The following is a 109,196-nucleotide window of genomic DNA, read 5'->3' on the forward strand; positions in this document are numbered from 1 at the left end:
GCATGAGCGGGCGATTGCAGGGCAAATGCGCTCTGATCACTGGCGCGGCGCGGGGCATCGGGGCCGCCTTTGCCGAAGCCTACCTGCGCGAGGGCGCGAAAGTGGCGATCGCGGATATCGATCTGCCGCGCGCCGAAGCCACCGCCGCGGCGCTTGGGGACGCCGCCGTGGCGGTGCATATGGATGTCACAGACCAAGGCAGCATCGACAGCGCGGTGGCGCAGACCGTCGCGCAGTTGGGGCGGATCGATATCCTGATCAACAGTGCCGCGCTGTTTACCGCCGCGCCGCTGACCGAGATCACGCGTGACGACTATTCCCGGGTCTTCGACATCAACGTCGCCGGCGTGCTCTTCACCATGCAGGCCGTCGCCAAGCACATGATCGCACGCGGTGGCGGCGGCAAGATCATCAACATGGCCAGTCAGGCGGGCCGCCGCGGCGAGCCGCTGGTGGCGGTCTACTGCGCCTCCAAGGCGGCGGTGATCAGCCTGACGCAATCGGCGGCGCTGAACCTGATCGAGCACGGCATCAACGTCAACGCCATCGCCCCGGGCGTAGTCGATGGCGAGCATTGGGACGGCGTCGATGCCTTCTTCGCCAAATATGAAAACAAGCCGCTCGGCCAGAAGAAGCGCGAGGTCGGCGAGGCGGTGCCCTTTGGGCGCATGGGCCGTCCGGAGGATCTGACCGGCATGGCCGTGTTCCTCGCCTCGGACGAGGCCGCGTACATCGTCGCCCAGACCTACAACGTGGACGGCGGACAATGGATGAGCTGACGGAGACCCCCATGAAACTCCAGACCAACACGCTCGGCGCGCTCGATGAGCGCATCACCGTGCCCGGCTACGACCGCAGCGCGCTGTCGGCGGGCATCGTCCACGTCGGGCTCGGCAACTTCCACCGGGCGCATCAGGCGGTCTATCTCGACGATCTCTTCGCCAAGGGGCTGGATCACGACTGGGCAATCTGCGGCGCCGGGGTGCGCGCGCCTGACAGTAACATGCGCGAAGCGCTGGCGGCGCAGGAGTATCTCTCGACGGTGATCGAGCTTGATCCCTCGGGCCCGAAACCGCGGATCATTGGCGCCATGGTGGATTTCGTGAAGGTCGACCCGGACAACGCGTCGCTGATTGCGCGCATGGCCGATCCGGCAACCCGCATCGTGTCGCTGACGGTGACCGAGGGCGGCTATTACGTCGACGCCGCCACCGGCACCTTTGATCCGACGCACCCCGACATCCTGGCCGATGGCGCCGCACCGGAGGCGCCCAAGACCGTCTTCGGGGCCATCGTCGCCGCGCTGAAGGCGCGCCGCGCCGCCGGTCTGCCGCCGTTCACCGTGATGAGTTGCGACAACATTCCCGGCAACGGCGAGGTGACGCGCGACGCGGTGGCAGGCACGGCGCGGCTGTCTGATCCGCAGATCGCGCAATGGATCGAGGCGGAGGTGGCGTTTCCAAACTCCATGGTCGACCGGATCACCCCGGCCACCGGGGAGGGCGAGCGGGCGCTGGCGCGTGCGTTTGGCCTCGACGATCCGGTGCCCGTTACCTGCGAGCCGTTCCGGCAATGGGTGATGGAGGACCACTTCCCGCAGGGCCGCCCGCGGCTGGAGGAGGTGGGCGTCACCTTCACCGAGCATGTGCATGCCTATGAGCGCATGAAGATCCGCATCCTCAACGGCGGCCATGCGCTCATCGCCTACGCCGGGGCGCTGATGGGCTGCGAGTTTGCCGATGACGCCATGCGCCACCCGCTGGTCAGCGCCTTCCTGCGCAAAGTCGAACAAGACGAGATCCTGCCGCATGTGCAGCCGGTGCCAGAGTTCACGCCGCCCGCCTATTTGGCGCTGATCGAAGAGCGCTTCGGCAACACCGCGGTGAAGGACACCATCCGCCGCCTCTGCCTCGACGGCTCGAACCGGCAGCCGAAGTTCATCGTCCCTTCGATCGCCGACGGGCTGCGCAAGGGCGCGCCGATCAGTGGGCTGGCGCTGGAAAGCGCGCTGTGGTGCCGCTATTGCTTTGGCAGCTTCGAGGACGGCACGCCGATCGCGCCCAATGATCCCAACTGGGCCGATCTGACCGCGCTGGCGGCGCAGGCGCGCGACATGCCCGAGGCATGGCTGAGTCAGCGCGCGGTCTATGGCGAGATCGCCGGAAATGAGGTCTTCGCCGCGGAGTTCGCACGCTGGCTGGGGCTGATCTGGTCGGACGGCACAAGCGTGGCCCTCGACACCTATCTGCGGAGCTGAGCGCATGGCCTACCTCGGCATCGATCTCGGCACCTCCGGGCTGCGCGCGCTGCTGGTCGACGCAGACGGCGCGCCGCTGGCCAGCGCCGAACGCCACTTTGAGGCGCAGCACCCGCAGTCTGGGTGGTCAGAGCAGGATCCGGCGCATTGGATTGCTGCGCTTGAGGGGGCGGTTTCCGACCTGCGGGCCGAGCCCGCGTGGCCCGCACTACGCGGCATCGGGGTGGCAGGGCACATGCATGGCGCGGTGCTGCTGGACGCGGCGGACCGGGTGCTGCGCCCCTGCATCCTGTGGAACGACACGCGCGCTCATGCCGAGGCGGCGGAACTGGACGCGCGTCCCGAGTTTCGCGAGACTTCGGGCAATATCGTGTTCCCCGGCTTCACCGCGCCAAAGCTGCGCTGGGTCGAAGCGCATGAGCCCGAGGTGTTCGCGCAGGTGGCGAAGGTGCTGCTGCCGGGGGCCTATCTCAACCTTTACCTGACCGGCGCGCATGTGGCCGACATGTCCGACAGCGCCGGGACGGCGTGGCTCGACATCGGCGCGCGCGACTGGTCCGAGGCGCTGCTGGCGGCCGGGCACATGCGCCGCGATCAGATGCCCAATTTGGTCGAAGGCTGCGCAGCGGCAGGCGATCTTCGCGCCGATCTGGCGGCGTCCTGGGGCCTGTCGGGCGCTGTCACGGTCGCAGGCGGCGCGGGCGACAATGCCGCCGCCGCCTGCGGCACCGGCGCGTTGTGCGAAGGGCAGGGCTTCGTTTCGCTCGGCACGTCGGGGGTTCTGCTCGCGGCGCGGGACGGCTGCCATCCGCGCCCGGACAGCGCGCTGCACACCTTCTGTCACGCGGTGCCGGGGCATTGGTACCAGATGGGGGTGATGCTGTCGTGCACCGACAGTCTCAACTGGCTGGCGCGGATTGCGGGGCTGCGGCCCGCGGAACTCACCGCGCCTCTGGGCGTCACCCTGCAGCCGCCGGGCCGGGTGCGCTTCTTGCCATATCTGTCTGGCGAGCGCACGCCGCACAATGACGCGCTGATCCGCGGTGCCTTCACCGGGCTGGGCGCCGAGACCGGCCGCGACGAGATGACCCGCGCTGTGCTGGAAGGGGTGGCCTTCGGCCTGCGCGACAGCGCCGAGGCGCTGCGCAGCGCGGGGGCCGACCTGTCACATCTGCTGGCGATCGGCGGTGGCAGCCGCTCGCGCTACTGGCTGCGGCTGATCGCGACGGTGCTCGACACGCCGCTGCATGTCCCGGCGTCGGGCGAGTTCGGTGCGGCGCTTGGCGCGGCGCGGCTGGCGCTCATCGCTGCCACCGGCGCCGCGCCCGAGCAGATCATCCGCCCGCCCGCCACCGCCGAGGTGATCGAGCCGGTGGCCGCTTTGGTGCCCGCCTTCGACGAGGCCTACGACACGTTCGGCCCGGCCTATCGCGGCGTCCGCGAGATCCAGTAACCGGACTGATCTTCGTCTAGACAAAAATATCCCCGCCGGAGGCGCAAAGGGCACGCCGGCGGGGCTGCACGCGCCGGGACGAACACGTGCGGGGGGAGGCTTCAGATCACCCGCACCTGCGTGCCGACAGGGCAGATCTGGAAAAGCTCGGCGATCTTTTCGTTGTAAAGCCCGATGCAACCATCCGACGAGGGGCGGCCGATCTTGCGTGTGTCATGGGTGCCGTGAATGATGTAGGCGGGCCAGCTGAGATACATCGCGTGGGTGCCCAGCGGGTTTTCCGGGCCGGGGCCGATGGGCTTCCAGTCGGGATAGCGTTCCAGTTGCGAGGGCGTGGGGGTCCACGACGGGCCGACCTTTTTGCGCACGATGGAGGTATAGCCGCGTTTGGTCAGCTCTTCCGAGATCGGCACCGACGTGGGATAGACGCGGTAGTCGCTGGCGTCGCTGTTCCAGTAGTGCAGCGCGCGCGAGGCGGTGTCGGCGACGATGGTCGCCTTGCCCAGATCGTCGAAATGGTCGCGCCAGTCCTGACGCACGAAGCTCGAGATATTGTTGCGCGGCGCGGCGAGTAGCAGCCCCGGGCTGGCCAGTGCCGAGGCGGTGGCCAGCGCGCCGCCAAGCGCGGCGCGGCGGGTGAAACTATGGCTCATGTGGTCTCCTTCCCGGCGGGGGCATCCCCGTCCTTCAGGGCCAGAGACCGGCCCGGCCTTAACCGGACCTTAAGCTTGGGGGCGCTGGCGCCGCCTTCACGCGAATGCGATCCGCCGTGCGCCGCGCGGGGGCGTCAGGTGGCGCTGGCCGAGGCGTCGGGGCTGGCAAGCTCGGCGGTGGCCGGCAGCGGCTCGCCCGGCGGCACGGTGCCGCGGCCCGATTGCGCCGGGGTCAGCACGATCACCTTGGTGCCCTTGGGCGTGCGATCGAACAGATGCAGGGAATCCTGATTGAACATGCGAATGCAGCCCGACGAGGTGGCGTGGCCGACCGTCCAGGGCGAGGGGGTGCCGTGGATGCGATACAGCGTGTCGCGACCGTTCTTGTAAAGGTAGAGCGCGCGCGCCCCAAGCGGGTTGTCCAGCCCGCCGGGCAGCCCGTTGGCCACCGGCTTGTAGGTTTCCGGATCGCGGCGGATCATGTTCTGGGTCGGCGTCCAATAGGGCCATTCGCGCTTCAGCGCGATATTGGCGGTGCCGGAAAAGCTTAGCCCTTCAGCGCCCACGGCGACCGAGTAGCGCATGGCCTTGTCGCCCTCCATCACCTGATAAAGCCAGCGTGCACCGGGATCGACGATGATCGTGCCGGGGGCTTCGTCGGACCAGTAGTCGACCACCTGCCGCTTCTTCGCTTCGGTGAGGTATTTGTCTTCGATGGCCGGGATGGTGATGTCGCCGTCGTCCACCGCCATATACATCATCCGCGTCTCTTCCGAGATGGCCCCGGGCGTGTTGGGCGGCACCGAGGTGGTGCTGGCGCAGGCCGAAAGCAGGCCGAGCGTGGCGAGCGAAAGCGCAGCGAGAACACTGCGGCGCGGGCGAAGGATGTCTGTCATCTGGCGGTTCCGTTCGTTTGGGGATGGCGGTGCAGCGGTCTGTACCGTCGGTAAGGCGGGGGGCGGTGCCGCGGGCGGGATGTCCCCTCGTCGCAGTGCAGGTAGGGCGGCAGGCGCAGTTGTCCGCAATCGGATTGCGGAATGTGTTTGCGCAGCAACAGCGCCGGGCGGGCCGGCGCCGCGGGTAGCCCGCGGCATGCGCGCGCACAAGCAATGGGCGAGATCACCCTGCCGCGCGGCGATGCCTTGCTGAGCCTCATGCGAAAGGTCATGTGATGCGACTATGAATTGCTGCTTAAGTAAGTCTTAAGGTTTACCAGCGAACGCGCCGAGGCAAGGAGGTTTCATGCGCATCCTGATCGTCGAGGACGACCCTGTGCTTTCCGAGGGACTCTCGGTGGGGCTGGGGCTGGCGGGCTTCACCGCCGATCCGGTGGGCACGCTGGCCGATGCCCGCGCGGCACTGGCGGCCTGCGAGTTCGCGGGCGTGGTGCTGGACGTGATGCTGCCCGATGGCTCGGGGCTCGACCTGCTGGCCGAGATCCGGCGCGGCGGCTCGGACCTGCCGGTGCTGCTGTTGACCGCCCGCGATCAGGTGCGCGACCGGATCGAGGGGCTGGACGCGGGCGCCGACGACCACCTTGGCAAGCCCTTCGATCTGGAGGAACTGGCAGCCCGGCTGCGGGCGATTTTGCGGCGCGCCGACGGGCGCGCGGCGGCGGTGCTGCGCTGGAACGGGCTCGAGCTTGATCCGGCGCGGATGCGCGGCGTGCTGCAGGGGGTGCCGCTGAGTTTCTCGCGGCGCGAGTTCGCGGTGCTGCACGCGCTGATGGAGCGCCCGGGGCAGATCCTGTCGAAACCGGCGCTCGAAGAACGGCTCTATGGCTGGCAGGAAGAGGTCGAGAGCAACGCGGTCGAGGTGCATGTGCACCATCTGCGCGCCAAGCTGGGCCGCGGGTTCATCGAGACGGTGCGCGGCCTTGGCTATCGCGTCGCGAGCGGGGGCTGAGAGCGTGTCGCTGCGCCTGCGTCTTTTTCTGATCCTTGCGCTGGCCACCGGCGGCATCTGGTTTTCGGCGGTGCTGTGGATCGAGCATTCCACCCGCGCGCAGGTGCAGCAGGTGCTGGATGCCCGGCTTGCCGAGGCGGCGCGCATGGTCTCGTCGCTGCTGTCGGATCGGCGCATCGCCATGGCGAGCGAGGGTGCGCCGGTGGCGATCCCGCTCGATCCGCATGGCGATTACGCGCATCAGTTGTCGTGCCAGATCTGGTCGTTGCAGGGCGGGCTGGTCGGCCAGTCCGAGGGCGCACCGCAGGCACAACTGAGCGCGGCGCGGGGCACTGGCTATTCGGAATCGCACGTCGATGGCGAGACGTGGCGCGTCTACACCGTCGAGAACACAGCTTTGGGTGTGCGGGTGATGGTGGGCGACAGTCTGGCGGTGCGCGACCGGCTAGTGTCGGGGGTGATCGAGGGCCTCTTGCTGCCACTGGCGGTGATCGTGCCGCTGCTTGGCGCGGCGATCTGGGTGAGCGTCGGGCGCGGGCTGGCGCCGATGCTGCGGCTGGCCGAGGCGCTGCGGCTGCGCAGCCCCGGTGATCTGGGGCCGCTGCCCGCCGGGCCGGTGCCGGCCGAGATGCGCCCGATGCGCGGCGCGCTCGACGGGCTGTTCGCGCGGCTGGCCAAGGCGCGCGAGGCGGAGCGGGACTTCACCGCCTTCGCCGCGCATGAGTTGAAGACGCCCTTGGCCGGGCTGCGCACGCAGGCGCAGATCGCCCGCATCGCGCCGGATGAGGCCACGCGTGCCCGGGCGCTGCACAATATCGAACGCTCGGTCGACCGCACCGACCGGCTGGTGCGCCAGCTTTTGGAGCTTTCAGCGGTGGAAAGCGCGGGCGAAACCTCGGGCCATGCGGACCTCGGAAAACTCAGCGCCGAGGTCTGCGCCGATCTCGCACCGCTGGCCGAGGCGCGCGGCGTGTCGCTCGACTCGCAGGTGCCGCAGGGCGCCACCGTGTCGCTGCGCGCGAGCGGCTTTCTTTTGCACGCGGCGCTGCGCAACCTCGTGGAGAACGCGGTGCAGGCCTCGCCGCAGGGCGGCACGGTGCGTCTTTCGCTGCAGGACGGGGCGCTGCAGGACGGGGCGCTGCGGGTCGAGGACGAAGGGCCGGGCATCCCGCCTGACCTGCGCGCGCGGGTCTGCGAGCGGTTCGTGCGCGGCGCGGCGGAGGGCGACGGCAGCGGGCTCGGCCTCGCCATCGCCGGCGCGGCGATGGAGCGCCTCGGCGGCACGTTGAGGCTGCCCGAGAGTGACGGGCAGGGGCAGCGCGCCGAACTGCATCTGCCAAGCCCGCCGCAGGCCGCCTGAGCGCGGCCCCCGCGCTTGCCCGCAGCGGCGCGGCGTCCCCCGCGCCTGCCGCACAGCCCCCTGTGCGTGCCGCACACCTCTTGTGCGCGGGCAGGGGCTGTCACGCCGCAGCCGCCCGACCTAAGTTCCGCGCCAAGGCAAGGAGATTTCAATGGAACTCGGACTCTACACTTTCGGCGACGTCGGCACGAACCCGGTGACCGGCGAAAAGATCGATGCGCAGACGCGGCTGCAGAACCTGATGGAAGAGATCGAACTGGCCGATCAGGTCGGGCTCGACATCTTCGGCCTTGGCGAGCACCACCGCCCGAATTACGCGATCTCTTCTCCGGCCACGGTGCTGGCCGGCGCGGCGCGCAGCACGAAGACCATCAAGCTCAGTTCGGCGGTGACCGTGCTCAGCTCCGACGACCCGATCCGCGCTTACCAGCAGTATGCGACACTCGACAATCTCAGCGGCGGGCGCGCCGAGATGATGGTCGGGCGTGGTAGCTTCATCGAGAGCTTTCCGCTCTTTGGCTACGCGCTGGATGACTACAACGAGCTGTTCGAGGAAAAGCTGTCGATGCTGATGGCGATCAACGAGCACGAGACGCTGAAATGGCCGGGCACCACGCACACGCCGAAGGTCGAGGGCGCGGGCGTCTACCCACGCGCCACCGGGAATGGCCGCCTGCCGCTGTGGATCGCCGCGGGCGGCACGCCGCAGAGCATGGTGCGCGCCGGGGCGCTTGGCCTGCCGCTGGCGCTGGCGATCATCGGCGGGCAGCCGCGCCGCTTCGCGCCGCTGGCCCAGCTCTACCGCAAGGCGGCGGCGCAGACCGGTCATTCCGAACAGGCGCGGGTGTCGCTCAACGTGCACGGTTTTGTCGGCGAAGACAGCCAGCGCGCCGCCGATCTCTTCTTCCCGGCGCAAAAGGAGGTGATGGACCAACTCGGCCGCGAACGCGGCTGGCCGCCGCAGAGCCGGGCGCAATACGATGAGAGCATGAGTCGCGAGGGGTCGATGTTCGTCGGCAGCCCGGCGCAGCTTGTCGACAAGATCCTTGGCCTGCGCGAGGACCTCGGCTTTGACCGGGTGACGATCCAGATGGCGATCGGGGTGATCGAGCATTCCGAAATGCTCAAGGCGATCGAGGTGCTGGGCACCAAGGTGGCCCCCGAATTGCGCAAGGCCGGCTGACCGGCTGCGGCCGGTGCGATCCTCCGGCGCGGCCTTGAAACGCCGGGCCGGGGGGCATAGATGCCTGCACCGAGTGAGGACGACCTCCCCCAGCATCGGGCATCAGACGGGACGGCCCGAGGCAAAGGAGACACCTCATGCGCAGCCGTTTCGACCGTATCCGCCACGCCGTCAGTTTCGAGCTGATCGGGCTTGCCCTCATCATCCCGCTCGGGGCCGTCGCCTTTGGTGCGTCAACCCATGAGATCGGGGTGATCGCGCTGGTCTGCAGTCTTGTGGCGACGGGCTGGAACTATCTCTACAATCTGCTCTTCGACCATTGGATGCAGCGTCGCTACGGCCATGCCCGGAAAACGCCCGGCCTGCGCGTGGCGCATGCGCTGCTGTTCGAGGCGGGGCTGCTGCTCGCCCTCGCGCCCTACATCGCGTGGCAGCTTGGCGTCAGCCTGTGGCATGCGCTGGTCATGGACCTGTCGTTCGCGCTGTTCTATGTGGTCTATGCCTTCGTTTTCAACTGGCTCTACGACCTGCTGTTTCCCGCCCCGCCCGTCACGGCCCAGGGCTGATGATACAGGGCTGACGATACAAGGCTGATCGCCGCGCCGTCGTCCGCTTCTTCTCTTCCAAAATACGCCGGGGGTGAGCCGCGCAGCGGCGAGGGGGCAGCGCCCCCTTGCCTCGACAGCCGTCCGAGATGCGCAGATGCGGATTATAGCTCGCAGCTTCCCTTGGTGTCGCGCGCCAAGGGGGACATCGGATGCTCGATCGCCGGGCGGTTGCACAGGGGCGTTGCGGGCGACTGCTGCGCCTTTGCGCCGTGGTAAGCGCCAAGAACGGCAAGGGCGACAAGGGCCGCCAGCTGGATCATGGTCGTGCGTTTCATCTTCTGCCTCAAAGACGATGTGGCGACTGCTCTCGCCGGGTTGCGCGGATGGGCCGCTTTCTGCTTGCTGCCCCTCAGATGGGAGCTTGGGGATAGAATACAGCAGCTTGGCGGATATCCGGTGTCGCAATCGCGACAGGCGGGCGATCTTTTGCTTAAATTGTGCCCGCCTGCGCGGAAAACCGGCATATCTGCGCTGTTCCAGCCACATCAAGGGGCTTGACCGGCACGAAACTGCCGGCTCTGGCCGGGCCTTGCCCACAAAAAACCGCCCGGAGCGCAGGCTCCGGGCGGTCGCATTCAGGGGCACTTGGCGCGCTTGTGCGCGCCAAGTGCCAAGTGGCCGATCAGGCGGCGGCGAGGTTGCGCAGCACGTAGTGCAGCACGCCGCCGTGCTCGACGTATTCCTTCTCGATCGCCGTATCGATGCGGCACTTGAGCTGGATGGTCTTGGTCGAACCGTCCTTGAAGGTGATGGTGCAGGGCACCTCGGCCAGCGGGGTGATGCTGTCGAGGCCTTCGATCGAGACGCTTTCCTCGCCGGTCAGACCCAGCGTGGTGCGGGTGTCGCCGCCGGTGAACTCGAAGGGGATGACCCCCATGCCGACGAGGTTGGAGCGGTGGATCCGCTCGAAGCTCTCGGCGATCACCGCCTTGACGCCCAGCAGCGCCGTGCCCTTGGCCGCCCAGTCGCGCGAGGAGCCGGCGCCGTAAAGCTCACCGCCGAAGATCACCAGCGGGGTGCCCTGATCCTGATAGGCCATGGCGGCCTCGTAGATCGAGGTCTGCTCGCCGTCGGGGCCCTTGGTGTAGCCGCCCTCGACACCGTCCAGCATCTCGTTCTTGATGCGGATGTTGGCGAAAGTGCCGCGCATCATCACCTCGTGGTTGCCGCGGCGCGAGCCATACGAGTTGAACTCGCGCACCGGCACCTGATGCTCGACAAGGTACTGACCGGCGGGGGTGCTTTCCTTGAACGAGCCGGCGGGCGAGATGTGGTCGGTGGTGATCATGTCGCCAAGCACGGCAAGGATGCGCGCGCCCTCGATGTTGGTGATCACGCCCGGGTCCTTGGACATGCCTTGGAAGTAGGGCGGGTTCTGCACATAGGTCGAGGTCGGCGGCCAGTTGTAGGTCTCGCCGCCTTTGACTTCCACGCCCTGCCACTTGTCGTCGCCCTTGAAGACGTCGGCGTATTTCTCTTGGAACGCCTCACGCGTCACGGTCTTTTCGACCAGTTCGGCGATCTCGGCGTTCGAGGGCCAGATGTCCTTGAGGTAGACGTCGTTGCCGTCCTTGTCCTGACCGATCACGTCTTCGGCGATGTTGACGTTCATGTCACCCACCAGCGCATAGGCCACCACCAGCGGCGGCGAGGCGAGGTAGTTGGCGCGGACGTCGGGCGAGATTCGGCCCTCGAAGTTGCGGTTGCCCGACAGCACCGAGGTGGCGATCAGATCGTAATCGTTGATCGCCTTGGAGATCGGCGCATCCAGCGGGCCGGAGTTGCCGATACAGGTGGTGCAGCCGTAGCCGACGAGGTTGAAGCCCACGGCGTCGAGGTCTTCTTGCAGCCCGGCGGCCTCGAGGTATTCCGACACGACCTGCGAGCCCGGCGCCAGCGAGGTCTTCACCCACGGCTTGCGGTTGAGGCCAAGCTCACGTGCCTTGCGGGCCACCAGACCGGCGCCGATCATCACGTAAGGGTTCGAGGTGTTGGTGCAGGACGTGATCGAGGCGATCACGATCGAGCCGTCGTGCAGCTGGTAGGCGCCGTCGTCGGTCTTGTACCAGCCCTTCTTGTGGTGGCCGACGTCGCCGGGGATGTCGGTCGGCTCGGGCGCGCCGCCCTCGGCTTCCCAGCGGGATTCGGCGCGGTCAGTGCTGCTGCCGTTGCGCTGGCCTTCGACAAACTCGGCAAAGGCGGGCGCGGCGGCGTCGAGCGCGATATAGTCCTGCGGGCGTTTCGGGCCCGAGATGGCGGGCACGATGGTGCCCATGTCGAGCTCCAGCGTGTCGGTGTAGACCGGATCATAGCCAGCGCCGCGCCAGAAGCCGTTCTCCTTGGCGTAGGCTTCGACCAGTGCGATGCGGTCCTTGTCGCGGCCGGTCTGCTCAAGATAGCGCAGGGTTTCGGCGTCGATCGGGAAGAAGCCGCAGGTGGCGCCGTATTCGGGGGCCATGTTGGCGATGGTGGCGCGCTGCGCCAGCGGCAGGTTGTCGAGCCCGTCGCCGTAGAATTCCACGAACTTGCCGACCACGCCTTTCTCGCGCAGCATCTCGACCACCTTCAGAACGAGGTCGGTGCCGGTGGTGCCTTCCATCATCTCGCCGGTCAGTTTGAAGCCGACGACCTCGGGGATCAGCATGGAGATCGGCTGACCGAGCATAGCCGCCTCGGCCTCGATGCCGCCCACGCCCCAGCCCAGAACGGCGGCGCCGTTGACCATGGTGGTGTGGCTGTCGGTGCCGACCAGCGTGTCGGGGTAGGCGACCTCGGTGCCGTCCTGATCCTCGTCGGTCCAGACGGTCTGCGCCAGATACTCGAGGTTCACCTGGTGGCAGATGCCGGTGCCCGGCGGCACCACGCGGAAGTTGTTGAACGCCGATTGGCCCCATTTGAGGAACTCATAGCGTTCGATGTTGCGCTCGTACTCGCGATCGACGTTCATCTGGAACGCGCGCGGGTTGCCGAACTCGTCGATCATCACCGAGTGGTCGATGACCAGATCCACGGGGTTGAGCGGGTTGATCTTCTGCGCGTCACCGCCAAGCGCCTTGATGCCGTCGCGCATCGCTGCAAGGTCGACCACCGCCGGAACGCCGGTGAAATCCTGCATCAGCACGCGAGCCGGGCGATAGGCGATCTCGCGGGGGTTCTTGCCGCCTTGCTTGCCCCATTCGGAAAATGTCTTGATGTCATCCACCGAGACGGTCTTGCCGTCTTCGAAGCGGAGCATGTTTTCCAGCACCACCTTGAGCGCGGCGGGCAGGTTGGAGAAGTCGCCGAGACCGGCCGCTTCTGCTGCGGGGATCGAATAATAAGCGATGGTCTTGCCGTTGACCTCGAGCGTCTTGCGGGTCTTGGCCGTGTCCTGACCGACTGTAATAGGCATGTCTGGCTCCCTCTCATTGCGTGGAGAAAAATGGGTCGCTCCTAGGTAGATGGCTCAGAGGGGGGGCTGGATCAAGTGGCCTGTGCGAATTTTTGTATCCAACGGTATACAATGCAAGAAAAACACGCTTCACCCGCTCTCGCAAAACCTTGATTGGTTATTTCAAAGCGGGTTTTGTACCTCATTTGGGGGCACAGACAGGGGAACACTGGCCAGATGAACCGACTCACGACTTGGATGGCACCTCTTGCCATGCTGCTTGCGGGCAGCGCAGCCGAGGCGCAGCAGGACGCGCCGGTTCTGGTTGAGCTCTTTACGTCGCAGGGCTGCGCCGCCTGTCCGCCCGCCGATGCGGTGCTGGCCGAGCTTAGCGGCCGCGACGACGTGATCCCGCTGGCGCTGCACGTGGACTACTGGGATTACATCGGCTGGAAAGACGATTTCGCCGATCCGGGGTTCACCAAGCGGCAGAAGGGCTATGCCCGCGCCGCCGGGCGCCGCTCGCTCTATACGCCGCAGATGATCATCAACGGGCGCTACGACGTGGTCGGCTCGCGCCCGATGAAGGTCGTGGATGCGATCCGCGCCGCCTCGGACCTGCCGTCACCCGCCAAGTTGCTGCTGGCCCGCGATGGCAACGAGTTGGTGGTCCGTGCCGAGCCGGTTGGCAAACTTCCGGCCGAGACGGTGATCCATCTGGTCCGCTACGCGCCGGAAAAGACCGTGGCGATCGAGGATGGCGAGAACGCCGGGCTTGAGGTGACCTACACCAATATCGCCCACGGCTGGCAGGTGATCGGCAGCTGGGACGGGCAGGAACCCTATGAGGCCGCCGTGCCGCTCGAAGGAGACGACCCGGCGGTGGTGCTGCTGCAAGAGGCGGAGTTCGGGCCGGTGCTGGCCTCCGCGCGCTGGCAGGACTGATGGCCCGGCGCGCCCCTCAGGCCGCGCCCTCATCCCCCATGAACATCAGCGACGGGTTGCTGCCGTCGGCCGAGACGAGGCAGCGCCACGGCGCGCCATTGGCCCCCACGCGCATATAGACCGCGGTCGCGGCCTCTGATGTCTCGCCCCCCGCAACCGAGACTCCGCCGTCGGTCTGCGCTTCGAGCGCGGTTTGGCAGGCAGAGATGGCAGCGCTGCTGACATCCGGCGACATCGAGGTGATGAACGGCGGACCGGGCGGCGAGGCGGGCATCGGCGCGGCCATGCTGTCGCTACCGGTCTCGGAGCAGGCGGCGAGCGTGAGGGTCAGGGCGGCAATGATGCAGAGCTTGTGTGACATGGGGGGTGGTCTCCCTGTGAATGACTGTGTGAATGACTGTCTCAAATTCAACGTCTTGGGCGACGGACCGCCATGAGAGGCGAAAGTGTCCTTCGTGCCGCGCGGGCCGCACCGCTGTTGATGCGCGGTGAGCCTGCGGGAAGGCTACGTCGGCAGGGGGCGTTGCGGCAAGCGCCTTGCGCCGAGCCGCCACTGATCGCGGATCAGCCCTGCCTCTGCGCACGTTTGGCGGCGCGCTTGCGCTGGCGCTTGGGCTTCCAGCGACGGTGGATCCAGAACCACTGACCGGGGTCTTCGGCGATCCGGGCTTCCAGCCGCCTCGTGACCTCGCGCATCATCTCCACCGGCTCGCCGTGCTCCACCGGCGCCTCAAAAACCGCCTGGAAGCTGACCCCGTCGGCTTGGCGGATGCCGAAGAAGGGCACAAAGAGCGCACCGGTCTTCACCGCGATCTCGGCGGCGGAGGTCAATGTGGGGGCGGGCTGTCCGAGAAAATCGATGGGCACGCCGGCGCTGTCGTAGACATCAAACAGCAGCACGCCCATGCCGCCGCTGCGGATATGCTTGAGAAGCCCCATGGTGCCACGCCGGCCCTGCTCGAAAACCGGGTCGCTCAGACGGTGCATGTTGGCGGCGTAATGCGCGTTGAAAAACGGGTTGGCCATGGGGCGGTAAAGCCCGCCGATGCGCCATCCGCGGGCGACCAGCGCGGCGCGGGGGGCTTCGAAGTTGCCGTAGTGCCCGGTGACGAAGAGGATCGGACGCCCCTCGGCGCGCGCCTCTTCCATGGCGGCGACCCCGGCGCCGGTGACCGGCGTGTCCTTCATCCGCGCCAGCAGGCCGGGCACGTCGTAATTCTCGATCATCGTGCGCCCGGCGTTGTCGGCGACCTGATCGGCGATGCGGCCCCGCGCCTCTTCGGGCATGTCGGGCCAGACGTGCTGGAGGTTGGCCATGGCGCGAGCGCGATATCCGGCCAGCGGCGCGACGAGACGCCGCACAAGCCCGCCCATCACCCGACCGCGCAGAGACGGGGGCAACGCCAGCGCCAGCCGGATCATCCCGCGCAGCGCCTTGTCGGAAAGATAATCGGCGGTGCCGCCGCGTCCCGCGTCCGCAGGCGTGGAGGCTTGCGGCGTTGCCACACGCGCCGGCAAAGCGGGCGTGGTCTCGCCAGCGCGCTTGGCCTCACCGGTGTCTTTGGTCTCGCCCGTGGTTTCGCCTTTGGTCAAAGCCCGCTCCGTCCTTGTTGGGGGCAGGTTTAGGCTGCCGCGCGGCGCGGTACAAGTTCCGGCGGCAGGCTAGCCGTCGTCGTCGTCGTCGGTCTTCAGCTCGATCTCGCCGACACTGACCAGTTCGCGGATGGCGGTGACCACCGCGCTCATCGCGCTTTCGCCCTTCTTGCCCTTAACCGTCATGCCCGCGGCATCCTCGCGCAGCGCGCCGGCCATGCGCTTCGACATGTTCTCGAGCAGGAACTCGGCAGCGGGCAGATCGGCCTCGGAGGTGGCGGCGGCAATGGCGGTGGTCAGCACCTCGGGCGGCACGTCGCGGGTGATCTTGGGGACATCGACTTTTTTCAGCCGGACGGGAATGTCGGCAAAGGTGAAGATGGCGCGGCGCACCGCTTCGGCGAATTCCCTGTCGGTTTCCTCAAGCCCCTCGAGCACCTCGTCGCGCTTGGCCGAGGCGGCGTAGTTGAGGATCGCGCCGACCCGCTCGTCGGCGCGGTTGGCGAAGGCTTTCGGCGGCTCGGCGTCGAGTTGCGCGGCAAGACTGAGTCCGATCCTGTCGACTGCCTCGGGAGAGATGCCGGCGGTCATCGACACGGCATAGGTGATGCGCCGCGCCTGCTCGCCGGGCATCAGCGCCAGAACCGCGGCGGCCTTGGCGGTGTTGATCTTCGACAGCAGCACGGCGGCGACCTCAATCGCCTCGGCGCTGGCCAGCTCGGCGATGCGCGGCTCGGGCAGGGCACCGATCCGCTCCCATGGATCGCCGCTCTGGCGCACGCCCGCCTCCTTGCGGAGCCGCGCCGCGGTGCGGGCGCTGATCTTGCCGTCGAGCGCCGACAGCGCCCCGGCCATATCGCCGGGAAAGGACAGGCCGATGCCGTCAAGCTCGGCTGAGAACTCCTCGACCACGGCGTTGAGCGTCGCACGGTCGATATAGCGCATGCGCCCCAGTTGCAGCGTCAGTTCCGCCTGCAGATCGTCGGGCAGCGAAGACAGCGGCACATCCGCGCCCTCGTTGAGCAGGAACTGCACGATGATCGCCGCCTTGGCGCGGCGCGACAGCGGCGGTCTGCCGCCGGGGGGCGTGGAAAGATCAGAAAGCGAAGGCAGGTTGGACATGGGGCTGGCGCAGGGTTCGGGAGCATGCAAGCCCCAGACCTAGCGCAGCGAGGTTAACGAACCCTCATACGTTGAGCCATGAGCCGCACGCGGCAAGCCGGGAACGGGCGCAGAAAAAGGGCGACCGCGTCGGTCGCCCCTCACAACGAAACTATCGCCAGCCGCAGCTGGATCAGCCGGAAATGACCTTGCAGGTTCCGCTCTCGGCGTCATAGGCAGAGCCTTCGGCGCAGGTCATCTTGGCCTGCTCGTGATAGCTGCAGTCGGCCCATGCCACGAGCGGTGCGGCCACGAGGGCGGCGGCGGTCAACAGGGTCTTGATCGTCATGCTTCGTCCTCCGTGTGGAACGAAGACGAGGCTAGCACAGCTTTGCCGGCCACCAAAAAGAAACGGGCCGACGCGCGCGCTCACGTTCCCGCGAGCGCCGTATCGGCCCTTCGTCTAGGCAGAAATATCCCGGGGGAGCCCGCCGGAGGCGGGTGGGGGCAGCGCCCCCAAGAACTGCCCCCGCCACCCTCGGTCGATCAGCCCTCGCCGAACACCCGGCGGAAGATCGTGTCCACGTGCTTGGTGTGATAGCCCATGTCGAACTTCTCGTTGATGCCGTCGACGCCAAGCGCTTTGACCACCTCTTCGTCGGCCAGCAGCAGCTCGCGGAAATCGAGACGCTCTTCCCAGACCTTCAGCGCGTTGCGCTGCACCATGGAATAGGCGTCCTCGCGGCTCACACCGGCTTGGGTCAGCGCCAGCAGCACCCGTTGCGACATGACCAGCCCGGGGAACTTGTTCATGTTGTCGAGCATGTTCTGCGGGTAGATGATCATCTTGTCGACGACGCCCGCGAGACGGTTCAGCGCGAAGTCGAGGGTGATTGTGGCGTCCGGGCCGATACCGCGCTCAACGGAGGAGTGCGAGATATCGCGCTCGTGCCAGAGGGCGACGTTCTCCATCGCCGGGATCACCGTCATCCGCACGAGGCGCGCGAGGCCGGTGAGGTTCTCGGTCAGCACCGGGTTCTTCTTGTGCGGCATCGCCGACGAGCCCTTCTGGCCCATCGAGAAGAACTCCGCGCCTTCCAGCACCTCGGTGCGCTGCATGTGGCGGATCTCGATGGCGATGTTCTCGATCGAAGAAGCGATGACGCCGAGCGTGGCAAAGAACATGGCGTGGCGATCGCGCGGGATCACCTGCGTGCTGATCGGCTCGGGGCGCAGGCCGAGCTTCTCGCACACGTGCTCTTCCACCGCCGGGTCGATGTTGGCGAAGGTGCCGACCGCACCGGAGATCGCGCCGGTGGCAATCTCCCATTTTGCCTTCTCGAGACGGTTCTTGTTGCGGTCCATCTCGGCGTAGAAGCGCGCGAAGGTCAGCCCCATGGTGGTGGGCTCGGCGTGGATGCCGTGGCTGCGGCCGACGCGGACGGTGTCCTTGTGCTCGTAGGCGCGCTTTTTCAGCGCGGCCAGCACCTTGTCGACGCCGCCCAGCAGGATGTCGGCGGCGCGCACCAGCTGCACGTTGAGGCAGGTGTCGAGCACGTCCGAGGAGGTCATGCCCTGATGCACGAACCGCGCTTCTTCGCTGCCCACGTGCTCGGCGAGATGGGTGAGGAAGGCGATGACGTCATGCTTGGTGACGGCTTCGATCTCGTCGATGCGGGCGACGTCGAACTCCACGTCGTCGGCCTTCCAGACGGCTTCAGCGTTTTCCTTGGGGATGACCCCCAGCGCGGCCTGTGCGTCGCAGGCATGGGCCTCGATCTCGTACCAGATGCGGAACTTGGTGGCGGGCTCCCAGATCGCGGTCATCTCGGGGCGGGCATAGCGGGGGATCATCGGCTATCCTTCGGTCTCTTGCATGGCAGACGCGGGCGTCATAGGGCGGAAGTGGCGCCGCGGCAAGGGCGGTGACGCGGGTGGCGCTTTATGCCGGGCGCCGCGTGCCTTGGCGCCGGGCGCGTTTTGCGTATTTGGAAAGAGAAGAAGACGGGAAGAGCGGCGATGCGCACACTCCGGGATTTCCTCGGCGACTGGCAGTTGATGCGCCAGATCCGCCATGGCGACGGCAGCGCGGCGCGGTTCGAGGGACGCGCGGAGTGGCGCGCCGAAGGCGAGGGCGCGCTCTACGTCGAGACGGGAGAGCTGATCCTGCCGACCGGGCGCTTCGCCGCCGAGCGGCGCTATCGCTGGGGGTCGGACCTGTCGGTCTGGTTCGACGACGGGCGGTTCTTTCACCATGTCCCGGCGGCTGGCGGCAGCGCGGCGCATTGGTGCGATCCCGATCAATATGACGCCGAGTATGATTTTGGGGGCTGGCCGCAGTGGACCGCGCGGTGGCGTGTGCGCGGGCCGCGCAAGGATTACGAGATGCTCAGCCGCTACAGCCGCTGAGCCTTTCAGTGGTCCTGCAAAGACGCCCGCCTCAGGCGCCTTAGCCCGCGTCGCGCAGCCGCGCCCTGAGATGTTCGAGCACATGCACCCGGATCGCCGAGGCCAGCCCGGCCTCGACCCCGCGCTGCGCGTCGATCTCGGTGGCGAGGGCGTTGAGCGTTTTGCCCTCACTCTCGGCGATGCGGCGGAACTCGTCCCAGAACGGCGTTTCCAAAGAAACCGAGGTGCGGTGGCCGCGAATGGTCAGCGAATGCTTGGTCGGGCGGCCGATTTCCCGTGGGCTCATGAGCGTGGGGTCTCGTCGTCTGGGGGCGTGCCCGCGTCCTCGTCGATCTGATGACCGTCAAGCTCGCGCGCGGCCTTGTCCCTGCGGCTGGTCTCGCGCTGTTTTTCGGCCTTGCTGAGCCCGTGCCGGGCCGCGTTTTCATCGGCCTGCGCGCGTTTTTCTGCGCGGGCCTTGGCTTTGCGGAAGCGGTTGAGATTTACGACGTTGCTCATGGGCTCAGAGGATAGCGCGGCGCGGCGCAGGGACAATCGAAAAGCTGAGCCGGGATTGTCGCGCGGTGGAGACGCTGCGTGGGCGAGAGGTGGTCTGAGGGCAGGGTGCGCGTGGGAACGGCTGCCGCAAATAAAACGGGGCCCGCGCGGGGCCCCGTCTGCAATCATCCCAAGCGGGGTGATCAGTCCTTCGGGCCGATCATCTTCTCGGGGCGCACCACTGCGTCGAAGGTCTCTTCATCGACGAAGCCGAGGGCGATGGCCTCTTCCTTCAGGGTGGTGCCGTTCTTATGCGCGGTCTTGGCGACCTTGGTGGCGTTGTCGTAGCCGATGGTCGGCGCCAGCGCGGTCACCAGCATCAGCGATTCCTTCATCAGCTTGTCGATGCGCGCGGTGTTGGCCTGCGTGCCGACCACCATGTTGTCGGTGAAGGCCGAGGCGGAATCGCCCAGCAGCTGCATGGACTGAAGCACGTTGTAGCTCATCATCGGGTTGTAGACGTTGAGCTCGAAGTGGCCCTGGCTGCCGGCCATGCCGACGGCGGCGTCATTGCCCATGACGTGGGCGCAGACCATGGTCAGCGCTTCGGCCTGGGTCGGGTTCACCTTGCCGGGCATGATCGACGAGCCGGGCTCGTTTTCCGGCAGGATCAGCTCGCCAAGACCGGAGCGCGGACCGGAGCCCAGCAGGCGCATGTCGTTGGCGATCTTGAACAGCGAGGCGGCGACGGTCTTCAGCGCGCCGGAGAACATCACCATTGCGTCATGCGCGGCCAGCGCCTCGAACTTGTTGGGCGCGGTGACGAAGGGCAGGTCGGTGATCTCGGCCATATTGGCGGCGACCATCTCGGCCCAGCCTTTTTTGGTGTTGAGCCCGGTGCCGACGGCGGTGCCGCCCTGCGCCAACTCGTAGATGTCACCAAGGCAGGCCTCGACCCGCTCGATGCCCTTTTTCACCTGATGCGCATAGCCACCGAATTCCTGGCCCAGCGTCAGCGGCGTGGCATCTTGGGTGTGGGTGCGGCCGATCTTAATGATGTCCTTGAACTCTTCGCTCTTCGCCTCGAGCGCGGCGTGCAGCTTGCGCAGGCCGGGCAGCAGCACGTCGCGCGCCTGCATGGCGATGCCCACGTGCATGGCGGTGGGGAAGGTGTCGTTGGACGACTGGCCCATGTTGCAGTGGTCGTTGGGGTGCACCGGGCTTTTCGAGCCCTTCTCGCCGCCCAGCATCTCGATCGCGCGGTTCGAGATCACCTCGTTGGCGTTCATGTTCGACTGGGTGCCCGAGCCGGTCTGCCAGACCACCAGCGGGAAGTTGTCGTCGAACTTGCCTTCGATGACCTCACCGGCGGCGGCGATGATCGCGTCGGCGACCTCGGCCTCCATGTTGCCCAGTTCCTTGTTGGCCATGGCGCAGGCCTTCTTCACCACGCCGAGCGCGCGGATGATCGGAACAGGCTGTTTCTCCCAGCCGATGGGGAAGTTCATGATCGAGCGCTGGGTCTGAGCGCCCCAGTACTTGTCGGCGGGAACCTCGAGCGGGCCGAAGCTGTCGGTTTCGGTGCGGGTGTTGGCCATCTTTGCCTCCTGCAAGCATACCATTGTGTGCCGTTTAGCCCCAGCGAGGCGAAGGGGCAACGGGGCAGCGTCTCTTGCGGCGCGTGTTAGCGTCGCGACAGGGCAGGAAAATGCGCCACGGCGGCCGGTCACACGGGCGATCGGGGCCCAGACACGCGAACGCCGCCGGGCGGGCCGGCGGCGCGAGGCTGCAGCAGGCGGTGAAATTACTTGCGGAAGGAATCCAGCCGCACCACCTCGGCATCTTGTTTGGGCGCGTCGTCCGAGCCTTCGGGATCATCGCCATCGGGCGGCGTGGGCTCGTCGTCGTCCTCTTCTTCCTCGTGGGTCTCGAAGCGCAGGCCAAACTCCACCGACGGGTCGACGAAGGTCTTGATCGCGTCGTAGGGGATATACAGCCGCTCGGGCGCATCGCCGAAGTTCAGCGTTACGGTAAACCCGTCCTCGGTCACCTCGAGGTCGTCGTACCAGTGTTGCATTACCACCGTCATCTCGCCCGGGTAGCGATCCGACAGCCAGTCGGCCAGTTCCACATCGGGATGCTGGGTGTCGAAGGTGATGAAGAAGTGGTGTTCACCCGGCAGGCCGGTTTCCTGAACGCCCAGTAGGACGTCATGAATGAGCCCGCGCATGGCGCGGTGCATGAGATTCCCGTAGTCGATGCCGGAGGGCATGGCTCTGATCCTCGTCGCTTTCTTTTTCACCATATTAGATTTGGCGGCGAGGGAAAGGGGACTTGGCTGGAAAATTCCCCGTCGCGGGAGTTTTCGCTGAAAGACAAGCGTTAATAAAAGGTTAACGCAACCCCAGCGAGTGCCGTAACGGCAAGCGTCAGAGGCACTGAACGGCCCAGCGGTCCCAGCAGCAGCCCAGCCAGAACGGTCAGGGCCAGCGCGCCCGGTTGCCAGCTTTGCAGCACCGGCAGTTCCGGCGTCATGGGGCCAAGGCGCAACTGCCATGTTTGTGCAAAGAGCACATGCAAGGCGAACCATAGCGTCAGATTGGCGATGACCCCAAGCACGGCTGCGGTGATCGCCTCCAGCGCGCCCTGCAGGCGGGGGCGTGCGAGCAGCCGTTCAAGATGCGGGGCGAAGGCGAAAATCCACAGGAAACACGGGATGAAGGTGACCCAAAGCACCATCGCCCCGGCGGCCAGAGCCAGCGGCCAGCCGCCCTCGGCGTAGCCGGTGAGCATGCCGACGAACTGGGTGACGAGGATCAGCGGGCCGGGCGTCGTCTCGGCGAGGCCAAGCGCATCGGCCATCTGTGCCGCATCCAGCCAGCCGCGTGCGGCCACCGCTTCTTGGGCCATCCACGCCAGCACGGCGTAGGCGCCGCCAAAGGAGAGCACCGCCAGCTTGGAAAAGAACACCCCGATCTGCAGCAGCAGCGTTTGCCCGGCGGCCCAGACCAGCAGCAGTGGAGTCGCCCAAGCGGCGAGCCACAGCGGCCACACCCAAAGGCGGCCCGGCGCAGGCGCGGCGGGGGGCGGCGCGCTTGCCGCGGGCTGGGTGCCCAGCCAGCCGATCAGCGCGGCACAGGCGATGACCAGCGGGAAAGGGGCCTGCAGCACGTAAAGCGCAAGGAAGGCGGCCAGCGCGATAAGCGGCGCGCCGCGGCGCGTCAGCACCTTGCGCCCAAGTTTGACCAGCGCGAAGGCAACCAGAGCGATCACCGTGGCCTTCACGCCGAGCATCAGCGCGGCGATCTCGGGGCGGGCGCCATAGGCGGAATACGCCAGTGCCAGCGCCGCGATGACCAGCGCGCCGGGCAGCACGAAAAGCCCGCCGGCGATCAAACCGCCGGCGACGCCGCGCAACCGCCAGCCCGCCCATGTGGCCAGTTGCATGGCTTCGGGACCGGGCAGCAGCATGCAGAACGAGAGCGCCTGCAGGTATTGCCGCTCGCTCAGCCAGCCACGATCTTCGACGATCTCGCGGTGCAAAAGTGCGATCTGCGCGGCGGGCCCGCCGAAGGAGAGCAGGCCGATGCGCAGGAAACTGGTGAATAGCGTGGCGAGCGGGATGGTTGCAGGCGTGGACATGGCGGGCTTTTGCGCAGCGCTTCGTGACGCTTTCATGACGGTTTAGCCCAGCACGCGCGCAATCTCGCGAAGGATCTTGCGGCGCAGCGTCTCGGTATAGGCGTGGTGGCTGCGGGCGGTCATCACAAAGCCGTCGCGGGTGATCAGCACTTGCCGATAGAAATTGCTGACCGGCAGACCATAGCCCGGACCTTCGATCGCCAGCCCGTTGATCGTCACACCCATCCGCTCGGCCCGCACCCGAGCCGCCGAGGCGGATGGGCCGGCGTTGGGGGTGCCGTCGCCGGAGATGTCGATCACCCGGCGCCCGCAGGCAGGGGCCGCGGCCATGTGGTCCAGCGCGACCTGCAGCGCGGCACCGGGCGCGGTGTCGGACAGGACAAAGGCGCGCTCCATGCGCTCTGCGGCGCTGGCAAAGGCGGCCACGTCCGCCGGTTCGGTGATCTGCGTCCAGCCCAGACTGAGCGCCTGATGCCCCGCGCCCGACCATTGCAGCACCGCCAGCGCGACCCGGTCTTCGACAAGAATCGCCGCGATCTCGGGGTCGCGCAGGGCAAACGCCAGCCCGTCCGTCTGAACCGCATATTCCGCCGGGTCGATCGAATTGGACACGTCCATGGCAAGCAGCAGCGCCGTCTCGCAGGCGCGGGCCTGAGCCGGCGCGGCAAGCAGGGCGACACTGGCTGCAAACACGCGGAACATGCGCAGAATGCTGGCAGCGCTTGGCGCGCCGGTCAATCTTTGCGGTGACGGCGGGCGAAAACGGGCGAAATTTCCGGTGATTGGCGCAAGGCGCGGAAACCCCGCGATGAGGCGGTGTCACTTAATGTGGGGAGGAAGGGAAGTGCAGGTTTCTGTTGCCAGGTACCTGCGAACCCCGCCTTACGCGGCTAGGCGCAAGGGCTTAGATTTCGGTCTTTCGGACTGCTTACGCAGCCAGAGCAACCGGAGCACGATTGTTGTTGGCAACTATGCTTTATGAACCGATAACGGTGGTATCTCACCGGGACAAAGCTACATCTTTACGCGTTCGTCGATCCTATTTCGGCCCCATGAACCCCCAACAAGGGTTTATTGGTGGAGCCGCCGGGTACCGCCCCCGGGTCCGATCCGTTTATTACATGCGCGTTTATGCCCATAGTCCCTTGCGGAACAGCTCTCATATAGGACGGAGTTGCGCGGCTTTCAATGGGGTGTCGGCGCGGATTTGGTCACGAGCATTGAGCCAGCAGCGCGGCCATCTGAGTTTCGGGCTGACCGAGCTTGGCCAAAGCCGGGGCTTCGTCGCGAAAGACGTGGATGTCGAAGCGCAGTTGCGGCGACATGATCTGCTGCGCCATGCGCGCCACGCCATACCCCAGATCGGTGGGCGCGTAATAAACCAGCGGCATCAGCCCCTCGTCGAACAGCCCCGAGCCGGCCATGGCCACCGAAACCCGCTGCAGCCCGGCGTAGCCACTGCGAAAACGGGTCATTTCGGAATAGTCGATGAGGCAGCCCACGGCGGTCGACCAGCCCGGCGTTTCGCTCAGCGTCTTTTGCGCGTCGAGGCAGTCCTCGCAGCGGGTGTCGCCGACAAATTTCATATAGACCAATGGGCGCTCGGCAAAAAACTCGAGAATGCCTGCCATGAGGGGGCTCCCAGAACAGGAAGTTTCAGCAAGGTTACGAGCAATCATGTCGTTGTATGGTAGGGGGCTGTCAAACCTTATGTCGCTTCAACGACACTTCCGGCGCAGTGGTCCGGTTCGCGCTTAACGGGCGGTTTGCAGCAGTTGCGAAAAACTGCGTTCGGCAAGGCCGAGCAGCGCGAGGCTGCCCATTTCGCTTTGCTGCACCAGCGTCACCACGCCTTCGAGCCCGTCCCACGACTGCAGTGCCATCTTTGCCAGCTTGAGGCTGGCATTGGTCGGCGCGTAGTAGACCATGATGGTTTGCGTGCTGGCGGCGCTGAATGCCTCGGCCTTGTTGGCCTGTATCTTCATCAGTTCGAGGAAATCCCCGTCCCAGCCGGTAATTCCCGACAGGTCGACCAATTGCTTCTGGCCGGGGCGAAACTCGGGATGGCGCGTATATTCTGCGAACGCCGCCGTGGTATCGGTCAGGCGCGCCTGACCGTCGTAGCGCACGTAGACGAGACCGTGACTGGGAAGAATCCGGAATGTGACTGGCATTGGATGTGTACCGTCTAGGTTGCCAGAGCCTCGCTGCTTCGCCCCATAGGGTCAACGATATGGCGCAGATACATGTTTTGCGGTGGGCCGCCGCGCACATGCGAGCGCCGCCCCGGAGACCGGGACGGCGCGTGACGAAAGCGCCGTGCCGGGCCGGCGGCGCGGTGGATCAGTCCATCGCCTTGAAGTTGAACTCGCCGCCTTCTTTGATGCCCGAGAACCAGCGCGCCGTGACGGTCTTGGTCTTGGTATAGAAGCGGAAGGCGTCGGGGCCGTACTGGTTGAGATCGCCGAAGGCCGATTTCTTCCAGCCGCCGAAGGTGTGATACGACAGCGGCACCGGGATCGGGAAGTTGATGCCGACCATGCCCACATTCACCCGGTGCGCAAAGTCGCGCGCGGTGTCGCCATCGGCGGTGTAGATCGCCGTGCCGTTGCCGTAGTCATTGTCGATCACCAGCTCCAGCGCCTCTTCGTAGGTGCCGGCGCGCACGGTGCTGAGAACCGGGCCGAAGATCTCTTCTTTGTAGATGTCCATGTCCGGCGTGACATTGTCGAACAGCGACGGGCCGACGAAGAAACCGTTCTCGTAGCCCTGCAGCTTGAAGTCGCGGCCATCAACGACCAGCTTCGCCCCCTGTTCGACACCCTTGGTGACGAGGCCGTTGATCCGGTCCTTGGCAGAGCCGGTGATCACCGGGCCGTAGTCCACGTCTTCGCCCGCGGTGTAGGGGCCAACCTTCAGCTTCTCGACGCGCGGCACCAGCTTCTCGATCAGCGCGTCGGCGGTCTCTTCGCCCACCGGCACGGCCACAGAGATCGCCATGCAGCGTTCGCCCGCAGCGCCGTAGCCGGCACCCACCAGCGCGTCGGCGGCCTTGTCGAGGTCAGCGTCAGGCATGATGATCATGTGGTTCTTGGCACCGCCGAAGCACTGCGCGCGCTTGCCGTTGGTGGCGGCGCGGCCATAGATGTACTGCGCGATCGGGGTCGAGCCGACAAAGCCCACGGCCTGCACGGTCTCGTTGTCGAGGATCGCGTCGACCACTTCCTTGTCGCCGTTGACCACCTGCAGCACGCCTTCGGGCAGGCCGGCTTCGATGATCAGTTCGGCCAGCCGCAGCGAGGTCGAGGGGCAGCGTTCCGACGGCTTGAGGATCATCGCGTTGCCGCAGGCCAGCGCCGGGGCCATTTTCCACAGCGGGATCATCGCCGGAAAGTTGAACGGGGTGATGCCGGCGACCACGCCGAGCGGCTGGCGCATGGAATAAAGATCAATGCCCGGGCCACCATCGTTGGTGAACTCGCCCTTCAGCATGTGCGGCGCGCCCATGCACACCTCGACCACTTCCAGACCGCGCTGCACGTCGCCGCGGGCGTCGGGCAGGGTCTTGCCGTGCTCCTTCGAAACCAGCTCGGCCAGTTCGTCCATGTGCTCGTTGATCAACTGGCCGAACTTCATCATCACGCGGGCGCGGCGCTGTGGGTTGGTCGCGGCCCATTTGACCTGCGCCTCGGCGGCCTTCGCAACGGCGGCGTTCAGCTCTTCGACGGTGGCCAGCGGCACCTTGGCCTGAACCTCGCCCGTGGCCGGGTTGAAGATCTCGGTGAAGCGACCGGACGTGCCTTTGACGTGTTCGCCGTTGATGAAATGCGTAAGTTCTTGCATCGGAACCTCCTTGCTGTTGGCCGGCACTCTAGGCTTGCGGAAATGCAGTGCACAGGGGTAATCGGGCAAAAAGGTTTTGCAAAAATTCAGGTGCGGAATGCGCGAGAACTGGGATGATTTGCGGATTTTCCTCGCCGTGGCGCGGGGCGAAAGCCTATCGGCGGCGGGGCGCGTGCTGCGGATGGATCCGGCGACCGTCGGGCGCCGCGTCGCGCGGCTGGAAGAGACGCTGGGCCATCCGCTGTTTGCCAAATCGCCGCAGGGCTACGCGCTGACCGAAGCGGGGGCGCGGCTGCTGGTGCACGCCGAGAGCGCCGAGCAGGCGCTAGGGCAGGGCGCGCAGGCGCTGATGGGGGCATCGGAGGGGCTTGCCGGGCAGATCCGCATTGGCGCCCCGGACGGCTGTGCCAACTTCCTTTTGCCGCAGGTCTGCGCCCGGATCGCCGAGGAGAACCCCGGCCTCGACCTGCAGATCGTGTCCTTGCCGCGCGTGGTGAACCTGTCGCGGCGCGAGGCTGACATGGCGATCGCGGTTTCGGCGCCCACCGCCGGGCGGCTGGTGGTGCAGAAGATCGCCGACTACCGGCTGCATCTGGCTGCCTCCGAAGACTATCTCTCCCGCCACGCGCCGATCCATAGGCGCGCTGATCTGCAGGGGCATCGGATGGTGGGGTACATCCCCGACATGATCTTTGACCGCGAGCTCGACTATCTCAGCGATCTTGGCGTCGAGCGGGTGCGGCTGGCGTCCAATTCGGTGGCGGTGCAGTTTCATTGGCTGCGGCTGGGGGCCGGGCTGGGCATCGTGCATGATTTCGCGCTGCCCGCGGCACCGGGGCTGCGCAAGGTGCTGGCCGAGGAGGTCTCGCTGAGTCGCAGTTTCTATCTGGTGCGTCACGCGGATGACCGACGCCATGCGCGGCTTAACGGTTTTGCAGCGATTCTGGCCGACGGTGTTCGGCGTGAGCTGGCCTCTCTCGAAGGTCGCAGTTGACAGAACGCCGTCATGGGCGGACGCTGAAACCACTCAGCAGCGCCTAGGAGGAGAGCCGCATGCAGGTACAACAGATTCTCAAGGACAAGTCCGACGACGGGGTGGTCACCGTCGCCCCCGGCAGCAGCGTCGGTGACGCGGCGCAGGTGCTCAGCGAGCGCCGGATCGGCGGCGTGGTGGTGTCCGACGATGGGCAGACGCCGCTGGGGATCCTGTCGGAGCGCGATATCGTGCGTGCGATCTCGGCGCAGGGCGCCAGTATCCTGAACATGACCTGCGACGAACTGATGACCCGCAAGCTGCAGGTCTGCACCCGGGATGAGGACACGAATGTTGTGCTTGCGCGGATGACCGAAGGGCGCTTCCGCCACATGCCGGTGGTCGAGGACGGGCTACTGGTGGGCATCATCTCGATCGGCGACGTGGTGAAGGCGCAAATCGCCGAGCTGGCCATGGAAAAAGACGCGCTTCAGGGCATGATCATGGGCTACTGAACCCAGCTGCCTCTGACAGAGGCCGGTTTCGGGGTTGCATTCCGGAACGCAATATTGTTGCGTGCGCCGGACATGCCCCCGCTGGCACTTCTGGGAGGATTTCATGCGCATTGGTCTGTACCCCGGCACGTTCGATCCGATCACGCTGGGCCATATCGACATCATCCGCCGCGCCGCGGCGCTGGTCGATCGCTTGGTGATCGGGGTCGCGATCAACCGCGACAAGGGGCCGCTTTTCCCGCTCGAGGATCGCGTCTCGATGATCGAAACGGAATGCGCCAAGCTTTCGGAGGAAACCGGCACCGAGATCGTCGCCCATCCGTTCGAGAACCTGCTGATCGACTGCGCCCGGGATGTCGGCGCGCAGATCATCATTCGCGGACTGCGGGCGGTGGCCGATTTCGAGTATGAGTTTCAGATGGTCGGGATGAACCGGGCACTCGACACGAGCATCGAAACCGTCTTTCTGATGGCCGAAGCCCGGCATCAGGCGATCGCCTCGAAACTGGTGAAAGAGATCGCGCGGCTTGATGGCGATGTCAGCAAGTTTGTCACGCCGACGGTGAATACGGCGCTCAAGCAGCGCTTTGCGCAAGGCTGAGCGCGCACCGCCGCCGGGACGCAGAAACGGGGCCCGAAGGCCCCGCTTTTTCGTTCATGTCTTGTGTCTTACTGGCCGTAGACGGCGAGCCGTGCGGTTTCCGCCTCGCGGCCCGCGATATCGCAATCGATGCGGGTGCGCAGCGGCAGCGCCATAAGCGCCTGCCGGGTGCGGCGATAGGCAAAACGGCGGGAGAAGCTGTCACGAACGGCGTTGATGGCTTTGGTCATAGGGATGATCCATCTATTGTAGGCGCCCCAAGGGGAGGAGTGGGCGCGATTGCAGGTGCATTGTTGAAACTCTGTGCCAAGGTCTTTCCCTCGGCGTTGGCGCTAACTTAGGCCTTGCTGCGGCGCAGCACAATTGACGCTTTTCCAGACCCGCGTTGCAAAACATGCATGGCATGCCGCGGCGGTGCTCGGCCGCGTCGTTGCTGGTGGCAAGGCTTTGTAAACCAACACCGATTAACCTTAACGCGCTGACACACCGGCGCGTGGGTGCGGATCCACGCGGCCCGGTTTTGCTGAAAACATTCTGAAAGAGGAGATGCTTTATGGAAATCCAGCAGGGCATGGGCGGCCGCGCCCGCTCGCAGCGCCCCAGGCCGTCCTCCCAACAACCACGAGGCGCGGCGCAAGAGGCGGCGCAGTTGGGGACGGCGGCCCGGCCCGCTGCGCCACTTGCGCCGCCGGTGGCCGTGATCAGCCAGCCGCTGCCGACGCCGTTGACGGACAGGGTGACGCCGCGGGCACGGCCCTCCGGGCTCGACGCCGCTGCAGGCTATTGGCGCGCGCGCAAGCTCATTGAAAAGTAAAAAGGCGGAGCACAGCGGCCCCGCCTTTCTTGATCTTCAGTCGACGCGCGTCTGCCCCGTGGGGCAAAGACCGGCGCGCGGGCCTGATCAGATCAGTTTGCCCATCGCGACGGCCGTGTCGGCCATGCGGTTCGAGAAGCCCCATTCGTTGTCGTACCACGACAGAATGCGCACCATGCTGCCTTCCATGACCTTGGTCTGGTCGGTGTGGAACACCGAGCTGTGCGGGTCATGGTTGAAGTCGATCGAGACGTTCTTCTTGTCGGTATAGCCAAGGATGCCGTTCAGCTTACCGTTGGCGGCGACGCGGATGGCGTCGTTGATTTCTTCCACAGTGGTCTCGCGCTCGGCTTCGAACACAAGATCGACGACCGAAACGTTCGGCGTGGGCACGCGGATCGCCACACCGTCGAGTTTGCCGTTAAGTTCCGGCAGAACAAGACCAACCGCTTTGGCAGCACCGGTGCTGGTGGGGATCATCGACTGCGCAGCGGCGCGGGCGCGATAGAGATCCTTGTGCATCGTGTCCAGCGTCGGCTGGTCGCCGGTGTAGCTGTGGATCGTGGTCATGAAGCCCTTCTTGATGCCGACGGTGTCGTTCAGCACCTTGGCAACGGGCGACAGGCAGTTGGTGGTGCAGGACGCATTGGAGACCACGAGGTCATCCTTGGTCAGCGTGTCGTCATTCACGCCGTAGACGATGGTCTTGTCGGCGCCCGCGGAGGGGGCCGAGACCAGCACGCGGCTGGCGCCATTGGCGAGGTGGGCGGCGGCCTTTTCGCGCGCGGTGAAGATACCGGTGCATTCCAGCACGACATCCACGTCGGCCCAAGGCAGGTCGGCGGGGTTGCGCTCGGCGCTCACCTTGATCGGGCCGCGGCCTGCGTCGATCGTGTCGCCCGCGACCTTCACCTCTTGCGGGAAGCGGCCGTGGACGCTGTCAAACTGCAGCAGGTGGGCGTTGGTCTCGACCGGGCCGAGATCGTTGATCGCGACGACCTCGATGTCGGTGCGGCCGGATTCGATAATGGCGCGCAGCACGTTGCGCCCGATACGGCCGAAGCCGTTGATCGCTACCTTAACGGTCATGATGTCTCCTCGCTGTCCGAGAGTATGCGGTTGCCCGAAGGTCATCAGGATACATCGGGCAAGTCAATACTGAGACTGTTAGCGCTCACCGCCAAAATGCCATCCAATCGAGCAGATTGAAAATTTTCCGCCCCAGATAGACAAAATGATCACTCCCGAAGAGCAAGTAATCCACCGCTGCGGCGAGGATCAGGGCGGCGGCGAGCCAGAGGGCGATGCGATTGGTCATTTTCTCGTGATGACAGAGGTTTGCATGGCTGTCACCTGTCTTGTGCCGTGGCGCCGTGGGGCGCCGCGGTGGTCTCGGCGCCGCTCATCAGCTCTTCGATGAACAGGCCCAGCAGCGCGCCGCGCCCAGAGACGCCCGCCTTGCGGTAGATGGCGTTGAGATGGGATTTCACCGTGCCTTCTGCTGAACCACGCAGCACTGCGATCTCCGGGATGGTCATCCCCTTTAAAGTGAACATGGCAACATCCCGCTCGGATCCGGTGAGGCCCCATGCGGTGAACTGCGCCTCGACAATCTCGTGGAAGGCACCGGTGGCCAGCGAGACCTGCCGTTCAAGATGGGCGTTCTGCCGCAAGAGCCGCAGCAGAAACCGCACTTCGACCCAGATCGCGGCGGCGAGGCAGAGCACCATGCAGCCTTCGAGAAAGGCCTCGGGGTCATGCGCGGGACTCCAGCCTGCCTCGCTGGCGTCAAAGATCACGTCGACCACGAAGAAGGCCGTGCAGATCAGTTGCACGGCGATCAGCAGGGTCAGAACGAGAGGGCGTTGCGTGGTCTGCGACGTCATGCCTCGATCTTTGCGTCATCCGGGACGGTTTTAATACCGGTTACCATGGCCTTCGGAAAATTTACTCCGGTGCGGCGGCTTTCGTAAAGAACCGCGGCGACATGCAGCACGACCGACACTTCGGCCCAGTTGACCAGCGCCTCGTGCAGATCTTCGACCCACCCCACGCCCCAATAGGAATCGGTGGTCATCAACACGCCGCTGCCGATGATTCCGCCCAGCGTGAGCAGCAGGTTGAAAATCATTAGCGCTCCAAGCGGCGTATGCATCAGATGCACGCGGCGCCGACCCGTGGCCATGTTGGTGATCTGTTGCACTAGGCTGGCGCGGGTTGGGAAAAAGCTCGAGAACCGCGCAGAGTGCGGACCTATGATCCCCCAGATCAGGCGCAGCAGGATCAGGCCGCCGATGGTGTAGCCGACCCACTGGTGCAGCTTCGTTTCAGGATCGTCGAGCAGTGCGTTGGTGACAAAAAGGGCCGCGAAGCTCCAATGAAAGATCCGCAGCAGCGGGTCCCAGACGGCATGGCGGGTCGTGCCGCGGGGTGCGACACTTGCAGAAGTCTCGGTCATGGCAGGCATCCTTGTGCTGGCGGCAGAGCTTTGCGCGCCCATTGGCGGGGCGCAAAAGCGACGCGGCCCCGCGCGGCGGCGGAGCCCGAGAGCCTCAGTCTTCGGACGTGCTGCGGACGATCTTCAGCATGTCGTCGAGATAGAGTTCGAGCCTCTTGCCATCCTTCAGCGCGTAGACCTCGATCATCCCGTCCTCGCTGTCGATGCGGCGCACCTCATAGCCCTCGGCGGTGAGTTTCTCGCGCACCTGCGCTTGGGTCTGCTCGGGGATCTCGGGGGAGGCGCTGGCGGCGGTGGCGGTCAGCAGCGCGGCAATAAAAGCGGATGTGACAAAGCGGTAGGTCATTGATGGGTCTCCCGTGGCACGGCGCGGGGAATTCCGCGCCTCGAAGACCGATCTGACGTGCTGCGGGTCAGCGCGCCATGCACCGCAGGGGGCAGATATGGCCCCCTGCAACTTTGGTTCAGAGTGCGGGGCGACCCTGTGGGCTCAGTTCTGCGGGCTTAGAACTGTGGGCTCAGGCCGCGCGCCGCCATGCGGCGAGCCAGATCAGCGCGAGACCCAGCGAGATCACGGCGTTCCAGCTGGCCATCGACAAGCCAAGGAATTGCCATGCGACCTCGTCACAGCGCACCAGCGGCGCCTCCATGATCTGGTTGAGAAGCTCCTCGGCGGACATGCCGCCAATCGGGCCAGAGGTGCAGGTGGTCGGGCCTTCCCACCAGCCGCGTTCGACGCCGGTGTGGTAAACGCCAATGCCGCTGGTGGTCAGTGCGGCGAGTGCCCCCAACAGCAGCAGGATCCGGGCGCGGAAGGCGAGGGCCAGCGCGCCGATGACCACGGCAATGGCATGCGGCCAGCGCTGCAGGATGCACAGGTGGCAGGGCGCGAGCCCGCCGATGTATTGCGAGCCGATCGCGCCAAGCAGAACGGCGGCCGATCCGCCGGCGGCGATCAGGATAAGGAACTTGCGCAGGTCAGTCATGGTCTCAGAGGTATTTCACCAGAAAGAAGCCGCCAGCGAGCAGCAGCACGAAGATAGTAAACACCAGACCGAGCCGATGTTCGATGAATTCCCGGATCGGCGCACCGAAGGCCCGCAACAGACCCGCCACGATAAAGAAGCGGACGGCGCGGGCGATCACGGCGGTGCTGACAAAGACGCCGAGCGGCATCGCGGTCCAGCCTGACATGATGGTGATCACCTTGAACGGGAAAGGGGTGATGCCGGCGATCAGCACCGCCCAGAAGCCGACGCCGTTGAACCGGGCGTTGAACGCCTCCATGGCGTCGGCCTTGCCGAGCGTTTCGAGGATCGGGCGCCCGATGCTGTCGAAGAAGAAATGCCCGATGGCGTAGCCGAAGAGGCCACCGGCCACCGAGGCGACGGTGGCGACCAGGGCGATCAGCCAAGCCCGGCGGGGCGCGGCGAGGATCATCGGGATCATCAGCACGTCGGGTGGAATCGGAAACACCGAGGCTTCGATGAACGACACCGCAGCTAGCGCCCAAAGCGCCTTTGGGTGATCGGCAAGCGACATGGTCCAGTCGTAAAGGCGGCGCAGCATCGTCGGGTCGGTCTCCGGCGTTGGTCTCTAGAGCAGGAAGCACGCGGGGCAGTGGGGTGCAAGCCAATGAGGGCGCTTTTGTGGTGACAGTTTCGCCAGCAAGATGCGAGCGCGCGCAGATTGCCGCTTTACGCGGCGCGGCGAGGCGGCTAAATCCATGCCCGGGCCCAAGTGGCGGAATGGTAGACGCAGGGGATTCAAAATCCCCCGACCGCGAGGTCATGTCGGTTCGAGTCCGACCTTGGGTACCAGTTTTCTCGAAGGATCGCCCAGCCTGCGAGCGCGCCGCCTGTTGAGGCGCGGCGCGAAGGTTATGGCCACGCGCCTGCGGCGCCCGGGTGATGTGGCGCACTCAAACGCATTTTCTGATGAGCAGATAGGCGATGGCGCGGCGTAGACGATTGGGGTCGTTTCGCGAAGGGCGGCAGGGCTTCATGGGGGGTGGCGGATATCGTGACGCGCCCATGTCTCCGAGTCTTGATTTAAAACAAGAGTTTGAACGTAATTTCGCAGCGGGGGCGATCCGCGATCTGCCGACGTATGGCGTCAAGACCTCGTATAATGCGCCGCCAAGTGGTCTTCGTGCCGCCGCATTGATTTCATAATCCCTAACCACAACGCACCTGTTACGACCAGAAAGGTGTATGTAAATGTTAGGTTCCATTTCCGGTTCGAGTACGAGCCTCTTTGGTGCGCTCGCCTCGGCAGTCGCCGCGCCGCAGTTCGCCGGCCAGAGCCAGACCTCCCCAGACCCCGTGGCCGAGACCGAAGAGGACCTGAGCCAGACCACCTCTGCCGCGACCGCCGCGGACGAGGATGCGCCGCGACAGAAAGCGTCGGCGCAGCCCGAAGCCGCGAGCAAGGCGGTCTCTGTGGCAGATCCAGCGACACGTGCGGGACCCGCGTCCGACACAGCCCCTGAAACACAGGCGGTGGATGAGAATGGCGCGGCCTCACAGGCAGCCGCCTCCGGCACCAGCCCTGAGAGCCTGCGCGCAGACGGCGCGGAAGACGATGCGCTGGCGGAGGCGCGCGCCAAAGCGATCGCGACACAGGAGAGTTTCGTGAAATCGCTGGTGATGGCGAAGATCGGCAGCGACGCCGAGGAAGACGGGCTTGTGACGCGCATGCGTCAGGGCGCGGAAAGCTACGCCGCGGCGCGCGCGGACGCACAGCGGGCAGAGGCCCCGGCGCGCGCGAGCGTCGAGGTCTGAACGGCGCCCACGCGAGCGCACTTCGAGACCGGTGGCGCGGTGCGCAGGGCATATCCTGTGCGCCGCGTTTTTTTTCCGCAGCAGGGGGAGGCATCGCGAAGCGAACGACAGCACGATGCCCTTCGCGCGATCGCATGCTGCGCGGGGCTGACGATAGCTTTCGGGACATTTCCGGCACCGCCGGCATCGGCACTTTCCCTACGCTTTCAAAGCGTTGAAGGGAAAGTGGCGGAGAGACAGGGATTCGAACCCTGGGACCCCGTGAAGGGTCAACGGTTTTCGAGACCGCCCCGTTCGACCACTCCGGCACCTCTCCGCGGGGGTCGTGGGGGGCGTTTAACGATATGCTCTGGGGGGTGCAACAGGGAATTTTGAAGTTTTTTCATTCCGGGGGAATTTTCCTTGGCGAAGCTCCGCCAGCCGGTCACGGGCACCCCAGCGTCAGCTTGGAAATATGGCAGGCGCGCCCTAGGGTCTCGCGTGTAGAACCCGGAGTAATCTTGCCATGTTGTCGCGTCTTGCCACCTGCGCCGTTGGCGCAACTCTTCTGCTGCCGATATTCAGCCCACCAGCCAGGGCCGGGGCGGCGGAAGAATTGCTCGATGCTTTGAAAGTGGACGAGATCGTTCAGATCATGCGCGCCGAAGGCCGCGACTACGGGGCCGACATGGCGCAAGACCTCTTGCCCGCGGGCGCCACCTCCGGCTGGCAGGAGGCGGTCGACACGCTTTATGATGCCGACGCCATGGAAGAGGTCGTGCGCGCGGGCTTTCTGGAGAGCTTTGGAGAGACCGACGCTTTACCATTGCTGGCGTATTTTACCTCCGACGCCGGGCGCCGCGTGGTCGACCTCGAGTTGGCGGCGCGGCGCGAGATGATCAACGACGAGGTGGAGATTGCCGCCCGCGACGCGTGGCGCAGGCTTTCGGAAAGCAGCGACCCGCGCGTCGCGCAGCTTGACCGGTTCGTCGCCGCAAACGATCTGGTCGAAAGCAATGTGGTCGGCGCGCTCAACGCCAGTTTCCAGTTCTATCTGGGGCTTGTCGACGGCGGCGGCATGGAGATGACCGAGCCGGAAATCGTCGAAGAGGTCTGGATGCAGGAAGAGGCAACCCGGCTCGATACAGAAGAGTGGCTCTATGCATATATGCTCACCGCATATGAGCCGCTGTCGGACGCCGCACTCGACACCTATATAGACGTGTCGGCGACGCCGAAGGGGCAGGCGATGAATCGCGCGTTGTTCGACGGGTTCAATCATATGTATGAAGAGATCTCCTACGGGCTCGGCCTTGCTGCCGCGCGCGAGATGCGCAGCTCGGACCTCTGAGGGCAGGGGCCGGCCGGGCCCGGCACACAGCCAAGGCTGTAGGGGTCGTGGCGAAAGTCACGCGCGCAGCGGCCTTTTGGGTTGACATAAATGCGGTTTGCCCCGATAAGCCGGGCTTCGTGAACGGGGCCATTGCGCGCCCCGCTTTCGATTCTTACATCATGACAGCCCGGAAGGGCGCGCTGTTCGACGGCGGAGCGGAGTTCCGCACCACGAAGTTCCCACACAGGTCAGATGATGGCCGGGACGCCACAGAACGCGGTAGACAAAGGAAGACGCAGATGTTCGCGGTGATGAAAACCGGCGGCAAGCAATACAAGGTCCAGGCGGGCGACGTGCTCCGCGTGGAAAAGCTGGCTGCTGATGCGGGTGAAACCGTTCAGTTCAACGAAGTCCTGATCCTCGGCGGCGACAAAGTCACCGTGGGTGCTCCGCTTGTCGACGGCGCTGCCGTTCAGGCAACCGTGATCGACCAGATCAAGGGCGACAAGGTCATCAAGTTCGTCAAGCGCCGTCGTAAGCACAGCTCGCAGCGGACCCGCGGCCACCGTCAGCAACTGACGCTGCTGCGCGTGACCGATATCCTCGCATCCGGCGCCGAAGGCACCGGCGTGAAGGCCGCCGCTGGCGCCGCCTCCGCTCCGAAAGCCGCTCCGGCCGCAGCCGCTGCAGAGGGTGACGACCTGACCCAGATCACCGGTGTCGGCCCCGCCGCCGCCAAGAAGCTGAACGAAGCCGGCATCGCCACCTTCGCACAGCTCGCAGCCGTTGACCCCGAGAGCTTCGACGCCGTCAAGGTGAAGCCCGAGTGGGTCGAGCAGGCCAAGACCCTGGCCTGATAGACATTTAAGGAGACCAACCCATGGCACATAAAAAAGCAGGCGGTAGCTCCCGTAACGGCCGCGACTCCGCTGGCCGCCGTCTCGGCGTGAAACTCTACGGTGGCCAGTCGGCCAACCCCGGCAACATCATCATCCGTCAGCGCGGCACCAAGTTTTGGCCGGGCGAGGGTGTGGACATGGGCAAGGATCACACCATCTTTGCCGTGGCCGAAGGTTCGGTCACGTTCCACAAAGGCCTGAAAGGCCGCACCTTCGTCTCCGTCCTGCCCGTGGCGGAGGCTGCCGAATAAGCCGATCCAAGATCGACATCTTGCAGGGGGATCGGCGCGGGCCGGTCCCCCTCTTCCGTTTCGGGGAGGAGACGAAACGGTCCGCGAGGAATCCCTCGTGCTTGAGAGGAGAAATACGATGAGCCTGGCCCACGAGGACCAGCTGACCGCACAGCCGGTCATCGAGACCCCCCGTTTCCTGCTGCGTCCGCTGCGCAAGTCGGACGCCGGAATGATCGCGCATTACACCGCCGATCTGCGCCTTGCGCGGATGACCACCTCGATCCCGCACCCGCTGCCGCCGGGCGCGACCGAGGCCTTCATCACCCGCGCCACCGATCCCAAGCGCGATGAAGACGTCTGGGCGATGGACGGCGAAGGCCATGGCGGTGCCGAGGTGATGGGGCTGATTTCGCTCGAGCGTCTCGACGGCAACCAAGCCGAGATCGGCTATTGGGTCGCGCCGCCGTTCTGGAACACTGGGCACGCCTCGGAAGCGGTGCGCGCGCTGGTGCAGGCCAACCCCTTCGGCAGCGCCACGATGTTCGCCTCGGTGTTTCAGGACAACGCCGCTTCGGCGCGTGTGCTGGTGAACTGCGGCTTCGAATACATTGGCGATGCAGAGGCTTTCTCGGTCGCGCGCAACGCTACCGTGCCGACGTGGACCTACCTGCGCCGCATGGACTGAGGCGACATCCGCAGCCCTTTTGCGGCGTCAATTGCGACAATGTGATCCCGCCCGGCCCGCGATTTCCGTTGGCCGGGCGTTGTCTTGCGCCCTATAAGCGGGGTCATGATCACCGAATTTGGACATTTCGCCCTCATCCTCGCTTTCATCGTCGCCTGTGTGCAGACGGTGGTGCCGATGATCGGGGCGCATAAGCGATGGCCCGGCTGGATGGCCGTCGCAGAGCCCGCCGCCACGGCGCAATTCCTGCTGGTGGCGCTGTCCTTCGGTGCCCTCATGCATGCCTTCATCACCTCGGACTTCTCGCTCCGGCTGGTGGTGATGAACTCACATTCCGCCAAGCCGCTGATCTACAAGATCTCGGGCGTCTGGGGCAACCACGAGGGCTCTATGCTGCTGTGGGTGCTGATCCTGTCGCTGTTCGGGGCGCTGGCGGCGTGGTTCGGCGGCAATCTGCCGCCGACGCTGCGGGCGCGGGTGCTGTCCGTGCAGGCGGCGGTGGGCGTGGCCTTCTTCGCCTTCATCCTCTTTACCTCGAACCCGTTCCTGCGCCTCGCGGTGCCGCCGTTTGACGGGCAGGACCTGAACCCGCTGCTGCAGGACCCGGGGCTCGCCTTCCATCCGCCGTTCCTCTACCTCGGCTACGTCGGCCTCTCGATCTGCTTCAGTTTCGCGGTCGCCGCGCTGATCGAGGGCCGGGTCGACGCCGCATGGGGCCGCTGGGTGCGCCCGTGGACGCTGCTCAGCTGGCTGTTCCTGACCATCGGTATCGCGCTGGGATCGTGGTGGGCCTATTACGAATTGGGCTGGGGCGGCTTCTGGTTCTGGGACCCGGTCGAGAACGCCTCGTTCATGCCGTGGCTGCTCGCCGCCGCTTTGCTGCATTCGGCCATTGTCGTGGAAAAGCGCGAGGCACTGAAAAGCTGGACCATCCTGCTGGCCATCCTCGCCTTCGGCTTCTCGCTGATCGGCACTTTCATCGTGCGTTCGGGGGTGCTGACCTCGGTGCACGCCTTCGCCACCGATCCGCAGCGCGGGGTTTTCATCCTTGGCATTCTGGTCTTCTTCACCGGTGGCGCGCTGACGCTCTACGCCGCGCGGGCGGGGATCATGCAGGCCAAGGGCGTCTTTGGCGTGGTCAGCCGCGAGTCGGCGCTGGTGGTCAACAATATCCTGTTGGCGGTGGCCTGCTTCGTGGTGTTCACCGGCACGCTCTGGCCGCTGGTCGCCGAGATGCTGTTCGGGCGCAAACTGTCGGTGGGGGCGCCGTTTTTCAACATGGCCTTCACGCCCTTCATGATCCTGCTCGGCCTTGTGCTGCCGATCGGCGGCCTGCTGAGTTGGAAGCGGGGTAAGATCGGCCGGGCGATGCGCCAACTCATGCCAGCGCTGATCCTTGCCATCGCGCTGGCCGGGCTGGCATGGGCGATGCAGACCGGGCGCAGCCTGATGGGGCCGATCGGCATCTTTCTCGGCACATGGCTTGTGGCGGGGGCGATCACCGACCTGATCACGCGCATCGGGCGCAACCGCGACTGGCGCCGCCTCGCGCGGCTGCCGCGCGCCGATTGGGGCAAGGCGGTGTCGCATGGCGGGCTGGGCATCACCATGCTCGGGATTGCCGGCCTGATGGCGTGGGAGCAGGAAGACATCCGCGTGGCGCAGGTCAACGCGCCCTTCACCGTTGGCTCTTACGAGCTGGAACTGCTGGGTGTAGAGCGTGTGCAAGGGCCCAACTACTTTTCGGACATGGGCGAGGTCTCGCTGCGGAAGAACGGTGAAGAGATCGCCCATCTCTACCCGGAAAAGCGCAACTATCCGGTCGCCAAGATGCCGACCACCGAAGCGGCGATCGACGGCGGCATCCTGCGCGACGTCTATGTCGTGCTTGGCGACGCGCAGGCGGGCGGTGGCTGGACCATGCGGGTTTATATCAAACCGCTAGCGAACTGGATCTGGGGCGGTGCGATCCTCATGGCCCTTGGCGGCGCACTGAGCCTGTCGGACCGGCGTTTCCGCGTCGCCGCCGGCGCCCGCAAGAGCCGCCCGGCGCAGGGAGTGCCCGCCGAATGAGACCGCTTAATTTGCTCCGCATGGTCCTGATGCTGCTTCTGCTGGCCCTGCCGCTGCTGCCCGCGACACCGGCGCTGGCGGTGCAGCCCGACGAGGTCCTCGACGATCCGGCGCTGGAGGCGCGGGCGCGCGAACTGTCTAAGCACTTGCGCTGCCTCGTCTGCCAGAACGAGAACATCGACGATTCCAACGCGGCGCTCGCCCGCGACCTGCGGCTGCTGGTGCGCGAACGGCTGGTTGCGGGGGACAGCGACGAGGAGGCGGTGGCCTATCTCGTCGACCGCTACGGCGAGTTCGTGCTGCTCCAGCCCACCACGCGCGGCTGGAACTGGCTGCTCTGGGCCGCCGGGCCGATCCTCTTTGTGCTGGCGCTGCTGGTCGCCGCTTTCTATCTGCGGGGCCGGTCCCGCGCCGAGGCCAGCACCGAGGCGGGGCTCACGCCCGAGGAAGAAGCACGTCTGAAGCGCATTCTGGACGAGGGCAACGCCCCTTGATAGCGTGAGGTTGGGGTCGGCAGTTCACCCAGTCTCCGCCGCCCGCGTCGTGCGCGGGCAAGCTGAACCTGCCTCACAGCTTTCAGAGATCTCCGGACATCCCGGCGATGCCTGACGGACAAGGGCGGAACTCCAGCCTCGCGAGGGGTCGGGCAACAGCGCCGGAGGATCTGGAGGATCCGATGAGCACATCCCAGAACCGGGACAGCATCCCGCTGGCCATAGGCGATCTGTGTCGCTTTGCCCGCGCCCTGCGCGCCGGGCTCGAAACGCCGCCCTCGCATCAGCAGATGCTGGGGCTGATCGCCAAGGCGGCGGGCTATCGCAACTATCAGCACCTACGCGCACAGTTCGCGCCGCAGCCGCAGGCCGATCCCAAACAGGTGGCGCGTGCCTTGCGTCATTTCGACGGGAAGGGGCGGCTGCTGCGCTTCCCGGCACGCACCGCGATGCAAGCGCTGTGCCTCTGGCCGATCTGGGCGCATATCCCGCCGCGTCAGGACCTCACCGAGCGCGAGATCAGCGCCCGGATCGATCTCTACTGCGGCTTTCGCGACGCCGCGCAGATCCGGCGTAGCATGGTCGAAAACCGTATGCTGACCCGAACCTTGGATGGCTCGCGCTACCGCCGGATCGAGACCCGCCCAAGTGCCGAGGCGCTGGCGCTGATTTCGGCGCTGCAAAAGCGCTGAGCCGGGCTTGGCAAGGCCGGCGCGCGCGGGCACTCTTCGCGCGCGCAGGCCAGAGCAGGTCACAGCCCGGAGGAGCATATGCAATACGACACCATCCGCTACGAGATCAGCGACGATGTGGCGCAAATCACCCTTGCACGGCCCGAGGTGATCAACGCGCTTTCGGCCCCGATGCGGGCCGAACTGACCCATGCCATCCAGCAGGCGGGCAAAGACGCGCGCGTGGTTGTGCTGACCGGCGAGGGCCGGGCGTTCTGCTCCGGGCAGGATCTGGGGGATCGCGAGACCGCCGCCAATATCGATCTCGAGCGGGTGCTGCGCGACGAATACATGCCGTTGCTCACCGCCATCACCGAATGTCCGCGCCCGACAATCGCCGCAGTCAACGGTGCCGCCGCGGGCGCGGGCGCGAACCTTGCACTGGCCGCTGACGTGGTGATCGCCGCCGAAAGCGCGTTCTTCATGCAGGCGTTCACCCGCATCGGCCTGATGCCCGATGCGGGCGGCACATGGCTGCTGCCGCGGCAAATGGGCATGGCCAAGGCCATGGGGGCGGCGCTCTTTGCCGATCGCATCAGCGCAGCGCAGGCCGAGCGCTGGGGGATGATCTGGGAGGCGGTGCCGGATGCCGAGTTCGAGGCGATCTGGAGGGCGCGCGCGGCGCATCTGGCGCAGGGCCCGTCGCAGGCCTACGCGCGTATCAAGCGCGCCATCCGCGGCGCTTTCGAGCAGGACCTTGGAAGCCAGCTTGTGCTGGAGGCGCAGTTGCAGGGAGAATGCGGTATGACCCGTGATTTCAAGGAAGGTGTGGTGGCCTTCCACGAAAAGCGAGCGGCTAAATTCGAGGGGCGCTGAGGGGGCCTGCCGTCGGATTTGCGTATTTTTTGAAGAGAAGAAGCCGGGGCGGCGCGCTGTTTATCGGGCGCGCGGCCCGGACACAAAAAGGCCCCGCATCGGCGGGGCCTTTTGTATCGCGAAAGACGCGTTCAGCGGCTTTCGATGTCGGAGTAGTTGCGCGTCACCGAGCCACGGTAGAGCTGGCGCGGACGGCCGATCTTGTGCTGCGGATCGGCGAGCTGCTCTTTCCACTGCGACACCCAGCCGACGGTGCGCGACAGCGCGAAGATCGGCGTGAACATGGACGTCGGGAAGCCCATCGCCTCGAGGATGATGCCCGAGTAGAAGTCGACGTTCGGGAACAGCTTCTTGTCGATGAAGTACTGGTCTTCCAGCGCCTGCTTCTCGAGCTCCTTGGCGACCTGCAGGATCGGGTTGTTCTCGATCCCCATGAGGTCCAGCACCTCGTCTGCCGACTGTTTCATCACCGTCGCGCGCGGGTCGCGGTTCTTGTAGACGCGGTGACCGAAGCCCATCAGGCGGAACGGATCGTTCTTGTCCTTGGCGCGGGCGATGTACTCGGGGATCTTGTCGACCGAGCCGATCTGCTTGAGCATCTCAAGGCACGCCTGGTTGGCGCCGCCGTGGGCCGGGCCCCAGAGGCAGGCGATGCCGGCCGCGATGCAGGCAAAGGGGTTGGCGCCCGACGAGGAGGCCAGACGCACGGTCGAGGTCGAGGCGTTCTGCTCGTGGTCGGCGTGCAGGGTGAAGATCCGGTCCATGGCGCGCGCGAGGATCGGGTCGACCTCGTATTTCTCGGCAGGCACCGAGAAGCACATGTGCAGGAAGTTCTCTGCGTAGGTCAGATCGTTGCGCGGGTACACGAAGGGCTGGCCGATCGAGTACTTGTAGGCCATCGCGGCGATGGTCGGCATCTTGGCGATCAGGCGGTGCGAGGCAATTTCGCGCTGGCGCGGATCGGAGATGTCGGTGCTGTCGTGGTAGAAGGCCGACATGGCGCCGACCACACCCACCATGGTTGCCATGGGATGCGCATCGCGGCGGAAGCCGCGGAAGAAGTTGTGCATCTGCTCATGGATCATCGTGTGACGGGTGATCGTGTTCTCGAAGTCTTCGAGTTCTGCCGCGGTCGGCAGTTCGCCGTAGAGCAGCAGGTAGCACACCTCGAGGTAGTGGGACTTGCCGGCCAGCTGGTCGATCGGGTAGCCGCGGTGCAGCAGAACACCTTCATCACCGTCAATGAAGGTAATGGTGCTGTCGCAGCTTGCGGTGGAGGTGAAGCCCGGGTCGTAGGTGAACACCCCGGCCTGTGCGTAGAGCTTGCGGATGTCGACCACATCGGGGCCGGCGGTCGGGGAGTAGATCGGAAGATCGTAGCTCTGCTCGCCGATGGTCAGTTTCGCGCTTTTCGCTGTGTCAGCCATGCTTGCTTTATCCCTTCATCTAGAAAAGGCCAGGCGCGTCGGGCGCGCCCGGTCGGTATCTGTCACATGGCCCGGAGTGGGGTCTGGGCTTGCCGTTACGCCACCTCGGAGGCCGCTGCCTGTTCGAGCCGGAGGAGGCTTTCCTCGCGACCGAGCACCAGCATCATATCGAACACGCTAGGAGTGACGGCTCGTCCGGCAAGGGCCGCACGCAGCGGGCCGGCCAATTTGCCGAACTTGGTGTCTTGTTCCTCGGCGAAACGCCCCGTTACCCCCTCGAGCTCTTCTCGCGTCCAGCTAGCACTTTGCAGGTGCGGCGTCAACGCAGCCAGTATACCACGGGATACAGGATCGAGGTTTTTCTGTGCCTTCGCGTCCGGCTCGATCGGCGTTTCCGTTAGAATGAAGTGTGCTTTTTCAAGGAGTTCCGGGAAGGTCTTGGCCCGGTCCTTGAGGCAGTACATACCCCGCGTCATGCCGTCTTTTTGCCCTTCGGTCAGCGCCGGAAGACCCGCAGACTCGAGGTAGGCCTCGATTTCTTGCAGCAGTGCGGCATCGTCACCGGCGGCGATATGCTGCCCGCAGATGTTCTCGAGTTTCTTGAAATCGAGCCGCGCCGGAGATTTTCCGATGCCGCTCAGGTCGAACCACTCCAGCGCCTGCGCATCGGTAAAGAATTCGTCATCACCGTGGCTCCAGCCGAGCCGCGCGAGGTAGTTGCGCATGCCCGCGGACGGGTAGCCCATCTTCTGATACTCATCGACGCCGAGCGCGCCGTGGCGCTTCGACAGCTTCTTGCCATCGGGGCCGTGGATCAGCGGGATATGCGCGTAAACCGGCACCGGCCAGCCCATGGCGGTATAGATGCCCATCTGCCGCGCCGCATTGTTGAGGTGGTCGTCGCCGCGGATCACATGGGTGACGCCCATGTCGTGGTCATCGACCACCACCGCCAGCATGTAAACCGGGGTGCCATCCGAGCGCAGGAGGATCATGTCGTCGAGCTGGGCATTGCCGATGCGCACCTCGCCCTGAACTTCGTCCTTGATCACCGTCTCACCATCCTCGGGGGTGCGCAGGCGGATCACATAGGGCGCATCTGGGTGCGTTTCGGGATCCGCGTCGCGCCACGGCGAGCGGAAGAGCGTGGAGCGGCCTTCCTCTTTTGCCTTCTCGCGGAATTCTGTGATTTCTTCCTGAGTGGAGAAACACTTGTAGGCCGCGCCCTTGGCCAGAAGCGCGCGGGCGACCTCGGCGTGGCGCTCGGCGCGCTCGAACTGGCTGACCACCTCGCCGTCATGGTCGAGGCCGAGCCAGTCGAGGCCCTTGAGAATGGCCGCCGTCGCCTCGGGGGTCGAGCGGGCGCGGTCGGTGTCTTCGATGCGCAGCAGGAACTTGCCGCCGCGGCCGCGCGCGTAGAGCCAGTTGAACAGCGCCGTGCGGGCGCCGCCGATGTGCAGAAAGCCGGTGGGCGAAGGGGCGAAACGGGTGACGACCGCCTGAGTGTTCGTCATGGTAATTAACCTCGCGGTAATCGGGGTGGGCCTAGGATTTGCAGGTTCCTTAAACAGCGCAGGGGGCGGGGGCAAGCATGGGCCGCCGGGATGGGGCTGCGACCGAAGCGGAAGGCCGCGGGCAGCGGTCCGCAGCGGTGCGCTGGATCGCCCTATTGTCCGGCTGGTCAGTGGTCCGCGCCGGTGCGCGTGCCACGGGCAGGGCGCTGGCACGGCAGCGCGGTCATCTCTTTCCTTGGGCGCCGGTCTGTTTCGGCTGCGGTATCGCGCTCTATTTCGCGCTGCCCGCCGAGCCTGCACCGCGCGTTTTGCTGCTGGCGGCTGCCTTTGGGGGGACGCTGCTGCTGTTGTCCCGTGTGGCCCATCTGCTTGCGCTGGCGGTGATCGGGCTCATGTTGCTGGGGTTTGCGCTGGCCGGAGGGCGGGCGCATCTGGTCTCCGGTCCGCAGCTGACGGCGCGCTACTATGGCCCGATCGAAGGGCGGGTGGTGAATATTGATCGCTCCGCCTCGGACGTGCTGCGGCTGACGCTCGACCGGGTGCGCCTGCCGCGCCTGCCGCCGGCGCAGTGGCCGCGGCGGGTGCGTGTGGCGCTGCATGGCGATCCTGAAGTGCAGGCGCGCGTGCTGCGTCCGGCGCCGGGGCAGCGGCTGATGCTGAGCGGGCATCTGCTGCCGCCGGGCGGCCCGGTGGAACCGGGTGGCTTCGATTTTCGCCGCCACGCATGGTTTCTGAAGCTGGGCGGCGTCGGCTACACCCGCACGCCGGTGGTGCTGCTTGCCGTGCCGGAGGGCGGACAGAAGATCTTTCAGGTCCGCATGGCGCTCTCGCGGCACGTTCAGGCGCAACTGCCCGGAGAGACGGGGGCCTTTGCCGCCGCGCTGATGACCGGTGACCGCAGCGCCATGAGCCAGCAGACCTTGGAGGCGCTGCGCCACACCAACCTCGCGCATCTGCTGGCGATTTCCGGGCTGCACATGGGGCTTTTGACCGGCTTCGTCTTTGCCGCGGTGCGACTGGCTCTGTTGCTGCCCGCGCAGGCGCGCCACCACTGGCCGGGCAAGAAGATCGCGGCGGTCGCGGCGCTGCTGGCCGCGGCCTGCTATCTGGCGCTATCGGGGGGCAATGTCGCGACGCAACGCGCCTTCATCATGGTCGCGGTGATGCTGGGCGCGGTGCTGGCAGACCTTCGGGCGCTGTCGTTGCGGGCGGTGGCGCTCGCCGCATTGATTGTTTTGAGCCTGCGCCCCGAAGCACTGCTCGGGCCGGGCTTCCAGATGTCCTTCGCAGCCACCACTGCGTTGGTGCGCGTCTTCGAAGGCAGTCGCGGCGGCAAGATCGCGCGGCTGCCGCCATGGGCGCGCCCGGTGGTGGCGCTGGTGCTGTCGTCGTGCACCGCGTCCCTTGCCACGGCGCCGTTTTCCATGGCGCATTTCAACTTGCTGTCGCGCTACGGGCTTTTGGCCAACGTGCTGGCGGTCCCTGCGATGGGGCTGGTGGCGGTGCCGATGGCGGTGGTTGCGGCGCTGCTGTTGCCGCTGGGGCTGGACGGTCTGGCGCTGCGCGGCATGGCGCTGGCGCTGCGCTGGATCCTAGGGGTGGCAAAGCAGGTCGCGGCGTTTGATGGCGCCGCGGTGCCGGTTGTCGCGCCGGGTCCGACCGTGCTGCCGTTGCTGGTGGTGGCGGGCTTGCTCTTGCTCTTGTGGAAGGGACATGGGCGTTGGCTGGGCGTGGTGCCTTTTGTCTGTGGCATCTTCCTGTGGGGGACGAGCAGCAGGCCACAGGTACTCATCTCCGAGACCGGGGCGCTGGTCGGCGTGATGACCGAAGACGGGCGCGCGCTGTCCCGCGCCAAAGGCAGCGGCTTCGTGGCGGGTGTCTGGCTCGAAAACGATGGGCAGGCGGGCGGGCAGGGGCAAGCCGCAGCGCTCTGGCCAGGGAAGCCCGGGGTCTTGCGCCGTGCCGAGATCGGCGGAACAACGCTGTTGCACGCGATGGGGAGCGCCGGCGCTCAGCGGCTTGAAGGTTGCGGAGGGGCGGCCGTGATCGTGGCGAGCGTGCCGGTTGAGCCAAGGCGGGGGTGCGAGGTGTTCGATCCGGACCGCCTACGCAAGACGGGATCCGTCGCCCTGAAACTGGGGCCGCAGGACCTTATGGTGGAGACGGCGATATCCGGCAGGCCGCGGCTGTGGCACCGGCGCGATGACACCCCAGCGCACGCAGCGGATCAGTAGGCGCGGATCAGCCCCACCAGCCGGCCCTGCACCGACACCGAGCCCGCAGGCAGCACGCGCGGCTCGAATGCCGGGTTGGCGGCCTCAAGGACGATGCTGCTGCCCTTGCGGCGGAACCGCTTCAGGGTGGACTCATAGCCTTCGACCTGCGCCACGACGATCTGCCCATTCTCGGCCGAGCTGGTCTCGCGAATGATCACCACATCGCCATCGTTGATCCCGGCCTCGATCATCGAGTCGCCCTTCACCTCCAGCGCATAGTGGCGGCCATTGCTCGACAGCATGGCCGACGGCACGGCGACGTTCGGCGGAACCTCGGAAATCGACTCGATCGGCACACCCGCAGCGATACGGCCCATCAGCGGAAGCTCCATGGCGCCGACATTTTCCAGCGCTTCGGTAACCGCATTGTTGGCCTTGGCCGCGCCACGATCGCCTTCGATCACCTGAGGCACAAAGCCGCTGGGACGCGCCGCGAGGCTGTCGGGCAATTTGACGATCTCGATCGCGCGGGCCCGGTGCGCCAAGCGACGGATGAACCCGCGCTCTTCCAAAGCGGTGATCAGTCGGTGGATGCCCGATTTCGACCGCAGGTCCAGCGCCTCTTTCATTTCGTCGAAACTTGGGGGGACGCCATCACGGGTGACGCGCGTGTTGATGAAATCCAGCAGATCGAGCTGTTTCTTGGTCAGCATGCGCCGTGCCCCGTGGGTTACCCAGATAAGATGTTCGACTTTGTTCTAGGCATGTTCCTGTTTTGTGTCAATCCCCGCAATCGTTAAACGAAAGTTAACGATGCCGCGCAAGCCGCGCGGCTGCGGGGATATTCGGCGTTCCAACATTTCCCGAAACGCCGAGCCGCGCCCGCTCAGAGGCGGATGACCTCGATCTCATCGCCCGCACCGCGCGCCGGATCGTGCGGAGGGCGCACGGCCAAAGCGTTCGCGGCACCTAGAACGCTCAGCAGCGCGCTGTCCTGACGATCAAACACGGTGACGCCGCCGGCATCAAGCCGGGCGCGCATATAGTGCTCGCGCGGGCCGTTCTGGCCGACCGGCGCGGCGAGGCGTAGCGTCTCGCGCCGGGCCGGTGCGGCGCCAAGGCCCAGCATGCTGCGGATCACCGGAGCGAGAAAGACTTGGCCGCAGACCATGGCCGAGACCGGGTTGCCCGGCAGGCCGACCATCATGGCATCGAGAAAACGCCCGGACATCAGCGGCTTGCCGGGGCGCATGGCGACCTTGTGAAAGGCGCTTTGCAGGCCCATCTCGCCGGCAACGCGGGCCACCAGATCATGATCGCCGACCGAGGCGCCGCCGATGGTGACCACAAGATCGGCGTCGTCGACCATGTCGAAGATCGTCCGCAACGAGGCTTCGCTGTCGCGCGCGATGGGCAGCAGGCGGGGCTCGGCGCCCAGCTGCTGCATCAGCACGTAAAGACCGAAGGTGTTGGAGGCGATGATCTGGTCGGGGCCGGGGTCTTCGCCGGGCATCACCAACTCGTCGCCGGTCGAGATCAGTGCCACCTTGGGACGGCGCGTCACAGGCACGTGCGCGATGTTCATCGCCGCCAGCAGGGCGATGTCCTGCGGGCCCAGAACGCGGGGCGCGTCGATCCGCATGCCCTTGCGAAAATCATTGCCGTAGGGGCGGATGTTGTCGCCGGGACCAAGCGTGTCGGTGACCGTGATGGTATCGCCGTCGCGCGTCACATCTTCTTGGATGACAACGGTTTTCACGCCCTCGGGGATCGGCGCGCCAGTGAAGATGCGCACCGCTTCACCGGGGCCAACCACGCCGGCAAAACCGCGCCCCGCTGCCGCCTCGCCGATGACCGAAAAGCGCGCGCCGGGCGCGGCTTCGGTCACGCCGTAGCCATCCATGGCCGAGGCTGCAAAGGGCGGCTGGTCGCGCTGTGCCTCCAGCGGTCGCGCAAGCACGCGGCCTCCGGCGTCGCGCAGCGCGACCTCTTCGGTGCCGAGCGGTTGGGCGAGCGAAAACAGCCGCTCGAGAGCTTCGCTGACCGAGATCATTTGGCTTCGTAGCGCCCGGATTTGCCGCCGTCCTTCAGCAGCACGCGCAGGCCGCCGATCTCCATGCCGCGATCGACGGCCTTGACCATGTCATAGACCGTCAGCGCGGCGGTCGAAGCAGCGGTCAGGGCCTCCATCTCGACACCGGTCTGCCCGGTGGTTTTCACCGTCGCCTCGATCTGCAGGCCGGGCAGCGCCGGGTCCTGCGTGATCTCGACGGTGACCTTGGTGACTGGCAACGGGTGGCAGAGCGGGATCAGATCGGGGGTCTTCTTGGCGCCCATGATGCCCGCCAGACGCGCCACGCCGATCACATCGCCTTTTTTCGCCTGACCTTCGGCGATCAGATCGAAGGTCGCCTGCTCCATGCGGATCCACGCGCCGGCGGTGGCGATGCGGGACGTTTGGGGTTTGTCCGAAACGTCGACCATATGGGCGTCGCCCTTGGCGTCGAAATGCGTCAGCCCGCTCATGCCGGCACCGGATCAGCCAGCAGTGTGCGGGTGGCGTGCTCGACATTCTCCTGTCGCATCAGGCTCTCGCCGATAAGGAAGGCCCGCGCGCCATATTGCGCCATGTCGGCCAGATCGGCGGGGGTGTTGAGCCCGGACTCGGAGATCAGGAAGCGGCCTTCGGGCACGTTCTTCGACAGCACGCGGGTGGTGTCCAAAGATGTCTCGAAGGTCTTGAGATTGCGGTTGTTCACCCCGATCAGCGGCGATTTCAGCTTGTGTGCTCGGTCAAGCTCCTCGGCGTCATGCACCTCGATCAGCGCGTCCATGCCCCAGCCGAAGGCGGCGTCTTCAAGCTCGGCGGCCAGCGTGTCCGAGACCGAGGCCATGATGATCAGGATGCAGTCGGCGCCAAGCGCGCGGGCCTCGGCGACCTGATAGGGGTCGTACATGAAATCCTTGCGCAGCGCGGGCATGTTGGTGGCCGAGCGCGCCTCGGTGAGGAAGCTTTTGGCACCTTGGAACGACGGTGTGTCGGTCAGCACCGAAAGACAGGTGGCGCCGCCGCGCTCATAGGCCTGCGCCAGCGTCGGGGGGTGGAAATCTTCGCGGATCAGCCCCTTGGAGGGCGACGCCTTTTTCACTTCAGAGATGAGGCCATAGCCGGTCTTGGCGGCATCGAAGAGCGCCTGCGCGAAGGGGCGCACCGGGCTGGCGTCGCGGGCCTCGGCCTCGACCGTGCTCATCGCTTTCGCGGCCTTGTCGGCGGCGATCTCTTCGAGCTTGTAGGCCTTGATCTTGTCGAGGATCGTCTGGGTCATGGCGGGCTCCGCTAGTCGTTCTTCAGCGCCGAGGGATCAGGGCGTGGTCCAGTTGATCGGCATCTCCCCTCTGGCTTTAAGCCAGTCGTTGACGCGGGAAAAGGGGCGCGAGCCGAAAAAGCCGCGCCGCGCCGAGAGCGGCGAGGGGTGGGCCGAGGTCAGGATGAGATGATCGTCGCCGTGGATGTGCTTGGCGAACTTCTGCGCGTGGCCGCCCCAGAGGATGAAGGCGCGCGGCCTCTCCGAAAGCGCCTCAAGCACCTGCGCCGTCAGGGTCGACCAGCCCAGCTTTGCATGCGCGCCGGCGTTGCCAGCGGGCACCGAGAGCGCGGTGTTGAGCAGCAGCACGCCCTGTTTCGCCCAGAACCGCAGGTCGCCATTGGGCGGCACAGCGCCGAACTCTTCGTGCAATTCCTTGTAGATATTGGTCAGCGAGCGCGGCAGGGGGCGCACATCGGGTTCAACCGAAAAGGACAGCCCATGCGCATGGCCGGGCGTGGGGTAGGGATCCTGCCCAAGGATCACCACCCGCACATCCTCGGGGGCGCAGGCCTCCAGCGCAGCGAAGCGCTGCGCCTCGGGGGGCAGCACCTGACGGGGTTCCGCCGCAAGCGCCTCGGCGATGCGGGGAAACTCCTCGGTGAAGAAGGGCAGATGCGCCCAGGCGTGCGGCTGGCTCATGCGGCCGCTTGCGTCGCCTCGGCGAGCGCATGGACCTTGGCCTTGGCCGCGCCGCTGTCGATGCTCTGGCGGGCCATGGCGGCACCATCCTTGAGATCGCTGGCCTTGCCCGCCACGACAAGCGCGGCGGCGGAATTGAGCAGCACCGCATCGCGGTAGGCCGTCTGCGCGCCATCCAGCAGCGCCTGCAGCGCCTTGGCGTTTTCCGCAGGTTCGCCACCGATGATCTCTTCGAACGGGTGTTCGGGCAGGCCCGCGTCCTCGGGGTGCAGTTCGACCTCGCGAATGCTGCCGTCGTCTTCCAGCGCGGCCACCCAGCTTACGCCCGAGATCGCCAGCTCGTCGGTGCCGTCCGAACCATGCACCAGCCATGCGCGCTCCGAGCCCAGCTGCCCCAGCACCTCGGCCATTGGCCGGATGAGGTCGCGCGAGAAGGCGCCGGTCAACTGACGCTTCACGCCCGCCGGGTTGGTCATCGGCCCGAGGATGTTGAAGATCGTGCGCGTGCCCAGTTCCATGCGCGGCGGGCCCACGTGCTTCATCGCCGGGTGGTGCATGGTGGCCATCATGAAGCAGATGCCAACCTCGTTGAGAATGGGCGCGATGGCCGAGGCGGGCAGCATGACGTTGATGCCCATCTGCCCCAGCGCGTCCGCCGAGCCCGACTTCGACGACAGATTGCGGTTGCCGTGCTTGGCCACGGTCACACCGGCGCCCGCGACCACAAAGGCGGTGGCGGTCGAGATGTTCAGCGTGCCCTTGCCGTCGCCGCCGGTGCCGACGATGTCGATGGCGCCCTCGGGGGCGACCACTTTGTTGCACTTGGCGCGCATCACGGCGGCGGCGGCGGCGTATTCCTCCACCGTCTCGCCGCGGGTGCGCAGGCTCATCAGCAGCCCGCCGATCTGCGCCGGGGTGGCCTCGCCCTCAAAGAGGATCTCGAAGGCCGCCTCGGCCTCCTCCCGGCTCAGCGGGCGGGTACAGGCGGCGCCGATCAGCGGCTTCAGTCGATCGCTCATGCAGGGACTTTCATGGTCTTCAGGAAATTCTCGATGAGGGCATGGCCGTGCTGCGAGGCGATGCTCTCGGGGTGGAACTGCACGCCGTGGATCGGCAGCTCGCGGTGGCGCAGCCCCATGATCGTGCCGTCCTCGAGCCAAGCGTTGACCACCAGATCCTCGGGCAGATCGTCGCGCGCGACAACGAGGCTGTGATAGCGCGTCGCCTCAAACGGCGAGGGCAGCCCGGCAAAGACGCCGGTGTCATCATGGTGCATCTGGGCGATCTTGCCGTGCACGATCTCGTCGTGGCGCTTGACGGTGCCGCCGAAGGCCTGACCGATGGTCTGATGCCCGAGGCAGACGCCGAACAGCGGCGTGCCGGTCTCGGCGGCAGCGGCGGTGAGCGACAGGCAGATGCCCGCTTCGGTGGGGGTGCAGGGCCCGGGCGACAGCAGGATGCCGGCGGGCTTCATCGCCATCGCCTCCTGCACGTCGATCTGGTCGTTGCGCACGACCTTCGCCTCCACGCCCAGCTCGCCCACGTAATGCACGAGGTTCCAGGTGAAACTGTCGTAATTGTCGATGAGAAGCAGCATGGTAGACTCTTCAGGCTGGCGGGCGGACCCGCGGTGGGGGTATACATGCGCCCGCAGGTGGTGCAGCGTCAAGGCCATGTCCCGAACAAGTGCTTCGGGACCGGCACAGGCGCCGTAGCATGGCGGCAAAGGGTCCGGCAACGGGGCCCGGGACAGAGAAGAGGACGGGCAGGGATATGGCACGCGGTTTCTTGGCAGGGGCGATCTGGGGACTGGTGGTTTCGGGCGTCGGTTTGGCGGCGCTTTCGGTGGCCATGGGGCCGCCCGCCAATCTTGCGACACCGCCCCTCGCCGCAGAGCGCGACGCCTCCGGCGGCGCACAACCGGAGGCACCTGTTTCGGAGCCTGCCGACGCAGAGCCGTCGGCTGATAGCGCGCCGGAGATGACCTCTGAGATGGCCCCCGATGCGGCGCCTGTCTCCGAGCCGGAGCCGGAGAGCGAGAGTGCTGAGATCGCCCCCGACGCTGCCTCCGAAGCTGCCCCGGACGCTGTGACAGACGCCGAGGCGGAGCCCCCCGCAGAGAGCGAAATGCCGCAGCCCAGCGACGAAGAGGCTGGCGCGGAGCGCGCACTTGCTGAGGGCTCCACCGATCCGCAGGCCGCAGCCGAAGACACCGCTGGCGCCGAGAGCCAGCCGGTCCCGCCGCCGGCGCGGCGCCCCAGCGAAGAGCGCGGCATCGATGCCGCGACGCCCGGCCCCTCGCTGTCGGCCCCCGGCTTGGCCGAGGGCAGCGCGCCCGACACCCAACCCGCGCAGCGCCCCGAGGCGATCCCGGCGCCGCGCGCCCCCGACGCGCCCGGCACCTCCGAAGCGGCGCGGCTGTCGGTGGGGGGCGACGCCCCGGTGCAACCCGGACAGCCGTCGCTGCCGCCCGAGGCTCCCTTGTCCGAAGCAGAGCCTGCGCTGTCGACCGATCCGGCGCAGCCGCCGGAACCGGCACAGGACAGCGGGCTTGCCGCGGCGCCCGAAACGGACCCCGCAGAGACGGAGGTTCCGGACGATCCGGACATCGGAACCGCGCCTGCGCCAGAGATGGAACAGGCCCAAGCGGCAGAGACCGAACCGCAGGCCGAGCGAGACCTGCCGCGCGTCACGGTGCAGACACCGGAGCGCAGCGAGGAGATTTCCCAAGGCGCCGCCGATGACGGCACGGATACCCGGCCGGCGATCGGCACCCCGGCGGACTCGCTGCTTGGACGCAAGGGGGCTGTCGAGCAAGGGCGCCTGCCGGTGGTTGCCGACACGGATACCGCGCCTGTGGCCGCGCCGACGACGGAGGACAGCCCGCTTGCCCGTTTCGCCGCCGCGGCGGACGCAGAGCCGGAGGCGCCGACCATGTCGATCGTGCTGATCGATGACGGCAGCGGCCCGCTCGGCCCCGAAGCGGTCGAGGCCTTTCCGTTTCCGGTCAGCTTCGCGATCTCCCCCGACCACCCCGATGCGGCGGCCACGGCGGCAGCCTACCGGGCGCGGGGGTTCGAGGTGCTGGCGCTCGCAGAGCTTCCGCAGGGCGCCACGCCCAGCGATGCGGAGGTGGCCTTGGAAGGGGCGCTTGGCACTGTCCCCGAGGCGATTGGCGTGCTCGAAGGCACCGATCTAGACCTGCACCAGAGCCGCGAGATCGGCACGCAGGCGGCGCAGTTCCTGCGCGACGCGGGGCACGGCTTGCTGCTGATGGCGAACGGGCTGAACACCGCAGAGGCGTTGGCCCGCCGCGAGGGGGTTCCGGCGCTCACCGTGTTCCGCGATTTCGACGGCAAGGGGCAGGATCCGCGGGTGATGCGGCGTTTCCTTGATCAGGCGGCCTTCAAGGCGCGGCAGGAAGAGGGTGTGGTGATGCTGGGGCGGCTGCGCGCCGATACGGTCTCGGCGCTGTTGCTTTGGGGGCTGCAGGACCGGGCCAACAGCGTTGCTCTGGTGCCGGTCTCCGCGCTGCTGCTGCGTCAGGAAGACGAGGGCTGAGGCGTTCCGGGACTGCGGCCTTAGGTGATGTGTCGCGCCCGGCCTCGTCTCAGTCGGCACCTTCTGCGGCGCCGAGGGACCAGCGCCGCATATCCCGCGCCAGATCGCCATATCCTGTGAGCCGCCGTTCAAACGCCAGCCCGAGGCGGGCGGCTTGCTCTTCGGCGCGGGCAGTAAGCTCCGGATCGTCGGTCTGTGCGAGGTAGACGAGCGTTGTGTACTCGCCGAAGTAGAGGTCTCGCAGCGCCGGATGCCGGTCAAGGCCGAGCGGACGCCAGACGAACGCCTCGAACTGGCGGACGAGAAAGTCGGTCAGGTAGAAGCAGCGCATCTCGCCGCGCGCTTCGAAACGGTCGACACCGTCGAAGATCGCGTAGCAATGCGGCCCCGCGAGCATCTCGATGCCAAGCGCGTCGCAAAGCGCCTGCAAGCGTCCGCCGGTGCCGCAGTCGCCATAAAGCAGCTTGATCTCGTCAAAGCCATGACCTCGCGCGGCAACGGCCTCGCGCACGGCGTCGGGGATGCGCTCGGGCGTGTTGTGCAGGTCAGCAGGCAGGCAGTGCAATTCGAGATGCGCCATGCCGCCGCTTGCAGCGGTCTGCGCCTTTAGGTCGAGAACCTCACGCGCCAATGCCCCGCACGCGATCAGAAGGATGCGCCGCGATCCAGTGCTTCCAGAGGCGCGAAGGCGTCGCGCTTCGTCGGCGGTTCGGTCGGAAACGATGTAGGATTGTGGGGCTCGTTCCGCGCGCGTGGCGCGGCGGCGAGAAGATCGTCGCGTGCGTTTAGGTAGCGATTGGTCAGGCGCGCGTATCATCTGCTGGCGGCACCGAGGACATGCCCCAGCGGATCAGCAGTGCGGCGGCGAGGAGCAGCGGGATGACCTTGCTGGCACCCCAGGCGACAAAGGCCCAGACCGTCAGTCCCGCTGAAGCGAGGACTGCAATTATAAGGGTCACAAGCGTGGTCACCGGCATGGGCATCTCCTTTCCCTGCCTTCAAAGATAGGGCCCTCTCGGCGTGAAAGCAAAGGCAAAAGCGAATTTCTGTCACATTCGCATGGGATACGGAGCTTCCCGGCAGCGCAAGTGCCGCATCAGAATGGCGGGGGCGCATGCGCCTGCGCGTGATGCCAAGGGCGTGGCGACGGCTGGCGCTCACTGCGCGGGAACCCGATTGTGGCGGCGGGCAACGAGCTCCTTGGCTGTCTCCACGGCCACGGCGGCATCGCGGCAGTAGGCGTCGGCGCCGATGGCGCGGCCGAACTCCTCGTTGAGCGGTGCGCCGCCCACCAGAACGATGTAATCGTCGCGCATGCCCTGCGCCACCATCGTGTCGATCACCACCTTCATGTAGGGCATCGTGGTGGTCAGCAGGGCGGACATGCCAAGGATATCGGGTTTCTCGGTCTCCATCGCCTCGAGATAGGCCTCGACCGCGTTGTTGATGCCCAGATCGACCACCTCGAAGCCCGCGCCCTCCATCATCATCGACACGAGGTTCTTGCCGATGTCGTGGATGTCGCCCTTGACCGTTCCGATGACCATCTTGCCGATGGTGGGCGCGCCGGTCTCGGCCAGCAGCGGCTTGAGGATCGACATGCCACCTTTCATCGCATTGGCCGCCAGCAGCACCTCGGGCACAAAGAGGATGCCGTCACGGAAATCTTCGCCGACGATCTTCATGCCGCCGACCAGCGCCTCGGTGAGCACCTTGTAGGGGGGCCAGCCGCGATCAAGCAGGATGGTCACGCCTTCTTCGATCTCTTCCTTCATCCCGTCGTAGAGATCGTCGAACATCTGCTCGACAAGCTCTGCATCGTCGAGGTCGGCGAGGATGATCTCTTCGCCGTCTCCGGCTGCGTCTTCTGGCATGGGCACCTCCCTACGGCTCTCTTTAGCCTGCGCCTGTGCGCGCCGCCGCTCATGGCAGATTGCGACATCAGCGCGCCCGGAGGCGACGCCGCAGGGCGGAGGGATTGCGGATGTTCGTTAAATGTTCTAAATTCGAGCCATGAGCGCTCCGTCCCGCATCATCGAGAAAGACCGCCGCAAAGGGCGCGGCGCGGCCTCCCGCGACAGCGGGCGGTTCGAGCGTTTCGCCTATGCTGACGCGCACGACGGTTGGGACATTCCCGAGGAACTGCCGCCGCTGCGCACCGAGGTCGCCGAGGAACGGCCGCGCAGCATGATCAATTACGTGCGGTCTCCGGATCTGCCTTTCGACCGGTCGATCAACCCCTACAGGGGCTGCGAGCACGGGTGCATCTACTGTTTCGCGCGGCCCAGTCACGCCTATCTGGGGCTGTCGCCGGGCTTGGACTTCGAAACCCGTCTGGTTGCCCGCCCGGACGCGCCGCAGGTGCTGGCGCGGGAGTTGCGGGCCAAGCGCTATCAGCCCGCGCCGCTGGCCATCGGCACCAACACCGATCCCTATCAGCCGATCGAACGGGACAGGGGCATCATGCGCGGCTGCCTAGAGGTGCTGGCCGACTTTGGCCATCCGGTTGCGATCGTCACCAAGGGCACGCTGATCGAGCGCGACATCGACATTCTGTCGCAGATGGCGGCGCGAGGGCTGGCGCGGGTGGGGATCTCGGTCACCACGCTCGATCCGGACCTGTCGCGCCGCATGGAGCCGCGCGTGCCGTCTCCGGCGCGGCGACTGGCGACGATCCGGCGGCTCAGCGCGGCGGGCATTCCGGTGCGGGTCATGGCCTCGCCGGTGGTTCCGGCGCTGACCGATCCCGAACTTGAGAACATTCTCGCTGCCGGGGCCGAGGCCGGGGCGAGCGCTGCAAGCTGGATCATGCTGCGCCTCCCGCGTGAGGTCTCGCCGCTATGGCGCGCGTGGCTGGACGAGCATTATCCGGGCCGGGCGGCGCGGGTGATGGCGCGGCTGCGCGAGATGCATGGCGGGCAGGATTACTCGGCGCGCTGGCACAGCCGGATGCGCGGCGAAGGCACCTACGCAGAGCTTATCGCGCAGCGGTTCGACAAGGCGGTGCGGCGGCTGGGGCTTGACGCGGCGCAGCCTGCGCTGCGCTGTGATCTGTTTCGTGCGCCGCCGCAAGCGGGGGATCAACTGTCTCTGTTCTGAACGGGCGGCCCTTTGCGCAGGCGGCTGACGGGTTTCCGTCACTCTCCTGCGCGCCAAGGGCATGGCGATCGCGCTTTGCTATGCCAAGGAACCCCGGGGCAAGGCTCCTCCCAGACAGGCCTGCCGTCAGAGGGCACACGATGCGGCGGGTCGGAAAGGCTCCGACCCGCCGCAAATTCGCTAAGAGGCACCTGAGGCCGGTCAGCCGCGGCGGCGTCCGCGCCGCACGCGCTCGCGCGGCGCGCCATCAAGCCCGTCACTGTCGGAACTGAACGGGCCAAGCGCGCCGACGATCTGATCCAGCGTAGGGCGCGGGCCGACGGGGCGGGTCTCCAGCGCCTGCCGCATGGCGCGCAGATGCGCGGGCAGGGTGCCGCAGCAGCCGCCAATGATCCGCGCGCCGGAATCGCGCGCCATCACCGCATACTCGGCCATCAGTTCGGGGGTGCCGTCGTAATGGATATGGCCTCCCTCGTAGCGTGGAATGCCAGCATTGCCCTTGGCGATGATCGCGCGCTCGGTGCCGCTGGCGGCAAAGCCCAGCACGCTGCGCAGCAGATCCGATGCGCCGGTGCCGCAGTTGGCACCGAAGCCCAGCGGAGGATTCGGCAACTGCTCGACCAGTCGGCAGAAATCGGCGGAGGTGACGCCCATCATGGTGCGCCCGGCGGTGTCAAAGCTCATGGTGCCGCACCACGGCATGTCGACGCGGGCAAAAGCTTCGGCGGCGGCGCGGTACTCCTCTGGCGCCGAGATCGTCTCGAGCCACAGCACGTCGGCACCGCCCGCCTTCAGCCCGGCGGCCGTCTCTTCGAAAATCTCCACCGCAGAGGCATGACTGAGTGCGCCAACAGGTTCCATGATCTCGCCCGTCGGGCCGACCGAGCCCGCAACGACTACGGGCCGGCCCGCAGCGTCGGCGACCTCGCGGCCCAGTTCTGCGGCCACGCGCGACAGTTCGAAGGCGCGGTCTGCCGCGTCGTGCAGTTTCAGCCGGGCGGCGTTGGCGCCGAAGGAATTGGTGAGAAAGATATCGGAGCCGGCCTCCACCGCGCCGCGATAAAGCGCGCGGATGTTGTCCGGCTGCGTTTCGTTCCACAGCTCCGGCGCGTCGCCGGCGGCGAGCCCCATGTTGAACAGATTGGTGCCGGTGGCGCCGTCGGCGAGCAGCCAATCCCGGGTGTCCAGCAGCCTCGAAAGCGCGTTGGTCATAGTATGCCTCTTGGAAATTCTCCCCCGCCTGCCGCTTTCCACATCGCACGGCTTGGCGCAATCCCTCGCGTGACGAGGGGGGGGCTGCGGCGGTCTTCAGCCGGTCATGCCGGGCCCGCGCAGCACCATCAGCTCGCCGACGTTCTCGCGCGTGACATAGCCCAGAACCCGCTGCTGCGCGTCAACCACCGCCACCGCGGGCGCCTGCGCCAGCGCGTCGAGCACCGACTGCAGCGGCGCGGCGAGCGGCAGTTGCGGCACCTCGGTCATCAGCTCGGTGACCGGACGCGTGGCGTGATCCTCGGCCATACCGCGAAACAACGCGTCGCGGGTCAGAAAGCCGGCCAGCGTGCCATCCGGGGCCAGTACCGGAAACTCGTGCTGGGTGGTGCGGATCAGCGTCTGGCCGGCCATCGCCAGCGTGTCCTCGGGGCGCAGGGATTCAAAGCTGGTGATCATCGCGTCGCGCGCCAGAAGATCGTGTGCGACGGCGCGGCTGGCCACGTCCTGACTTTCGGCCTGCCCGGCGAAGAACACGAAGATGGCAATGAGGATCAGGATGAAGTTGCCCGAACTCAGCCCCCAGAACGCAAGCCCGAAGGCAAGGATTTGGCCCGTGGTGGCGGCGGCCCGTGTTGCCTTCACCCGTCCGACGCGCAGCGCCAGCACGGCGCGCAGCACCCGCCCGCCATCCATCGGGAAGGCGGGGATCATGTTGAACAGCGCCAGCGCAAGGTTGATCGCCGCAAGCTGGCCGAGGAACGCGCCGGTGCCGGTTCCCAGTTCCTCGAGTCCGCCAAGCCCCGACGACGCCCCCAGCAGCACCAGCACCAGCCAGATGACCACGTTGACCATCGGCCCGGCGAGCGCCACGAGGATTTCCTGCACCGGGTTTTCGGGCATCCGCTCGAGCCGCGCCAGACCGCCGATCGGCAACAGCGTGATGTCCGGCGTCTTGATCCCGAAGCGCCGCGCCGTCAGCGCGTGACCGAACTCATGCGCCACGACGCAGGCGAAAAGCGCGAGAATGAAGATGATGTTCTGCAGCGCCGCGGCCGCGCCGCCCACCGACCATGCCGCCGCACCGACCCACAACAGCAGCAGAAAGAAGGTGGCGTGCACCCGCAGTTCGGAACCGAACAGGCGACCGATGGGAAATGACCATGACATGGGCGGAACCTCTCTTGCGGGGTGGGCGCTGCGCCTCGTGCACTGTGTTTGCTTCAAGAGTTAAGCATTTCTGCGGCTTTCGAAAGAGCCGGCCGCGTCACGCGGTTTTTTGCCGCGCCGCGTGCAACCACGCACAGCGCCGCGCGTTGACTACCCGAGGCGAAAGCGCCCCACAATCGGACGGCGCCGCGCCACAAAGAGGAGACACCTATGAAACGCATTGCCCTTGCCACCGCGCTTGTCACCCTTGCCGCCGCACCGGTCGCGGCCGCCACTGCAACCGCGGAGCTTTCGGGCACCGATGGCAGTGCCATCGGCACCGTCACCGTCACCGACACGCCCTCGGGCATGGCGCATGCCACCGTTGAACTGCAGGGCCTGCCGGAAGGCGCGCACGGCATCCACATCCACGAGACCGGCGACTGCTCGGCCAGCGACTTCACTTCGGCGGGCGGGCACCTGTCCGGCGATGCCGAGCATGGCGTGATGGTCGAGGGCGGCCCGCACCCGGGCGATCTGCCGAACGCGCATGTGCCCGCCAACGGCGCCCTGACCGTCGAGGTGTTCCTGCCCAATTTCGATGTGCAGGAACTGATGATGGACGACGACGGGTCGGCCTTCATCGTGCACGCGGGGCCGGACGATTATGAAAGCCAGCCGTCGGGTGATGCCGGCAGCCGTCTCGCCTGCGGCGTCTTCGAAGAAAGCTGATCGCGCTCACGCAGCGTGCGGTCTAGTCCGCGCGCTGCGCCCAGGCGATGGCGTCTTCTAATCTGTCGTCGCCCCAGAACAGCTCGTGGCCGACCAGAAAGCTTGGCGAGCCGAAGATTCCCAGCGTCATCGCATCGGCGGTGGCGCTGGCGAGCGCCTGCACCATCTCTTCGGATCCGGCGCGTTCAATCACCCGTTCCGGATCCTGTCCGATCTCGCGCAGGGTCTCCGGCAGGTTCGGAGCTTCGCCCGCGGGCTCGCCCTTTTCGAACCAGCGACGATAGGTGGCACGGGTGTATTCGATGCCCCAGCCTTCGCGCATCCCCAGTTCGGCGACCTCATTGGCCAGCACCAGCCCCTCCAGCGGATAGGGCGCCGGAAGCTGTGGCGAGAGCCCATAACCCTCCGCACGCCGCGCGATATCGCGCCACATGTAGGCGGTCTTGGCGGGCTTGTCCTTGAACGGGATATTGTTCTGCGTGAGCATCACATGCCGCACGTTGAACGGATGCCAGCGCACCTCGACGCCTTCGGCGCGTGCAAGCTCGGGCAGGCGCATGACGGTGAGATAGCTGTAGGTGCTGCCGATGGAATACCAGAAGTCGATTGGTGCCATTTGCAAATCCCCTCCTTCGGCCAGAGTAGCAGACCGTGGCGGGAAAATCTTGGCGGACGTTTAGGGCAGCAGATCGCAGCGTTTGCAGATCGCGCCCATCGCCTTGTCTCGGCGCTGAGTGACGGCCCTGAGTGACGGCGCTGACCCTCGGCATTGACGGCCACGAGGCAGGCCCCGATCGGGCGCAATCCCGCAGCATATGCGGCGCGTTGCACGCCCGGAACAGCGCGATGACGATCCGCCGGGGTGGCCCGGCGGATCGTCAGTGAGCTTGGTCAGCTATTGCCCGAGCCGGTAAAGCGCGCCGCGTCGGCGGCCGCGCGCCGGATGGCGTTCGACTTGTGGACGGTCTCCATATACTCGGCCTCGGGGTCGCTGTCATAGACCACGCCGCCGCCCGCCTGAATGTAGAGTTTTTCGTCCTTCACGATCGCGGTGCGCAGGGCGATGCACATGTCCATGTCGCCGCCGGCGCTGAAGTAGCCGACGCCGCCGGCGTAGATGCCGCGCTTTTCGGGCTCGAGTTCGTCGATGATCTCCATCGCCCGGACCTTGGGAGCGCCCGACACGGTGCCCGCCGGCATACCGGCAAAGAACGCCGACAGCGCGTCCTGATCCTCGGCCAGTTCGCCCACCACGTTGGACACGATGTGCATCACGTGGCTGTAGCGCTCGATGGTGAACTGCTCGGTCGGGCGCACAGTGCCGATTTTCGACACCTTGCCGGTGTCGTTGCGGCCCAGATCGAGCAGCATGAGGTGCTCGGCCAGTTCCTTCTTGTCTGCCAGAAGATCGGCCTCGAGCACGCGATCTTCCTCGGGCGTCGCGCCGCGCGGACGGGTGCCGGCGATCGGGCGAATGGTGACCTCGCGCCCGAAGACCCGCACGAGGATCTCGGGCGAGGCACCAACCACCTGAAAGCCGCCGAAGTTGAAATAGAACATGAAGGGCGACGGGTTGGTGCGGCGCAGCGAGCGGTAGAGCGAGAAGGGCGGCAGCGGGAAATCCTGAGTCCAGCGCTGCGCCGGGACCACCTGAAAGATGTCGCCCGCGCGGATGTATTCCTTGGCCTTCTCAACGGCGCCTTTGTAGCTTTCGCGGGTGAAGTTCGAGACCGGTTCGCCGACCTCATGCGCCTCGCCGAGTTCGCGGCCCGCCTGCGGCAACGACCGTTCCAGATCGCGCACCGCGTCCATCACCCGCTCGGCGGCCTGCGCATAGGCGGCGCGGGCGGACTGGCCCGAGTGCACCCACGCCGGGGCAACAACCGTGACCTCGCCCTTCACCCCGTCGAGCACCGCCACCACCGAGGGGCGCAGCATCACCGCGTCGGGCAGGCCGAGCGGATCGGGGTTCACGTCGGGCAGGCGCTCGACCAGCCGGATCATGTCGTAGCCGAGATAGCCGAACAGCCCGGCAGCGGCTTGCGGCAGGTCGTCGGGCAGGTCGATCTTGCTCTCGGCGATCAGCGCGCGCAAGGAGGCCAGCGGATCGAGGGTTTCTTCCTCGAACGCCTCGGGATCGAAGCGCGCCTGCCGGTTCAGCCGCGCCTGCTCGCCGTGGCATTTCCACACGAGGTCCGGCTTCATGCCGATGATCGAGTAGCGCCCGCGCACCTCGCCGCCGGTGACCGACTCCAGCATGAAGGCGTCCTTGGCGGCGCCCGTCAGCTTGAGCATCAGCGACACCGGCGTGTCGAGATCGGCGGCGAGCCGGGTGTAGACGACTTGGTTCTCGCCCGCTTCATAGGCGCGGGCGAATTCGTCGTAGGAAGGTGTGAGAGATGCCATGGTCTTACCGGAAGTTGGTGTGAACGGCATTCACCGCCTGCTGGTCGATCGAGACCCCGGCACGCTCCTGAATGTCGGTGACGAAGGCGCGGAAGAGATCCTGCGCCACACTGTTTGCGGCCCGGTCGCGCAGCAGCCCTTCAAGCTGTTGCGAGGTCTCGGTCTCGCGATCAACCGGCGCGATACCGTCAAGCTGCAGGATCAGCGCCGCACCATCGCCGGGCAGGGCACGCGCTGCACCCTCGTCCATCTCGAAGGCCGCTGCGATCAGCCCGTTGGGCATCTCGGGGATCTGCGCGTCGCGGGTCAGCCCCGCTTCGTCGGTCGCGTCCAGCCCCAAATCAGCGAAGCTGGCACCATCGGCGATCTGCTGCGCGAGGTCTTCGGCCTGCGCCACCAGCATCTCCGTGGTCTTGTCGGTATCCCAGCCTTCGGCAACCGCGACGCGCACTTCCTCGAACGGGCGCGGTGCCGGCGGGCGGATTTCGTCGAGGCGCATCGCGTAGATGCCGCCATCGCCAAGCTCGGCAATCGCCGGGTAGTCGTCCTCGGTCACCTGCTGCGCGGCCTCGCGGAAGGCGTCATAGCCGGCGATGCCCTGATCGCTCTGCTGGTTCCATTCGATCTGGCCCAGTTCCATGTCCGTGTCGCCCGCCAGTTCTTCGAGCGTTGCGCCACCCGCGAGTTCGTCGTCGAGGCTTTGCGCCATGCCTTCGATCACCCGGCGCGCGCGGTCGAGCGCCAGCTCGTCGCGCAGCTGCGGCACGGCTTCGGCGTAGGGCGTTTCCTGTGCTTGCAGGATGCCGTTCACCCGGTAAAGCGCCGGGCCGAGGTTCGACGGCAGCGGGCCGACCACGTCGCCGCTGGCGGCGGCAAAGACCTCGGCGCCGGCCTCGCCAAGCGCGTCTTCGGTCAGATCGCCCATGTCGGTGTCCCCCAGTTCCAGCCCACGCTCCGCAACCAGACCTTCGAAATCGGTCTCGCCGGCGGCAATGCGCTCCATAGCGGCCTGCGCTTCGGCTTCGTCGCCAAAGACCAGACGCTCGGTCAACCGCCGCTCGGGCAGGTTGAACTCGGCACTGCGCTCCTCATAGGCGGCGCGCAGCGTGTCCTCGTCCAACTCGACGCTGTCGACGATCATGTCCGGGGTGATCCACGCGTAGCTGATCACCTTGGTCTCGGGCATGGTGAACTGCTCGATGTGCGCGTCGTACCATGCCTGCAGCTCGTCGTCCGACGGCACCGGAAGGCCGGTTTCAAGCGCGTCGCTGTCGAGCCGCGCCCATGTGAAAGAGCGCGTCTCGCCGGCCCAGCCGAGCAATGTGTCGACATAGGTGTCGGGCAGCGCAGTGCCGGAGTAAATCGCCGCGTTGAGCAGGTTGCGGGCGCTTTCGCTGCGCAGGTCTTCCTCGAAGTCGGCTTCGCTCAGCCCGGCGTTTTGCAAGGCATAGGCATAGCTGTCGCGGTTGAACTCGCCGTCGGGGCCCTGAAAGGCGGCCATCTCGCGCAGCGCTTCGGCGACCTGTTCGTCGCCGACCGAAAGCCCGATGCGCTGCGCTTCGTCATCCAGCGCCGCGCCGGTCACCACCTGCGCCAGCACCTGACGGTCGAGGCCGAACTGCTGCGCCTGATCCAGCGTCATCGGCTGGCCGGTCTGCGCCTCATAGGCGCGCATCTCGTTTTGCAGCGCGCGGGTGTAATCGGTGGCCGAAATGTCGGTGTCGCCGACCGAGCCGATGCCGCTTACGCCGCCGCTGAAATTGACCGTGCCGAAGGCGCCGAAGCCCATCACCACGAGGATCAGGAGACCCCACACAAGGGTCTTGCTGATACTGCTCTTGCCGCGTGCCATCGCTGCCTCTCGCTCGTCCTGTTTCTGGCGTCGGGGTTTACTGGGCCAAGCCCTTGCTCGCAAGGGGCGTCTCGGCCTTGTCAGCCTGCGCGATCGCATGCGCCTCGGCCTGTGGCCAGTCGAGCGCGGCGAGCCGGTCGAACAGCGTCGCGATCTCGGCCCGGTTCACATTGGCGAAGGCAAAGCGGAACTGCCGCGCGCCGCGTGGGTCGGAGGCAGGCATGAACATCGTGCCGGGCAGGGTCAGGATGCTGGCCTCATGCACCAGCTTTGGCGCGAGCTCGGCCGAGCTGCCGGCAAAAGGATGCTCGAAATAGGCGAAATAGGCACCGAGGCCGAGCAGCTTCCAGCCTTTCGCTTCGAGTTTGGGCATGTTGTCGGCAATGGCAGCGCGCCGGTCGAGGATCTCATCACGCTCGCCCGCCACCCATTGGCCAAGGTTCTGCAGCCCCCACAGCGCTGCGCGCTGTCCCAGTTGCGGCGTGCAAATGGTTACAGTGTCGAGAAATTTCTCGATCTCAGGCAGCAGGGCTTCGTCGGTGATGACGGCGCCGACGCGGTGACCGGTGAGCCGATAGGCCTTGGAAAAGCTGTAAAGCTGGATCAGATGTGCGCGGTCCTCGGGGTCGTTCAGCAGGTCGTGCGGGGCGCCGCTGCGGCTGTCGAAATCCTTGTAGGTCTCATCGACGATCAGCTTCAGGTCATGCGCCTTGGCCAGTTCCATGAACGCACGCAGGGTTTCGGCAGGGTACTCCGCGCCACCCGGATTGTTAGGTGAAACCAGAACGATGGCGCGCGTTCTTTCCGTGATGAGAGAAGACGCGGTCTCGGTTTGCGGGATCAGATGCTCGTCGGTGGGCAGCGGTACGGTGGTGACGCCGTCCATATCCAGCCACATTTTGTGATTGAAATACCAGGGGGTTGGTAGAAGAACCTCATCCCCTTCGCCGCAGATCGCGCTAATGCTGGCTGCGAAGGCTTGGTTGCAACCTGCGGTGATTGCGACATTTTCTGGGCGAACCTCGGCATCGTAATGGGCCGACCAATGCGCGGCCAGTTCTGCGCGGAGCTCCGGCAGTCCCAGAACCGGGCCGTAGAGGTGCGTTGCCGGGTCCTTCAGCGCCTCGGCCATCGCGGCAACCAGCGGCGCGGGCGGCGGATCAATCGGCGCGGCCTGACTGACGTTGATCAGCGGGCGCTCGGGCGGGAAAGTGACCCCTTCAAGCCAGCGGCGTGCCTCCATCACCGGTGGGGCGAAGGTGGTCTGGGTGCGGCTGAGCTTGGTCATGACTGGTCTCTCCCTCGTAGTTGCGCGGACGCTATCAGCGCCGCGCGAGCGGGGGAAGATCCCTCAGGCCGCTTCCGCCGCGTCGTAGCTCTGGCGGGCGGCGGTGATCTCGGCGTGGTGGCTGTCGGCCCAGACGAGCAGCGCACCGATCGGCGCCAGCGACGAGCGGCCAAGCTCGGTCAGCGCGTATTCCACCGACGGCGGCTTGGTGGGAAACACCTGCCGCGACACCAGACCATCGCGCTCCAACTGCCGCAGAGTTTGCGTGAGCATACGTTTGGAGATGTCGCCAACTTGCCGCTGAAGCTGGGAAAATCGCTTTGGCGAGGGCTCCAGTGCGACGAGGATCAGCAAGGTCCATTTCTGCGCCACCCGGTCAAGCACATCGCGCACGGGGCATTGCGCCTCATCCTCCGGGGCGCCGGTCCACATGGCCATGTTGTCAAGCATGGCGCGGATGGTGTCGGGGTTCCCTGCGTGTAACCTTGTCATGCGAATGTGCCTCCTTTCGGCCCGGTCGATTGAGGTCTAGAAAAGAGACCATACCTCGAATCAGAACCCTGTGCCAGAGTGGGCAGGGGTCACGGAAAGGAAAGACGATGGCTGACACGCTAGACTATATGATCACCGGCGCCAGCGGACAGCTTGGCGGTCTTGTGCTGCAGCAACTGCAGGCGGCGGCCCCCGAGGCGCGGATCGGCGCGCTGGTGCGCCGCCCCGAAGCGGCGGCAGAGCTGGAAGCAAAGGGCTTCACGGTGCGGGTTGCAAGCTATGATGATCCGGCGGCGCTGGAAGCGGCCTTCGCGGGCGTCGACAAGCTGCTGCTGGTGTCTTCCAGCGAGGTGGGTAAACGGGCCGCGCAACATGGCAATGTGATCGCCGCGGCCGAAAAGGCCGGTGTGAATTTCATCGCCTATACCTCGATCCTGAACGCCACGTCTTCGCCGCTGACCGTGCTGCCGGGCGAGCATGTGGCCACCGAAGAGGCGCTGGCCGCATCGGGGCTGACCTACGCGCTGCTGCGCAACGGCTGGTACTCGGAGAACTATGTGATGGGCGCGGGCGCCGCGCTGGAGCATGGCGCGATGATCGGCGCTGCGGGTGACGGGCGTATCTCTTCGGCGGCGCGGGCGGATTACGCGGCGGCGGCTGTGGCGGTGCTCACCGGCGAGACACCGGCAAGCGGCACGGTCTATGAGTTGGCGGGCGACGACAGCTATACGCTGACCGAGTTTGCCGCGGCGCTGTCGGAGATCTCGGGCAAAGACGTGCCTTACGTGAACATGAGCCAAGCGGAATATGCCGCGGCCCTGACAGGGGCGGGCCTGCCCGCGCCCGTCGCCGATATGCTGGCCGACAGCGACAACGGCGCCTCGCAGGGCGGGCTCTACAGCGAGGACAAGACGCTGTCGAAGCTGATCGGTCGTCCGACGACCCCTTGGAAAGACACGCTGAAGGCGGGCCTCGCGGGCTGATCTCCGCACGCTGCCACGCGGCAAAGACGCAAAGAAGAAAGGGCGCGGCCATCATGGCCGCGCCCTTCGAGTGTCGCTCGGGTCCCGCGTTTAATCGGCGGTGCCGTGGAACGGTTTGACGTATTGCAGGGCCATGTCCCACGGGAAGAAGATCCACGTGTCCTGGCTGACTTCGGTGATGAAGCTGTCGACCTGCGGGCGGCCCATCGGCTTGGCGTAGACGGTGGCCACATGCGCCTTGGGCAGATGCTTGCGCACCACCTCCAGCGTGCGACCGGTGTCGACCAGATCGTCGATGATCAGAACACCTTCGCCATCGCCCATGACATCCATGTCGGGGAACTTGATGACCTTGGGTTCCGACTGTTCCTGGTGGTTGTAGCTCTTGACCGAGATGGTATCGACCATGCGCACGTTCAGTTCGCGCGCGACGATCATCGCCGGAGCCATGCCGCCGCGGGTGATGGCGACCACGGCACGCCAGTCGCCGCCACCCTCGGGCTTATGGCTTTGCAGGCGCCACGCCAGCGCGCGGCTGTCGCGGTGCAGCTGGTCCCAGCTTACGTGAAAGCCCTTTTCGTGGGGCAGGCGGTCGGTCATCTCGGGCATGGGAGCACTCCCTGGCGGATATCTACGTCGGTCGAAAGGGCTCAGCCCTTGGTGATGTCGGGCGCATCGACGGCTTTCATACCGACGACATGATAGCCCGCATCCACGTGGTGCGTCTCGCCGGTCACGCCCGAGCCCAGATCGGACAGCAGGTAGAGCGCCGATCCGCCGACATCTTCGGTGGTCACGTTGCGGCGCAGCGGCGAGTTGTACTCGTTCCACTTCATGATGTAACGGAAATCGCCGATGCCGGAGGCCGCCAGCGTCTTGATCGGGCCCGCCGAGATGGCATTGACGCGAATGTTGTCCTTGCCGAGATCCTCGGCGAGATACCGCACCGACGCTTCCAAAGCCGCCTTGGCCACGCCCATCACGTTGTAATGCGGCATGATGCGCTCGGCCCCGTAATAGGTGAGCGTGAGGGCCGAGCCGCCCTCGGTCATCATCTTCTCGGCGCGCTGCATCACCGCAGTGAAGCTGTAGACCGAGATGTCCATCGTCAGTTTGAAATTGTCGCGGCTGGTGTCGACGTAGCGCCCGCGCAGCTCGCTTTTGTCGGAAAAGCCGATGGCGTGGACGATGAAATCGATCTTGTCCCAGCGCTCTTTCAGCCCGTCGAACAGCCCGTCGATCGAGGCTTCGTCAGAGACGTCGCAGGGCAGCACGATATCCGAGCCCAGTTGCTCGGCCAGCGGGCCCACCCGCTTCTTCAGGGCTTCGCCCTGATAGGAGAAGGCAAGCTCTGCCCCCGCCTCGCGCAGTTTCTTCGCGATGCCCCAGGCAATCGACTTGTCATTGGCGAGACCCATGATCAGGCCGCGTTTTCCGGCCATCAGAGTATTTGACATCCCTCACCTCTACCCGGCATTGATTTTGTTTGTGTCCTTTAGGCGATTGGCCCGGAGGCATCAAGGGTTTGAGCGACGCCGGAACATAAAGCGGGCGGCACGCGTCGGGCAGTACAGGTAACGCAGGGAGACAGGCAGATGAGCGACCGGACCGGAATTTTCGCAGGGGACGATCCGTTCGAGATCGCGCGCAGCTGGCTGAAAGAGGCCGAAGCAACAGAGCCGAACGATCCCAATGCCATCGCGCTGTCGACGGTGGACGAGGCCGGACTGCCCAATGTTCGCATGGTTTTGCTCAAGGAGATCGAGGCGAGTGCCTTTGTTTTCTACACGAACTACGAAAGTGCCAAATCTAAGGAAATTTTAGGCAGCGGTAAGGTAGCTTTTGTGCTACATTCGAAAACGTTGCGGCGTCAGATCCGAGTTCGTGGATTTGTCGACAGGGAGGATGGCCCGCAAGCGGACGCATATTACGCGTCTCGTTCGCTCAAATCGCGGATCGGGGCCTGGGCTTCCAAGCAGTCCCAGCCCCTCGCGTCACGGGCGGCACTTATGGCGGAGGTTGCCAAGATTACGGCGACAAAGGGGCCGAACCCGCCGCGGCCTGAATTTTGGGGGGGATTTCGCATCACTCCCGTAGAAGTTGAATTTTGGGCCGATGGCGCTTTCCGGTTGCATGACCGGTTCGTCTGGAGGCGCACAAGTGTTTCGGATAAGTGGACAGTGACCAGATTAAATCCTTGAATTTCATGTTACGCGAAATGCAATTTCGTAGAGAATACAGGTTTCAATGACTTGCAATTGCGCGCCAGCCTGTCGCAAGAGGATGGTGGGGATATGCAAGACGACCAGTGGAAACGCATTTGACACAAGAAGAGAGTGAAACGCGGCGCGTGCTCGGCCGAGTGAAGTGGTTCGACCCGGTTAAGGGGTTCGGCTTCGTGATCGCGGATGAGGGAGGTCCCGATATCTTGCTGCATGCCAATGTGCTGCGCAACTTCGGGCAGAGTTCCGTGGCTGATTCAGCGCGGATCGAGGTGGGCGTTCAGCGTACGGATCGCGGCATCCAAGCCACCGAAGTGTACCGCATAGAACCGCCGGAGGCGCCGGCTGGCGCCCCGCTCGCGGATTTCGAAGAGATCGATCCAGAGATCATCAAGGCCGCTCCTCTGGAGCCAGCCCGGGTGAAGTGGTTCGACAAGGCCAAGGGTTTTGGCTTTGCGAATGTCTTTGGTCGCGAACAGGACGTCTTTATCCACATCGAGGTGCTGCGGCGCTCGGGGCTTGCGGATCTGCAGCCCGGCGAGGCGCTGGCGATCCGGGTGATTGAGGGCAAACGCGGCCAGATGGCAACGGAGGTCTGCGCATGGGAAACCGCACTGGTGTCCTGAGCCTCGTCGGTGCGGCGCTTCTCAGCGGAATGATCGGGCAGGCGGCTCAGGCAGCCTGCAGCGAAGACACGCTGTGGCTGCGCGGTGACTGGGGCAGCGCGCGCTTTGGTGTGAAGATCGCCGATGACACGCGTGAGCGCGCGCTTGGCCTGATGTTCGTCGAAAGCATGCCATCGAGCGCCGGGATGCTCTTCGTCTATGACGAGCCTCACGAGATGAGCTTCTGGATGAAGAACACGCTGATCCCGCTGGACATGGTGTTCGCGGATTCGAGCGGCGTGGTGATTTCGGTGCATGAAAACGCCGTGCCGGGTGATCTGACGCCGATCGCCAGCGAGGGCGATGCGCAGTTCGTGCTGGAAATCAACGGAGGACTGGCGGCTCAGCTTGGCATCACCGAGGGCAATGAAATGCAACATCCGCGCATCTCTGACGCGGCGTGGCCCTGCGAGTGAGTTTTCCGCTTTTCAATTCCTGACGAGCCTTGTATTGCCTGTCGCGTCGGGGCGTAGCGCAGCCTGGTAGCGCGACGGTTTTGGGTACCGTAGGTCGGAGGTTCGAATCCTCTCGCCCCGACCAGCATAGCGAACCGCTTGGCGCCAGTAGCGCCAGCGGGTCCCTTGCCCAAATCACCTTTTACTGTTGCAGGTGTGACGCGGCGGAACGCAGGTGTGCGTGTTGCATCTTTGCCCAAAAATTGCGCGATCGTCCTTTGACGGCAAAGCGGCACATTATAACAGGTCTGAAAACAATTCAGCACAACCTGTGACAGCCTAGCCGGTGTTTGTTTTTACCGCGTACCAAGGTGGACGTAAGGGCAGTTTTCCGGATGTTCTCCTGTATCGCGACGACCGGCGGATGCCATAGCTATGGTGCCCTGCAGGGCGCGGCTTACCAAATATATGGGGCGACCGGGAATTTTCCGTTGACCGATGGCGTCTTCTTGATCCAGTTTGTAGCTAGCGGATCAAAGGCCACAATATCTAGTGGTCTTCAGCAGGGTCAGACAATACCAAAGCCTTTCTAGTCATTTGGCGGGCACGCAGTCGCGTTGCCCGGCCGGGAAAGCTCTGTGCCTCGCAATCCGGATTTGAATTGTGGCCAAGGCAAGGGCAGAGGCGAACATGAAGATCTCCAGACGTTTTACCACCGCGGGCCGGGATGCGTACGCGGGCATTGAATTTGTCACCACCAGTTCCGAGATCCGCAATCCCGACGGCAGTTCGGTGTTCAAGCTCGACACGCTCGAGGTGCCCGCGGGGTGGAGCCAAGTTGCCTCTGACGTGATCGCGCAGAAATACTTCCGGAAGGCCGGGGTCCCCAGCGAGCTGAAAAAGGTGAAAGAGCAGGGCGTGCCGGAGTTTCTCTGGCGCTCGGTGCCTGCCTCGCCCGACACGCCGCGCGGCGGGGAGACCTCTGCCAAGCAGGTGTTTGATCGCCTGGCTGGCGCGTGGACGTATTGGGGCTGGAAGGGCGGCTACTTCACCTCTGAAAACGATGCGCGGGCTTACTACGATGAGATGCGCCACATGCTCGCGGGCCAGATGGCGGCGCCGAACTCGCCGCAGTGGTTCAACACCGGCCTTCATTGGGCCTATGGGATCGATGGCCCGAGCCAGGGGCATTTCTACGTCGACCACAAGACCGGCAAGCTCACCAAGTCCAAGTCGGCCTACGAGCACCCGCAGCCACACGCCTGCTTTATCCAGTCGGTCAGCGACGATCTGGTGACCGAGGGCGGCATCATGGACCTTTGGGTGCGCGAGGCGCGGCTGTTCAAATACGGCTCGGGCACCGGCACCAACTTCTCCAGCCTGCGCGCTGAGAACGAGCCGCTGTCGGGCGGCGGCAAATCGTCGGGCCTGATGGGCTTTCTGAAGATCGGCGACCGGGCAGCCGGCGCGATCAAGTCCGGCGGCACCACCCGCCGCGCCGCAAAGATGGTGATCGTGGATGCCGACCATCCCGACATCGAGGATTTCATCAACTGGAAGGTCCGAGAAGAGCAGAAGGTGGCCAGCATCGTCGCCGGATCGAAGATGCATGAGGTGATGCTCAACGCGATCTTCGATGCGATCCGTAGCTGGGACGGCGGCGAGACGGACGCCTATGATCCGAAAGTGAACGCGGCGCTGAAGAAGGCCGTGCGGGAGGCGAAAAAGCTCGCTATTCCAGAAACCTATATCAAGAGGGTGCTGGACTACGCGAAGCAGGGCTATGCCAGCATCGAGTTCCCGACCTATGACACCGATTGGGACAGCGAGGCCTATTCCAGCGTTTCGGGTCAAAACTCCAACAACTCGATCCGTGTCACCGACGCCTTCCTGCAGGCCGTGCGCGACGATGCGGATTGGGAGCTTATCCGCCGCACCGACGGAACAGTCGCCAAGACACTGAAAGCGCGCGATCTTTGGGAGCAGGTCGGGCACGCCGCATGGGCCTGCGCGGACCCGGGTATCCAGTTCCACGACACGGTCAACGCCTGGCATACTTGCCCCGAAGACGGCGCGATCCGTGGCTCGAACCCGTGCTCGGAGTACATGTTCCTCGACGATACCGCCTGCAATCTGGCCTCGATGAACCTGCTGACCTTCCTGAAAGGCGGCAAGTTCGACGCCGAAGGCTATGTGCACGCGACCCGACTGTGGACGCTCACGCTCGAGATCTCGGTGCTGATGGCGCAATTCCCAAGCAAAGAGATCGCGCAGCTTTCCTATGATTTTCGGACGCTTGGCCTTGGCTATGCCAACATCGGCGGGCTGCTGATGACCATGGGCCTGAGCTATGACAGCGATGCGGGCCGGGCGCTGTGCGGCGCGCTCACCGCGATCATGACCGGCACCGCTTATGCCACCTCGGCCGAGATCGCCAGCGAGCTTGGGGCCTTCTCGGGCTTTGCGCGCAACCGTGAGCACATGCTGCGGGTGATCCGCAATCACCGCACCGCGGCGCAGGGCAAGACCTCTGGGTACGAGGCGCTGGCGGTCAAACCGGTGCCGCTGGATCACGCGAACTGTCCGGATCAAGGCCTTGTAGAGATTGCCAAATCCGCTTGGGATGAGGCGCTGGAACTGGGCGAGAAGCACGGCTATCGCAACGCCCAGACCACGGTGATCGCCCCCACCGGCACCATTGGTCTTGTGATGGATTGCGACACCACCGGCATTGAGCCGGACTTCGCGCTGGTGAAATTCAAGAAGCTGGCGGGGGGCGGCTACTTCAAGATCATCAACCGCTCGGTGCCCGCGGCGCTGGTGGGGCTGGGGTATAGTTCGAGCCAGATCGAAGAGATCACCTCCTACGCGGTCGGGCACGGCTCTCTGGGCAATGCGCCGGGGGTCAACCATACCGCGCTGATCGGGCACGGCTTCGGCAAGGCGCAGCTGGAGAAGATCGAGGCCGCCTTGGCAACCGCTTTCGATATCCGCTTCGTCTTCAACCACTTCACATTGGGCGAGGAGTTCTGCCGCGGCACGCTGGGCATTCCGGCACAGAAGCTGACCGATCCGAGCTTTGACCTGCTGCGCCACCTCGGTTTCAGCAAGGCCGAGATCGAGGCGGCGAACGACCACGTTTGCGGGACCATGACACTGGAAGGCGCGCCGTTCCTCAAGCCCGCGCATTACGGGATTTTCGACTGTGCCAATCCCTGCGGCAAGAAGGGCAAGCGCTACCTTAGCGTCGGCAGCCACATCCATATGATGGCCGCCGCGCAGAGCTTCATCTCGGGGGCCATTTCCAAGACCATCAACATGCCGAACTCGGCCACCATCGAGGAGTGTCAGCAGGCTTACGAGCTTTCTTGGTCGCTGGGTGTGAAGGCCAATGCGCTCTACCGCGATGGCTCCAAGCTCAGCCAGCCGCTGGCGGCGGCGCTGGTCGAGGATGACGAGGATGCGCAGGAGGTGCTGGAAAGCGGCGCCCCGGCGGAGAAGGCGCAGGTGCTGGCCGAAAAGGTCATCGAGAAGGTGGTGGTCAAGGAACTGGTCCGCTCGCACCGCGAGAAGATGCCGGATCGCCGCAAGGGCTATACCCAGAAAGCCGTTGTCGGCGGGCATAAGGTTTACCTGCGGACCGGCGAGTACGGCGACGGTGCGCTTGGCGAGATCTTCATCGACATGCACAAGGAAGGCGCGGGCTTCCGCGCGATGATGAACAACTTCGCCATCGCGGTGTCGGTGGGCCTTCAATACGGCGTGCCGCTGGAAGAGTTTGTCGACGCCTTCACCTTCACCAAGTTCGAACCGGCGGGCATGGTGCAGGGCAACGACAGCATCAAGAACGCCACCTCGATCCTCGATTACGTGTTCCGCGAACTGGCGGTGTCCTACCTCGACCGCACCGATCTGGCGCATGTCAAACCCTCGGGGGCCAGCTTCGACGATCTGGGCCGCGGCGAGGAAGACGGGCTGGGCAATGTCGAAGAGCTTAGCGAAAGCGGCGCGACGCGGTCGTTGGAGGTGCTCAAGCATATCTCTTCGGCGGGGTATCTGCGCAAGCGTCTGCCGCAGGAGCTGTCGGCGCTGGGGACCTTGGTGTCCGAAGAACGGGTGACCACGGTGGCGACCTCGGGCAGTTCGGCGCTGGCGATGGACGCGCGCGCCAAGGCGCGGATGCAGGGCTACGAGGGCGAGGCCTGCGGCGAGTGCGGAAACTACACGCTGGTGCGCAACGGCACCTGCATGAAGTGCAACACCTGCGGCTCGACCAGCGGCTGCAGCTGAGACCGATCATCGGGGCCGGGCAATCCGGCCTCGGGGTTTCGAAGCGGGTGCGCCCGCTTCAGACATGCCCGGGCCGCAGGCAGAACACATCACGAGCCGTACAACAGGATGAGCCTTGGTGCATGAAACTCAAGGGCCCCTTCGGGGGCTCTTTTTCTTGTACCATAAGTGATTAAGGGGAGGGCCTTCGGGCGGAGTCCGGGGCCTGTGGCGGCCTCAGTCGAAGGCATACTCCTTCAGCGCCTTGCGCTGCAGCTTGCCGTTGGGATTGCGCGGCAGCATCTCGACCCGCACCCAAGCGCGCGGCTGCTTATAGCGCGCAAGCCGCTCGGCGGCGAAGGCGTCAAGCGCGGCCGGTTCAAGCTCGCTCTCGGCGGTATAGAAGGCCGCGATGACCGAGACGCCGTCTTTCACCATCACATCTGTCACCGCCAGTTCCTGAACGCCCGGAAGCTCGCCGAGCGCCGCCTCGACCTCCAGCGGCGAGACGCGGTAGCCGCCGGCGTTCATCATGTCGTCATCGCGCCCCAGATAGCTGATCGCGCCATCGTCTTGCATGACGCCTTCGTCTCCGGTGCGGAACCAAGCCCCGGTGCGCCGGGCGTCGGTCTCCTCTGGTGCGCCAAGGTAGCCGAGCATCAGGCCGGGATCGTCGACATGCACAGCGATCGTGCCCGGTGTGCCGCGTGACACCGGGGTGCCATCGGCACCGAGGATCGCCACCCGGCGGCCCGGCTGCGGCCAGCCCAGCACGTCCTCGGGGGCCGGTTTCCCGGGGCAGGCCGATATGAAGGTCGAGCATTCCGACATGCCATAGGCCTCGAAAATCTCGGTCCCGGTCGCCTCGTGCCACGTGCGGCGCAGCGCCTCGGGTAGCTTTTCGCCCGCTGCAAGCGCGTGGCGCAGCCTTGGCAGCGGCGGCACGGGGTATTTCAGAACCTGCCGGAACACCCCCGGCGCGGCGGCGAATATACTGGCATCATTGCGTTTCATCAGCAGCGACAGTTGCGCGGGATCGGTGCCGGCCTTGGGGATCAGCGCGGTGGCGCCCACCGTCCAAGGGTCCATCAGCCCGGTGCCAAGCGTATAGGTCCAGTTGAAGGCCCCCGCGTGCAGCAGCCGGTCGCTGGCCTGCAGGCCGGTCCAGCCGCGCAGCATCATCTGACGCGCCCAGATCGCCCGATGCGCGTGGCCGACCGCGCGCGGCACCCCGGAGGTGCCCGAGGTGAAGACCACATAGGCCAGCCGGTCAGGATCGCCCATGGCATAGTCCGCAGGGGGCAGATCGCGCCATGTGGTGAATGTGGCCGGAGGGATCACGGGCACGGCGGTCTCGGGGCAGGCAATGCCGTCGCCAAGCAAAACTGCCGCCGGTGCGATCTGCGTGAGCAGGACCGCCACCTCGGGCGCGGTCAGTTGCGAGGAAGTCGGCACCGGAACGATCCCGGCGGTGATCGCGCCAAGATAGGCGATCGGAAAGTCGACCGTGTTGCCCAGCCGCAGCAGCACTTGCTCGCCCGGCGCGATGCCCGCCTGCAGCAGCCCGGTCGCGGTGCCACGCACCGCAGCGATGAGCCGGGCGTAAGACCACCGCTCTGCGCCGGTAAGGCGCACAATCGACAGGGCGATCTTGTCGGGCACAGCTTCGCCCGCGGCAAGCACATGGGCCGCAAGGTTGAAGGGGGCGGGACAGGGCGCATAGGGCCCTTCGTCGAAAACGGACTGCATGACAAAAGGCTTAGGCAGACCGCCGCAGTCGCGCAAGCCTGCATCAGCAGCATTGCCAGCGCGCGGCGGTGACGCTATGGCAAATCCCATGTCGCGCGATCCTCGAACACTCATCCGCATTGCCCGCGAGTCCGGGCAGGAGCAAACCGCCGAACCTCTGGATCTGGGGATGCGCGTGCGCGAGTTGCGCAAGGCGCGCGACTGGACGCTGGAGCAGGCGGCAAAGCAGGCTGGGCTGGCGCGATCGACGCTGTCGAAGATCGAGAACGGTCAGATGTCGCCGACCTACGAGGCGCTTAAGAAGCTTGCCGTGGGGCTGGGGATTTCAGTGCCGCAGCTGTTCACGCCGCCGAAGCGCGAGCAGGTCTCGGGCCGGATGGTGCATGTGAAGGACGGCGAGGGGCTGCATCAGGTCACCACGACCTACGAGCACGAGTTGCTGGCCGAGAGCCTGACCCGCAAGAAGATGCTGCCGTACAGGGCGCGGGTGCGCGCACGGTCAATGGACGAATTCGAGGGCTGGGTGCGGCACGACGGCGAGGAATTCCTCTACGTGCTCACAGGGGTGGTGACGCTCTACACCGAGTTCTATGAGCCCATCGAGATGCGCCGCGGCGACTCTGCCTATTACGACGCCTCGATGGGGCACAATGTGGTGTCGGTCAGCCCAGAGGATGCCACGATACTCTGGGTCACGTCGCTGACCTGAGGATCACCCCGCAAGCTGGTCGATCTGCTGGTGCAGGGCGGTGGCGAAGGCCCAATCGTCCAGTTCGCGCGCAGCCTCGTTGCGCGTCAGGTCGTGGCGGGCGGCGATATGCTCGGCAGTCTCGGCATGGTCATGGTGGCGCGCGCGCAGGGCGGCGTCGTCGATGTGCGGGAAACGTGTCTTCAGGCGCTCGACGGTGAGGCCCCAGTTGCGGGTGGTGTCTTGCCAATCCATGTCTGTCATAACTCCATGTCTCATGACTCTTGAACGTACGCGCGCGAAGGGTGTTCCCTCCCGAGCGCCCCTGAACTGGTCCGAGGGACTGCTCCGAGGGCTGCGCGTGCGGTGACGCTCACCTAAGATGAGACCTGCGAATTACCATAGCGTTAGACTGTGACACCCTGTCCGCTCGACCAAAGCCAGCGCATGGCGGCGGCGGATGAGCCGATCACCGCCGGTAGCGCCACCGGTATCGCCGCCGGTGGCGCCTTTAGCGGCAATCAGGTCTTGGCCGAGATCAGCGCTCGGGCAGCAGTCCGCGCGGGGCAAAGCGCAGCACCAGCAGCAGGATCACCCCCATGGTCAGCAGGCGCATGTGTTGCACGCTGTCTTGCAGGTGGCCCTTCAGCCAGCTGCCTTCGGCCATGCCCGCGGTGATCGCGCCGATGACGAACTGGCCCATCGGCTCGACCTGCACCCAGAGAAACCAGATCAGGAAGCCGCCGAGCACCGCGCCGAGGTTGTTGCCCGAGCCGCCGACGATGACCATCACCCAGATCAGAAAGGTGTAGCGCAGCGGCTGGTAGGTGCCGGGGGTCAGCTGCCCGTCGAGCGTGGTCATCATCGCGCCCGCCATGCCGCAGAGCGCGCAGCCAAGGACGAAGACCTGCAGGTGACGCCGGGTGACGTCCTTGCCCATCGCCTCGGCGGACACCTCATTGTCGCGGATCGCCCGCATCATCCGGCCCCATGGCGAGTTGAGCGCAAGCTGCGCCAGCACCAGCAGCACGATCAGTACCCCGGCAAACAGCAGCGAGTAGCCCAGCTTGACCGTCAGGGTCGAGGCGGTGGTGGCATCGAGGCCAAGCGAGGCGGCGGTGTCGACAAACCCCGGATCGGCCTGCAGGTCGACCTCATAGGGCACCGGACGCGGCAGGCCGATCACGTTCTTGACGCCGCGCGACAGCCAGTCCTCGTTCTTCAGCACCGCGATGATGATCTCGGCGATGCCCAGCGTGGCGATGGCCAGATAGTCCGAGCGCAGCCCCAGCGCGGTCTTGCCGATGGCCCAGGCGACGCCCGCGGCCATCAGGCCGCCCACCGGCCACGCCAGCAGCACCGGCAGACCAAGCCCGCCGAGATAGCCCGCCGAGGCCGCGTCGACGGCCTCGATGGCGTCGACGGCAGGGTCGAGCAGGGCGCGATAGATGAAAAAGCCTGCGAGGGTGATCGCCGCCACGGCCCAGCCGCGCAGCCCGCTGCGCAGTTTCTTCCACGCCAGCACGGCGGCGGCGATGACCGCGGCACCGAACGCCAGCGCGCCCAGAACCCGCGGCCCGCCCGCGGCAAAGGCCTCGGGCACCGGCGCCATCGACACCAGCACCACCGCCAGACCGCCGACGGCGACAAAGCCCATGACGCCGACGTTGAACAGCCCGGCAAGACCCCACTGCAGGTTCACCCCCAGCGCCATGATGGCGCTGACGAGGCCCATGTTGAGAATGATCAGCGCCGAGTTCCAGCTTTGCAGGAAGCCGGTGCCGAGGATCAGCGCTGCGACCAGCGCGAAAAGGCCAAAGGTGCGGGTCATATGGTCTGCCCCTTGAACAGTCCGGTCGGGCGGAACAGCAGCACGATCACTAGGATCACGAAGCTGACCGCGAATTTATAGTCGGTCGACAGCAGCTGCACGAGCCCGTCGGGCGCGAGGCTCTCGGGCATCAGGTAGCCCAACACCTTCTTCCACGCGTAGGTGATGCCGACCTCGGAAAAGGCGATGACAAAGCCCCCCGCGATGGCCCCCAGCGGGTTGCCGATGCCGCCGACGATGGCGGCGGCAAAGATCGGCAGCAGCAACTGGAAGTAGGTGAAGGGCTTGAAGCTCTTGTCGAGCCCGTAGAGCACGCCTGCGATGGTCGCCAGCGCCGCCACGATGAGCCATGTCACGGTCACCACGCGCTCGGGGTTGATGCCCGAGAGCAGCGCCAGATCCTCGTTGTCGGAGTAGGCGCGCATCGACTTGCCGGTGCGCGTGCGGTTGAGGAACCAAAACAGCAGCGCGACAGTGAGGATCGCCACCACCACGGTCAGCGCCTGCGTGGTCTTGATCGCCAGCCCTTCATCGAGCCCGGTCATCGCCGTGAAGTCGCGCGCCGAGATCAAAAAGCGCGTTCCGTCCGAGAAGTTCTGGTCGTCCGGCCCGATCACGAAGCGGGTGAGGCCGTTGTAGACGAACATCACGCCCATCGAGACGATCACGAGGATCACCGGCTTGGCCTTCTGCGCGCGGTAAAAGCGATAGACCACGCGGTCGGTCGCAAGCACCAGCACCGCGGCGCCGGCGATGCCGACCGGGATCGCCAACAGGGCGGTGGGCAGCGGTCCAAGGCTGACGCCCGCCGCCTGCAGCCCCCAAGTGGCCAGCACGGCGCACATGGTGCCCCAGGCCATCGTGTCGCCATGGGCGAAGTTGGAGAACCGCAGGATGGCGTAGATCAGTGTCACCCCCAGCGCGCCAAGCGCCAGCTGGCTGCCATAGGCGATGGCGGGGACGAGGACGAAATTGGCAAGCGCTACCAGCGCGTTGAGGATATCCATCAGGGCAGGATCCCGCATGTCAGAAAATATACGTCTGCCGAGGGCGGCGCATCGGTGCCGCTGTCGACGATCTGGCGCGTCCACAGCGCCGTTGTCTCGGAGGTCAGGTTGAGCGTCACGCGCGTGCCCTCGGACGGTTGCCAGAGGAACGGCCCGGCAAAGCCAAGCGCCTCGGCGGGCAGAGCGGGCTGCCCGTCCACCGAGACCTCGTAGCGCCCGGCGCCCGCGGCATCGGTGTCCAGCGGCGCCAGCACAATGCGCACCGGACCGGTCCCGTCCGCGCATTGGCCCGCCTCCGAACAGGCGGTGACGATCTCGCACTCGAGCGTGAGCCGCGCGCCTTCGGCATGCGCTGCCGGCGGAAGCACGATCAGGGGCAGGGCACTCAAGGGCAGGGCGCTCAGCGTGCTCAGGCGAAACCACGTCACTTGCACACCCCCATATAGCTGATCATCTCCGGGCCGTCCGCGCGGTGGATGGTGTAGCGCGTGGCGCCATCAGCACCGCGCGTGAAGAAATGCCGCTCCTCGATGTCGCCGCCCCAGATCGACATGGTGCTGCCGTCCGACACACCGATCAGTTCGACGCCGCGCCCGTCCGAAGACAGCTGCGCGCGCACCACCATGCTGCTCTCGTCGAGCCCGCCCGACGCGCCGTTGAGCGCCGGGGAAAAATCGGTCTCGGTGCAGGGCGCGTCCTCGCGGCACTGCGCCCCGAAATCGCAGGCCAGCGCGACCTCGGCCTGCACCGGCGCGTCCTGCAGCGACATTTGCCCGCCGTCCTGCGCCGCCACGGGCAGCGCCGCGCAGCACAGCGCCACGGCCTTCATTGTGCCGCAAATACGCATGTCCAGCCTTGTTCGCCCGCGCTCAGCCACCCAGAAAACTCCGCCGCACGTCGGGATCGGCCAGCAACTCGCGCCCGGTGCCGGTGAAGGCATTGGCGCCCTGTACCAGCACGTAGCCCTTGTCGGCGATCTCCAGCGCCTGCCGGGCGTTCTGTTCGACCATCAGGATCGGGATGCCGGTGCGCGCCACTTCAAGGATGCGGTCGAAAAGCTCGTCCATGACGATGGGCGAGACGCCCGCCGTGGGCTCATCCAGCATCAGCACCTTGGGCCGGGTCATCAGCGCGCGCCCCACGGCAACCTGCTGGCGCTGGCCGCCGGAAAGCTCTCCCGCCGCCTGCTTGCGCTTGTCCTTGAGGATCGGGAACAGGCCATAGATCTGCTCCATGGTGTCGCGGATGTCGTCCTTGCGGATGAACGCGCCCATCTCGAGGTTCTCCTCGACGGTCATCGAAGGGAAGATGTTGCGCACCTGCGGCACGAACCCCATGCCCCGCCGCACCCGCTCCTGCGGCGACAGTGCAGTGATATCCTCGCCATCAAGCCGCACCGCGCCTTGACGCAGATCGAGCATGCCGAAGACCGCCTTCATCGCGGTGGACTTGCCGGCGCCATTGGGCCCCACGATGACGGCGATCTCGCCGCGCTCGACGGCGATGGTGCAGCCATGCAGGATGTCCGCGCCCTTGCCGTAGCCGCCGGTCATCGCCTCGCCGATGAGGAACGGCCCACCCGGCGCTTCATGCGCATGGCCACCGGGCTTCACGGGTCGCGCGTCGCCCATGCCCCCCGGATTGGTGATCGAGCGGTCCTTGTTGCCGCGGTCGCCGTAGGTCTCGCTGCTCATGCCGCCGATCGCCCTTCGTCTAGATGAAAATATCCCGGGGGAGTCCGCCGAAGGCGGGCGGGGGCAGAGCCCCCTCCTAGCAGGTATCCGAGCCTGTGGCTCGCGGGGGCAGAGCCCCCACCTAGCAGGTATCCGAGCCTGTGGCTCGCGGGGGCAGAGCCCCCACCTAGCAGGTATTCGAGCCTGTGGCTCGCGGGGGCAGAGCCCCCAAGTTCGTCGCACAGGCAGATCATCCGCCGATCATCTCCTTGTTCTTCAGCCCGGTGCCCAGATAGGCTTCGATCACCGCCTCATTGGCCTTGATCTCGTCCACCGTGCCTTCGGCCAGCACCTTGCCTTCGGCCATGACGATGACCGGGTCGCACAGGCGGCCGATGAAATCCATGTCGTGCTCGATCATGCAGAACGTGTAGCCGCGCTCGCGGTTGAGCCGCAGGATGGCGTCGCCGATGGTGTTCAGCAGCGTGCGGTTCACCCCCGCGCCGACCTCGTCGAGGAAGACAATCTTGGCGTCGACCATCATCGTCCGGCCCAGTTCCAGCAGCTTCTTCTGGCCGCCCGAAAGGTTGCCGGCCTTCTCGTCCTTGAGGTGCGAGATGGTCAGGAAGTCGAGCACCTCGTCGGCCTTCTTCAGCAGCGCCGCCTCTTCCTGCGCGATACGCCCGCGGCCAAAGATGGCGTTCCACAGGCTCTCGCCGGATTGGCTGCCGGGCACCATCATCAGGTTCTCGCGGCAGCTCATCGAGCTGAACTCATGAGCGATCTGGAAGGTACGGAGCAGGCCCTTGTGAAACAGCGCGTGCGGGGGCAGGCCGCTGATGTCCTCGCCGTCCATGAAGACATGGCCCGAGGTCGGCGGCAGCGCGCCCGCGACGACGTTGAAGAGCGTGGTCTTGCCGGCACCATTGGGGCCGACGAGCCCGGTGATCGAGCCCTTGGCGATCTCGAGGCTGGCCCCGTCAACGGCACGGAAACCGCCAAAATGGCGGTGGAGGTTTTCGACGCGGATCAAATCTTGGGTCCCCGGAGGTTTGCGTGGCGGGCGTTTGGCGGCCCGGCGTTGCTCGGCGCGTGTTCTCCCGCGCCCTTGGGTGGCGGGCGCCCGGACATGGGTCCGGACGCCCGAAGGCTCTTACTTGAAAGAGACGGTCTCGAAGGCGCCGTCGGTGATCTCGTAGTAGCGGTAGGTGCCTGCGGCCTCGCCTTCGCCGATCAGCTCGACGTTGGTGGCGCCGACGTAGTCGACCTCGCCGCCGTCGGCGAGGATCTCCAGCGCCTTGCCAAGTTCGCCCGGCAGGATCGGCTCGCCCGGTGCGTTGGCCACGTCGAGGATGTTTGCCGCCACCGCAGCCGACGAGGGCTCGCCGCCCTTGGCCATGGCCAGCGCGATCAGCGCCGCGGCGTCATAGCTTTCGCGGGTGTAGGTGCTTTCGGCGTTCACGCCAGCGGCCTCGGCCACCTCGGCGAACTTGTCCGCGCCTTCGCCTTGCGCCCAGGGCACCGAGCCGAAGGAACCGTCGATGTCGCTGCCCAGATCGGCCAGCAGCGCGTCGGAATACATGCCGTCACCCATGGCGAAAGTGTCGAAGGCACCGGTGTCTAGCGCGGCCTGGATCATGCCCTTGCCGCCTTGGTCCGAATAGCCCAGCACCACCAGCACGTCGCCGCCTGCGGAGGCCAGCGCGCCGACTTCCGCCGAATAGTCGGCCTTGCCGTCTTCATGCGGTGCCGCGAGCGTCACTTCGCCGCCGGCCTCTTTGAAGGCCGCTTCGAAGGCGTCGGCAAAGCCTTTGCCGTAGTCGTTGTTGGTGTAGGTCACCGCCACGGAAGAGATGTCACGGTCCTGCAGGATGCCCGCGAGCACTTCGCCCTGACGCGCGTCCGAGGGGGCGGTGCGGAAGAAGAGGCCGTTGTCCTCGACCGTCGAGAGCGCCGGCGAGGTCGCCGAGGGCGAGATCATCGGCACGCCGTTGGGCACGGCGACGTTCGACAGCACGGCCCCGGTGACGCCCGAACAGTCGGCGCCCATGATCGCGACGATACCGTCGGTGGTCACCAGACGCTCGGCGGCGGCGGTGGCGGCCGCGCTGTCGATGCAGGTGCTGTCGGCGCGCACCGGCACGAGGGTGACGTTCTCGAGGAAGTTGCCGCTCTCGTTGATCTCGGACATCGCCAGTTCGGCGCTGCCGGCCATGGCCGGGGTCAGCGACTCGATGGGGCCGGTATAGCCGAGGATCACGCCGATCTTGGCGTCGTCGGCATAAGCCGCGCCAGCGGCGCAGAGAGGAAGCGCAGAGGCCAGAAGCCACTTCTTCATGTGGTATCTCCCAGTGTGGTTACTTGTTATTCTCGGCGGAGCCTATTCGGGCAAAATGCAAAAGAAAAGGGCGTTCCGCGAGCGATAATTGCGCTCTCCCAACGTCAATCACGTTGCCGACAGTTCGGCGGATCGGCGCTGGTCTGCGCCACATTCCGTGCCATGTGGTGGGGTCAGGAGGATGCGACCATGCAACACCGCTTCATCACTTTTTCCAGCGCGCTGAGCGTTGTGCTGGCCATGGCGTCGGGACCTGCGGGCGCGGTGGAAACCAGCGCAGGCGAGATGCGGATCACCCCCGTTGTCGAAGGGCTCGATATGCCATGGGGGTTTGATTTCCTGCCGGGCGGCGGCGTGCTGATCACCGAGAAGGCTGGCGTGCTGCTGCGGGTGAGAGATGGCGCCGCAGAGCAAATCTCGGGGCTGCCCGATGTGGCGCAGATCGGGCAGGGCGGCCTGCTTGACGTGCTGGTGCCGCAGGACTTCGCGCAGAGCCGCGAGGTTTTCATGACCTACGCCAAGCGCCAGGACGATGGCGGCGCGGGCACGGCGGTGCTGCGCGCGATCTTGCCGGAGCAAGGCGCAGCGCTTCAGGACGTGCAGACGATCTTTGAGATGACCGAAGGCAATTCCGGCGGGCGGCATTTCGGCTCGCGCTTGGTGGAAGGCGCCGACGGCACGCTGTTCGTGACCATTGGCGAGCGCGGCGACCGCCCGGCCGCGCAGGACCTATCGCGGCACAATGGCTCGGTGCTGCGCATCGGACGCGATGGTTCGATCCCGCAGGACAATCCGTTCGTCGGCACAGCCGGCGCCCAGGCGGCGATCTGGAGCTTTGGCCACCGCAACCCTCAGGGCGCGGCGATGGATGCGGACGGGCGGCTGTGGGTGGCCGAACATGGCGCAAGAGGCGGCGACGAGGTCAACTTGGTCGCGCGCGCGGGCAACTATGGCTGGCCGGTGATCTCTTACGGCACGCATTACTCGGGCGCGACGATCGGCGAGGGCACGGAAAAGCCCGGGATGACGCAGCCGGTGTTCTATTGGGACCCGTCGATTGCGCCGTCCGGGATGGTGTTTCTCGACGGCGGCGCGGTGCCCGAGTGGGACGGCGACGCGCTGGTCGGATCGCTGAAGTTCGATTTCATCTCGCGGCTTTCGGGCGAACCGCTGCGCGAGGTGGAGCGCATCGAAGCGCCCGAGACAGGCCGCGTGCGCGATGTCGATCAGGGGCCGGACGGCGCGATCTGGTTCCTGTCCGAGATCGACGGCACGCTCTACCGGATGGGCCCCGCAGAGGACGGCTGAGCCCTCACTCCTCGGCGCGCGCGGTGCCCTGCGTGCCGCGCTCGCGGTAGGGGGTGGTCTGGTAATGCGCGCGGTAGCATTTCGAGAAATGCGAGGGGCTGGCAAAGCCACAGGCCAGCGCCACGTTGATGACGCTCATGTCGGTCTGCATCAGCAGGTTCCGCGCCTTCTGCAGCCGCAGTTCCATGTAGTAGCGCTTTGGCGAGCGGTTGAGATAACGCCGGAACAGCCGCTCTAGCTGGCGGGTCGACATGCCCACTTCCTTGGCGAGTGCCGCGGGGCTGATCGGCTCTTCGATATTGGCCTCCATGCGGTGGATGACCTGACTGAGCTTGGGGTGGCGCACGCCGATGCGGGTGGGCACCGACAGCCGCTGGCTGTCCTGATCGGTGCGGATCGAGCTGTAGATGATCTGGTCGGCCACGGCGTTGGCGAGATCGGCGCCATGATCGTCGGCGATGATCTTCAGCATCAGGTCGATCGAGGCGGTGCCTCCGGCGGCGGTCATCCGGTTGCCGTCGATCACGTAGATCCGCTTTGACAGTTCGACCTCTTCGAACTCCTCGGCAAAGCCGTCGTGGTTTTCCCAGTGGATCGTCGCGCGCTTGCCGTCGAGCAAGCCAGCCTTGGCGACCGTCCACGCGGCGGTGCATAGTCCGCCCACCGCCTGACAGCGCCGGGCTTCGCGACGCAGCCAGTTCAGCAGCTTGCGGCTGGTGGCCAGATGCACGTCAATGCCGCCGCAGACCATGATCGTGTCGTCACGGCCAAGCTCTGGCAGGTCGGGGTCGACCTTGAACTCCGGCCCGGCAGAGCAGCGCACGCTGTCGCCCTCGGCCCCGACGAGACGCCACTCATAAAGGCTCTGGCCCGACATGCGGTTGGCGATCCGCAGCGTTTCGAGCGCGGCAGAGAAACTCAGAAGCGTGAAATGCTCGAGCAGAACAAACGTGAAGCGGCGCGGCTTCTGCGGGCTGGCTGGTGCAGTGGGCACTCGCTGGTCGGGCATCGCGCGGATCCTTGCTGGTCACCTGCTGCGCAAGGGCAGGCGCGGTCACATGGTCAGGAAACCCCATCTGCGTCAAGACGTGACGTTTTGATGACGTGGCCTTGGCTGTCGTTTTGCCGGTTCGCTGTGCGCTCGCGGTGTGTCCCCTTTAGGGGCGGATTATTACGCGGCGTCCTTGACGCGACGTGTATTAGCTGTGGCGTTGCGCCCTATGGTTCGCTATACGCGATCCACGTTTCAAGGAACGTTTACGCTAACGGAGTGTCGCTGGGAGAAAGCAATGACCGAGTGGAGCAAATCGAGCTGGAGAACCAAGCCGCGGATTCAGATGCCGGACTATCAGGATCAGGCAGACCTGAACGCTGTAGAGGCTCAGCTTTCGAAGTATCCGCCGCTGGTTTTTGCCGGCGAGGCCCGGCGGCTGACCGAAGAACTTGGCAAGGCATCGCGCGGCGAGGCGTTCCTGCTGCAGGGCGGTGACTGCGCCGAGGCGTTCGACCAGTTTTCGGCCAACTCCATCCGCGACACCTTCAAGGTGATGCTGCAGATGGCGATGGTGCTGACCTATGGTGCCAAGGTTCCGGTGGTGAAGGTGGGCCGCATGGCCGGCCAGTTCGCCAAGCCGCGTTCGGCGCCCACGGAAACCGTGGATGGCATCGAACTGCCAAGCTTCCGCGGCGACATCATCAACGAGCTGGCCTTCACCCCCGAGGCGCGCAAGCCCGATCCGCGCAAGATGCTGCAGGCTTACACGCAGGCCGCGGCAACGCTGAACCTGATCCGCGCCTTCTCGACGGGCGGCTATGCCGACGTGCATCAGGTGCACCAGTGGACGCTGGGCTTCGTCGAGGGCGAGAAGGCCGCGCGCTACCGCGATATGGCGAACCGCATCAGCGACACGCTGGACTTCATGAAGGCGGCGGGCGTCGACAGCAACCGCTCGGCGGCGCTGCATCAGGTGAACTTCTACACCAGCCATGAATCGCTGCTGCTGGAGTACGAAGAGGCGCTGACCCGCATCGACTCCACCTCCGGCAAGTGGATCGCCGGCTCTGGCCACATGATCTGGATTGGCGACCGCACCCGCCAGCCCGATGGCGCGCATGTGGAGTTCGCCCGCGGCGTGATGAACCCGATCGGCCTGAAGTGCGGCCCCTCGATGACCACCGACGACCTCAAGGTGCTGATCGAGAAACTGAACCCCGAGAACGAGGCGGGCCGTCTGACGCTGATCTCGCGCTTCGGCGCGGGCAATGTCGCCGATCACCTGCCGCGTCTGGTGAAGACGGTGAAGGAGATGGGCGCCAACGTCGTCTGGACCTGCGATCCTATGCACGGCAACACCATCAAGTCGGCCTCGGGCTACAAGACCCGTCCGTTCGATTCCGTGCTGCGCGAAGTGCGCGAATTCTTCGCCGTGCATCGCGACGAGGGCACCGTGCCCGGCGGCGTGCATTTCGAGATGACCGGTCAGGACGTGACCGAATGCACCGGCGGGCTCTACGCGGTGTCCGACGACAACCTGTCGGACCGTTACCACACCGCCTGCGATCCGCGCCTCAATGCCTCGCAGTCGCTGGAACTGGCCTTCCTCGTCGCCGAGGAACTGACGGCGCTGCGCGCCAAGCCTGCGGATGTCGCCTCGGCCTGAGCCTGTTTGCTTTGTCTTGGAAAGGGCGGTCCTTCGGGGCCGCCCTTTTGCTTTGGGGTGTTGCGGGGGCGCGATCGGCCGATTTCGGCGCACACGGAAATCGTGAAAGATCCGAAGTCGCCCGCTGCGCGTAAGTCTTGTAGCAACCAAGGAGACTGCCGATGCTTCGACGCCCATTCCCGCTTACCGCCGTCGGCATTGCCGCCGCTGCGACACTCGCCGCGCCAATTGCCGGGCAGGCTGCCGGCGAGCTGTTTCAGCCGCTGCCCGCACAGCAGCGCGATCTGCAGGACATGCGTTGGGAAAAGCGCCCGGTGCTTTTGTTCGCACCCTCGGAGGGCGATGAAACCTACGCGCGGCAAATGGCGCTTTTCCGTGAGGTCGAAGCGCAGCTACGCGACCGCGATATCGTCGTGCTGAGTGATTTGCAGCCCGACCAGCCAAGCCCCTTGCGCCAAGGCTTCTCGCCGGGCGGGTTCAAGCTGGTGCTGGTGGGCAAGGACGGCGGTGTGAAACTTGAGGAAGACGCAGTTTTGGTGCCCGAGCAGCTGTTTGCGGTCATCGACCGTATGCCCATGCGGCGTCGCGAAGCTGCCGAGTGATCTCTCGAAAATGCGAGGCAAAGAAAAAGGCGCGGCTTCAAACCGCGCCTTTTCTATTGGTTTCGGCTGCCAAACCTCAGGCGGCTTCGGTGTCGCCCTTTTCGGCTTCCTTGCCAAAATCCTTGGGCGACAGAAGCGCAAGCTGGTCGCTGGCCCAATGGTTCGTATCGCGTTTTTCGACCGCAGCGCGCAGCAGTTCGATGCGGGCGCGGCGCTCTTCCTCTGGCATGTCGATGGCAAGGTCGATGGCGAAGTCCATGGCGCGGGTCGACCACGGGTTGGTCAGCACGGCTGCGCCCAGTTCCACCGCAGCGCCGGCGAATTCCGACAACACCAGTACGCCGTCGCCATCCTTGCGGGCGGCGACGTATTCCTTGCAAACAAGGTTCATGCCATCGGCCAGCGGGGTGATCCATGCCACGTCTGCCACTTGATACCACGCCACGAGTTCCTCGAAGGGGATGGCGCGAGAAATCAGGGCGCAGGGCTGGAAGGTGAAGCTGCCGAAGCGGCCGTTGATGCGGCCGGCGATCTCTTCAAGCTCTTTCTGAATGGGCTCGTAGACCGTCATGTTGCGGTTCGCGGGCACCGAGACGTGCAGCAGCCGCACTTGGCCGCGCAGATCGGGACGGCGCTCCAGCAACCGCTCGAACGCCAGGAGCTGGTCGGCGCCACCCTTGGTGTAGTCGGTGCGGCCCACCGAAAGCAGCAGCTTGCCATCGCCGATTTCCGAGCGGAAACGGGCGGCAAGCTTGTCGGTGTCTTCGCTCTCGGCGAGGCTTTTGATGTAGTCGGTATTCACGCCGACCGGCGTCACCCCGAGCGTCACCTCGTGGCCGTCGTCGAGGGTGATCTTGGTGGGCACCGTGCGGTCGGACAGCGCCGAGCCTTCCGACATCATGTCGTCGGTGACCTTGGTACGCGGCACCGGACCCACATCGCGCAGGCTTCGCACGCAGCTCAGGAAATTCGACGCATAGCGCGGGATGTGGAAGCCCACCACGTCGGCGGCCAGCAGCGAGTCGATGATCTCGCCGCGCCATGGCAGAACGTTGAACAGGTCCGCCGGCGGGAAAGGCGTGTGGTGGTAGAACGAGATGCGCAGGTCGGGGCGCATCTGGCGCAGGTAGCCCGGCACCAGCCAAAGGTTGTAGTCGTGCACCCAGACCGACGCTCCCTGCGCCGCTTCCGAGGCTGCGGCCTCGGCAAAGGCCCAGTTCACTTCGCGGAACGTCGGCCAGTCCACCGGGTCGTAGTTATACTTTTCCTTGAACCCGTGCAGGATCGGCCAGAACGCCTCTTTCGAGGTGATGTGGTAGAAGCTGCGCACCTGCTCGGCGGTCAGCGGCAGGCGCGAGACGGTGTATTGGCCAAAGCTGTCCTCGATGTCGACGACGCGGTCAAAGCCGGGGTTCGAAGGATCCTCGGCCTCTTTCCATGCCACCCACGCGGCCTTCTCGACCGAACCGAAAAAGCTCTTCAGGGTGGGGACGATGCCGTTGGGGCTTTTGTTCTCGCGGAACTCGATCTTGCCATCCACCTCGACCTCTTCATAGGGCTGGCGGTGGTAAACGATCACCAGATCACTGGACATGGGTCAGGCTCCTTTCGGAAGGTCGTGCATTTCAAAGGTCTGGATCGCCTCGATGATGCCCGCGGCGCCGATGCGCTCTGCTTTGTGGACATGCGGCAGGTCCTTGACCTCTTTGATCAGGGCGTCTTCGGCGCCGCCAACGGCGACGGCGGGCAGCCCGCATTGCAGCATCGACAGATCGTTGAGCGTGTCGCCTGCGGCGAGCACCCGGCGCTCTTCGATGCTCAGATGCGACACCAGACGGCGCAGCGACGGTCCTTTGGAGATACCGCGCGGCAGCACGTCGAAATACCGGTTGTCCGAAACCAGCGGATCGTGACCCATCTCGCGCACCTTGTCGTGCGCCGAGGGATCAAACGCCGCGGCATCGAGATCGTAGCTGATGCGGTAGCGGAAATCGGTGGGCTGCAGCGTCAGGCCGGGATGGCCGTGCAGGGCGTCGCGGACGGTTTCGCCGGCGTCGCCCCATGTCTGGGCGATCTCTTCTTCAAGCGGCTCGATCGGGTGGATGTCGCCATCCATCACCTCGGCAATGGTCGTACCGACGTCGCCGACCACGAACTCGGGCCACGGCACGCCGCCGTCACACAGCTCGCGGATGAAGCGCGGATCCCGCCCGGTGACGAAGATCAGCCCCACGGTATCGCGGTTGTCTTCGATCCACTGGTAGAGCGTCTTGCGGTCTTCGTCGGAGCCCCCGAGGAAGGTGCCGTCGAGATCGGTGGCCAGCACAAAGCGGCAGGTTGCGATTTCTCGGGCCTTCGTTGCGTCGAGGCTCATGCGGGGTCTCCTTCGTGGGGATGTAGGAACAGGTCGAGGGCGCGGGGTTCGCCCTCGATCGGGGCAGCCCAAAGCTGCTGGAAGGTCTCGGACAGCGGAGCGCCTTCGTGCAGGACCGAATGCACCGCCTCGCAGATCGGCATGCGCACGCCAAGGCGGCGGGCCAGGTCGACCACCGAGACGGCGTTGACCTCGCCCTCGACCACGACGGGTTTGCCGTCGAAGCATTCGTCTCGGGCCATTCCGCGGCCAAGCTGCGTGCCAAGCGCCATGTTGCGCGAGGTGGTGGACGAGCAGGTGAGGGTCAGGTCGCCCGCACCGGCCAGACCGGTGACGGTTTCGCGGCGACCGCCAAGCGCTTCGGCAAGGAACTTCATCTCGTCCATGCCACGGGTGATCAGCGCGGCGCGGGTGTTTTCGGCAAAGCCGGCGCCGGTCATCATCCCGCACGCGATGGCGATCACGTTCTTCACAGCGCCGCCAACCTCGACGCCGACCAGATCGTCGGAGACATAGGGGCGGAAGGCATCGGTTTGCATGGTCAGCGCAAGCCGGGCGGCGGGGGCCTTCTCCGGCTCGATGCGGTCATTGTGGGTGAAGTTGAAGGCCACGGTCGCGGCTGTGGGATGTCCCAGCGCGGTCTCTGTGGCGAAGGTCGGCCCTGACAGGGCGCCGACCGGATGGCCCGGCAGTTCTTCCTCGACCACATGGCTCAGCAGGTAGCCGGTGCCGCGCTCGATGCCTTTGCAGCAGAGCGCGAGAGGAACGCCTTCGGGCAGGAACTCGCGCATCGACCGGGCGACGTCGCGCAATGTGTGGGAGGGGGTGACCAGCAACACCGCCTCGGTGCCGTCGAGCGCCTCGCGCAGGTCCGATGTCGGGCGCAATGTGGGGGGCAGTTTGACGCCGGGCAGGTGGTCGGGGTTCTCGCCGCTCTCAGCCATGGTGATGGCGAGATCGGGGCGGCGGCCCCAGATGCGTGTCTCACATCCTGCGCGGGCGGCGGTGGCGGCAAGGGCGGTGCCCCAGCTCCCCATGCCGATCACGGTCAGGCGAGAATACGGGGTGGCGCGCCGGGGGCCGGTGAGGCTGCCGGGCTGCGCGGGCGGGGTTGGGATGCTTTGTCCGTCCATGACACATTTGGGGCCGCTGCCACGTATGGCACCGTTGGCGGCCCAAAGGGCTCTCTCCGTTGCTGTTGTCCTGATAACGCTGACGATAGGGGGATTGTTCCCGGAAGAACACCAGTGAGCGCGAAATTTTTCTGCGCATGCGAGGTGTTATTGGCGCAACTCGCTGAGAAATAACGCATGTTTCGACCTCGGCTGTGTGCCTGAAAATTAATCATGGAACCAATTAGCGCCTCCTGACGTTCAATTTATCAAGGAGTTAAGCGATACGCCGCTCACGTCCGGGTGCCTCGGATTTGACCTGCGGAAATTTGGCCATACTCTCTTACCTATCCGCCGCGTTGCAGCGGGCCGCAGGATTTCGCGGCTCCAGCGGCAAGCATGATCCGATCGACCGTCACTGGTGACGGGCGACCGAATTCAGGTCAGTCTAGAGGAGACACCAACGTGACCACGCCCGATATCAAGACCGGCAAATCCAAAGTGAGAACTGCGATTTTCCCCGTTGCCGGGCTCGGGACCCGTTTCCTGCCTGCGACCAAGGCAACCCCGAAAGAGCTGCTGCCGGTGCTCGACAAGCCGCTGCTGCAGTTCGCCATCGACGAGGCGCGCGCCGCCGGGATCGAGCGGATGATTTTCGTCTCGCACCCCAGCAAGAGCGCCATCGAACGCTATGTGCACCAAGACCATGAACTTTGCGCCACGCTGCGTGAACGCGGCAAGCACAAGATCGCCGACACGCTCGACGAGGCGGCGATCAACCCCGAGGAAGAGCAGGTGTTCTTCGTGATGCAGCCCGAGCCGCTGGGCCTTGGTCATGCGGTGCTCTGCGCTGCCGAGCATGCGCTGCCGGGGCCGGTCGCAGTGATCCTGCCGGACGATCTGATCGTCAGCGAAGAGGGATGCCTGTCGGAGATGATTGCGGCCTATGAGACCTCTGAGCCGGGCCACATGGTTGCCACCATGGAGGTCAAACGCGACGAGGTTTCGGCCTACGGTGTGCTGGTTCCCGAAGGCAAACCCGAAGGCCAGATGCTCCGCGCGTCGGGCATGGTCGAAAAGCCCGCTGCCGAGAAAGCTCCGTCGCTGCAGGCGGTGGTTGGCCGCTACGTGCTGGATGGCTCGATCTTTGCCGATCTCGATGGTCTGCCCGCGGGTCTGGGCGGCGAGATTCAGCTGACCGACGCGATCGCGCTCGGCGCCGAGAAGGTCGGTCTGTGCGGCTTCCGCTTCTCAGGCGACCGGTTCGACTGCGGCTCCAAAGCGGGCATGCTGCGCGCGACGCTGGCCTACGCTGGCACGCAGGAGGAATTCCATCCGGTGCTTGAGGAACTTCAGCCGCTGCCGATGGCCGCTGAGTAATTTCCGCAAGCCGTTTGGCTCTCAGGCAATCAAGAAGGGCGGCACCATTCCGGTGCCGCCCTTTTCATGCCTGCGATGAACTCTGTGGTGTCAGGTTCAATCGTCGTTCGAAACGACCAGCCGCAGGTAGGGCGGTCGCTTCGAACCGTCGCCGCCCGGCGTGGTGGCGCGGGGAGGCTGGGGCGCTGGTGTGAATGGCGCGCCATCCTCTGCAAAGGCGTTTGGCCGCATGGCCGGCGGCTTCGGAAGGCTGACCGGCGCAGGCAGTTCTGCGTCGCGCTCTATCGGGGCGGTCTTTGGCAGCGTTCCGGGGGCGTGCATGCTGATCCCATCGATGCGGAACCTGCGCGGGGTGCGCCCGACGCGGCCGTGGGTGACAAGCGCGCCGATCATCCGGCTCAGATCGCCCATGTCCGAGCGCAGAGGCAGCAGCAGCATATCGCCGGTCAGTCGCCCCTTGCCAAACCCTTCCTCGGCCACCAGCCGCAGCCGCACCTCGACACCGTCGGAGAAGAGCTTGGCAATGGCAGCGCCCAGTTGATCGCGATCGTCGGGCGCGAACAGCGCCGAGAGCGGCATTCCCGCGGTCTCCATGCCCATAAGCTCGTTGAGGTGGGTGCCGGATACCCTGAGCTTGGCAAGCATCGGGGCGATCCGCTCGCCGAGAAAGGCATATTCAAGCGCGCTTTCGATGCCGCGCGGATCGATCTGGCTGCGCAGCGGGATCTGGCCGTCCGCGCCCAGCAGACCCTGCCAATAGGCCTCGATCAAGCGTAGCGGCGCCAGACGCCGTTCCTTCTCGTGCTCTGTCATCGAGACCACACCTTCGCCGTTACCACCCAACCCAAACATTTTGAACGCGCTCCAACAGTACCACTTTTTGCCGGTTTTTGGCCCCCACAAAACCATCCGACCTCGATTGATATCTAAGTTACCTCAAATGCGTCCGGTTTTCGCCCCAATTGTGACAGAAGGGTTAACGCCTGCGCTGGTGGCGCGGCTGGACAGGCCGGGCATGGGCTTGTAGGCGATGAAGAGCGGGCGTTGAATTTTGCCCCGAGCGGATTTGAAAGGGGTTTGAATGCGGCAATCGATGACCGGCTTTGCCTCGCGGCATGGCGAGACGGCAGGGCTCCGCTGGAGTTGGGAATTGCGCGGCGTGAACGGCAAGGGGTTGGAGTTGCGCCTGCGCCTGCCTGACTGGATCGAAGGGCTGGAGCCGCAGGTCCGCGCGGCGGCGCAGAGCGCGCTCGGACGCGGCAACGTGCAGATCTCGCTCAAGACCCAAGGCAACGGCGAGGAGGCGGCGGTCGATCTCGACGAGGCGGTGCTGACGCGCATCCTGTCGGCCATGGCGCGGATCGAGGGCGCCGCAGCCGGGCAGGGGCTGGTGCTGTCGCCGTCGAGCGCGGCGCAGATCGTGGCGCTGCGCGGGGTGCTCAGCACCTCCGGCGCGCCCACCGATGTCAGCCAGTTGCGCGCCGACCTGCTGTCCGGATTCACCGAGGCGCTCGGGGAATTCACCCAGATGCGCCAGACCGAGGGCGCGGCGCTTGCTGGCATTCTCAACACGCAGCTGGACCAGATCGAGGCGCTGGTGGCCGAGGCCGCCGCAGCGGTCGAGACGCGTCGCGACGCGCAAAAAGAACGCCTGCGCAGCCAACTGGCGCGGGTGCTTGACGGGATCGCAGCCGTGGACGAAGCGCGGGTCGCGCAGGAACTGGCGGTGATCGCGGTGAAATCCGACGTCACCGAAGAGCTCGACCGGCTGACCGCGCATGTGGCGGCGGCGCGCGAGCTACTGGCTGCGGAAGGGGCTGTGGGCCGCCGGTTGGACTTCTTGATGCAGGAATTCAATCGCGAGGCAAACACCCTCTGCTCGAAATCCGGCTCCGCCGCCTTGACGCAGGTCGGCCTGACCCTCAAGACGGTCATCGACCAGATGCGCGAGCAAGTGCAGAACGTGGAGTAATACGACTATGAGCGGACGGCGCGGCCTCCTGATCATCCTTTCCTCGCCCTCGGGCGCGGGCAAATCGACCTTGGCGAAGCGTCTGCGCGCGTGGGACCCGTCGATCATCTTTTCCGTCTCGGCCACCACGCGGGCGCCGCGGACCGGGGAAGTGGACGGCGAAGATTACCATTTCATGCCCGAGAGCGAGTTCAAGAAGGCCGTGTCCAGCGGCAACATGCTCGAACACGCGCATGTCTTCGGCAATTTCTACGGCTCGCCGAAGGGGCCGGTGCGCGACGCGATCATCGACGGTCAGGACGTGCTGTTTGACATCGACTGGCAGGGCGCGCAGCAGATCACCAATTCCGAACTTGGCCTGCACACGTTGTCGATCTTCCTGCTGCCTCCGTCGATCGGCGAGCTCAAGCGGCGGCTCGAGGCGCGCGGGCAGGACGGCGCCGAGGTGATCGACAAGCGGATGCAGAAAAGCTGGGACGAGATCTCGCACTGGGGCTCGTATGATTTCGTGCTGGTCAACGAGGACCTCGACGAGACCGAGGCGCAACTCAAGAGTATCATCACCGCAACGCGCCTGCGTCGCACCCAGCAGCCCGGCCTGCTGACCCACGTTCGGACGCTTCAGGCGGAGTTCGAGGAGGGCGACACATGACGCTTTACGCGCTCGACGGGATCGCGCCCGACCTGCATGACAGCGCCTGGGTCGCGCCCGACGCCAATCTCATCGGCAAGATCGTCATGGAGGCGGACAGTTCGGTCTGGCTCGGCTGCACCCTGCGCGGCGACAACGAAGAGATCCGCGTCGGTCGTGGCTCGAATGTGCAGGAGAACGTGGTGTGCCATACGGATATGGGATTCCCGCTGGTGATTGGCGCAGGCTGCACCATCGGCCATAAGGCGATGCTGCATGGCTGCACCATCGGCGAGAACTCTCTGGTCGGTATGGGCGCGACCATCCTCAACGGCGCCAAGATCGGGCGCAACTGCCTGATCGGCGCCGGGGCGCTGATCCCCGAGGGCAAGGAAATTCCCGACGGCAGCCTTGTGATGGGCATGCCGGGCAAGGTTGTGCGTCAGCTTGACGAGGCGGCGATCGAAGGGCTGCGGCAGTCGGCTCTGCGCTATCAGGAAAACGCCCGACGCTTTGGCGCCGGGCTTATCCCGCTCTAGGCCGGCAGGCTGCCGGTCAGGCGTTGGCGAGTGCGTGTTCCACCTTGCTGCTGACTTCGTCCTGAAGACGACGGGTCAGCAGCGGCGTCGGAATGCCGCGAAGCGCCGGTTTGCGGTTCGGTGCGCGCTGGGTTTCCTGCAGGAAACCAAGGATTTGCTCGGCATGATCACGGTTGCGCGCCACAAGCTTGTGACCCTTTACCGTCCATTGCCAATACGCGTCCTCCGGCCAAGAGATCGTCTTGGGCTCGAAGGTCTTGCAGGCCTTGCACCACACCATCCCGTGTTCGTTCAGCCGATAGCCTTCGCCGGTTTCACCCGGTTGCAGGAACTTCGGCTTTTTGCAGTCCGGCTGTTGCCACTTGAACTGCTCGGGGAATAGTTCTTCTACGACAACGCGACCCCAGACGTGGGAGTTTTCCGGCACGTCAGGCAGCCGCACGACACATGTAAATCGGAAAGGCTCGAAGAACTGGGCAGCCTTGCCGCAATCACTACAGCATACATCGAGAGGATCGTTCTGCATCTTCGTCGACGCTCCTGTGAGTTGTAGGTGCCCCCACCTACGTATTTAGGATGTGTTAAGATTTGGGCTGAACGCAACCTTAATTATTGCAAAGTTCCCGTTTCGCGAGTGTAAAGTTTGCGACAATAGACAATTCATGCGGGTGCGGGTCATTGTTCGCAATCACCTTGAATTTTTGGTTATTTTGTTCTCGGTTAGGTGCAGATCGTGGCGGATTGTTCCGTCCCCGTTCTGCGCGGATTTTTGCCGACATTCTCTGTCTTGTCCTGACAGGGGCGCTGTGCAAAGCCTGTGGCCGAATTAAGGAGGCCCCATGGACACGCGCAAGACCCTCATTCGCCCGGTAGCTGTACCCGCTTCGGTTTCTTCGGCGGTTGTCACACCGATCATGCCTGCGGTGGTCTACGCCTCCGACAGCCCGGACTCGCTCGACGATCAGTACAATGGTGTCACCTCTGGATACACCTATGCGCGAGAGGGGCACCCCAACGCCGACATGCTGGCACAGCGCATCGACGCGCTGGAGGGCATGGAGGGCGGCATTGTCACCGGCTCGGGGATGTCGGCGGTTTCGGCGGTGCTGCTTGGCCTGCTTGCCGCCGGGGATCATGTGCTTGGCGCCGATCAGCTCTATGGCCGGTCGCTGCGGATGATGGCCGAGGACCTGCCGCGCATGGGCATCGCCACCTCGCTGGCCGACCCGACCGATCTGGAAGCCTTCGCCGCCGCACTGCGCCCCGAGACCAAGCTGGTGCTGATCGAACTGGTGTCGAACCCGACGCTGCGCATCGCCGATCTCGACGGCATCGCCGCGCTCTGCAAGGAAAAGGGCGTGCTGCTGGCGGTCGACAACACTTTCACCACCCCCGCGGCGATCAAGCCGGTGGAGCGCGGTGCTGACATCGTCATTCATTCGGTGACCAAGCTGCTGGCGGGCCATGCGGATGTGACGCTGGGCTGGGTCGCGGCCAAAGATCCGGAGGTCAACCAACGCATCCGCGTGTTCGCGGTGACCGCCGGGCTGACTGCCAGCCCGTTCGATTGCTGGCTGGCCGAGCGCGGGTTGATGACCTTCCCGCTGCGCTTCCGCCAGACGCAGGAGACGGCGCAGCGGCTGTCAGAGTTCCTTGGCGGCAAGGCCGGGGTCAAGCAGGTGCTTTATCCGGGCCGGGCGGACCACCCCGATGCGGCGCGGGCGCAATCGGTGCTGCGCGGCAATCCGGGCAATATGCTCAGCTTCGAGCTTGAAGGCGGCCGCGCCGCCGCCAATGCCTTTACCGAGGCGGCTCAGGGCATCGCCTTTGCGCCGACGCTGGGGGATGTGGGCACTACGCTGTCGCACCCGGCATCGTCGTCGCACCGGGCGCTGACGCCCGAGGGGCGGGCGGCGCTTGGCATTTCCGAAGGCTTCTTCCGCGTGTCGGTGGGGCTCGAAGACCCCGAGGCGCTGCTGGGGGTGTTTGAGGCCGGCCTCAAGGCCGCGCGAGGGGCGCTCTGATGAAGGCCGAGGCGCGCGACCTGATCGACGCCATGCCGCTTGCAGCGGTGCTGATCCGCTGGGACGAGCGGATCGACGCGGCCAATGCCGAGGCGACGGCGCTGCTTGGCGAGGGGTTGGTGGGCCGCCACTTCATCACCGTGCTGCGCCAGCCGGTGATGCTGGATGCCATCGAAGGCACCTTTCGCGACGGCGCGCCGCGCAAGACGCGCTATCTGTCGACGGATGGACGGCAGGACACCACCTTCGATGTGGCGTGCCGGGCGGTGGCGCTCGAGAAAGGGCCCGGCGTACTGCTGACCTTTGCCGACGTCACGCATCTGGAGCAGGCGGGGCAGATGCGCCGCGACTTCGTGGCCAACGTGAGTCACGAGTTGCGCACGCCGCTGACCGCGCTGCTTGGTTTCATCGAAACCCTGCGGGGTCCGGCGCGCGAGGATGCTGCCGCCCGCGATCGCTTTCTGAGCATCATGGAGACCGAGGCCGAGAGGATGGAGCGTCTGGTCGGCGACCTGCTCTCGCTCAGCCGTCTGGAGGCCGAGGAACGGGTGCGCCCGACCGAGCCGCTCGACCTGACAGAGCTTTCGTGCTCGGTGCTGAACGGGCTGGCGCCGTTGGCCGCCGAGGCGGGGGTGACGCTGGTGCGCGATCTGCCCGACACGCCGCTGGAGGTGGTCGGCGATCCCGATCAGTTGCGGCAGGTGATGGTGAACCTGATCGAAAACGCGGTGAAATACTCCGGGCGCGGCGCGCAGGTGACGCTGCGCCTTGGGGCACCGGCCTATCAGCCAAGACTGCGGGCCGAGGGTGTTGAGATCGAGGTGATCGACACCGGTCCCGGCTTCGATCCGCTGCATATCCCGCGGCTCACCGAACGCTTCTACCGGGTCGACAATCACCGCTCGCGCGAGATGGGCGGCACCGGGCTCGGTCTGGCGATCGTCAAGCACATCATCAACCGCCACCGGGGCCGGCTGCGGATCGAGAGTGCGCCGGGCAAGGGCAGCACCTTCCGGGTGATCCTGCCGCTGCGCGCCACAGCGCCGCGCAGCGAAGACGCCTAGCGGCGCAGACCGGCTTCGATCTCGGGCAGGGCGGCTAGAAGGTCTTCGGCTGACGGGTCGGCGCCGAGCGTGCGCTCAACCCAGTCTTGGTGTGCGGCGACGATCTTCAGCGGGAAGCGCGGCAGGCCGAGCGCCTTGGCGATGCAGAAACGGTGGTTGCCCGAGCCGGTCTTGATGACCTCGCCATCGGGGCCGATCACGGCGGTGCTGGCATATCCTTCAGCCTCTGCCTCGGGGCGGTAGCCTTCGCGCTCGAGGCTTTCGATCATCGGCAGCACGTAGCCCTCGAAAAACGCGTCGATGCTCTGGCTGCTGCGCATCTCGATCCGCTTGTGACGCGCGAAGCCTTTCTCCTGCAGGTCCTGCATCAGATCGGCATACCACGCGCTGCGGCGCACGTCGTCGCGGTGCTGCAGCAGATCGGCTATGCGAATGTAACGGGGGGTCTCGACGATGGGGCGCGGCTGGCCGAAGGCATCGCCGGGAATCACGGCGGGTTCGCGGTGTTTTACAAACGGCCGCAGCAGCGCGACCACCGGCCTTGGCAAATAGCGCGACATTTTTCTAAGCCGCCGCCGCCCGACGGGCCACTTGCTGCCGACGCCCAGTTCGATCTGCACCGGGTCGATCCAGATCACCGCGCGGTCGCCGGCGAGTCGCAGAAAATCGCGTTGTAGAAGAGGCATGGCAGGTCTCGTAAGTGCTGCGCGCGGCGTGTCGCGGGTGGGGTGGCTTTACCTCTGGGAGAGTTCGGGCGCTCTGGCTCGCATTTAACAGGGTCCACTTTGGCCCGAAATCCAGCATTTCGATATGCGTCATGAAACTGTTACATCCGTGTCACAAAAGCATAGCGAACGATGCATAGGCGTCGCCCCAAGTTCCTCGACTTGGGGGACCCGTTCTGACCAAACAGGAGCATTCATATGCAATCCGTGAAACTCGCCGTTTCGGCCCTCGCGCTCGCCGCTGCCTCGGCCACCGCTGCTGCCGCACGTGACAACGTGCAGGTCGCCGGTTCGTCGACCGTGCTGCCCTACGCCTCGATCGTCGCCGAAGCCTTCGGCGAGAACTTCGACTTCCCGACCCCCGTCGTGGAATCGGGCGGCTCCTCGGCTGGCCTGAAGCGTTTCTGCGAAGGCGTCGGCGAAAACACCATCGACATCGCCAACGCGTCGCGCGCCATCCGTGACAGCGAAGTCGAGACCTGCGCGTCGAACGGCGTGACCGACATCATTCAGGTCCGCATCGGCTACGACGGCATCGTTTTCGCGTCGCAGAAAGACGGCCCCGACTTCACCGCATTCGAGCCGGCAGACTGGTTCAACGCGCTTGGCGCCAAGGTGCTGGTGGACGGCGAGATCGTCGACAACCCCTACACCAACTGGGCCGAATTCAACTCGGACCTGCCGGACGTCGAAATCGCTGCCTTCATCCCGGGCACCAAGCACGGCACCCGCGAAGTCTTTGAAGAGAAGGTTCTGGTGCAGGGCTGCGAAGACACCGGCGCCATGGAAGCGATGATCGAAGGCGGGATGTCGGAAGACGACGCTGAAGACGCCTGCATGTCGGTCCGCACCGACGGCCGCTCGGTCGACATCGACGGCGACTACACCGAGACCCTCGCGCGCATCGACTCCAACGCCAACGGCGTCGGCGTCTTCGGCCTCGCGTTCTACGAAAACAACACCGACAAGCTCAAGGTCGCGACCATGTCCGGCGTCGAGCCCTCGACCGACACCATCGCGTCGGGCGAGTACCCGGTGTCGCGTCCGCTGTTCTTCTACATCAAGAAGGCCCACATCGGCGTTATCCCCGGCCTGAAAGAATTCGCAGAGTTCTTCGTTGCTGACGAGATCGCCGGCCCCGATGGCCCGCTGTCGAACTACGGCCTCGTGTCCGACCCCGAACTGAGCGCCACTCAGTCGATGGTCGCCGACGAGGAAACCATGTAATCAGGCGCCAGTCTGATGGGCGGAGGGCAGCTTCGCGCTGCCCTCCGCTTTTCTTTTGGTGATGCTTCACCGGACATTCTTGGGGGCCCAATGCCTGTTCTCTGGCTGATCCTGATCGTTCTCGCGCTGGCGGCCGCGGGGTATTTCGCCGGGCGCATGCGCGCCATCTCCAGCGCTGGCGATGACCGTCGCGGCCTGCACTCGCTGCCCAACTATTACGGCTGGAACGTCGCCATGAAGGTGATGGTGCCGGCCTTTCTCGTGCTGATCATCTGGCTGATCGCGCAACCCTTTGTGGTCAACACCAAGGCGACCGCGCTGCTTGGCGACAATGCCGTGCCCGAGGGCTCGACGATCGGTCTTGTGATGTCTGACGTGCGCCGTGTCGCCGAAGGCCTCGATCTGGCCATCGAGCAGGGCGTGCTCAGCGTGGCCGACGCTGCGAACCTGACCACTGAAGGCGCCGACATTCGCGAGATCCTCGGCGCTGCCGGCGTCGCCGTCGGCTCTGACGTAAGCCCCGAAGTGCTCGACGCCGCGCAGAGCTACCGCGCGACGACCGCCACCGGAAATCTGCTGCGCAGCATCGTGGTGATTGCCGTCGCGCTGGCCGGCGGGGCGCTGGCCGTGCTGCAGACCGGCAAGGACTTCCGCGCCCGCAACGCGGTCGAGCGGGGCATTCGCGGCATCCTCGTCGCCGCCGCCTCCATCGCCATCCTGACCACCATCGGCATCGTGCTGTCGCTGGTGTTCAACACCATCGAGTTTTTCCGCATCTACCCGGCCTCCGAGTTCTTCGGCTCCTTCACATGGTCGCCGAGCTTTGGCGGGGGCTCCGAACTGGGCATCTGGCCGCTGCTGTGGGGCACGCTCTACATCTCGCTCATCGCGCTGATCGTCGCCGTGCCGATCGGGCTTTTCGCTGCGGTCTACCTGTCGGAATACGCCGGGCCGAAACTGCGATCGGTGGCCAAGCCGCTGCTCGAACTGCTCGCCGGTATCCCCACCATCGTTTACGGTCTTTTCGCGCTGCTCACCGTCGGCCCGTTGTTGCTGTCGGTGTTCGGGCGGGACGGTCTGGGCTGGATGCAGGCGGGCACCGCGGTGATGACCGCCGGGCTTGTCATGGGCATCATGCTGATCCCCTTCGTCAGCTCGCTGTCGGATGACATCATCAACTCGGTGCCGCAGTCGCTGCGCGACGGCTCTTACGGCCTTGGCGCGACGCAATCGGAAACCATCAAGCAGGTGATCCTGCCCGCGGCGCTGCCCGGCATCGTCGGCGCCGTGCTGCTGGCCGCCTCGCGCGCCATCGGCGAGACGATGATCGTGGTGCTTGGGGCAGGGGCCGCGGCGCGGCTGTCGCTCAATCCGTTCGACGCGATGACCACCGTCACCGCAAAGATCGTCAGCCAGCTGACCGGGGATGCGGATTTCGCTTCCCCTGAGGCGCTGGTGGCCTTCGCGCTCGGCATGACGCTTTTCGTCATGACCTTGGCGCTCAACGTCTTCGCGCTCTACATCGTGCGCAAATATCGGGAGCAGTACGACTGATGTCCGACGCAACCTATTCCGGCGGAGCCCCCGAAAAGCACGGGCTGCTGACCGTCGATCCCCGAACCCGCAAGCGCAACGCCTCGGAAAAACGGTTCCGCATGTATGGCATCGCCGCCATCGGCGCCGGCGTGTTCTTCCTCGCGGTGCTGCTGGTGTCGATCGTCAGCAATGGCATCGGCGCGTTCCAGCAGACCTTCATCGAGGTGCCGGTCTATCTGGACCCCGCCAAGCTCGACAAGGAAGGCAACCGCGATCCGGCCGACATGGCCAAGGTCTCGACCTTCGGCTACAACCCGCTGATCCAAGACGCGCTGTTCACCACGGTGCAGGAGGCCGGTGCCGACGTCAGCGCTTTTGAGGATGGTGGCGATCTGAAGCAGATGATCTCGGCCTCGGCCGCCGCCGAGGTGCGTGACTGGGTTCTGGCGAACCCCGATCGTCTGGGCGAGACCGTCGATTTCCAGCTTCTCGGCTCCTCGCGGGTCGACGGCTACCTGAAGGGACGCGTGACGCGCGACAGCATCGCCGACGACCGCAACATCGACGTCGCGCATCTCGAACTGACCGACGAACTGCGGGCGCAGGGCATCGTGCACAAAGGCTTCAACTGGGAGTTCATCACCGGCGCCGACGCCTCTGAAAGCCGCCCCGAACAGGCCGGTCTGGGCGTGTCGATGCTGGGCTCGCTGTTCATGATGATCACCGTGCTGGTGCTGGCGCTGCCGATCGGCGTTGCCGCCTCGATCTACCTCGAGGAGTTCGCGCCGCAAAACAAGTTCACCGACTTCATTGAGGTGAACATCTCCAACCTCGCGGCGGTGCCGTCGATCGTCTTCGGTATCCTTGGCCTCGCGGCGTTCATCCAGTTCGCGCATCTGCCGCAATCGGCGCCACTGGTCGGCGGCCTGACGCTGACGCTGATGACTCTGCCGACGATCGTGATCTCGACCCGCGCCGCGCTCAAGGCCGTGCCGCCGTCGATCCGTGATGCGGCCCTGGGCGTGGGCGCGTCGAAAACGCAAGCGACGTTCCACCATGTGCTGCCGCTGGCCATGCCCGGCATCCTGACCGGCACGATCATCGGTCTGGCGCAGGCATTGGGCGAAACCGCGCCGCTGCTGTTGATCGGCATGGTCGGCTATATCGCCACCAACTATCCCGAAGGGGTCTTCTCTGGCTTCCTGTCGCCGAACTCGGCAATGCCCGCGCAGATCTACGAATGGGCGAAACGTGCCGACCCGGCCTACTACGAACGCGCCTGGGGCGGGATCATCGTGCTGCTGGTGTTCCTGCTTGCCATGAACCTCCTCGCCATCGTGCTGCGCCGCAAGTTCGAGCGCCGCTGGTAAGGTATAAGGATACTCAAGATGTACGACTCGCCATTGAGGAAGACCGAAGTGGACACCAACGCTAGCAAGATTTCCGCCCGTGACGTGCAGGTCTATTATGGGGACACGCACGCCATCAAGGACGTCAACGTCGAGATTCTCGACAAGACCGTGACCGCCTTCATCGGGCCGTCGGGCTGCGGCAAGTCCACCTTTCTGCGCACCCTGAACCGGATGAACGACACGATCGACATCTGCCGCGTCGAAGGGCTCATCGAGCTCGACGGCGAGGACATCTACGACAAGCGCGTCGACCCGGTACAGCTGCGCGCCAAGGTGGGCATGGTGTTCCAGAAGCCGAACCCGTTCCCCAAGTCGATCTACGACAACGTCGCCTACGGGCCGAAAATCCACGGGCTGGCAAAGAACAAGGCCGAGCTTGACGAGATTGTCGAAAAGGCGCTGCGCCGCGGCGCGATCTGGGACGAGGTCAAGGACCGGCTGCACGCGCCGGGCACGGGCCTCTCGGGCGGCCAGCAGCAGCGTCTGTGCATCGCCCGCGCCGTCGCCACCGAGCCCGAGGTGCTGCTGATGGACGAGCCCTGCTCGGCGCTCGACCCCATCGCCACCAGTCAGGTCGAGGAGCTGATCGACGAACTGCGCGAGAACTACTCGGTGGTGATCGTCACTCACTCCATGCAGCAGGCCGCGCGGGTCAGCCAGAAAACCGCCTTCTTCCACCTCGGTAACCTCGTGGAATACGGCGACACCTCGCAGATCTTCACCAACCCCGAGGACCCGCGCACGGAATCCTACATCACCGGACGGATCGGATAAGTCATGAGCGACGAGCTGAAAAAACACATCACCTCGGCCTTCGACCGCGACCTCGAGGGCATTCAGGCGCAGATCCTCAAGATGGGCGGCCTTGTCGAGGCGGCGATCCACGACGCCGCGCTCTCGCTCGAGAGCCGCGACGAGGAACTGGCGCAGAAGGTCGTCGCCGGCGACAAGGCGATCGACGAGCTTGAAGAGCTGCTCAACGAAGAAGCCGCGCGGGTCATCGCGCTGCGCGCGCCCACCGCCCGCGACCTGCGCGTGGTGCTCTCGGTGATGCGCATGTCGGCCAACCTCGAGCGCATCGGCGATCTGTCGAAGAACATGGCCAAGCGCACCTCGGTGCTCTCGCAACTGGCGCAGATCGAAGGTTCGGCCACCGCGCTGCGCCGCATGTCGCGCGAGGTCGAGCACATGCTCAAGGACGGGCTCGACGCCTACATCCGCCGCGACGAGGCGCTGGCCCGCGACGTGATCGAGCGCGACCGCGACGTCGACCAGATGTACAACACGCTGTTCCGCGAGTTCCTCACCTTCATGCTTGAGGACCCGCGCAACATCACCTCGTGCATGCATCTGCATTTCATCGCGAAAAACGTCGAGCGCATGGGTGACCACGTGACGGCGATCGCCGAGCAGGTGATCTTCCTCGCCACCGGCGAGATGCCGCATGAGGGCCGGGTGAAAGAAGACCGCACCTCCTCCGACCCGGCGCTCAGCGCCGAAGCAGGCAAGGAGTGAGGCATGGCTGCTGATCAACCCACCGTTCTGGTGGTCGAGGACGAAGCCGCGCAGCGCGAGGTGCTGCGCTACAACCTCGAGGCAGAGGGCTTTCGCGTCGCCGCCGCCGGCAACGGCGAGGAAGCGCTGGTGCTGCTCGACGAAGAGCACCCCGATGTGGTCGTGCTCGACTGGATGCTGCCCAACCTCTCGGGCATCGAGGTCTGCCGCCAGATCAAGACGCGCACCGAAACCCGCGCGCTGCCGGTGATCATGCTCTCGGCGCGCTCCGAAGAGGTCGACCGTATCCGCGGGCTCGACACCGGCGCAGACGATTACGTGGTCAAACCCTACAGCCTGCGCGAGCTCATGGCGCGGGTGAAGGCGCAGCTGCGCCGCGCGCGCCCTTCGGCCGCCGGTCTGCGGCTGGAGTTCGAAGACATCGTGCTCGACGCCGAAACCCACCGGGTGATGCGCGACGGTCAGGAACTGAAGCTCGGGCCCACCGAGTTCCGCCTGCTCTCGACCTTCATGGAAAAGCCGGGCCGGGTCTGGTCGCGCGAGCAACTGCTCGACCGGGTCTGGGGACGCGACATCTATGTCGACACGCGCACGGTCGACGTCCACATCGGCCGGCTGCGCAAGGCGCTCGGCGCGCATGGCGGCGGCGACCCGCTGCGCACGGTGCGCGGCGCGGGCTACGCGCTCGGCTGACACCCCAATGCAAAAGGGCGGCCAAGGGGCCGCCCTTTCTCTGTGCGCTTCGTCTAGATGAAAATATCCCGGGGGAGGCCGCGCGCAGCGCGGGCGGGGGCAGCGCCCCCATCCCGCCGGAGATCAGCCCGCCGCGCTGTCGGTGTCCACATCGACCACCACCGAAAATCCGGGCCGCAGCGACGCCGCATCCTGTCCCGGATCGATCGAGATGCGCACCGGCAACCGCTGCGCGATCTTGGTGAAATTGCCCGTCGCGTTGGACCCCGACAGCAGGCTGAACTCCGACGCGGCTGCGGGGGAAAACCCTTCCACATGGCCAACGAAGACCTGCCCGCCAAGCGCATCGACAGTGATCTGCACGCTCTGGCCCGGTTGCAGCCCGTGCAGCGCGGTCTCCTTGAAGTTTGCGATCACCCACAGGCCGGTGCCGACGTGGCTGACCAGCGTGGTGCCTGCGGTCGCATATTGCCCAACATGCGCCGAAACCTGTCCCAGACGGCCATCCGCCGGGGCGTGAATCTCGGTATGTGCAAGATCGATTCTGGCAAGCTCCACCGCCGCTTCGGCGCTTTGCACATCGGCCTTGCGGGCGGCGATCTGCAGCCGAGCGCTGGCGGTGGCCTCGCGTTGCACCTGCACCTGCGCCTCGGCCTGACGCACTGCCGCCTGCGCCTGACGCAGCGCCAGATCGGTCTGGTCGGCGCTGGACTGCGAGGTGACACCGCGCTCGCGCAGCGTGTCCATGCGCTCGGCATCGGTCTGGGCGGTGTCGAGCGTGGATTGCGCCGAGGCCAGCGCCGCCTCCGCCGCATGCTCGCTGGCCACGGCCGAGCTGACGCTTTGCTTGGCGACGTCAACGGCGGCCTTGGCGGCGGCCAGCGTGGCCTTGGCCTGCGAAAGTTTCTGACGATAGCTCGCGGGATCAATGCGGGCAATGAGATCGCCTTTTTGGACGGTCTGGAAGTCGCTCACGTTGACCTGTGACAGATAGCCCGACAGCTGCGGGGCGATCTGCGTGACCTTGCCGCGCAGATAGGCGTTTTCGGTTGTGGGATGCGCGGCGGCGAAGGGCGGCAGGTGCCACGCGAAAAGCAGCAGCAGCACGCCGGCGATTCCGATCGCCGAGGCGATGAGGGTGGAGAGGGAGAGGAATTTTTTCATTGTTCTTGCTCGGATCGGTCAGTCAGGTGGATTGCGGTTGCGACTGCGAAGCCGGCTCAGGGGGCGCGAGACGTGCCGCCAGCGAGTCGCGGATGAGATGCAGCACCAGCGCGGCCAGCGCCGCGAGTGAGATGAGGCAGATGGCGAAGTAGCCGTCGTTATAGGCCAGCACCGTGGCTTGTTGCGAAACGCTGGTGGCCAATTGCGAGACCGCCTGCGCCTGTCGCTGCGCGCTGTCGGCGATCTGCGGTGCCAATTGCTGCATGGTTGCAGCAAGGTTGCCGGAGGTCATCGGAT

Annotated in this window: 113 protein-coding genes, 3 tRNA genes and 1 other RNA gene (2 of these 117 only partly in view); 50 read left to right on the forward strand and 67 right to left on the reverse strand. The window is 65.7% G+C overall.

The window, feature by feature from the left end:
* The 4 genes in view from ACXAJT_RS00540 to xylB are tightly spaced (at most 11 nt apart) and all read left to right on the forward strand, a layout consistent with a single transcriptional unit that may run on beyond the window.
* Positions 1–6, forward strand: the final stretch of a protein-coding gene (locus tag ACXAJT_RS00540; RefSeq protein ID WP_475231836.1) for an ABC transporter ATP-binding protein. Its footprint begins 999 nt before the window's first position; only the last 6 of its 1,005 coding nucleotides appear in the window; its start codon lies beyond the left edge, outside the window; the stop codon is at positions 4–6.
* On the forward strand, positions 3–779 hold the full coding sequence (locus tag ACXAJT_RS00545; RefSeq protein ID WP_475231838.1) for an L-iditol 2-dehydrogenase: 777 nt from the start codon (positions 3–5) through the stop codon (positions 777–779). Before ACXAJT_RS00540 ends, ACXAJT_RS00545 begins: the two co-directional genes overlap by 4 nt.
* A gap of 11 nt (positions 780–790) precedes the next feature.
* Positions 791–2,257, forward strand: a complete 1,467-nt coding sequence (locus tag ACXAJT_RS00550; RefSeq protein WP_475231840.1) for a mannitol dehydrogenase family protein — start codon at positions 791–793, stop codon at positions 2,255–2,257.
* 4 nt (positions 2,258–2,261) lie between these two features.
* A complete protein-coding gene (gene xylB, locus ACXAJT_RS00555; protein ID WP_475231842.1) occupies positions 2,262–3,710 on the forward strand; it encodes a xylulokinase in 1,449 nt (482 codons plus the stop codon).
* 101 nt (positions 3,711–3,811) lie between these two features.
* On the opposite strand, the gene ACXAJT_RS00560 is transcribed toward xylB, so the two are convergent.
* On the reverse strand, positions 3,812–4,363 hold the full coding sequence (locus ACXAJT_RS00560) for a L,D-transpeptidase (RefSeq protein WP_475231844.1): 552 nt from the start codon (positions 4,361–4,363) through the stop codon (positions 3,812–3,814).
* A gap of 134 nt (positions 4,364–4,497) precedes the next feature.
* Entirely contained in the window at positions 4,498–5,259 is a 762-nt protein-coding gene (locus tag ACXAJT_RS00565; protein WP_475231846.1) for a L,D-transpeptidase, read from the reverse strand.
* 346 nt (positions 5,260–5,605) lie between these two features.
* On the opposite strand from ACXAJT_RS00565, the gene ACXAJT_RS00570 reads away from it, so the two are divergent.
* From ACXAJT_RS00570 to ACXAJT_RS00585, 4 genes are all read left to right on the forward strand, one after another.
* Positions 5,606–6,268 (forward strand): response regulator, encoded by a 663-nt coding sequence (locus tag ACXAJT_RS00570; protein WP_475231848.1) that lies wholly within the window; start codon positions 5,606–5,608, stop codon positions 6,266–6,268.
* Between the two features lie 4 nt (positions 6,269–6,272).
* Positions 6,273–7,628, forward strand: a complete 1,356-nt coding sequence (locus ACXAJT_RS00575) for an ATP-binding protein (protein WP_475231850.1) — start codon at positions 6,273–6,275, stop codon at positions 7,626–7,628.
* A gap of 151 nt (positions 7,629–7,779) precedes the next feature.
* A complete protein-coding gene (locus ACXAJT_RS00580; RefSeq protein WP_475231852.1) occupies positions 7,780–8,811 on the forward strand; it encodes an LLM class flavin-dependent oxidoreductase in 1,032 nt (343 codons plus the stop codon).
* 137 nt (positions 8,812–8,948) lie between these two features.
* Positions 8,949–9,377 carry a PACE efflux transporter gene (locus ACXAJT_RS00585; RefSeq protein ID WP_475231854.1) on the forward strand — a complete coding sequence of 143 codons (429 nt, stop codon included), beginning with the start codon at positions 8,949–8,951 and terminating at the stop codon, positions 9,375–9,377.
* Between the two features lie 143 nt (positions 9,378–9,520).
* Here the strand turns inward: ACXAJT_RS00585 and ACXAJT_RS00590 are convergent, their stop codons facing one another.
* Positions 9,521–9,694 carry a hypothetical protein gene (locus tag ACXAJT_RS00590; RefSeq protein WP_475231856.1) on the reverse strand — a complete coding sequence of 58 codons (174 nt, stop codon included), beginning with the start codon at positions 9,692–9,694 and terminating at the stop codon, positions 9,521–9,523.
* A gap of 347 nt (positions 9,695–10,041) precedes the next feature.
* On the reverse strand, positions 10,042–12,810 hold the full coding sequence (gene acnA, locus ACXAJT_RS00595) for an aconitate hydratase AcnA (RefSeq protein WP_475231858.1): 2,769 nt from the start codon (positions 12,808–12,810) through the stop codon (positions 10,042–10,044).
* Between the two features lie 216 nt (positions 12,811–13,026).
* Here acnA and ACXAJT_RS00600 point away from each other — a divergent pair, with 216 nt between their 5' ends.
* Entirely contained in the window at positions 13,027–13,734 is a 708-nt protein-coding gene (locus tag ACXAJT_RS00600; protein ID WP_475231860.1) for a DUF1223 domain-containing protein, read from the forward strand.
* 16 nt (positions 13,735–13,750) lie between these two features.
* Here ACXAJT_RS00600 and ACXAJT_RS00605 read toward each other — a convergent pair whose 3' ends face one another.
* From ACXAJT_RS00605 to purB, 5 genes are all read right to left on the reverse strand, one after another.
* A complete protein-coding gene (locus ACXAJT_RS00605) occupies positions 13,751–14,095 on the reverse strand; it encodes a hypothetical protein (protein WP_475231862.1) in 345 nt (114 codons plus the stop codon).
* Positions 14,096–14,298: 203 nt separating this feature from the next.
* Positions 14,299–15,240: a lysophospholipid acyltransferase family protein gene (locus ACXAJT_RS00610; protein ID WP_475232746.1), complete on the reverse strand. Its 942-nt coding sequence runs from the start codon at positions 15,238–15,240 to the stop codon at positions 14,299–14,301.
* A gap of 156 nt (positions 15,241–15,396) precedes the next feature.
* Positions 15,397–16,449 carry a flagellar motor switch protein FliG gene (locus ACXAJT_RS00615; protein ID WP_475231864.1) on the reverse strand — a complete coding sequence of 351 codons (1,053 nt, stop codon included), beginning with the start codon at positions 16,447–16,449 and terminating at the stop codon, positions 15,397–15,399.
* A 172-nt stretch (positions 16,450–16,621) separates the two neighbouring features.
* Positions 16,622–16,777 (reverse strand): adenylosuccinate lyase, encoded by a 156-nt coding sequence (locus ACXAJT_RS00620; protein ID WP_475231866.1) that lies wholly within the window; start codon positions 16,775–16,777, stop codon positions 16,622–16,624.
* A gap of 197 nt (positions 16,778–16,974) precedes the next feature.
* A complete protein-coding gene (gene purB / locus ACXAJT_RS00625) occupies positions 16,975–18,282 on the reverse strand; it encodes an adenylosuccinate lyase (protein ID WP_475231868.1) in 1,308 nt (435 codons plus the stop codon).
* A 165-nt stretch (positions 18,283–18,447) separates the two neighbouring features.
* Between purB and ACXAJT_RS00630 the strand changes: the two genes are divergently transcribed.
* Entirely contained in the window at positions 18,448–18,837 is a 390-nt protein-coding gene (locus ACXAJT_RS00630) for a DUF6314 family protein (protein WP_475231870.1), read from the forward strand.
* A gap of 40 nt (positions 18,838–18,877) precedes the next feature.
* Here ACXAJT_RS00630 and ACXAJT_RS00635 read toward each other — a convergent pair whose 3' ends face one another.
* From ACXAJT_RS00635 to ACXAJT_RS00680, 10 genes are all read right to left on the reverse strand, one after another.
* A complete protein-coding gene (locus ACXAJT_RS00635) occupies positions 18,878–19,123 on the reverse strand; it encodes a ribbon-helix-helix domain-containing protein (RefSeq protein WP_475231872.1) in 246 nt (81 codons plus the stop codon).
* Positions 19,120–19,335, reverse strand: coding sequence for a DUF4169 family protein (locus ACXAJT_RS00640; protein ID WP_475231874.1), 216 nt, complete (start codon positions 19,333–19,335; stop codon positions 19,120–19,122). The genes ACXAJT_RS00635 and ACXAJT_RS00640 overlap by 4 nt, the downstream gene beginning before the upstream one ends.
* A gap of 182 nt (positions 19,336–19,517) precedes the next feature.
* The gene (fumC, locus tag ACXAJT_RS00645) at positions 19,518–20,912 is read right to left on the reverse strand and encodes a class II fumarate hydratase (RefSeq protein ID WP_475231876.1); all 1,395 of its coding nucleotides are present in this window, start codon (positions 20,910–20,912) and stop codon (positions 19,518–19,520) included.
* A 206-nt stretch (positions 20,913–21,118) separates the two neighbouring features.
* The gene (locus tag ACXAJT_RS00650; RefSeq protein ID WP_475231878.1) at positions 21,119–21,586 is read right to left on the reverse strand and encodes an SspB family protein; all 468 of its coding nucleotides are present in this window, start codon (positions 21,584–21,586) and stop codon (positions 21,119–21,121) included.
* Between the two features lie 110 nt (positions 21,587–21,696).
* Positions 21,697–22,956 carry a chromate efflux transporter gene (gene chrA, locus ACXAJT_RS00655; RefSeq protein ID WP_475231880.1) on the reverse strand — a complete coding sequence of 420 codons (1,260 nt, stop codon included), beginning with the start codon at positions 22,954–22,956 and terminating at the stop codon, positions 21,697–21,699.
* A 42-nt stretch (positions 22,957–22,998) separates the two neighbouring features.
* Positions 22,999–23,658, reverse strand: coding sequence for a DUF1194 domain-containing protein (locus ACXAJT_RS00660; protein ID WP_475231882.1), 660 nt, complete (start codon positions 23,656–23,658; stop codon positions 22,999–23,001).
* Positions 23,659–23,799: 141 nt separating this feature from the next.
* Positions 23,800–24,149: a transfer-messenger RNA gene (gene ssrA, locus ACXAJT_RS00665) on the reverse strand.
* Positions 24,150–24,167: 18 nt separating this feature from the next.
* Positions 24,168–24,587 (reverse strand): hypothetical protein, encoded by a 420-nt coding sequence (locus tag ACXAJT_RS00670; protein WP_475231884.1) that lies wholly within the window; start codon positions 24,585–24,587, stop codon positions 24,168–24,170.
* A gap of 123 nt (positions 24,588–24,710) precedes the next feature.
* On the reverse strand, positions 24,711–25,130 hold the full coding sequence (locus tag ACXAJT_RS00675; protein ID WP_475231886.1) for a hypothetical protein: 420 nt from the start codon (positions 25,128–25,130) through the stop codon (positions 24,711–24,713).
* A 169-nt stretch (positions 25,131–25,299) separates the two neighbouring features.
* Positions 25,300–26,799: a CoA-acylating methylmalonate-semialdehyde dehydrogenase gene (locus tag ACXAJT_RS00680; protein ID WP_475231888.1), complete on the reverse strand. Its 1,500-nt coding sequence runs from the start codon at positions 26,797–26,799 to the stop codon at positions 25,300–25,302.
* Between the two features lie 97 nt (positions 26,800–26,896).
* Between ACXAJT_RS00680 and ACXAJT_RS00685 the strand changes: the two genes are divergently transcribed.
* The 3 genes from ACXAJT_RS00685 to coaD all read left to right on the forward strand — a co-directional run bounded on the left by ACXAJT_RS00685 (position 26,897) and on the right by coaD (position 28,888).
* On the forward strand, positions 26,897–27,793 hold the full coding sequence (locus tag ACXAJT_RS00685; protein WP_475231890.1) for a LysR family transcriptional regulator: 897 nt from the start codon (positions 26,897–26,899) through the stop codon (positions 27,791–27,793).
* 59 nt (positions 27,794–27,852) lie between these two features.
* Positions 27,853–28,287: a CBS domain-containing protein gene (locus tag ACXAJT_RS00690; protein WP_475231892.1), complete on the forward strand. Its 435-nt coding sequence runs from the start codon at positions 27,853–27,855 to the stop codon at positions 28,285–28,287.
* A gap of 103 nt (positions 28,288–28,390) precedes the next feature.
* Entirely contained in the window at positions 28,391–28,888 is a 498-nt protein-coding gene (gene coaD, locus ACXAJT_RS00695) for a pantetheine-phosphate adenylyltransferase (protein ID WP_475231895.1), read from the forward strand.
* Between the two features lie 68 nt (positions 28,889–28,956).
* On the opposite strand, the gene ACXAJT_RS00700 is transcribed toward coaD, so the two are convergent.
* Positions 28,957–29,118 carry a glyceraldehyde-3-phosphate dehydrogenase gene (locus ACXAJT_RS00700; RefSeq protein WP_475231897.1) on the reverse strand — a complete coding sequence of 54 codons (162 nt, stop codon included), beginning with the start codon at positions 29,116–29,118 and terminating at the stop codon, positions 28,957–28,959.
* Between the two features lie 323 nt (positions 29,119–29,441).
* Between ACXAJT_RS00700 and ACXAJT_RS00705 the strand changes: the two genes are divergently transcribed.
* Positions 29,442–29,702 carry a hypothetical protein gene (locus ACXAJT_RS00705; RefSeq protein WP_475231899.1) on the forward strand — a complete coding sequence of 87 codons (261 nt, stop codon included), beginning with the start codon at positions 29,442–29,444 and terminating at the stop codon, positions 29,700–29,702.
* An 87-nt stretch (positions 29,703–29,789) separates the two neighbouring features.
* On the opposite strand, the gene gap is transcribed toward ACXAJT_RS00705, so the two are convergent.
* The 7 genes from gap to ACXAJT_RS00740 form a co-directional block, all read right to left on the reverse strand.
* Positions 29,790–30,791, reverse strand: coding sequence for a type I glyceraldehyde-3-phosphate dehydrogenase (gap, locus tag ACXAJT_RS00710; protein ID WP_475231901.1), 1,002 nt, complete (start codon positions 30,789–30,791; stop codon positions 29,790–29,792).
* Positions 30,792–30,876: 85 nt separating this feature from the next.
* Positions 30,877–31,020: a hypothetical protein gene (locus ACXAJT_RS00715; protein WP_475231903.1), complete on the reverse strand. Its 144-nt coding sequence runs from the start codon at positions 31,018–31,020 to the stop codon at positions 30,877–30,879.
* Between the two features lie 31 nt (positions 31,021–31,051).
* Positions 31,052–31,588, reverse strand: coding sequence for a helix-turn-helix transcriptional regulator (locus tag ACXAJT_RS00720; RefSeq protein WP_475231905.1), 537 nt, complete (start codon positions 31,586–31,588; stop codon positions 31,052–31,054).
* On the reverse strand, positions 31,585–32,160 hold the full coding sequence (locus ACXAJT_RS00725; protein ID WP_475231907.1) for a cytochrome b/b6 domain-containing protein: 576 nt from the start codon (positions 32,158–32,160) through the stop codon (positions 31,585–31,587). The genes ACXAJT_RS00720 and ACXAJT_RS00725 overlap by 4 nt, the downstream gene beginning before the upstream one ends.
* Before the next feature lie 94 nt (positions 32,161–32,254).
* A complete protein-coding gene (locus ACXAJT_RS00730) occupies positions 32,255–32,506 on the reverse strand; it encodes a PepSY domain-containing protein (RefSeq protein ID WP_475231909.1) in 252 nt (83 codons plus the stop codon).
* Positions 32,507–32,678: 172 nt separating this feature from the next.
* Positions 32,679–33,146, reverse strand: a complete 468-nt coding sequence (locus tag ACXAJT_RS00735) for a disulfide bond formation protein B (protein WP_475231911.1) — start codon at positions 33,144–33,146, stop codon at positions 32,679–32,681.
* 4 nt (positions 33,147–33,150) lie between these two features.
* Complete coding sequence (locus ACXAJT_RS00740; RefSeq protein ID WP_475231913.1) at positions 33,151–33,729, reverse strand: YqaA family protein; 579 nt, start codon at positions 33,727–33,729, stop codon at positions 33,151–33,153.
* A 165-nt stretch (positions 33,730–33,894) separates the two neighbouring features.
* Here ACXAJT_RS00740 and ACXAJT_RS00745 point away from each other — a divergent pair.
* Together ACXAJT_RS00745 and ACXAJT_RS00750 are read left to right on the forward strand one after the other, a co-directional pair.
* A tRNA-Leu gene (locus tag ACXAJT_RS00745) sits at positions 33,895–33,980 on the forward strand.
* A gap of 399 nt (positions 33,981–34,379) precedes the next feature.
* Positions 34,380–34,943: a hypothetical protein gene (locus ACXAJT_RS00750; protein WP_475231915.1), complete on the forward strand. Its 564-nt coding sequence runs from the start codon at positions 34,380–34,382 to the stop codon at positions 34,941–34,943.
* A 226-nt stretch (positions 34,944–35,169) separates the two neighbouring features.
* On the opposite strand, the gene ACXAJT_RS00755 is transcribed toward ACXAJT_RS00750, so the two are convergent.
* Positions 35,170–35,259 (reverse strand) — tRNA-Ser (locus ACXAJT_RS00755).
* A gap of 189 nt (positions 35,260–35,448) precedes the next feature.
* On the opposite strand from ACXAJT_RS00755, the gene ACXAJT_RS00760 reads away from it, so the two are divergent.
* The 8 genes from ACXAJT_RS00760 to ACXAJT_RS00795 all read left to right on the forward strand — a co-directional run bounded on the left by ACXAJT_RS00760 (position 35,449) and on the right by ACXAJT_RS00795 (position 42,186).
* On the forward strand, positions 35,449–36,273 hold the full coding sequence (locus ACXAJT_RS00760; RefSeq protein ID WP_475231917.1) for a DUF2059 domain-containing protein: 825 nt from the start codon (positions 35,449–35,451) through the stop codon (positions 36,271–36,273).
* Positions 36,274–36,554: 281 nt separating this feature from the next.
* Positions 36,555–37,112 carry a 50S ribosomal protein L21 gene (gene rplU / locus ACXAJT_RS00765; RefSeq protein WP_475231919.1) on the forward strand — a complete coding sequence of 186 codons (558 nt, stop codon included), beginning with the start codon at positions 36,555–36,557 and terminating at the stop codon, positions 37,110–37,112.
* Positions 37,113–37,135: 23 nt separating this feature from the next.
* Positions 37,136–37,405 (forward strand): 50S ribosomal protein L27, encoded by a 270-nt coding sequence (gene rpmA / locus ACXAJT_RS00770; RefSeq protein ID WP_475231921.1) that lies wholly within the window; start codon positions 37,136–37,138, stop codon positions 37,403–37,405.
* Positions 37,406–37,523: 118 nt separating this feature from the next.
* Entirely contained in the window at positions 37,524–38,072 is a 549-nt protein-coding gene (locus ACXAJT_RS00775) for a GNAT family N-acetyltransferase (RefSeq protein WP_475231924.1), read from the forward strand.
* A 105-nt stretch (positions 38,073–38,177) separates the two neighbouring features.
* On the forward strand, positions 38,178–40,145 hold the full coding sequence (locus tag ACXAJT_RS00780; RefSeq protein WP_475231926.1) for a heme lyase CcmF/NrfE family subunit: 1,968 nt from the start codon (positions 38,178–38,180) through the stop codon (positions 40,143–40,145).
* Entirely contained in the window at positions 40,142–40,639 is a 498-nt protein-coding gene (locus ACXAJT_RS00785; protein ID WP_475231928.1) for a cytochrome c-type biogenesis protein, read from the forward strand. Before ACXAJT_RS00780 ends, ACXAJT_RS00785 begins: the two co-directional genes overlap by 4 nt.
* Before the next feature lie 182 nt (positions 40,640–40,821).
* Complete coding sequence (locus ACXAJT_RS00790; protein WP_475231930.1) at positions 40,822–41,331, forward strand: DUF2087 domain-containing protein; 510 nt, start codon at positions 40,822–40,824, stop codon at positions 41,329–41,331.
* Between the two features lie 78 nt (positions 41,332–41,409).
* A complete protein-coding gene (locus ACXAJT_RS00795; RefSeq protein ID WP_475231932.1) occupies positions 41,410–42,186 on the forward strand; it encodes an enoyl-CoA hydratase-related protein in 777 nt (258 codons plus the stop codon).
* Between the two features lie 131 nt (positions 42,187–42,317).
* On the opposite strand, the gene gltA is transcribed toward ACXAJT_RS00795, so the two are convergent.
* The gene (gene gltA, locus ACXAJT_RS00800; RefSeq protein WP_475231934.1) at positions 42,318–43,613 is read right to left on the reverse strand and encodes a citrate synthase; all 1,296 of its coding nucleotides are present in this window, start codon (positions 43,611–43,613) and stop codon (positions 42,318–42,320) included.
* 95 nt (positions 43,614–43,708) lie between these two features.
* Positions 43,709–45,127 carry a glutamate--tRNA ligase gene (gltX, locus tag ACXAJT_RS00805; protein ID WP_475231936.1) on the reverse strand — a complete coding sequence of 473 codons (1,419 nt, stop codon included), beginning with the start codon at positions 45,125–45,127 and terminating at the stop codon, positions 43,709–43,711.
* Between the two features lie 77 nt (positions 45,128–45,204).
* Between gltX and ACXAJT_RS00810 the strand changes: the two genes are divergently transcribed.
* Complete coding sequence (locus ACXAJT_RS00810; RefSeq protein ID WP_475231938.1) at positions 45,205–47,361, forward strand: ComEC/Rec2 family competence protein; 2,157 nt, start codon at positions 45,205–45,207, stop codon at positions 47,359–47,361.
* Here the strand turns inward: ACXAJT_RS00810 and lexA are convergent.
* The 7 genes from lexA to ACXAJT_RS00845 all read right to left on the reverse strand — a co-directional run bounded on the left by lexA (position 47,355) and on the right by ACXAJT_RS00845 (position 52,947).
* Entirely contained in the window at positions 47,355–48,056 is a 702-nt protein-coding gene (gene lexA, locus ACXAJT_RS00815; protein ID WP_475231940.1) for a transcriptional repressor LexA, read from the reverse strand. The genes ACXAJT_RS00810 and lexA overlap by 7 nt on opposite strands.
* A gap of 173 nt (positions 48,057–48,229) precedes the next feature.
* Positions 48,230–49,396, reverse strand: a complete 1,167-nt coding sequence (locus ACXAJT_RS00820; RefSeq protein ID WP_475231942.1) for a molybdopterin molybdotransferase MoeA — start codon at positions 49,394–49,396, stop codon at positions 48,230–48,232.
* Positions 49,393–49,869 (reverse strand): cyclic pyranopterin monophosphate synthase MoaC, encoded by a 477-nt coding sequence (gene moaC, locus ACXAJT_RS00825; RefSeq protein ID WP_475231944.1) that lies wholly within the window; start codon positions 49,867–49,869, stop codon positions 49,393–49,395. The genes ACXAJT_RS00820 and moaC overlap by 4 nt, the downstream gene beginning before the upstream one ends.
* Positions 49,866–50,669: an indole-3-glycerol phosphate synthase TrpC gene (gene trpC / locus ACXAJT_RS00830; protein WP_475231946.1), complete on the reverse strand. Its 804-nt coding sequence runs from the start codon at positions 50,667–50,669 to the stop codon at positions 49,866–49,868. Before trpC ends, moaC begins: the two co-directional genes overlap by 4 nt.
* A gap of 36 nt (positions 50,670–50,705) precedes the next feature.
* Positions 50,706–51,350 carry a uracil-DNA glycosylase gene (locus tag ACXAJT_RS00835; RefSeq protein ID WP_475231948.1) on the reverse strand — a complete coding sequence of 215 codons (645 nt, stop codon included), beginning with the start codon at positions 51,348–51,350 and terminating at the stop codon, positions 50,706–50,708.
* Positions 51,347–52,369, reverse strand: a complete 1,023-nt coding sequence (trpD, locus tag ACXAJT_RS00840) for an anthranilate phosphoribosyltransferase (RefSeq protein WP_475231950.1) — start codon at positions 52,367–52,369, stop codon at positions 51,347–51,349. The genes ACXAJT_RS00835 and trpD overlap by 4 nt, the downstream gene beginning before the upstream one ends.
* A complete protein-coding gene (locus ACXAJT_RS00845; protein WP_475231952.1) occupies positions 52,366–52,947 on the reverse strand; it encodes an anthranilate synthase component II in 582 nt (193 codons plus the stop codon). The genes trpD and ACXAJT_RS00845 overlap by 4 nt, the downstream gene beginning before the upstream one ends.
* 176 nt (positions 52,948–53,123) lie before the next feature.
* Here ACXAJT_RS00845 and ACXAJT_RS00850 point away from each other — a divergent pair, with 176 nt between their 5' ends.
* Complete coding sequence (locus ACXAJT_RS00850) at positions 53,124–54,911, forward strand: divergent polysaccharide deacetylase family protein (RefSeq protein ID WP_475231954.1); 1,788 nt, start codon at positions 53,124–53,126, stop codon at positions 54,909–54,911.
* Positions 54,912–54,960: 49 nt separating this feature from the next.
* Here ACXAJT_RS00850 and ACXAJT_RS00855 read toward each other — a convergent pair whose 3' ends face one another.
* The 3 genes from ACXAJT_RS00855 to ACXAJT_RS00865 all read right to left on the reverse strand — a co-directional run bounded on the left by ACXAJT_RS00855 (position 54,961) and on the right by ACXAJT_RS00865 (position 56,785).
* Complete coding sequence (locus tag ACXAJT_RS00855) at positions 54,961–55,728, reverse strand: DUF1638 domain-containing protein (protein ID WP_475231956.1); 768 nt, start codon at positions 55,726–55,728, stop codon at positions 54,961–54,963.
* Entirely contained in the window at positions 55,712–55,888 is a 177-nt protein-coding gene (locus ACXAJT_RS00860) for a hypothetical protein (protein ID WP_475231958.1), read from the reverse strand. The genes ACXAJT_RS00855 and ACXAJT_RS00860 overlap by 17 nt, the downstream gene beginning before the upstream one ends.
* Before the next feature lie 180 nt (positions 55,889–56,068).
* A complete protein-coding gene (locus ACXAJT_RS00865) occupies positions 56,069–56,785 on the reverse strand; it encodes a corrinoid protein (RefSeq protein ID WP_475231960.1) in 717 nt (238 codons plus the stop codon).
* Between the two features lie 139 nt (positions 56,786–56,924).
* On the opposite strand from ACXAJT_RS00865, the gene ACXAJT_RS00870 reads away from it, so the two are divergent.
* Positions 56,925–58,010 (forward strand): PA0069 family radical SAM protein, encoded by a 1,086-nt coding sequence (locus tag ACXAJT_RS00870; RefSeq protein WP_475231962.1) that lies wholly within the window; start codon positions 56,925–56,927, stop codon positions 58,008–58,010.
* Between the two features lie 201 nt (positions 58,011–58,211).
* Here the strand turns inward: ACXAJT_RS00870 and bmt are convergent, their stop codons facing one another.
* Both bmt and ACXAJT_RS00880 read right to left on the reverse strand, forming a co-directional pair.
* Positions 58,212–59,222, reverse strand: coding sequence for a betaine--homocysteine S-methyltransferase (bmt, locus tag ACXAJT_RS00875; RefSeq protein ID WP_475231964.1), 1,011 nt, complete (start codon positions 59,220–59,222; stop codon positions 58,212–58,214).
* A 96-nt stretch (positions 59,223–59,318) separates the two neighbouring features.
* The gene (locus ACXAJT_RS00880) at positions 59,319–60,392 is read right to left on the reverse strand and encodes a site-2 protease family protein (protein ID WP_475231966.1); all 1,074 of its coding nucleotides are present in this window, start codon (positions 60,390–60,392) and stop codon (positions 59,319–59,321) included.
* Between the two features lie 210 nt (positions 60,393–60,602).
* On the opposite strand from ACXAJT_RS00880, the gene ACXAJT_RS00885 reads away from it, so the two are divergent.
* The gene (locus ACXAJT_RS00885) at positions 60,603–61,103 is read left to right on the forward strand and encodes a superoxide dismutase family protein (RefSeq protein WP_475231968.1); all 501 of its coding nucleotides are present in this window, start codon (positions 60,603–60,605) and stop codon (positions 61,101–61,103) included.
* 22 nt (positions 61,104–61,125) lie between these two features.
* On the opposite strand, the gene ACXAJT_RS00890 is transcribed toward ACXAJT_RS00885, so the two are convergent.
* The 5 genes from ACXAJT_RS00890 to ACXAJT_RS00910 all read right to left on the reverse strand — a co-directional run bounded on the left by ACXAJT_RS00890 (position 61,126) and on the right by ACXAJT_RS00910 (position 67,141).
* Positions 61,126–61,719 carry a DsbA family protein gene (locus ACXAJT_RS00890; RefSeq protein ID WP_475231970.1) on the reverse strand — a complete coding sequence of 198 codons (594 nt, stop codon included), beginning with the start codon at positions 61,717–61,719 and terminating at the stop codon, positions 61,126–61,128.
* 275 nt (positions 61,720–61,994) lie between these two features.
* A complete protein-coding gene (gene trpE / locus ACXAJT_RS00895; protein ID WP_475231972.1) occupies positions 61,995–63,509 on the reverse strand; it encodes an anthranilate synthase component I in 1,515 nt (504 codons plus the stop codon).
* Between the two features lie 4 nt (positions 63,510–63,513).
* On the reverse strand, positions 63,514–65,361 hold the full coding sequence (locus ACXAJT_RS00900) for a peptidyl-prolyl cis-trans isomerase (RefSeq protein WP_475231974.1): 1,848 nt from the start codon (positions 65,359–65,361) through the stop codon (positions 63,514–63,516).
* Between the two features lie 37 nt (positions 65,362–65,398).
* Entirely contained in the window at positions 65,399–66,649 is a 1,251-nt protein-coding gene (locus ACXAJT_RS00905) for an aminotransferase (protein ID WP_475231976.1), read from the reverse strand.
* 63 nt (positions 66,650–66,712) lie between these two features.
* Positions 66,713–67,141: a winged helix-turn-helix transcriptional regulator gene (locus ACXAJT_RS00910; RefSeq protein ID WP_475231978.1), complete on the reverse strand. Its 429-nt coding sequence runs from the start codon at positions 67,139–67,141 to the stop codon at positions 66,713–66,715.
* A 107-nt stretch (positions 67,142–67,248) separates the two neighbouring features.
* Here ACXAJT_RS00910 and ACXAJT_RS00915 point away from each other — a divergent pair, with 107 nt between their 5' ends.
* Positions 67,249–68,124 carry an SDR family oxidoreductase gene (locus tag ACXAJT_RS00915; protein ID WP_475231981.1) on the forward strand — a complete coding sequence of 292 codons (876 nt, stop codon included), beginning with the start codon at positions 67,249–67,251 and terminating at the stop codon, positions 68,122–68,124.
* 90 nt (positions 68,125–68,214) lie between these two features.
* Here ACXAJT_RS00915 and gpt read toward each other — a convergent pair whose 3' ends face one another.
* On the reverse strand, positions 68,215–68,724 hold the full coding sequence (gene gpt, locus ACXAJT_RS00920) for a xanthine phosphoribosyltransferase (protein WP_475232748.1): 510 nt from the start codon (positions 68,722–68,724) through the stop codon (positions 68,215–68,217).
* A gap of 50 nt (positions 68,725–68,774) precedes the next feature.
* Positions 68,775–69,581: an enoyl-ACP reductase FabI gene (gene fabI, locus ACXAJT_RS00925; protein ID WP_475231983.1), complete on the reverse strand. Its 807-nt coding sequence runs from the start codon at positions 69,579–69,581 to the stop codon at positions 68,775–68,777.
* Between the two features lie 138 nt (positions 69,582–69,719).
* Here fabI and pdxH point away from each other — a divergent pair, with 138 nt between their 5' ends.
* The 5 genes from pdxH to ACXAJT_RS00950 all read left to right on the forward strand — a co-directional run bounded on the left by pdxH (position 69,720) and on the right by ACXAJT_RS00950 (position 75,696).
* A complete protein-coding gene (gene pdxH, locus ACXAJT_RS00930; protein WP_475231985.1) occupies positions 69,720–70,325 on the forward strand; it encodes a pyridoxamine 5'-phosphate oxidase in 606 nt (201 codons plus the stop codon).
* A 119-nt stretch (positions 70,326–70,444) separates the two neighbouring features.
* Positions 70,445–70,972, forward strand: a complete 528-nt coding sequence (locus ACXAJT_RS00935) for a cold-shock protein (protein ID WP_475231987.1) — start codon at positions 70,445–70,447, stop codon at positions 70,970–70,972.
* On the forward strand, positions 70,948–71,427 hold the full coding sequence (locus ACXAJT_RS00940; protein WP_475231990.1) for a DUF192 domain-containing protein: 480 nt from the start codon (positions 70,948–70,950) through the stop codon (positions 71,425–71,427). Before ACXAJT_RS00935 ends, ACXAJT_RS00940 begins: the two co-directional genes overlap by 25 nt.
* 47 nt (positions 71,428–71,474) lie before the next feature.
* A tRNA-Pro gene (locus ACXAJT_RS00945) sits at positions 71,475–71,551 on the forward strand.
* Positions 71,552–72,096: 545 nt separating this feature from the next.
* The gene (locus ACXAJT_RS00950) at positions 72,097–75,696 is read left to right on the forward strand and encodes a vitamin B12-dependent ribonucleotide reductase (RefSeq protein WP_475231992.1); all 3,600 of its coding nucleotides are present in this window, start codon (positions 72,097–72,099) and stop codon (positions 75,694–75,696) included.
* 216 nt (positions 75,697–75,912) lie between these two features.
* On the opposite strand, the gene ACXAJT_RS00955 is transcribed toward ACXAJT_RS00950, so the two are convergent.
* Positions 75,913–77,424: a class I adenylate-forming enzyme family protein gene (locus ACXAJT_RS00955; protein ID WP_475231994.1), complete on the reverse strand. Its 1,512-nt coding sequence runs from the start codon at positions 77,422–77,424 to the stop codon at positions 75,913–75,915.
* Between the two features lie 88 nt (positions 77,425–77,512).
* Here ACXAJT_RS00955 and ACXAJT_RS00960 point away from each other — a divergent pair, with 88 nt between their 5' ends.
* Positions 77,513–78,133, forward strand: a complete 621-nt coding sequence (locus tag ACXAJT_RS00960; protein WP_475232750.1) for a helix-turn-helix domain-containing protein — start codon at positions 77,513–77,515, stop codon at positions 78,131–78,133.
* A 3-nt stretch (positions 78,134–78,136) separates the two neighbouring features.
* Here ACXAJT_RS00960 and ACXAJT_RS00965 read toward each other — a convergent pair whose 3' ends face one another.
* The 8 genes from ACXAJT_RS00965 to ACXAJT_RS01000 form a co-directional block, all read right to left on the reverse strand.
* Positions 78,137–78,376, reverse strand: a complete 240-nt coding sequence (locus ACXAJT_RS00965) for a hypothetical protein (RefSeq protein WP_475231996.1) — start codon at positions 78,374–78,376, stop codon at positions 78,137–78,139.
* Between the two features lie 274 nt (positions 78,377–78,650).
* Complete coding sequence (locus ACXAJT_RS00970) at positions 78,651–79,943, reverse strand: branched-chain amino acid ABC transporter permease (protein ID WP_475231999.1); 1,293 nt, start codon at positions 79,941–79,943, stop codon at positions 78,651–78,653.
* Positions 79,940–80,950, reverse strand: a complete 1,011-nt coding sequence (locus ACXAJT_RS00975; protein ID WP_475232001.1) for a branched-chain amino acid ABC transporter permease — start codon at positions 80,948–80,950, stop codon at positions 79,940–79,942. The genes ACXAJT_RS00970 and ACXAJT_RS00975 overlap by 4 nt, the downstream gene beginning before the upstream one ends.
* Positions 80,950–81,339: a hypothetical protein gene (locus ACXAJT_RS00980; RefSeq protein WP_475232003.1), complete on the reverse strand. Its 390-nt coding sequence runs from the start codon at positions 81,337–81,339 to the stop codon at positions 80,950–80,952. Before ACXAJT_RS00980 ends, ACXAJT_RS00975 begins: the two co-directional genes overlap by 1 nt.
* A gap of 35 nt (positions 81,340–81,374) precedes the next feature.
* The gene (locus ACXAJT_RS00985; protein ID WP_475232005.1) at positions 81,375–81,797 is read right to left on the reverse strand and encodes a hypothetical protein; all 423 of its coding nucleotides are present in this window, start codon (positions 81,795–81,797) and stop codon (positions 81,375–81,377) included.
* A gap of 22 nt (positions 81,798–81,819) precedes the next feature.
* Positions 81,820–82,644, reverse strand: a complete 825-nt coding sequence (locus ACXAJT_RS00990) for an ABC transporter ATP-binding protein (RefSeq protein WP_475232007.1) — start codon at positions 82,642–82,644, stop codon at positions 81,820–81,822.
* Positions 82,645–82,873: 229 nt separating this feature from the next.
* The gene (locus tag ACXAJT_RS00995) at positions 82,874–83,656 is read right to left on the reverse strand and encodes an ABC transporter ATP-binding protein (RefSeq protein WP_475232009.1); all 783 of its coding nucleotides are present in this window, start codon (positions 83,654–83,656) and stop codon (positions 82,874–82,876) included.
* A 120-nt stretch (positions 83,657–83,776) separates the two neighbouring features.
* Complete coding sequence (locus ACXAJT_RS01000; RefSeq protein ID WP_475232013.1) at positions 83,777–84,961, reverse strand: ABC transporter substrate-binding protein; 1,185 nt, start codon at positions 84,959–84,961, stop codon at positions 83,777–83,779.
* A gap of 189 nt (positions 84,962–85,150) precedes the next feature.
* Here ACXAJT_RS01000 and ACXAJT_RS01005 point away from each other — a divergent pair, with 189 nt between their 5' ends.
* Positions 85,151–86,269 carry a PQQ-dependent sugar dehydrogenase gene (locus ACXAJT_RS01005; RefSeq protein WP_475232015.1) on the forward strand — a complete coding sequence of 373 codons (1,119 nt, stop codon included), beginning with the start codon at positions 85,151–85,153 and terminating at the stop codon, positions 86,267–86,269.
* Between the two features lie 4 nt (positions 86,270–86,273).
* Here the strand turns inward: ACXAJT_RS01005 and ACXAJT_RS01010 are convergent, their stop codons facing one another.
* Positions 86,274–87,278 (reverse strand): GlxA family transcriptional regulator, encoded by a 1,005-nt coding sequence (locus ACXAJT_RS01010; protein ID WP_475232017.1) that lies wholly within the window; start codon positions 87,276–87,278, stop codon positions 86,274–86,276.
* A gap of 280 nt (positions 87,279–87,558) precedes the next feature.
* Between ACXAJT_RS01010 and ACXAJT_RS01015 the strand changes: the two genes are divergently transcribed.
* Positions 87,559–88,929: a class II 3-deoxy-7-phosphoheptulonate synthase gene (locus ACXAJT_RS01015; RefSeq protein WP_475232020.1), complete on the forward strand. Its 1,371-nt coding sequence runs from the start codon at positions 87,559–87,561 to the stop codon at positions 88,927–88,929.
* A gap of 161 nt (positions 88,930–89,090) precedes the next feature.
* Complete coding sequence (locus ACXAJT_RS01020) at positions 89,091–89,531, forward strand: DUF4174 domain-containing protein (RefSeq protein ID WP_475232022.1); 441 nt, start codon at positions 89,091–89,093, stop codon at positions 89,529–89,531.
* A 76-nt stretch (positions 89,532–89,607) separates the two neighbouring features.
* Here the strand turns inward: ACXAJT_RS01020 and ggpS are convergent, their stop codons facing one another.
* From ggpS to ACXAJT_RS01035, 3 genes are read right to left on the reverse strand one after another with little or no spacing between them, the layout of a single operon-like run.
* Positions 89,608–91,125 (reverse strand): glucosylglycerol-phosphate synthase, encoded by a 1,518-nt coding sequence (ggpS, locus tag ACXAJT_RS01025; protein WP_475232024.1) that lies wholly within the window; start codon positions 91,123–91,125, stop codon positions 89,608–89,610.
* 3 nt (positions 91,126–91,128) lie between these two features.
* Entirely contained in the window at positions 91,129–91,905 is a 777-nt protein-coding gene (locus ACXAJT_RS01030) for an HAD-IIB family hydrolase (RefSeq protein WP_475232026.1), read from the reverse strand.
* Positions 91,902–93,038, reverse strand: coding sequence for an NAD(P)H-dependent glycerol-3-phosphate dehydrogenase (locus ACXAJT_RS01035; protein ID WP_475232028.1), 1,137 nt, complete (start codon positions 93,036–93,038; stop codon positions 91,902–91,904). The genes ACXAJT_RS01030 and ACXAJT_RS01035 overlap by 4 nt, the downstream gene beginning before the upstream one ends.
* 444 nt (positions 93,039–93,482) lie before the next feature.
* On the opposite strand from ACXAJT_RS01035, the gene ACXAJT_RS01040 reads away from it, so the two are divergent.
* On the forward strand, positions 93,483–94,397 hold the full coding sequence (locus ACXAJT_RS01040) for a UTP--glucose-1-phosphate uridylyltransferase (protein WP_475232030.1): 915 nt from the start codon (positions 93,483–93,485) through the stop codon (positions 94,395–94,397).
* Positions 94,398–94,493: 96 nt separating this feature from the next.
* Here ACXAJT_RS01040 and ACXAJT_RS01045 read toward each other — a convergent pair whose 3' ends face one another.
* Complete coding sequence (locus tag ACXAJT_RS01045) at positions 94,494–95,210, reverse strand: PAS domain-containing protein (RefSeq protein WP_475232032.1); 717 nt, start codon at positions 95,208–95,210, stop codon at positions 94,494–94,496.
* Positions 95,211–95,478: 268 nt separating this feature from the next.
* Between ACXAJT_RS01045 and ACXAJT_RS01050 the strand changes: the two genes are divergently transcribed.
* From ACXAJT_RS01050 to ACXAJT_RS01060, 3 genes are read left to right on the forward strand one after another with little or no spacing between them, the layout of a single operon-like run.
* Positions 95,479–96,369, forward strand: coding sequence for a YicC/YloC family endoribonuclease (locus ACXAJT_RS01050; protein WP_475232035.1), 891 nt, complete (start codon positions 95,479–95,481; stop codon positions 96,367–96,369).
* A gap of 7 nt (positions 96,370–96,376) precedes the next feature.
* Positions 96,377–97,021 carry a guanylate kinase gene (gene gmk, locus ACXAJT_RS01055; protein ID WP_475232037.1) on the forward strand — a complete coding sequence of 215 codons (645 nt, stop codon included), beginning with the start codon at positions 96,377–96,379 and terminating at the stop codon, positions 97,019–97,021.
* Entirely contained in the window at positions 97,018–97,539 is a 522-nt protein-coding gene (locus tag ACXAJT_RS01060) for a gamma carbonic anhydrase family protein (RefSeq protein WP_475232039.1), read from the forward strand. The genes gmk and ACXAJT_RS01060 overlap by 4 nt, the downstream gene beginning before the upstream one ends.
* A gap of 16 nt (positions 97,540–97,555) precedes the next feature.
* Here the strand turns inward: ACXAJT_RS01060 and ACXAJT_RS01065 are convergent, their stop codons facing one another.
* Positions 97,556–98,065 carry a hypothetical protein gene (locus ACXAJT_RS01065; RefSeq protein ID WP_475232042.1) on the reverse strand — a complete coding sequence of 170 codons (510 nt, stop codon included), beginning with the start codon at positions 98,063–98,065 and terminating at the stop codon, positions 97,556–97,558.
* A 313-nt stretch (positions 98,066–98,378) separates the two neighbouring features.
* On the opposite strand from ACXAJT_RS01065, the gene ACXAJT_RS01070 reads away from it, so the two are divergent.
* Both ACXAJT_RS01070 and ACXAJT_RS01075 read left to right on the forward strand, forming a co-directional pair.
* The gene (locus tag ACXAJT_RS01070; RefSeq protein ID WP_475232045.1) at positions 98,379–99,563 is read left to right on the forward strand and encodes a trans-sulfuration enzyme family protein; all 1,185 of its coding nucleotides are present in this window, start codon (positions 98,379–98,381) and stop codon (positions 99,561–99,563) included.
* A complete protein-coding gene (locus ACXAJT_RS01075) occupies positions 99,563–100,627 on the forward strand; it encodes a sensor histidine kinase (protein WP_475232047.1) in 1,065 nt (354 codons plus the stop codon). The genes ACXAJT_RS01070 and ACXAJT_RS01075 overlap by 1 nt, the downstream gene beginning before the upstream one ends.
* Here ACXAJT_RS01075 and ACXAJT_RS01080 read toward each other — a convergent pair.
* Positions 100,624–101,313 (reverse strand): hypothetical protein, encoded by a 690-nt coding sequence (locus ACXAJT_RS01080; protein ID WP_475232049.1) that lies wholly within the window; start codon positions 101,311–101,313, stop codon positions 100,624–100,626. The genes ACXAJT_RS01075 and ACXAJT_RS01080 overlap by 4 nt on opposite strands.
* 237 nt (positions 101,314–101,550) lie before the next feature.
* Between ACXAJT_RS01080 and ACXAJT_RS01085 the strand changes: the two genes are divergently transcribed.
* The 6 genes from ACXAJT_RS01085 (at position 101,551) to phoB (ending at position 107,735) form a co-directional block, all read left to right on the forward strand.
* Positions 101,551–102,579 carry a substrate-binding domain-containing protein gene (locus tag ACXAJT_RS01085; protein WP_475232054.1) on the forward strand — a complete coding sequence of 343 codons (1,029 nt, stop codon included), beginning with the start codon at positions 101,551–101,553 and terminating at the stop codon, positions 102,577–102,579.
* 90 nt (positions 102,580–102,669) lie between these two features.
* Positions 102,670–104,133: a phosphate ABC transporter permease subunit PstC gene (gene pstC, locus ACXAJT_RS01090; protein ID WP_475232056.1), complete on the forward strand. Its 1,464-nt coding sequence runs from the start codon at positions 102,670–102,672 to the stop codon at positions 104,131–104,133.
* The gene (gene pstA / locus ACXAJT_RS01095) at positions 104,133–105,485 is read left to right on the forward strand and encodes a phosphate ABC transporter permease PstA (protein WP_475232058.1); all 1,353 of its coding nucleotides are present in this window, start codon (positions 104,133–104,135) and stop codon (positions 105,483–105,485) included. Before pstC ends, pstA begins: the two co-directional genes overlap by 1 nt.
* A gap of 18 nt (positions 105,486–105,503) precedes the next feature.
* Positions 105,504–106,301 (forward strand): phosphate ABC transporter ATP-binding protein PstB, encoded by a 798-nt coding sequence (gene pstB, locus ACXAJT_RS01100; RefSeq protein ID WP_475232060.1) that lies wholly within the window; start codon positions 105,504–105,506, stop codon positions 106,299–106,301.
* A 3-nt stretch (positions 106,302–106,304) separates the two neighbouring features.
* Positions 106,305–107,042 (forward strand): phosphate signaling complex protein PhoU, encoded by a 738-nt coding sequence (gene phoU / locus ACXAJT_RS01105; RefSeq protein ID WP_475232063.1) that lies wholly within the window; start codon positions 106,305–106,307, stop codon positions 107,040–107,042.
* A gap of 3 nt (positions 107,043–107,045) precedes the next feature.
* The gene (gene phoB, locus ACXAJT_RS01110) at positions 107,046–107,735 is read left to right on the forward strand and encodes a phosphate regulon transcriptional regulator PhoB (RefSeq protein ID WP_475232065.1); all 690 of its coding nucleotides are present in this window, start codon (positions 107,046–107,048) and stop codon (positions 107,733–107,735) included.
* A 123-nt stretch (positions 107,736–107,858) separates the two neighbouring features.
* Here the strand turns inward: phoB and ACXAJT_RS01115 are convergent, their stop codons facing one another.
* Both ACXAJT_RS01115 and ACXAJT_RS01120 read right to left on the reverse strand, forming a co-directional pair.
* A complete protein-coding gene (locus tag ACXAJT_RS01115) occupies positions 107,859–108,899 on the reverse strand; it encodes an HlyD family secretion protein (protein WP_475232069.1) in 1,041 nt (346 codons plus the stop codon).
* A gap of 22 nt (positions 108,900–108,921) precedes the next feature.
* On the reverse strand, positions 108,922–109,196 hold the 3' portion of the coding sequence (locus ACXAJT_RS01120) for an efflux MFS transporter permease (protein ID WP_475232071.1). Its footprint extends 1,402 nt past the window's final position; 275 of the gene's 1,677 nt are visible here — the last part of the coding sequence; its start codon lies beyond the right edge, outside the window — the gene reads right to left on this strand; its stop codon occupies positions 108,922–108,924.

Source organism: Salipiger sp. ABF4_146, from assembly GCF_056161345.1.

Coding starts and splice junctions, on each gene's coding strand:
- rpmA (WP_475231921.1), top strand. CDS start 37,136: ATGGCACATAAAAAAGCAGGCGGTAGCTCCCGTAACGGCCGCGACTCC.
- ACXAJT_RS00885 (WP_475231968.1), top strand. CDS start 60,603: ATGAAACGCATTGCCCTTGCCACCGCGCTTGTCACCCTTGCCGCCGCA.
- ACXAJT_RS00880 (WP_475231966.1), bottom strand. CDS start 60,392: ATGTCATGGTCATTTCCCATCGGTCGCCTGTTCGGTTCCGAACTGCGG.
- ACXAJT_RS00600 (WP_475231860.1), top strand. CDS start 13,027: ATGAACCGACTCACGACTTGGATGGCACCTCTTGCCATGCTGCTTGCG.
- ACXAJT_RS00585 (WP_475231854.1), top strand. CDS start 8,949: ATGCGCAGCCGTTTCGACCGTATCCGCCACGCCGTCAGTTTCGAGCTG.
- ACXAJT_RS00870 (WP_475231962.1), top strand. CDS start 56,925: ATGAGCGCTCCGTCCCGCATCATCGAGAAAGACCGCCGCAAAGGGCGC.
- ACXAJT_RS00790 (WP_475231930.1), top strand. CDS start 40,822: ATGAGCACATCCCAGAACCGGGACAGCATCCCGCTGGCCATAGGCGAT.
- gltX (WP_475231936.1), bottom strand. CDS start 45,127: ATGACGAACACTCAGGCGGTCGTCACCCGTTTCGCCCCTTCGCCCACC.
- ACXAJT_RS00545 (WP_475231838.1), top strand. CDS start 3: ATGAGCGGGCGATTGCAGGGCAAATGCGCTCTGATCACTGGCGCGGCG.
- ACXAJT_RS00565 (WP_475231846.1), bottom strand. CDS start 5,259: ATGACAGACATCCTTCGCCCGCGCCGCAGTGTTCTCGCTGCGCTTTCG.
- ACXAJT_RS00550 (WP_475231840.1), top strand. CDS start 791: ATGAAACTCCAGACCAACACGCTCGGCGCGCTCGATGAGCGCATCACC.
- ACXAJT_RS00940 (WP_475231990.1), top strand. CDS start 70,948: ATGGGAAACCGCACTGGTGTCCTGAGCCTCGTCGGTGCGGCGCTTCTC.
- chrA (WP_475231880.1), bottom strand. CDS start 22,956: ATGTCCACGCCTGCAACCATCCCGCTCGCCACGCTATTCACCAGTTTC.
- ACXAJT_RS00685 (WP_475231890.1), top strand. CDS start 26,897: ATGCGCGAGAACTGGGATGATTTGCGGATTTTCCTCGCCGTGGCGCGG.
- ACXAJT_RS00640 (WP_475231874.1), bottom strand. CDS start 19,335: ATGAGCAACGTCGTAAATCTCAACCGCTTCCGCAAAGCCAAGGCCCGC.
- xylB (WP_475231842.1), top strand. CDS start 2,262: ATGGCCTACCTCGGCATCGATCTCGGCACCTCCGGGCTGCGCGCGCTG.
- trpE (WP_475231972.1), bottom strand. CDS start 63,509: ATGGCATCTCTCACACCTTCCTACGACGAATTCGCCCGCGCCTATGAA.
- ACXAJT_RS00720 (WP_475231905.1), bottom strand. CDS start 31,588: ATGACGTCGCAGACCACGCAACGCCCTCTCGTTCTGACCCTGCTGATC.
- ACXAJT_RS00670 (WP_475231884.1), bottom strand. CDS start 24,587: ATGGCAGGCATTCTCGAGTTTTTTGCCGAGCGCCCATTGGTCTATATG.
- ACXAJT_RS00780 (WP_475231926.1), top strand. CDS start 38,178: ATGATCACCGAATTTGGACATTTCGCCCTCATCCTCGCTTTCATCGTC.
- ACXAJT_RS01075 (WP_475232047.1), top strand. CDS start 99,563: ATGAAGGCCGAGGCGCGCGACCTGATCGACGCCATGCCGCTTGCAGCG.
- fabI (WP_475231983.1), bottom strand. CDS start 69,581: ATGTCAAATACTCTGATGGCCGGAAAACGCGGCCTGATCATGGGTCTC.
- ggpS (WP_475232024.1), bottom strand. CDS start 91,125: ATGTCCAGTGATCTGGTGATCGTTTACCACCGCCAGCCCTATGAAGAG.
- ACXAJT_RS01015 (WP_475232020.1), top strand. CDS start 87,559: ATGACCGAGTGGAGCAAATCGAGCTGGAGAACCAAGCCGCGGATTCAG.
- trpD (WP_475231950.1), bottom strand. CDS start 52,369: ATGAGCGATCGACTGAAGCCGCTGATCGGCGCCGCCTGTACCCGCCCG.
- ACXAJT_RS00605 (WP_475231862.1), bottom strand. CDS start 14,095: ATGTCACACAAGCTCTGCATCATTGCCGCCCTGACCCTCACGCTCGCC.
- ACXAJT_RS00785 (WP_475231928.1), top strand. CDS start 40,142: ATGAGACCGCTTAATTTGCTCCGCATGGTCCTGATGCTGCTTCTGCTG.
- ACXAJT_RS00955 (WP_475231994.1), bottom strand. CDS start 77,424: ATGCAGTCCGTTTTCGACGAAGGGCCCTATGCGCCCTGTCCCGCCCCC.
- ACXAJT_RS00630 (WP_475231870.1), top strand. CDS start 18,448: ATGCGCACACTCCGGGATTTCCTCGGCGACTGGCAGTTGATGCGCCAG.
- ACXAJT_RS00660 (WP_475231882.1), bottom strand. CDS start 23,658: ATGTTCCGCGTGTTTGCAGCCAGTGTCGCCCTGCTTGCCGCGCCGGCT.
- phoU (WP_475232063.1), top strand. CDS start 106,305: ATGAGCGACGAGCTGAAAAAACACATCACCTCGGCCTTCGACCGCGAC.
- ACXAJT_RS00865 (WP_475231960.1), bottom strand. CDS start 56,785: ATGCCAGAAGACGCAGCCGGAGACGGCGAAGAGATCATCCTCGCCGAC.
- ACXAJT_RS00570 (WP_475231848.1), top strand. CDS start 5,606: ATGCGCATCCTGATCGTCGAGGACGACCCTGTGCTTTCCGAGGGACTC.
- gpt (WP_475232748.1), bottom strand. CDS start 68,724: ATGACCGACCGCCTGCCCCACGAAAAGGGCTTTCACGTAAGCTGGGAC.
- ACXAJT_RS00650 (WP_475231878.1), bottom strand. CDS start 21,586: ATGCCCTCCGGCATCGACTACGGGAATCTCATGCACCGCGCCATGCGC.
- coaD (WP_475231895.1), top strand. CDS start 28,391: ATGCGCATTGGTCTGTACCCCGGCACGTTCGATCCGATCACGCTGGGC.
- ACXAJT_RS01045 (WP_475232032.1), bottom strand. CDS start 95,210: ATGACAGAGCACGAGAAGGAACGGCGTCTGGCGCCGCTACGCTTGATC.
- ACXAJT_RS00890 (WP_475231970.1), bottom strand. CDS start 61,719: ATGGCACCAATCGACTTCTGGTATTCCATCGGCAGCACCTACAGCTAT.
- ACXAJT_RS00590 (WP_475231856.1), bottom strand. CDS start 9,694: ATGAAACGCACGACCATGATCCAGCTGGCGGCCCTTGTCGCCCTTGCC.
- ACXAJT_RS00975 (WP_475232001.1), bottom strand. CDS start 80,950: ATGGATATCCTCAACGCGCTGGTAGCGCTTGCCAATTTCGTCCTCGTC.
- ACXAJT_RS00910 (WP_475231978.1), bottom strand. CDS start 67,141: ATGACAAGGTTACACGCAGGGAACCCCGACACCATCCGCGCCATGCTT.
- ACXAJT_RS00950 (WP_475231992.1), top strand. CDS start 72,097: ATGAAGATCTCCAGACGTTTTACCACCGCGGGCCGGGATGCGTACGCG.
- ACXAJT_RS00960 (WP_475232750.1), top strand. CDS start 77,513: ATGTCGCGCGATCCTCGAACACTCATCCGCATTGCCCGCGAGTCCGGG.
- ACXAJT_RS00990 (WP_475232007.1), bottom strand. CDS start 82,644: ATGAGCAGCGAGACCTACGGCGACCGCGGCAACAAGGACCGCTCGATC.
- ACXAJT_RS00855 (WP_475231956.1), bottom strand. CDS start 55,728: ATGATACGCGCGCCTGACCAATCGCTACCTAAACGCACGCGACGATCT.
- ACXAJT_RS01000 (WP_475232013.1), bottom strand. CDS start 84,961: ATGAAGAAGTGGCTTCTGGCCTCTGCGCTTCCTCTCTGCGCCGCTGGC.
- ACXAJT_RS00965 (WP_475231996.1), bottom strand. CDS start 78,376: ATGACAGACATGGATTGGCAAGACACCACCCGCAACTGGGGCCTCACC.
- ACXAJT_RS00820 (WP_475231942.1), bottom strand. CDS start 49,396: ATGATCTCGGTCAGCGAAGCTCTCGAGCGGCTGTTTTCGCTCGCCCAA.
- lexA (WP_475231940.1), bottom strand. CDS start 48,056: ATGCTGACCAAGAAACAGCTCGATCTGCTGGATTTCATCAACACGCGC.
- trpC (WP_475231946.1), bottom strand. CDS start 50,669: ATGACCCAGACGATCCTCGACAAGATCAAGGCCTACAAGCTCGAAGAG.
- ACXAJT_RS00735 (WP_475231911.1), bottom strand. CDS start 33,146: ATGACTGACCTGCGCAAGTTCCTTATCCTGATCGCCGCCGGCGGATCG.
- ACXAJT_RS01010 (WP_475232017.1), bottom strand. CDS start 87,278: ATGCCCGACCAGCGAGTGCCCACTGCACCAGCCAGCCCGCAGAAGCCG.
- ACXAJT_RS01020 (WP_475232022.1), top strand. CDS start 89,091: ATGCTTCGACGCCCATTCCCGCTTACCGCCGTCGGCATTGCCGCCGCT.
- ACXAJT_RS00620 (WP_475231866.1), bottom strand. CDS start 16,777: ATGACGATCAAGACCCTGTTGACCGCCGCCGCCCTCGTGGCCGCACCG.
- ACXAJT_RS00915 (WP_475231981.1), top strand. CDS start 67,249: ATGGCTGACACGCTAGACTATATGATCACCGGCGCCAGCGGACAGCTT.
- purB (WP_475231868.1), bottom strand. CDS start 18,282: ATGATCCCCCGCTATGCCCGCCCCGAGATGACCGCGATCTGGGAGCCC.
- ACXAJT_RS00730 (WP_475231909.1), bottom strand. CDS start 32,506: ATGACCTACCGCTTTGTCACATCCGCTTTTATTGCCGCGCTGCTGACC.
- ACXAJT_RS00845 (WP_475231952.1), bottom strand. CDS start 52,947: ATGCTGCTTCTCATCGACAATTACGACAGTTTCACCTGGAACCTCGTG.
- ACXAJT_RS00795 (WP_475231932.1), top strand. CDS start 41,410: ATGCAATACGACACCATCCGCTACGAGATCAGCGACGATGTGGCGCAA.
- phoB (WP_475232065.1), top strand. CDS start 107,046: ATGGCTGCTGATCAACCCACCGTTCTGGTGGTCGAGGACGAAGCCGCG.
- ACXAJT_RS00970 (WP_475231999.1), bottom strand. CDS start 79,943: ATGACCCGCACCTTTGGCCTTTTCGCGCTGGTCGCAGCGCTGATCCTC.
- ACXAJT_RS00835 (WP_475231948.1), bottom strand. CDS start 51,350: ATGAGCCAGCCGCACGCCTGGGCGCATCTGCCCTTCTTCACCGAGGAG.
- ACXAJT_RS00750 (WP_475231915.1), top strand. CDS start 34,380: ATGTTAGGTTCCATTTCCGGTTCGAGTACGAGCCTCTTTGGTGCGCTC.
- ACXAJT_RS00860 (WP_475231958.1), bottom strand. CDS start 55,888: ATGCCGGTGACCACGCTTGTGACCCTTATAATTGCAGTCCTCGCTTCA.
- ACXAJT_RS01030 (WP_475232026.1), bottom strand. CDS start 91,905: ATGAGCCTCGACGCAACGAAGGCCCGAGAAATCGCAACCTGCCGCTTT.
- acnA (WP_475231858.1), bottom strand. CDS start 12,810: ATGCCTATTACAGTCGGTCAGGACACGGCCAAGACCCGCAAGACGCTC.
- rplU (WP_475231919.1), top strand. CDS start 36,555: ATGTTCGCGGTGATGAAAACCGGCGGCAAGCAATACAAGGTCCAGGCG.
- pstC (WP_475232056.1), top strand. CDS start 102,670: ATGCCTGTTCTCTGGCTGATCCTGATCGTTCTCGCGCTGGCGGCCGCG.
- ACXAJT_RS00760 (WP_475231917.1), top strand. CDS start 35,449: ATGTTGTCGCGTCTTGCCACCTGCGCCGTTGGCGCAACTCTTCTGCTG.
- ACXAJT_RS00905 (WP_475231976.1), bottom strand. CDS start 66,649: ATGACCAAGCTCAGCCGCACCCAGACCACCTTCGCCCCACCGGTGATG.
- pstA (WP_475232058.1), top strand. CDS start 104,133: ATGTCCGACGCAACCTATTCCGGCGGAGCCCCCGAAAAGCACGGGCTG.
- ACXAJT_RS00985 (WP_475232005.1), bottom strand. CDS start 81,797: ATGCGTATTTGCGGCACAATGAAGGCCGTGGCGCTGTGCTGCGCGGCG.
- ACXAJT_RS01035 (WP_475232028.1), bottom strand. CDS start 93,038: ATGGACGGACAAAGCATCCCAACCCCGCCCGCGCAGCCCGGCAGCCTC.
- ACXAJT_RS00900 (WP_475231974.1), bottom strand. CDS start 65,361: ATGGCACGCGGCAAGAGCAGTATCAGCAAGACCCTTGTGTGGGGTCTC.
- ACXAJT_RS00715 (WP_475231903.1), bottom strand. CDS start 31,020: ATGACCAATCGCATCGCCCTCTGGCTCGCCGCCGCCCTGATCCTCGCC.
- ACXAJT_RS00740 (WP_475231913.1), bottom strand. CDS start 33,729: ATGCTGCGCCGCCTTTACGACTGGACCATGTCGCTTGCCGATCACCCA.
- ACXAJT_RS00580 (WP_475231852.1), top strand. CDS start 7,780: ATGGAACTCGGACTCTACACTTTCGGCGACGTCGGCACGAACCCGGTG.
- ACXAJT_RS00560 (WP_475231844.1), bottom strand. CDS start 4,363: ATGAGCCATAGTTTCACCCGCCGCGCCGCGCTTGGCGGCGCGCTGGCC.
- ACXAJT_RS01060 (WP_475232039.1), top strand. CDS start 97,018: ATGACGCTTTACGCGCTCGACGGGATCGCGCCCGACCTGCATGACAGC.
- pdxH (WP_475231985.1), top strand. CDS start 69,720: ATGAGCGACCGGACCGGAATTTTCGCAGGGGACGATCCGTTCGAGATC.
- ACXAJT_RS00725 (WP_475231907.1), bottom strand. CDS start 32,160: ATGACCGAGACTTCTGCAAGTGTCGCACCCCGCGGCACGACCCGCCAT.
- ACXAJT_RS00680 (WP_475231888.1), bottom strand. CDS start 26,799: ATGCAAGAACTTACGCATTTCATCAACGGCGAACACGTCAAAGGCACG.
- ACXAJT_RS01115 (WP_475232069.1), bottom strand. CDS start 108,899: ATGAAAAAATTCCTCTCCCTCTCCACCCTCATCGCCTCGGCGATCGGA.
- gltA (WP_475231934.1), bottom strand. CDS start 43,613: ATGGCTGACACAGCGAAAAGCGCGAAACTGACCATCGGCGAGCAGAGC.
- gap (WP_475231901.1), bottom strand. CDS start 30,791: ATGACCGTTAAGGTAGCGATCAACGGCTTCGGCCGTATCGGGCGCAAC.
- ACXAJT_RS00675 (WP_475231886.1), bottom strand. CDS start 25,130: ATGCCAGTCACATTCCGGATTCTTCCCAGTCACGGTCTCGTCTACGTG.
- ACXAJT_RS01085 (WP_475232054.1), top strand. CDS start 101,551: ATGCAATCCGTGAAACTCGCCGTTTCGGCCCTCGCGCTCGCCGCTGCC.
- ACXAJT_RS01080 (WP_475232049.1), bottom strand. CDS start 101,313: ATGCCTCTTCTACAACGCGATTTTCTGCGACTCGCCGGCGACCGCGCG.
- ACXAJT_RS00700 (WP_475231897.1), bottom strand. CDS start 29,118: ATGACCAAAGCCATCAACGCCGTTCGTGACAGCTTCTCCCGCCGTTTT.
- ACXAJT_RS00810 (WP_475231938.1), top strand. CDS start 45,205: ATGGGCCGCCGGGATGGGGCTGCGACCGAAGCGGAAGGCCGCGGGCAG.
- ACXAJT_RS01065 (WP_475232042.1), bottom strand. CDS start 98,065: ATGCAGAACGATCCTCTCGATGTATGCTGTAGTGATTGCGGCAAGGCT.
- ACXAJT_RS00850 (WP_475231954.1), top strand. CDS start 53,124: ATGGCACGCGGTTTCTTGGCAGGGGCGATCTGGGGACTGGTGGTTTCG.
- ACXAJT_RS01005 (WP_475232015.1), top strand. CDS start 85,151: ATGCAACACCGCTTCATCACTTTTTCCAGCGCGCTGAGCGTTGTGCTG.
- ACXAJT_RS01050 (WP_475232035.1), top strand. CDS start 95,479: ATGCGGCAATCGATGACCGGCTTTGCCTCGCGGCATGGCGAGACGGCA.
- pstB (WP_475232060.1), top strand. CDS start 105,504: ATGTACGACTCGCCATTGAGGAAGACCGAAGTGGACACCAACGCTAGC.
- ACXAJT_RS00775 (WP_475231924.1), top strand. CDS start 37,524: ATGAGCCTGGCCCACGAGGACCAGCTGACCGCACAGCCGGTCATCGAG.
- gmk (WP_475232037.1), top strand. CDS start 96,377: ATGAGCGGACGGCGCGGCCTCCTGATCATCCTTTCCTCGCCCTCGGGC.
- ACXAJT_RS00635 (WP_475231872.1), bottom strand. CDS start 19,123: ATGAGCCCACGGGAAATCGGCCGCCCGACCAAGCATTCGCTGACCATT.
- moaC (WP_475231944.1), bottom strand. CDS start 49,869: ATGAGCGGGCTGACGCATTTCGACGCCAAGGGCGACGCCCATATGGTC.
- fumC (WP_475231876.1), bottom strand. CDS start 20,912: ATGGCCAACACCCGCACCGAAACCGACAGCTTCGGCCCGCTCGAGGTT.
- ACXAJT_RS01070 (WP_475232045.1), top strand. CDS start 98,379: ATGGACACGCGCAAGACCCTCATTCGCCCGGTAGCTGTACCCGCTTCG.
- ACXAJT_RS00690 (WP_475231892.1), top strand. CDS start 27,853: ATGCAGGTACAACAGATTCTCAAGGACAAGTCCGACGACGGGGTGGTC.
- ACXAJT_RS00615 (WP_475231864.1), bottom strand. CDS start 16,449: ATGTCCAACCTGCCTTCGCTTTCTGATCTTTCCACGCCCCCCGGCGGC.
- bmt (WP_475231964.1), bottom strand. CDS start 59,222: ATGACCAACGCGCTTTCGAGGCTGCTGGACACCCGGGATTGGCTGCTC.
- ACXAJT_RS00705 (WP_475231899.1), top strand. CDS start 29,442: ATGGAAATCCAGCAGGGCATGGGCGGCCGCGCCCGCTCGCAGCGCCCC.